At 41.9% G+C, this 115,343-nt stretch carries 101 protein-coding genes (2 of these 101 cut by a window edge); 42 read left to right on the top strand and 59 right to left on the bottom strand.

What is annotated here, in order from left to right; all coding sequences use genetic code 11:
* On the top strand, positions 1 to 15 hold the end of the coding sequence (locus RMY27_RS04480; RefSeq protein WP_322660791.1) for a dienelactone hydrolase family protein. The gene continues 726 nt to the left of window position 1, outside the view; only the last 15 of its 741 coding nucleotides appear in the window; the start codon falls outside the window, past its left edge; its stop codon occupies positions 13 to 15.
* A gap of 26 nt (positions 16 to 41) precedes the next feature.
* Here RMY27_RS04480 and RMY27_RS04475 read toward each other — a convergent pair whose 3' ends face one another.
* The 4 genes from RMY27_RS04475 to RMY27_RS04460 are packed head-to-tail and all read right to left on the bottom strand — an operon-like array spanning position 42 to position 3,893.
* On the bottom strand, positions 42 to 998 hold the full coding sequence (locus tag RMY27_RS04475) for an N-acetylglucosamine kinase (RefSeq protein WP_322660790.1): 957 nt from the start codon (positions 996 to 998) through the stop codon (positions 42 to 44).
* Positions 999 to 1,012: 14 nt separating this feature from the next.
* A complete protein-coding gene (locus tag RMY27_RS04470; RefSeq protein ID WP_322660788.1) occupies positions 1,013 to 2,284 on the bottom strand; it encodes an MFS transporter in 1,272 nt (423 codons plus the stop codon).
* Between the two features lie 30 nt (positions 2,285 to 2,314).
* Positions 2,315 to 3,622, bottom strand: a complete 1,308-nt coding sequence (locus tag RMY27_RS04465) for a glutathionylspermidine synthase family protein (RefSeq protein WP_322660786.1) — start codon at positions 3,620 to 3,622, stop codon at positions 2,315 to 2,317.
* Entirely contained in the window at positions 3,585 to 3,893 is a 309-nt protein-coding gene (locus tag RMY27_RS04460) for a hypothetical protein (protein WP_322660784.1), read from the bottom strand. Before RMY27_RS04460 ends, RMY27_RS04465 begins: the two co-directional genes overlap by 38 nt.
* Before the next feature lie 193 nt (positions 3,894 to 4,086).
* Here RMY27_RS04460 and RMY27_RS04455 point away from each other — a divergent pair, with 193 nt between their 5' ends.
* Together RMY27_RS04455 and RMY27_RS04450 are read left to right on the top strand one after the other, a co-directional pair.
* Positions 4,087 to 7,071, top strand: coding sequence for a valine--tRNA ligase (locus tag RMY27_RS04455; protein WP_322660782.1), 2,985 nt, complete (start codon positions 4,087 to 4,089; stop codon positions 7,069 to 7,071).
* Between the two features lie 166 nt (positions 7,072 to 7,237).
* Entirely contained in the window at positions 7,238 to 7,672 is a 435-nt protein-coding gene (locus RMY27_RS04450; RefSeq protein WP_322660780.1) for a hypothetical protein, read from the top strand.
* 110 nt (positions 7,673 to 7,782) lie between these two features.
* Here the strand turns inward: RMY27_RS04450 and RMY27_RS04445 are convergent, their stop codons facing one another.
* On the bottom strand, positions 7,783 to 12,186 hold the full coding sequence (locus RMY27_RS04445) for a beta strand repeat-containing protein (protein ID WP_322660778.1): 4,404 nt from the start codon (positions 12,184 to 12,186) through the stop codon (positions 7,783 to 7,785).
* A gap of 63 nt (positions 12,187 to 12,249) precedes the next feature.
* Positions 12,250 to 13,353, bottom strand: coding sequence for a TIGR03032 family protein (locus RMY27_RS04440; protein WP_322660776.1), 1,104 nt, complete (start codon positions 13,351 to 13,353; stop codon positions 12,250 to 12,252).
* Positions 13,354 to 13,462: 109 nt separating this feature from the next.
* Between RMY27_RS04440 and RMY27_RS04435 the strand changes: the two genes are divergently transcribed.
* Positions 13,463 to 13,594: a hypothetical protein gene (locus RMY27_RS04435; RefSeq protein WP_322660775.1), complete on the top strand. Its 132-nt coding sequence runs from the start codon at positions 13,463 to 13,465 to the stop codon at positions 13,592 to 13,594.
* A 658-nt stretch (positions 13,595 to 14,252) separates the two neighbouring features.
* Positions 14,253 to 14,825 carry an adenylyl-sulfate kinase gene (gene cysC / locus RMY27_RS04430; RefSeq protein ID WP_322660823.1) on the top strand — a complete coding sequence of 191 codons (573 nt, stop codon included), beginning with the start codon at positions 14,253 to 14,255 and terminating at the stop codon, positions 14,823 to 14,825.
* Positions 14,826 to 14,856: 31 nt separating this feature from the next.
* Here cysC and RMY27_RS04425 read toward each other — a convergent pair whose 3' ends face one another.
* Positions 14,857 to 16,845, bottom strand: a complete 1,989-nt coding sequence (locus tag RMY27_RS04425; protein WP_322660773.1) for an AarF/ABC1/UbiB kinase family protein — start codon at positions 16,843 to 16,845, stop codon at positions 14,857 to 14,859.
* A 259-nt stretch (positions 16,846 to 17,104) separates the two neighbouring features.
* On the opposite strand from RMY27_RS04425, the gene recN reads away from it, so the two are divergent.
* Both recN and RMY27_RS04415 read left to right on the top strand, forming a co-directional pair.
* Complete coding sequence (gene recN, locus RMY27_RS04420; RefSeq protein ID WP_322660772.1) at positions 17,105 to 18,853, top strand: DNA repair protein RecN; 1,749 nt, start codon at positions 17,105 to 17,107, stop codon at positions 18,851 to 18,853.
* A 500-nt stretch (positions 18,854 to 19,353) separates the two neighbouring features.
* Positions 19,354 to 19,767 (top strand): hypothetical protein, encoded by a 414-nt coding sequence (locus RMY27_RS04415; protein ID WP_322660769.1) that lies wholly within the window; start codon positions 19,354 to 19,356, stop codon positions 19,765 to 19,767.
* Positions 19,768 to 19,984: 217 nt separating this feature from the next.
* On the opposite strand, the gene RMY27_RS04410 is transcribed toward RMY27_RS04415, so the two are convergent.
* From RMY27_RS04410 to RMY27_RS04385, 6 genes are all read right to left on the bottom strand, one after another.
* Positions 19,985 to 21,253, bottom strand: coding sequence for an MFS transporter (locus RMY27_RS04410; protein ID WP_322660767.1), 1,269 nt, complete (start codon positions 21,251 to 21,253; stop codon positions 19,985 to 19,987).
* A complete protein-coding gene (locus tag RMY27_RS04405; protein WP_012410989.1) occupies positions 21,219 to 21,692 on the bottom strand; it encodes a MarR family winged helix-turn-helix transcriptional regulator in 474 nt (157 codons plus the stop codon). Before RMY27_RS04405 ends, RMY27_RS04410 begins: the two co-directional genes overlap by 35 nt.
* A 19-nt stretch (positions 21,693 to 21,711) precedes the next feature.
* Positions 21,712 to 22,566: an ABC transporter permease gene (locus RMY27_RS04400; protein WP_322660764.1), complete on the bottom strand. Its 855-nt coding sequence runs from the start codon at positions 22,564 to 22,566 to the stop codon at positions 21,712 to 21,714.
* On the bottom strand, positions 22,523 to 23,374 hold the full coding sequence (locus tag RMY27_RS04395) for an ABC transporter ATP-binding protein (RefSeq protein WP_322660763.1): 852 nt from the start codon (positions 23,372 to 23,374) through the stop codon (positions 22,523 to 22,525). The genes RMY27_RS04400 and RMY27_RS04395 overlap by 44 nt, the downstream gene beginning before the upstream one ends.
* Before the next feature lie 245 nt (positions 23,375 to 23,619).
* Complete coding sequence (locus RMY27_RS04390) at positions 23,620 to 24,108, bottom strand: DUF3368 domain-containing protein (protein ID WP_322660761.1); 489 nt, start codon at positions 24,106 to 24,108, stop codon at positions 23,620 to 23,622.
* Positions 24,105 to 24,350 (bottom strand): UPF0175 family protein, encoded by a 246-nt coding sequence (locus tag RMY27_RS04385; RefSeq protein ID WP_100903255.1) that lies wholly within the window; start codon positions 24,348 to 24,350, stop codon positions 24,105 to 24,107. The genes RMY27_RS04390 and RMY27_RS04385 overlap by 4 nt, the downstream gene beginning before the upstream one ends.
* A gap of 162 nt (positions 24,351 to 24,512) precedes the next feature.
* Between RMY27_RS04385 and RMY27_RS04380 the strand changes: the two genes are divergently transcribed.
* Genes RMY27_RS04380 through RMY27_RS04360 form a run of 5 tightly spaced genes read left to right on the top strand, consistent with a single transcriptional unit; the run spans position 24,513 to position 26,337 of the window.
* Complete coding sequence (locus RMY27_RS04380) at positions 24,513 to 25,094, top strand: hypothetical protein (protein ID WP_322660759.1); 582 nt, start codon at positions 24,513 to 24,515, stop codon at positions 25,092 to 25,094.
* Positions 25,048 to 25,638: a restriction endonuclease gene (locus RMY27_RS04375; protein ID WP_322660757.1), complete on the top strand. Its 591-nt coding sequence runs from the start codon at positions 25,048 to 25,050 to the stop codon at positions 25,636 to 25,638. The genes RMY27_RS04380 and RMY27_RS04375 overlap by 47 nt, the downstream gene beginning before the upstream one ends.
* Before the next feature lie 50 nt (positions 25,639 to 25,688).
* Positions 25,689 to 25,943, top strand: a complete 255-nt coding sequence (locus RMY27_RS04370) for a hypothetical protein (RefSeq protein WP_322660755.1) — start codon at positions 25,689 to 25,691, stop codon at positions 25,941 to 25,943.
* A complete protein-coding gene (locus tag RMY27_RS04365) occupies positions 25,940 to 26,221 on the top strand; it encodes a type II toxin-antitoxin system RelE/ParE family toxin (protein WP_322660753.1) in 282 nt (93 codons plus the stop codon). Before RMY27_RS04370 ends, RMY27_RS04365 begins: the two co-directional genes overlap by 4 nt.
* Complete coding sequence (locus RMY27_RS04360) at positions 26,167 to 26,337, top strand: type II toxin-antitoxin system PemK/MazF family toxin (protein WP_322660821.1); 171 nt, start codon at positions 26,167 to 26,169, stop codon at positions 26,335 to 26,337. Before RMY27_RS04365 ends, RMY27_RS04360 begins: the two co-directional genes overlap by 55 nt.
* A 55-nt stretch (positions 26,338 to 26,392) precedes the next feature.
* Here the strand turns inward: RMY27_RS04360 and RMY27_RS04355 are convergent, their stop codons facing one another.
* Positions 26,393 to 27,082 carry an SAM-dependent methyltransferase gene (locus RMY27_RS04355; RefSeq protein WP_322660751.1) on the bottom strand — a complete coding sequence of 230 codons (690 nt, stop codon included), beginning with the start codon at positions 27,080 to 27,082 and terminating at the stop codon, positions 26,393 to 26,395.
* A 43-nt stretch (positions 27,083 to 27,125) separates the two neighbouring features.
* Entirely contained in the window at positions 27,126 to 27,671 is a 546-nt protein-coding gene (locus RMY27_RS04350; protein ID WP_322660749.1) for a protein-tyrosine phosphatase family protein, read from the bottom strand.
* 566 nt (positions 27,672 to 28,237) lie between these two features.
* On the opposite strand from RMY27_RS04350, the gene RMY27_RS04345 reads away from it, so the two are divergent.
* The 3 genes from RMY27_RS04345 to RMY27_RS04335 are packed head-to-tail and all read left to right on the top strand — an operon-like array spanning position 28,238 to position 29,334.
* A complete protein-coding gene (locus RMY27_RS04345; protein WP_099099907.1) occupies positions 28,238 to 28,447 on the top strand; it encodes a DUF2997 domain-containing protein in 210 nt (69 codons plus the stop codon).
* A 39-nt stretch (positions 28,448 to 28,486) separates the two neighbouring features.
* Positions 28,487 to 28,873 carry a DUF1257 domain-containing protein gene (locus RMY27_RS04340; RefSeq protein ID WP_322660747.1) on the top strand — a complete coding sequence of 129 codons (387 nt, stop codon included), beginning with the start codon at positions 28,487 to 28,489 and terminating at the stop codon, positions 28,871 to 28,873.
* Entirely contained in the window at positions 28,873 to 29,334 is a 462-nt protein-coding gene (locus tag RMY27_RS04335) for a ferredoxin (RefSeq protein WP_322660745.1), read from the top strand. Before RMY27_RS04340 ends, RMY27_RS04335 begins: the two co-directional genes overlap by 1 nt.
* Before the next feature lie 119 nt (positions 29,335 to 29,453).
* Here RMY27_RS04335 and RMY27_RS04330 read toward each other — a convergent pair whose 3' ends face one another.
* The 3 genes from RMY27_RS04330 to RMY27_RS04320 all read right to left on the bottom strand — a co-directional run bounded on the left by RMY27_RS04330 (position 29,454) and on the right by RMY27_RS04320 (position 32,488).
* On the bottom strand, positions 29,454 to 29,738 hold the full coding sequence (locus tag RMY27_RS04330; RefSeq protein WP_289796743.1) for a YiaA/YiaB family inner membrane protein: 285 nt from the start codon (positions 29,736 to 29,738) through the stop codon (positions 29,454 to 29,456).
* A gap of 275 nt (positions 29,739 to 30,013) precedes the next feature.
* Entirely contained in the window at positions 30,014 to 31,633 is a 1,620-nt protein-coding gene (locus RMY27_RS04325) for a DUF4335 domain-containing protein (RefSeq protein ID WP_322660743.1), read from the bottom strand.
* Between the two features lie 249 nt (positions 31,634 to 31,882).
* The gene (locus tag RMY27_RS04320) at positions 31,883 to 32,488 is read right to left on the bottom strand and encodes a DUF3038 domain-containing protein (RefSeq protein WP_322660741.1); all 606 of its coding nucleotides are present in this window, start codon (positions 32,486 to 32,488) and stop codon (positions 31,883 to 31,885) included.
* Positions 32,489 to 33,228: 740 nt separating this feature from the next.
* On the opposite strand from RMY27_RS04320, the gene RMY27_RS04315 reads away from it, so the two are divergent.
* Together RMY27_RS04315 and RMY27_RS04310 are read left to right on the top strand one after the other, a co-directional pair.
* Positions 33,229 to 34,170, top strand: coding sequence for a molybdate ABC transporter substrate-binding protein (locus tag RMY27_RS04315; protein ID WP_322660739.1), 942 nt, complete (start codon positions 33,229 to 33,231; stop codon positions 34,168 to 34,170).
* A gap of 64 nt (positions 34,171 to 34,234) precedes the next feature.
* Positions 34,235 to 35,083, top strand: a complete 849-nt coding sequence (locus tag RMY27_RS04310; protein ID WP_322660737.1) for a PEP-CTERM sorting domain-containing protein — start codon at positions 34,235 to 34,237, stop codon at positions 35,081 to 35,083.
* A gap of 85 nt (positions 35,084 to 35,168) precedes the next feature.
* On the opposite strand, the gene RMY27_RS04305 is transcribed toward RMY27_RS04310, so the two are convergent.
* The 4 genes from RMY27_RS04305 to RMY27_RS04290 form a co-directional block, all read right to left on the bottom strand.
* Positions 35,169 to 37,619 (bottom strand): endonuclease MutS2, encoded by a 2,451-nt coding sequence (locus RMY27_RS04305; protein WP_322660735.1) that lies wholly within the window; start codon positions 37,617 to 37,619, stop codon positions 35,169 to 35,171.
* Positions 37,620 to 37,815: 196 nt separating this feature from the next.
* Positions 37,816 to 38,112: a DUF2288 domain-containing protein gene (locus RMY27_RS04300; RefSeq protein ID WP_289796739.1), complete on the bottom strand. Its 297-nt coding sequence runs from the start codon at positions 38,110 to 38,112 to the stop codon at positions 37,816 to 37,818.
* Between the two features lie 77 nt (positions 38,113 to 38,189).
* Positions 38,190 to 39,227, bottom strand: a complete 1,038-nt coding sequence (locus RMY27_RS04295) for an AI-2E family transporter (protein WP_322660733.1) — start codon at positions 39,225 to 39,227, stop codon at positions 38,190 to 38,192.
* 216 nt (positions 39,228 to 39,443) lie between these two features.
* Positions 39,444 to 40,082 carry a lysophospholipid acyltransferase family protein gene (locus RMY27_RS04290; protein ID WP_322660731.1) on the bottom strand — a complete coding sequence of 213 codons (639 nt, stop codon included), beginning with the start codon at positions 40,080 to 40,082 and terminating at the stop codon, positions 39,444 to 39,446.
* Between RMY27_RS04290 and RMY27_RS04285 the strand changes: the two genes are divergently transcribed.
* From RMY27_RS04285 to RMY27_RS04275, 3 genes are all read left to right on the top strand, one after another.
* Positions 40,075 to 40,239, top strand: a complete 165-nt coding sequence (locus RMY27_RS04285; protein WP_322660729.1) for a hypothetical protein — start codon at positions 40,075 to 40,077, stop codon at positions 40,237 to 40,239. The two genes, RMY27_RS04290 and RMY27_RS04285, sit on opposite strands and share 8 nt — an antisense overlap.
* A 267-nt stretch (positions 40,240 to 40,506) precedes the next feature.
* Entirely contained in the window at positions 40,507 to 40,725 is a 219-nt protein-coding gene (locus RMY27_RS04280) for a hypothetical protein (protein ID WP_322660727.1), read from the top strand.
* Complete coding sequence (locus tag RMY27_RS04275; RefSeq protein WP_322660819.1) at positions 40,674 to 40,814, top strand: ATP-binding protein; 141 nt, start codon at positions 40,674 to 40,676, stop codon at positions 40,812 to 40,814. The genes RMY27_RS04280 and RMY27_RS04275 overlap by 52 nt, the downstream gene beginning before the upstream one ends.
* An 85-nt stretch (positions 40,815 to 40,899) precedes the next feature.
* On the opposite strand, the gene fabD is transcribed toward RMY27_RS04275, so the two are convergent.
* The 7 genes from fabD to RMY27_RS04240 form a co-directional block, all read right to left on the bottom strand.
* Positions 40,900 to 41,781 (bottom strand): ACP S-malonyltransferase, encoded by an 882-nt coding sequence (gene fabD / locus RMY27_RS04270; RefSeq protein WP_322660725.1) that lies wholly within the window; start codon positions 41,779 to 41,781, stop codon positions 40,900 to 40,902.
* 102 nt (positions 41,782 to 41,883) lie between these two features.
* Positions 41,884 to 42,876 carry a beta-ketoacyl-ACP synthase III gene (locus RMY27_RS04265; protein WP_322660723.1) on the bottom strand — a complete coding sequence of 331 codons (993 nt, stop codon included), beginning with the start codon at positions 42,874 to 42,876 and terminating at the stop codon, positions 41,884 to 41,886.
* 165 nt (positions 42,877 to 43,041) lie between these two features.
* A complete protein-coding gene (gene plsX, locus RMY27_RS04260; protein ID WP_289796733.1) occupies positions 43,042 to 44,064 on the bottom strand; it encodes a phosphate acyltransferase PlsX in 1,023 nt (340 codons plus the stop codon).
* A gap of 275 nt (positions 44,065 to 44,339) precedes the next feature.
* On the bottom strand, positions 44,340 to 45,821 hold the full coding sequence (locus RMY27_RS04255) for a leucyl aminopeptidase (protein ID WP_322660721.1): 1,482 nt from the start codon (positions 45,819 to 45,821) through the stop codon (positions 44,340 to 44,342).
* Between the two features lie 754 nt (positions 45,822 to 46,575).
* Positions 46,576 to 47,775 carry an EcsC family protein gene (locus RMY27_RS04250; RefSeq protein WP_322660719.1) on the bottom strand — a complete coding sequence of 400 codons (1,200 nt, stop codon included), beginning with the start codon at positions 47,773 to 47,775 and terminating at the stop codon, positions 46,576 to 46,578.
* Positions 47,776 to 48,083: 308 nt separating this feature from the next.
* On the bottom strand, positions 48,084 to 48,887 hold the full coding sequence (locus RMY27_RS04245) for an alpha/beta hydrolase (RefSeq protein WP_322660718.1): 804 nt from the start codon (positions 48,885 to 48,887) through the stop codon (positions 48,084 to 48,086).
* Positions 48,888 to 49,156: 269 nt separating this feature from the next.
* Positions 49,157 to 49,882 (bottom strand): 1-acyl-sn-glycerol-3-phosphate acyltransferase, encoded by a 726-nt coding sequence (locus RMY27_RS04240; protein WP_322660716.1) that lies wholly within the window; start codon positions 49,880 to 49,882, stop codon positions 49,157 to 49,159.
* A 379-nt stretch (positions 49,883 to 50,261) separates the two neighbouring features.
* Here RMY27_RS04240 and metG point away from each other — a divergent pair, with 379 nt between their 5' ends.
* The 5 genes from metG to menH all read left to right on the top strand — a co-directional run bounded on the left by metG (position 50,262) and on the right by menH (position 55,820).
* Positions 50,262 to 51,866 (top strand): methionine--tRNA ligase, encoded by a 1,605-nt coding sequence (gene metG / locus RMY27_RS04235; RefSeq protein WP_322660714.1) that lies wholly within the window; start codon positions 50,262 to 50,264, stop codon positions 51,864 to 51,866.
* A gap of 167 nt (positions 51,867 to 52,033) precedes the next feature.
* Positions 52,034 to 52,663: an NYN domain-containing protein gene (locus RMY27_RS04230; protein WP_069072029.1), complete on the top strand. Its 630-nt coding sequence runs from the start codon at positions 52,034 to 52,036 to the stop codon at positions 52,661 to 52,663.
* The gene (gene lptC / locus RMY27_RS04225; protein ID WP_322660712.1) at positions 52,663 to 53,871 is read left to right on the top strand and encodes an LPS export ABC transporter periplasmic protein LptC; all 1,209 of its coding nucleotides are present in this window, start codon (positions 52,663 to 52,665) and stop codon (positions 53,869 to 53,871) included. Before RMY27_RS04230 ends, lptC begins: the two co-directional genes overlap by 1 nt.
* Positions 53,872 to 53,966: 95 nt before the next feature.
* Positions 53,967 to 54,368, top strand: a complete 402-nt coding sequence (locus RMY27_RS04220) for a metal-sensitive transcriptional regulator (RefSeq protein WP_322660709.1) — start codon at positions 53,967 to 53,969, stop codon at positions 54,366 to 54,368.
* Positions 54,369 to 54,989: 621 nt separating this feature from the next.
* Complete coding sequence (gene menH, locus RMY27_RS04215; protein ID WP_322660708.1) at positions 54,990 to 55,820, top strand: 2-succinyl-6-hydroxy-2,4-cyclohexadiene-1-carboxylate synthase; 831 nt, start codon at positions 54,990 to 54,992, stop codon at positions 55,818 to 55,820.
* A 5-nt stretch (positions 55,821 to 55,825) separates the two neighbouring features.
* Here the strand turns inward: menH and RMY27_RS04210 are convergent, their stop codons facing one another.
* Positions 55,826 to 56,470, bottom strand: a complete 645-nt coding sequence (locus RMY27_RS04210; RefSeq protein WP_322660706.1) for a glycoside hydrolase family protein — start codon at positions 56,468 to 56,470, stop codon at positions 55,826 to 55,828.
* Positions 56,471 to 57,260: 790 nt separating this feature from the next.
* Between RMY27_RS04210 and RMY27_RS04205 the strand changes: the two genes are divergently transcribed.
* From RMY27_RS04205 to RMY27_RS04180, 6 genes are all read left to right on the top strand, one after another.
* Positions 57,261 to 58,103 (top strand): HpsJ family protein, encoded by an 843-nt coding sequence (locus RMY27_RS04205; protein ID WP_322660704.1) that lies wholly within the window; start codon positions 57,261 to 57,263, stop codon positions 58,101 to 58,103.
* Between the two features lie 126 nt (positions 58,104 to 58,229).
* Positions 58,230 to 59,138: a glycosyltransferase family 2 protein gene (locus tag RMY27_RS04200; RefSeq protein ID WP_322660702.1), complete on the top strand. Its 909-nt coding sequence runs from the start codon at positions 58,230 to 58,232 to the stop codon at positions 59,136 to 59,138.
* Between the two features lie 491 nt (positions 59,139 to 59,629).
* Complete coding sequence (locus tag RMY27_RS04195) at positions 59,630 to 60,394, top strand: DUF502 domain-containing protein (protein ID WP_322660700.1); 765 nt, start codon at positions 59,630 to 59,632, stop codon at positions 60,392 to 60,394.
* Between the two features lie 530 nt (positions 60,395 to 60,924).
* A complete protein-coding gene (gene nusB, locus RMY27_RS04190) occupies positions 60,925 to 61,566 on the top strand; it encodes a transcription antitermination factor NusB (protein ID WP_322660699.1) in 642 nt (213 codons plus the stop codon).
* A 253-nt stretch (positions 61,567 to 61,819) separates the two neighbouring features.
* Positions 61,820 to 63,493, top strand: a complete 1,674-nt coding sequence (gene ftsY / locus RMY27_RS04185; RefSeq protein WP_322660698.1) for a signal recognition particle-docking protein FtsY — start codon at positions 61,820 to 61,822, stop codon at positions 63,491 to 63,493.
* A 1,339-nt stretch (positions 63,494 to 64,832) separates the two neighbouring features.
* Positions 64,833 to 66,224 carry a PP2C family protein-serine/threonine phosphatase gene (locus tag RMY27_RS04180; RefSeq protein ID WP_322660696.1) on the top strand — a complete coding sequence of 464 codons (1,392 nt, stop codon included), beginning with the start codon at positions 64,833 to 64,835 and terminating at the stop codon, positions 66,222 to 66,224.
* A gap of 574 nt (positions 66,225 to 66,798) precedes the next feature.
* On the opposite strand, the gene RMY27_RS04175 is transcribed toward RMY27_RS04180, so the two are convergent.
* On the bottom strand, positions 66,799 to 68,082 hold the full coding sequence (locus RMY27_RS04175) for an ankyrin repeat domain-containing protein (RefSeq protein ID WP_322660694.1): 1,284 nt from the start codon (positions 68,080 to 68,082) through the stop codon (positions 66,799 to 66,801).
* Positions 68,083 to 68,278: 196 nt separating this feature from the next.
* Here RMY27_RS04175 and RMY27_RS04170 point away from each other — a divergent pair, with 196 nt between their 5' ends.
* Positions 68,279 to 68,749 carry a DUF4079 domain-containing protein gene (locus RMY27_RS04170; protein WP_322660692.1) on the top strand — a complete coding sequence of 157 codons (471 nt, stop codon included), beginning with the start codon at positions 68,279 to 68,281 and terminating at the stop codon, positions 68,747 to 68,749.
* A 105-nt stretch (positions 68,750 to 68,854) separates the two neighbouring features.
* On the opposite strand, the gene RMY27_RS04165 is transcribed toward RMY27_RS04170, so the two are convergent.
* Positions 68,855 to 69,526 carry a DUF1997 domain-containing protein gene (locus RMY27_RS04165; protein WP_322660690.1) on the bottom strand — a complete coding sequence of 224 codons (672 nt, stop codon included), beginning with the start codon at positions 69,524 to 69,526 and terminating at the stop codon, positions 68,855 to 68,857.
* Positions 69,527 to 69,704: 178 nt separating this feature from the next.
* Between RMY27_RS04165 and RMY27_RS04160 the strand changes: the two genes are divergently transcribed.
* A complete protein-coding gene (locus RMY27_RS04160) occupies positions 69,705 to 70,361 on the top strand; it encodes an NAD(P)H-binding protein (protein WP_322660688.1) in 657 nt (218 codons plus the stop codon).
* Positions 70,362 to 70,479: 118 nt separating this feature from the next.
* Here RMY27_RS04160 and RMY27_RS04155 read toward each other — a convergent pair whose 3' ends face one another.
* From RMY27_RS04155 to clpB, 10 genes are all read right to left on the bottom strand, one after another.
* Positions 70,480 to 71,133 (bottom strand): TIGR04282 family arsenosugar biosynthesis glycosyltransferase, encoded by a 654-nt coding sequence (locus tag RMY27_RS04155; protein WP_322660686.1) that lies wholly within the window; start codon positions 71,131 to 71,133, stop codon positions 70,480 to 70,482.
* Between the two features lie 32 nt (positions 71,134 to 71,165).
* Entirely contained in the window at positions 71,166 to 71,816 is a 651-nt protein-coding gene (locus RMY27_RS04150; protein ID WP_322660684.1) for a type II secretion system protein, read from the bottom strand.
* A gap of 54 nt (positions 71,817 to 71,870) precedes the next feature.
* Positions 71,871 to 72,836 carry a glycosyltransferase gene (locus RMY27_RS04145; RefSeq protein ID WP_322660682.1) on the bottom strand — a complete coding sequence of 322 codons (966 nt, stop codon included), beginning with the start codon at positions 72,834 to 72,836 and terminating at the stop codon, positions 71,871 to 71,873.
* Positions 72,829 to 73,818 carry a hormogonium polysaccharide biosynthesis glycosyltransferase HpsE gene (gene hpsE, locus RMY27_RS04140; RefSeq protein WP_322660680.1) on the bottom strand — a complete coding sequence of 330 codons (990 nt, stop codon included), beginning with the start codon at positions 73,816 to 73,818 and terminating at the stop codon, positions 72,829 to 72,831. The genes RMY27_RS04145 and hpsE (RMY27_RS04140) overlap by 8 nt, the downstream gene beginning before the upstream one ends.
* A 19-nt stretch (positions 73,819 to 73,837) precedes the next feature.
* A complete protein-coding gene (gene hpsE, locus RMY27_RS04135; RefSeq protein ID WP_322660678.1) occupies positions 73,838 to 74,806 on the bottom strand; it encodes a hormogonium polysaccharide biosynthesis glycosyltransferase HpsE in 969 nt (322 codons plus the stop codon).
* A gap of 188 nt (positions 74,807 to 74,994) precedes the next feature.
* On the bottom strand, positions 74,995 to 75,714 hold the full coding sequence (locus RMY27_RS04130) for a prepilin-type N-terminal cleavage/methylation domain-containing protein (RefSeq protein ID WP_322660676.1): 720 nt from the start codon (positions 75,712 to 75,714) through the stop codon (positions 74,995 to 74,997).
* A 38-nt stretch (positions 75,715 to 75,752) separates the two neighbouring features.
* Positions 75,753 to 76,778, bottom strand: coding sequence for a hormogonium polysaccharide secretion pseudopilin HpsC (gene hpsC / locus RMY27_RS04125; protein ID WP_322660674.1), 1,026 nt, complete (start codon positions 76,776 to 76,778; stop codon positions 75,753 to 75,755).
* Positions 76,779 to 76,843: 65 nt separating this feature from the next.
* Positions 76,844 to 77,491 carry a hormogonium polysaccharide secretion pseudopilin HpsB gene (gene hpsB, locus RMY27_RS04120; RefSeq protein WP_322660673.1) on the bottom strand — a complete coding sequence of 216 codons (648 nt, stop codon included), beginning with the start codon at positions 77,489 to 77,491 and terminating at the stop codon, positions 76,844 to 76,846.
* Between the two features lie 197 nt (positions 77,492 to 77,688).
* Complete coding sequence (gene hpsA, locus RMY27_RS04115) at positions 77,689 to 82,608, bottom strand: hormogonium polysaccharide biosynthesis protein HpsA (protein WP_322660671.1); 4,920 nt, start codon at positions 82,606 to 82,608, stop codon at positions 77,689 to 77,691.
* Between the two features lie 1,007 nt (positions 82,609 to 83,615).
* On the bottom strand, positions 83,616 to 86,258 hold the full coding sequence (clpB, locus tag RMY27_RS04110) for an ATP-dependent chaperone ClpB (RefSeq protein ID WP_322660670.1): 2,643 nt from the start codon (positions 86,256 to 86,258) through the stop codon (positions 83,616 to 83,618).
* A gap of 423 nt (positions 86,259 to 86,681) precedes the next feature.
* On the opposite strand from clpB, the gene RMY27_RS04105 reads away from it, so the two are divergent.
* On the top strand, positions 86,682 to 86,837 hold the full coding sequence (locus RMY27_RS04105; protein ID WP_322660668.1) for a hypothetical protein: 156 nt from the start codon (positions 86,682 to 86,684) through the stop codon (positions 86,835 to 86,837).
* Positions 86,838 to 86,888: 51 nt separating this feature from the next.
* On the opposite strand, the gene gloA is transcribed toward RMY27_RS04105, so the two are convergent.
* On the bottom strand, positions 86,889 to 87,323 hold the full coding sequence (gene gloA, locus RMY27_RS04100; RefSeq protein WP_322660666.1) for a lactoylglutathione lyase: 435 nt from the start codon (positions 87,321 to 87,323) through the stop codon (positions 86,889 to 86,891).
* 797 nt (positions 87,324 to 88,120) lie between these two features.
* On the opposite strand from gloA, the gene eno reads away from it, so the two are divergent.
* Positions 88,121 to 89,410, top strand: coding sequence for a phosphopyruvate hydratase (gene eno, locus RMY27_RS04095; protein WP_322660664.1), 1,290 nt, complete (start codon positions 88,121 to 88,123; stop codon positions 89,408 to 89,410).
* 72 nt (positions 89,411 to 89,482) lie between these two features.
* Here eno and argC read toward each other — a convergent pair whose 3' ends face one another.
* Positions 89,483 to 90,541 (bottom strand): N-acetyl-gamma-glutamyl-phosphate reductase, encoded by a 1,059-nt coding sequence (argC, locus tag RMY27_RS04090; RefSeq protein ID WP_322660662.1) that lies wholly within the window; start codon positions 90,539 to 90,541, stop codon positions 89,483 to 89,485.
* Between the two features lie 321 nt (positions 90,542 to 90,862).
* Between argC and ribBA the strand changes: the two genes are divergently transcribed.
* Positions 90,863 to 92,536, top strand: coding sequence for a bifunctional 3,4-dihydroxy-2-butanone-4-phosphate synthase/GTP cyclohydrolase II (gene ribBA / locus RMY27_RS04085; protein ID WP_322660660.1), 1,674 nt, complete (start codon positions 90,863 to 90,865; stop codon positions 92,534 to 92,536).
* A gap of 85 nt (positions 92,537 to 92,621) precedes the next feature.
* Here ribBA and RMY27_RS04080 read toward each other — a convergent pair whose 3' ends face one another.
* From RMY27_RS04080 to RMY27_RS04065, 4 genes are all read right to left on the bottom strand, one after another.
* Positions 92,622 to 93,035: a PIN domain-containing protein gene (locus RMY27_RS04080; protein ID WP_322660659.1), complete on the bottom strand. Its 414-nt coding sequence runs from the start codon at positions 93,033 to 93,035 to the stop codon at positions 92,622 to 92,624.
* A complete protein-coding gene (locus RMY27_RS04075) occupies positions 93,035 to 93,262 on the bottom strand; it encodes a hypothetical protein (protein WP_322660658.1) in 228 nt (75 codons plus the stop codon). Before RMY27_RS04075 ends, RMY27_RS04080 begins: the two co-directional genes overlap by 1 nt.
* Positions 93,263 to 93,934: 672 nt before the next feature.
* A complete protein-coding gene (locus tag RMY27_RS04070) occupies positions 93,935 to 95,647 on the bottom strand; it encodes a diflavin flavoprotein (protein ID WP_322660656.1) in 1,713 nt (570 codons plus the stop codon).
* Positions 95,648 to 95,811: 164 nt separating this feature from the next.
* Positions 95,812 to 97,536, bottom strand: a complete 1,725-nt coding sequence (locus tag RMY27_RS04065; protein ID WP_322660654.1) for a diflavin flavoprotein — start codon at positions 97,534 to 97,536, stop codon at positions 95,812 to 95,814.
* 109 nt (positions 97,537 to 97,645) lie between these two features.
* Here RMY27_RS04065 and RMY27_RS04060 point away from each other — a divergent pair, with 109 nt between their 5' ends.
* The gene (locus tag RMY27_RS04060) at positions 97,646 to 98,494 is read left to right on the top strand and encodes a pantothenate kinase (protein ID WP_322660652.1); all 849 of its coding nucleotides are present in this window, start codon (positions 97,646 to 97,648) and stop codon (positions 98,492 to 98,494) included.
* 124 nt (positions 98,495 to 98,618) lie between these two features.
* Here the strand turns inward: RMY27_RS04060 and RMY27_RS04055 are convergent, their stop codons facing one another.
* Complete coding sequence (locus tag RMY27_RS04055) at positions 98,619 to 99,461, bottom strand: alpha/beta hydrolase (protein ID WP_322660650.1); 843 nt, start codon at positions 99,459 to 99,461, stop codon at positions 98,619 to 98,621.
* 185 nt (positions 99,462 to 99,646) lie between these two features.
* The gene (locus RMY27_RS04050; protein ID WP_322660649.1) at positions 99,647 to 100,141 is read right to left on the bottom strand and encodes an NUDIX hydrolase; all 495 of its coding nucleotides are present in this window, start codon (positions 100,139 to 100,141) and stop codon (positions 99,647 to 99,649) included.
* A gap of 709 nt (positions 100,142 to 100,850) precedes the next feature.
* Between RMY27_RS04050 and RMY27_RS04045 the strand changes: the two genes are divergently transcribed.
* Complete coding sequence (locus RMY27_RS04045; protein ID WP_167407613.1) at positions 100,851 to 101,015, top strand: hypothetical protein; 165 nt, start codon at positions 100,851 to 100,853, stop codon at positions 101,013 to 101,015.
* Between the two features lie 156 nt (positions 101,016 to 101,171).
* Here the strand turns inward: RMY27_RS04045 and argH are convergent, their stop codons facing one another.
* The 6 genes from argH to trmD all read right to left on the bottom strand — a co-directional run bounded on the left by argH (position 101,172) and on the right by trmD (position 107,189).
* A complete protein-coding gene (gene argH / locus RMY27_RS04040) occupies positions 101,172 to 102,557 on the bottom strand; it encodes an argininosuccinate lyase (RefSeq protein ID WP_322660647.1) in 1,386 nt (461 codons plus the stop codon).
* A 104-nt stretch (positions 102,558 to 102,661) separates the two neighbouring features.
* Entirely contained in the window at positions 102,662 to 102,868 is a 207-nt protein-coding gene (locus RMY27_RS04035; RefSeq protein ID WP_322660645.1) for a hypothetical protein, read from the bottom strand.
* Between the two features lie 344 nt (positions 102,869 to 103,212).
* On the bottom strand, positions 103,213 to 104,001 hold the full coding sequence (gene larB / locus RMY27_RS04030; protein ID WP_322660643.1) for a nickel pincer cofactor biosynthesis protein LarB: 789 nt from the start codon (positions 103,999 to 104,001) through the stop codon (positions 103,213 to 103,215).
* A gap of 79 nt (positions 104,002 to 104,080) precedes the next feature.
* Positions 104,081 to 105,862, bottom strand: a complete 1,782-nt coding sequence (locus RMY27_RS04025) for an ABC transporter substrate-binding protein (RefSeq protein ID WP_322660641.1) — start codon at positions 105,860 to 105,862, stop codon at positions 104,081 to 104,083.
* Between the two features lie 61 nt (positions 105,863 to 105,923).
* Positions 105,924 to 106,409, bottom strand: a complete 486-nt coding sequence (gene ispF / locus RMY27_RS04020) for a 2-C-methyl-D-erythritol 2,4-cyclodiphosphate synthase (RefSeq protein WP_322660639.1) — start codon at positions 106,407 to 106,409, stop codon at positions 105,924 to 105,926.
* Between the two features lie 48 nt (positions 106,410 to 106,457).
* Complete coding sequence (trmD, locus tag RMY27_RS04015; protein WP_322660637.1) at positions 106,458 to 107,189, bottom strand: tRNA (guanosine(37)-N1)-methyltransferase TrmD; 732 nt, start codon at positions 107,187 to 107,189, stop codon at positions 106,458 to 106,460.
* Positions 107,190 to 107,772: 583 nt separating this feature from the next.
* Between trmD and RMY27_RS04010 the strand changes: the two genes are divergently transcribed.
* Positions 107,773 to 108,636: a cyanophycinase gene (locus tag RMY27_RS04010; RefSeq protein WP_179068376.1), complete on the top strand. Its 864-nt coding sequence runs from the start codon at positions 107,773 to 107,775 to the stop codon at positions 108,634 to 108,636.
* 174 nt (positions 108,637 to 108,810) lie between these two features.
* A complete protein-coding gene (cphA, locus tag RMY27_RS04005; protein WP_322660635.1) occupies positions 108,811 to 111,516 on the top strand; it encodes a cyanophycin synthetase in 2,706 nt (901 codons plus the stop codon).
* Positions 111,517 to 111,564: 48 nt separating this feature from the next.
* Here the strand turns inward: cphA and tatA are convergent, their stop codons facing one another.
* Positions 111,565 to 111,738 (bottom strand): twin-arginine translocase TatA/TatE family subunit, encoded by a 174-nt coding sequence (gene tatA / locus RMY27_RS04000; protein ID WP_094348761.1) that lies wholly within the window; start codon positions 111,736 to 111,738, stop codon positions 111,565 to 111,567.
* Positions 111,739 to 111,819: 81 nt separating this feature from the next.
* Positions 111,820 to 113,223: a serine/threonine-protein kinase gene (locus RMY27_RS03995; RefSeq protein ID WP_322660633.1), complete on the bottom strand. Its 1,404-nt coding sequence runs from the start codon at positions 113,221 to 113,223 to the stop codon at positions 111,820 to 111,822.
* A 93-nt stretch (positions 113,224 to 113,316) separates the two neighbouring features.
* Here RMY27_RS03995 and cbiT point away from each other — a divergent pair, with 93 nt between their 5' ends.
* The gene (gene cbiT / locus RMY27_RS03990) at positions 113,317 to 113,919 is read left to right on the top strand and encodes a precorrin-6Y C5,15-methyltransferase subunit CbiT (RefSeq protein WP_322660631.1); all 603 of its coding nucleotides are present in this window, start codon (positions 113,317 to 113,319) and stop codon (positions 113,917 to 113,919) included.
* Positions 113,920 to 114,173: 254 nt separating this feature from the next.
* On the top strand, positions 114,174 to 115,064 hold the full coding sequence (locus RMY27_RS03985) for a phosphatidate cytidylyltransferase (RefSeq protein WP_322660629.1): 891 nt from the start codon (positions 114,174 to 114,176) through the stop codon (positions 115,062 to 115,064).
* A 191-nt stretch (positions 115,065 to 115,255) separates the two neighbouring features.
* Here RMY27_RS03985 and RMY27_RS03980 read toward each other — a convergent pair whose 3' ends face one another.
* A protein-coding gene (locus tag RMY27_RS03980) for a DUF2993 domain-containing protein (protein ID WP_322660627.1) crosses the window boundary here: on the bottom strand, positions 115,256 to 115,343 show its 3' portion. 626 nt of this gene lie beyond the right edge of the window; only the last 88 of its 714 coding nucleotides appear in the window; its start codon lies beyond the right edge, outside the window — the gene reads right to left on this strand; it ends in the stop codon at positions 115,256 to 115,258.

Raw genomic sequence — 115,343 nt, 5'->3', positions numbered from 1 at the left:
ATATTCGCAGAGTGAAAACTTATATTATTGCTTTATTCGCGTCAATTTTGAGTTGTTTGCAACGCTAACAAACCAGCACCATAAGCAGGTTCATATCTCGGAAATATCACCTTTACATTAGGAAATTTCTTAACAAGAGATGCTGCAAATCTTTCATGGATATTGCATCTACCGCGCCATACACTTCCCGTTGTGACTATTTCTAAAACTGAGTCGGCAGTAAAAATTGCATCAATTACTGTAGATGTAGCTTTTACTAACTCTTTTACAGCATCATCAATTATGATATTGGCTAATATATCACCTGATGCGGCTGCAAAATCTACAACTGGTGCTAAAGCAGCTATCTGTTTAACTCCCCATTTTCGGCGATATACTACTTCTATTAAATCTTCTATACTTTCCAAATCAAGATGCTGTTTGAAACCCTCTATCAAACTCGTTGACGTTTCCCGTCCATCATAAGATTTTAATGCTGCGTTCATAGCTGCGATCGCAATTTTATAGGCGCTACCTTCATCACCTAAAATATACCCCCAGCCGCCGACTCGCTTAGTATGTCCTTCATAATTTCGGCCGAAAACTATCGAACCAGTACCGACTGCAACCACAATTCCTACAGGCTGACCAATTCCACCAACTAAAGCAATCAAAGCATCGTTACAAATTACAATATTCGCTGGCTGTAACGCCCAAGTAATAGGCAATTTTTTATGCTGTAACTCTTTAACTAAACCTTTTACTACTTCGATATCTGCTACACGACCTACACCCGCTAAACCCAAACATATCGCGTCCATCTTTAGAGTATTTGTAATTATTGCTGTCTCAACTGCATTTTTAATTGCAGATTGAATAGATTGTAGAGTGGCTTCGATACCTATACTCTGATAGTTAGATGGGCCTGCTTCACCACGGCCTAGCACTTGACACAAATCATCCATCAAGACACAAACAGTCTTGCTACCGCCGCCATCTATTCCCAAAACATAACTCATGAACTTTAATAATGTTAATTATTTTGGCACTTCGGTTCTTCTTTTAAAGGAATAAAAAAGAGAGCAATCATTCCAGGAATGGTCAGCAAACAAATCAAGACAAAAAATAATGGATAGCCAAGTGCTTTTTGCAAATAACCACTAACTAATCCCGGTAACATCATTCCTAAAGCCATAAAGCCGGTAGATATGGCAAAATGAGAAGTTTTATATTCACCTTGGCAAATATACATTAAATAAACACTAAAAGCTGTAAATCCAAAACCATAGCCAAATTGCTCCAAGGAAACCAAGGGATATACTAATGTTAGTGAAGGCTTAGTGTAAGCCATATACACATAAAAAATATTAGGTAAATTCAATGCTAAAGCCATAGGAAATAAACATTTTTTTAATCCATATATAGAAATTAGCAAGCCTCCTAAAATTCCTCCACAGATTAGGGATATTACCCCAAATGTCCCGTAGACTAGCCCTACATCTGATGTTGATAACCCTAAGCCTCCTACTTCTGATTTGTCTAATAAAAATAAAGAGGCTATCTTCACAAGCATTGCTTCACCAAGTCTGTAAAGCAAGATAAATGCTAAAATATTTATAATTTTATCTTGAGCAAAATATGAGCTAATAATTGACCAAAAAGGTATATTTTCCCTAGCTTGTATTTGTCGTTTGTTATCTGATTCAGGTAAAGGTAAAATTAGACGATGGAAAATAAACAGGATTGATAAGATTAAAGCTGAGAAACCAATAGTTATAGTCCAGCTTAAAGGAATGTTGTTCAGAGAAACTTCAAGCTGACCTGCTAAGACTACTAATATTCCAGAGCCAAAAATGACAGCCATTCTATAAAATAGTGAGCGAATGCCAACAAAGAAGGCTTGTTGTTCTGGAGATAAAGCCAATAGATAAAAGCCATCTGTGGCAATGTCATAAGTCGCAGAAATAAATGCTCCTATTGTTAATGTCGCAAGGGAGATAAAAAAGAAATTTTGCAGCTGCAAGGAGAAGGCTATCAAACCCAAACAAGCCAACATGGCAAATTGGGTATAAAGTATCCATTGACGTTTGGTAGAATAAATATCGACAATTGGGCCCCAAAACATTTTGATGACCCAAGGTAGATAGAGAAAACTTGTCCACAAAGTAATTTGAGTATTATCTATTCCGAGTTTTTTGTAAAAGATTACGGAAACTGTATTGATAATGATGTAAGGTATGCCAGAGGCAAAGTAGAGAGTGGGTATGTATGTCCAGGGCGAAGGGGTGGTGGTTTGAGGTGTCATGTTTGCCTCTAATTATCGGTGTTATTAAAATTAGCATCCAATAGGACACCAATAGGATAAGTTATCTGTAATCTCCCCTTCAGAAAGGCGCATTCCTACACCTCCAGATATAAATTTGTCATTACCATTGTTATATAGCCAAGCTCCCCAAACTTGAGTCATTGGCTTGCCATCAATTTCTAATTTAGGAAATTCTAATAACTCTTGATAGACATAATTCTGTTGTGTATACCAAGGGTCATTATTACTACTACGCACAGAGATATTTCCTGAATTAACTGCAAATCCTCCTTCACCTTCTCTTCCTAAAATAGGTTTGGCAAAGTATGAATTACCTATTGCTGTTGCACTCAGTGATGTTTTCGGAAAATATTCCCAGACTGTTCCAGCATCTTTGCCAGAAAAAAAGTCATATCCCAAATCTTTAATTAGGGCAAATATACTTTTTGGTTGCAGTGCAAAGGCAGAACCAAAGTTTACAATCACAATTTTATTCTCAAAAATTAATTGCTCTAGAGCCGGCCATAATCTTTCACCTTTTTCATCAGTATCATGGATTAGCCATTCCACTGGATACCACATAAAAAGTATATCTATTGGTTTTTTTGTTCTCTGGTCAAATAGATACTCACCATCTTTGATGCCAAGATATTCTAAGGGTAAAATCGTACTTTTGGACTCCAAGTGATTTCTTAGCCATCGCATAGTACCTAAATCTTCGGCATTATTCAAAGCTGTAAATGCTACGCGACAGTCTGTAATTGGTTTACCCAAATTTAATGCGGCTCTATTTACATGTTGATTAAGTGTTATTTTTAAGATTTTTTGAGCATCTAAATCTGGTTGTTGCAATCCAAAATGTCTGGCGACCTTATTATTGCCGTCCGTACACTCAAACCAAAAACTAGGAGTTTGGGGATTAGTTTCTACTACCTTTTTTATCCCCGTTTCTTGATTCCAGCACCAGTCAAGACGCATACAAAATGGTGCGAGGAAGTCATATTTAACTAACTTGATAGTAGCTTCCGGAAATCCATAGTAAAGTAGTGTATCCTCATCAAGAGTGCGGATAATTTGCCACACTTGCGTTAAAACACTACCGACTGATTCCGATGCTTGCTGAATTTCTTGTATCGTCTGCGGTAAAACTTTATGGCAATAATAAAGAGCGTAAGGTGTTTCTTGGTCAGTCAGAGGTATACCTGTTCCTTCTTCAATAGGAGCAAAGTTGTACCAACCCATTTTCATTGACTGAAATAGACGCTTTCGTTGAGGACTGTTGAAAATATTCATAACTCTCTTATCCACCCGCATGACCACCGCGACCGAAACTACCAAAACCACTACGTCCCTTGGCAGAACCATTGGATGTCCCGACCTCCGATGAATCACCAGAACCGGATCTTCTAATGCTACTCCCACCAGAGTAACCACTTGTGCCGCTACCATTAGATGAGGGTGAACAGTTATTGGGTTGTTGTTTAGCGTTCGGCGACGTTGTGGAAATGCAATCTGACTGTCTTGCTTCTGGGGTTGTCGCACAAGAAGCAAGTAGCGATACAGTCATAACGAACACTATTAGTTGAAATAAACCTGGTTTCAATTTCATGAGTCTTTCTGGATGAATATACAGATGTCAGTTACGGAATTTATGCAAGATAACTACAAGGGTCAAAAATAGATTTCGCATTTCCAGATAGATTTTTTAAGGGTATATCCACGATTTAGAGAATTGCTAAACAAACCCTCTCCAACCCTGTGGCAAAATTTATTAGAGTCCTTCCATAGTTAGTTTGCCCAGCATGACCGCAACTATTCCCAATCTCCCCAGTCTCTACGACCCCTTTTCCACCGAAGCCAAGTGGCAAAAATTCTGGGAAGACAACCAAGTTTACAAAGCTGACCCCAACAAAGGCGGCGAACCCTACTGCATCGTCATTCCACCGCCGAATGTCACTGGCAGTTTGCACATGGGTCACGCTTTTGAAAGTGCGTTGATTGATACCCTCGTGCGCTACCACCGGATGCAGGGACGCAATACCCTATGGCTACCCGGAACTGACCACGCCAGCATCATTGTGCATATTATGCTGGAAAAGCAACTCAAAAAAGAGGGTAAGACTCGCTACGAATTGGGGCGCGAAAAATTCCTAGAACGCGCTTGGCAATGGAAAGCGGAGTCCGAGGGAACAATTCTGAATCAGCTACGACGCTTAGGTGTCTCGGTGGACTGGTCACGGGAAAGGTTTACCCTGGATGAGGGTTTATCTAAGGCTGTTGTGGAGGCATTTACTCGCCTTTACGAGGAAGGCTTAATTTATCGTGGTGAATATTTAGTTAACTGGTGTCCTGCTTCTCAGTCGGCTGTGTCTGATGTGGAAGTAGAAAATCAAGAGGTGAATGGAAATCTCTGGCACTTCCGCTATCCCCTCACCGATGGTTCCGGTTTTGTAGAGGTGGCGACAACTCGACCAGAAACGATGCTGGGTGATACGGCTGTAGCAGTTAATCCCAATGACGATCGCTACAAACATCTCATTGGCAAAACTGTAACTCTGCCAATTCTACAACGAGAAATTCCGATCATTGGCGATGAATATGTTGACCCCACTTTCGGTACAGGTTGCGTGAAAATAACTCCTGCCCATGACCTAAATGATTTTGACATGGGTAAGCGTCACAATCTGCCGTTAATCAACATTATGAACAAAGACGGCACTCTCAACGCTAATGCTGGGGAGTTTCAAGGACAAGACCGCTTTGTTGCTAGAAAAAATGTGGTTTCTCGCCTAGAAGCAGATGGCTTTTTGGTAAAGATAGAAGATTATAAACATACCGTTCCTTACAGCGATCGCGGTAAAGTACCTATTGAACCCCTCCTCTCAACTCAGTGGTTCGTCAAAATTCGCCCTTTAGCTGACAACACTCTCGAATTCCTCGACCAGCAAACTTCTCCAGAGTTTGTCCCCCAACGCTGGACAAAGGTCTATCGTGATTGGCTAGTAAAACTCACTGATTGGTGTATCTCTCGCCAATTATGGTGGGGACACCAAATTCCGGCTTGGTACGCTATCAGTGAAACAGATGGACAAATTACTGATAATACGCCCTTTGTCGTGGCAAAGTCGGAAACCGAAGCTTGGGAAAAAGCCAAATCACAATTTGGCGAAAATGTCAAGTTAGAACAAGACCCAGATGTGCTGGATACTTGGTTTTCTGCTGGACTCTGGCCATTTTCGACTTTAGGCTGGCCAGAACAAACTCAGGATTTAGCAACTTATTACCCGACTACCACTTTGGTAACAGGCTTTGATATCATCTTTTTCTGGGTAGCCAGAATGACTATGATGGCTGGGCATTTTACGCAGCAAATGCCTTTCCAAACAGTTTACATTCACGGCTTGGTGCTGGATGAAAAAGGCCAGAAGATGTCTAAGAGCAAAGGTAATGGCATTGACCCGTTGTTATTAATTGACAAATATGGTACTGATGCTCTGCGGTATACCCTAATTAGGGAAGTGGCTGGCGCTGGTCAAGATATCCGCTTGGAATACGATCGCAAAAAGGATGAATCAGCATCTGTAGAGGCATCCCGCAACTTTGCAAATAAGTTGTGGAATGCTGCCCGGTTTGTGATGATGAATTTGGATGGACAAACGCCGCAACAATTGGGGAACCCGGTAGCTACCGAATTGAGCGATCGCTGGATCATCTCGCGGTATCATCAAGTTATCAAACAAACCACGAATTACATCGATAATTACGGTTTAGGGGAAGCAGCAAAAGGACTCTACGAATTTATCTGGGGTGATTTCTGCGATCAATATATTGAACTAGTGAAATCTAGATTGCAAGCAGATGCCGATCCAGTATCGCGGCGGGTAGCACAGCAAACCCTCGGCTACATACTAGAAGGGATTATGAAACTGCTTCATCCCTTTATGCCTCATATTACCGAAGAAATTTGGCAAACTCTCACCCAACAATCAGCAGATTCACCGCAAACTTTGCCATTACAAATCTATCCCCAGGTAGATGCAAATTTAATTGATTCAGCATTAGAAGAACAGTTTGAATTGCTGATTGCTACTATCCGCACAATTCGGAATTTGCGAGCTGAGGCGGATATTAAGCCAGGGGTAAAAGTGACAGCGAATTTGCAAACTGAAAGCCAGAAAGAGCGAGAAGTTCTCACTGCTGGACAGTCTTATATTAAAGATTTGGCGAAGGTTGAGACTTTAACTATTACTGACAAGCAAGAAAACCAAACTGTTGCTGCGAAAAAACCTCAAAGGGGTTTGAAGACAATTGGCTTAATTATCGTGGCTATTGTCTTTGGTAGATTGGGTTTAGCTGCGGGAAATGCCATTGATGACATTCCCATCGTCGGAACTTTCTTTGAACTAATTGGTTTTGCTTACACAGCGTGGTTTATTAGCCAAAATTTACTTACTGCTCAAGCAAGACATAAGTTATGGAGACAGTTTTTTCCGCAGAAAGAATTAGAACAACCACAAGAACCAGAAAATGCGATCGCAGGTGTAATTGGTACAATACAGGTGCTAATTCCTCTAAGCGGTGTGGTAGATATTGAAGCTGTGCGTGCCAAGCTAGAAAAAAGCTTGAGTAAAGCTGAAGCAGAAGTTCAATCCTTGAGTACCAGATTAAACAATCCTAGTTTCGTAGATAGAGCTAGAGCTGATGTGGTACAGGGAGCGCGTGATGCCTTAGCAGAAGCACAGAAGCAAGCTGAAATTTTGCGCGATCGCCTCAAGGGGTTGTCGTAGCGATCGCCTGCGTGGCTTAGGATAACTGTAATGGGTAATGGGATTATTAATTCCCAATTACCCATTACCAATTAACAAGATCCAAATCTCAATTCTGGGACTTATTATTTTATTAAACTTTTTTAATTTTTAATTTTTAATTTTTAATTGGAGCGAAGCGACCCTCATGCTATATCTAGCCCAGGTGCGTAAAAACGATTTTTTAGACCAGCACCAGTTACGCTTATTGGCGCGTCAAGAAGCTGATAACTTGTGGGCGATAATTCCCGAAGAAGCTTTCATTCTGCTAGGCAAGGGAAAGATCATGAGTGAGAACTTGCTTGTTCTAGTCGAACTTTCTCCTACAGGCGATATTGAAAGAATAGAAGACGCTGCCAACTGGGTACTCCATCTGGTACAAAACTACCTCACCATCGGCATTACCCCAGAATTTTTGCAGCACGAAGCCGAGCGAGCAGAACATTGGCGACAATCCCTGACGTTGCAAAATCAAGACTTAGCAAGGCGTTCTTTAGAGTTAGAAGCCAGACGCGAACAAATTCAAGCTTTAGAAGAAAGCCTCAAACGCGAGAAAAATGGTTATTCCCAAGAGGAAAGTTAAAAGTTTGCAGTTATGTTGCACTCAAATGTGTATTTATGACAGATTACCCAGCAAGAGTTGATCTGTCTCTTACTGGGTAATTTCTCAATGCTTGTTATAGTTAGCTTGCGTTAGGCAATGATAGTAATATTTGCACTACTAAGCGCCACCTGATTGGAGAACTGGGCAATTTGAATAACTTGTGCAGCATTACCAGTTCCATCCGCGTCAAAGAAAAGATTACCCGTAGTTTTATCGTACATAAAGCGGTCGCTCGCTGCGATCGCAGTGGTACCAAGTCGAAATAAGCCTGCATCAAGCGTAGTATTTTGAGATTGAACCAGTCCGAATTCAGCCTTGGAAATCAAGATAGTATCCTCTCCAAGAGTAAAATCAGCGATCGTATCATACCCTCCAATACGGGTACCAGTTAGGTTGAAGCTATCTTGCCCAGTTTCACCAGTCAATACATCTCGACCAACTCCACCAGCGATTAGATCGTTACCTGCACTACCGAACAAGGTGTCATTGCCTGAGTTACCAAAGAGGCTGTCATTGCCATCTCCTCCTGTTAACGTGTTAGCAGCATTATTTCCCATCAGGATGTTATTAAGGCTATTACCAGTACCATTGATTGCTCCGGTTCCAGTCAGAGTCAAATTCTCTAGGTTATTTACCAACACCCAATTCACCGAAGAATTGACTAAATCTGTGCCTGCATCTAAGCCTTCAATAATCAAGTCGTTTACGTTGTCTACAGTGTAAATATCATTACCGACTCCACCATCAAGACTGTCAGTCCCTGCACCTCCATTCAAGGAGTCATCACCTACACCGCCTAACAAGGTATCATTACCTGAGCTACCAAAGAGGCTATCGTTGCCATCAACTCCATTTAACGTGTTAGCACCACTATTTCCCGTCAGGATGTTATTAAAGCTATTACCAGTACCATTGATTACCCCACTTCCAGTCAGGGTCAAGTTCTCCAGGTGATCTGCCAACACCCAATTCACCGAAGACTTAATTAAATCAGTGCCTGAATTTAAGCCTTCAATAATCGAGTCGTTTACGTTGTCTACAGTGTAAATGTCATTGCCAGCTCCACCATTAAGACTATCAGATCCTAAACCTCCATCCAAGGTGTCATCACCTGCACCGCCTAACAAGGTGTCATTGCCGGAACCACCAATTAGGCTATCGTTGCCATCTTCTCCATTCAAGATGTTAGCACCAGTATTGCCAATCAAGATGTTATTAAGACTGTTACCAGTACCATTGATTACCCCACTTCCAGTCAGGGTCAAGTTCTCCAGGTTATTTCCCAACACCCAACTCACCGAAGATTTAACTAAATCTGTGCCTGCATTTAAGCCTTCAATAATAATATCGTTCAGGTTGTCTACGATATAAATATCATTGCCGACTCCACCATTGATACTATCAGATCCTAAACCGCCATCTAAGGTATCATTGCCTGCACCACCCAACAAGGTGTCATTGTCGGAATCACCAAAGAGGTTATCGTTGCCATTTTCTCCACTCAAAATGTTAACGCCAGTATTACCAATCAAGATGTTATTAAAGCTATTACCAGTACCATTGATTGCCCCACTTCCAGTCAGGGTCAAGTTCTCCAGGTTATTTCCCAACACCCAACTCACCGAAGATTTAACTAAATCTGTGCCTGCATTTAAGCCTTCAATAATAATATCGTTCAGGTTATCTACGATATAAATATCATTGCCTTTACCACCGATGAGACTGTCAACTCCTGCACCACCATCTAAGGAATCATTTCCATCGGCGCCATCAAGGGTGTCATTATCACCTAGTCCTTGGAGCGTGTCATTGCCCTGCAATCCTGAGATGACATCAATATTGGCTGTACCATTTAGGTTGTCTGCACCTAAAGTACCATTAATCACATTGTATTGATTAATAGTCAAGTTGACGGTAGCAGTACTATTGCCTCCATGCCCATCACTTATTGTGTAAGTGAAGGCATCGAAGCCATAATAGTTTTGAACAGGGGTATAAGTGTAAGTACCGTCGTTGTTGTTAACTAAGCTTCCTTGGCTAGGTTGGGTGAAGCCAGTAATACTCAAAACATCACTAACATCGACATCTTTATCATTGCTTAACAGAGTAGTAGCACTAATAATAACGGGTATGTTTCTTTTTGTGGTGATGCTATCGTTAACAGCAACAGGCACATCATTCATCGCCGTAATATTAATATCGCGGGTAACGGCAGTACTATTAGCAGTCCCATCATTAATTAGAAAGCTGACGGTACGAGGTGTAAGACTGGGGTTATCACTGCTGTTGGTATAAGTAATAGAACGTAGTGCGGTTTGATAATTAGCAACGGTGGCACTGCCAGTTAAGGTTAAGACACCTGTGGTGCTGTTGTAGCTGCCCATAATCCCATTTTGATTGGTGAAGGCGAGGCTATCTTGAGCAGAAACAAAGCCACTGCTAATTCTGACAGTAGCACTAGCTAAGTTAGCAGAGTCTTCATCGCTAACGGTGATGCCTGAATCGATGGCTGTAGTAGCGTTCTCGGTGTATGCCAGAGCAGAGTTGGTAGTAGTAGCAATGGGCGCATTGTTCACTGCCGTAATATTAATATTGCGGGTAACAACAGTACTATTATCAGTCCCATCATTGACCACAAAGCTGACGGTACGAGGTGTAGTAGTGGGGTTATCACTACTGTTGGTATAAGTAACAGAACGTAGTGCGGTTTGATAGTTAGCAACAGTGGAACTGCCAGTTAAGGTTAAAACACCTGTGGTGCTGTTGTAGCTGCCCGTAATCCCATTTTGGTTGGTGAAGGCGAGGGTGTCTTGAGCAGAGACAAAACCATTGGTAATGCTGACAGTGGCACTAGCTAGGTTGTCTGAGTCTAAGTCACTAACAGTGATACCTGAGTCAATGACTGTAGTGGTGTTCTCGGTGTATGCCAGGGCGGAGTTAGTGGCAGTAGCAACAGGTGCATCATTTACTGCCGTAATATTAATATTGCGGGTAATGGCAGTACTATCAGCAGCCCCATCATTAACTATAAAGCTGATGGAACGAGGTGTAAGACTGGGGTTATCACTGTTGTTGGTATAAGTAATAGAACGTAGTGCGGCTTGATAATTTGCAACACTAGAACTGCCAGTTAAGGTTAAAACACCTGTGGTGCTGTCGTAGCTACCCGTAATCCCATTTTGGTTGGTGAAGGCGAGGGTATCTTGAGCAGAGGCGAAACCACTGGTAATGCTGATAGTGGCACTAGCCAAGTTGTCTGAGTCTTGATCGCTGACGGTGATGCCTGAGTCAATGGCTATAGTGGTGTTTTCGGTGTATGCCAAGGCAGAGACAGAAGCAGAAATGATTGTCGGGGGAACCCCTTTATTGGGGTTTAGTTGGGCATATATCCCATTGTCAGACAAGTCTTGACCATCGCTTTGCCAGGAAATGACAAAGTCTCCCCCTGCATTCATTGCAACTGTGGGGATACTTTGGTCGCTGGTGGTGTAGGTATTAACCTTAAATTCGCCCCCTTGAGCCACCCCAAGATTATTGTAGCGTTGGGCATATATTCCATTACTAGAACCATCCTGACCAAAGCTTTGCCAGGAAATGATAAAGCTCCCATCTGCATCCATCGCGACTGTGGGATTAGCTTGGTCGCTGGTGGTGTAGGTATTAACCTTAAATGCGCCCCCTTGAGCCACCCCAAGATTGTTGTAGCGTTGGGCATATATCCCATTAATAGAACCATCCTGACCATCGCTTTGCCAGGAAATCACAAAGTTCCCATCTGCATCCATCGCGACTGTGGGGTTAGCTTGGTTGTTGCTGGTGTAGGTATTAACCTTAAATTCGCTCCCTTGAGCCACCCCAAGATTGTTGTAGCGTTGGGCATATATCCCATTACTAGAACCATCCTGACCAAAACTTTGCCAGGAAATGACAAAGTCCCCATCTGCATCCATTGCGACTGTAGAGTTATATTGATCGCTATTGGTATAGGTATTAACCTTAAATTCATTCCCTTGAGCCACCCCAAGATTGTTGTAGCGTTGAGCATATATCTCATAGCTAAACCCTTCCTCTGAACTAATCCAAGAGATAACAAAGTCCCCACTTGAATCCATCGCTACTGCTATGGGATTAGCTTGGTCGCTGGTGGTGGAGGTATTAACCTTAAATTCGCCCCCTTGAGCCACCCCAAGATTGTTGTAGCGTCGGGCATATATATCAGTACCCTCTTTACTATCACTTTGCCAGGAAATAACAAAGTCACCATCTGTATCTATCGCTATTACGGGATTATATTGATTGCCACTAGTGCTAGTATTAACTTGAAATTCGCCCCCTTGAGGTGTTCCGTCGGTGTTATAGCGTTGGGCATATATCTTAGTTCCGTCTTGACCATTACTTTGCCAGGAAATAACAAAGTCACCATCTGCATCTATAGCTACTGTGGAGTTAGATTGATTGCCAATGGTGGTGGTATTAACTTGGAATTCAGTCATGAAAAACCTCTGAAAAAACTAAAGATTTGATTTCAACAATTACGGTCTGATTAGATAGATTCGTTAGTTATTAGGAATCACTGCACTCGGTCGCAGCCAATAGTTAAACTCTGGTGCAGTAAATGCTTGGCGGATTTCTTTTCGTTCCTGATTCAAAACCATCGGACGCTGTACACCAGCAAGAAACTGTACATCATAAAGTTCTTGACAGCCTGCGGTGAACTTCAGCATCCCTACCTGCTGCCCATTTCGTAAATCCACGACTGCCACACCACAGAGCAACTTCTCAAATCGTTGAGTTATGGGCAACCCTCCGAAAATATGCCGTTCCCGAATCTGGCATAGTCCCACTAGGGCGTAATACCCAACGCAGCACAACCCCCGTAGAAATCCAGGGAGTACACAGACTACTTGTTGGTCTCCTGATTCTGGATGAATGCGCCATATTTCCCCTGCACCAGAGTTGAGTAACCACAAAAACCCGTCATGCCAAATTGGGGAATGGGGCATTGATAATCCATTTACAATAATTTCATTGCTCTCTACTTCCACTACGACTCCACCGTTGGCTTTGCCTGAGCGCCATCCTCCAACGGTATCTGTCGCACCAAGGGCAGTCACATACTTGGGTTTACCATCCACCATTGCTAATCCATTCAGGTGGCATCGGTCTTCTGGCACTACTTCAGAAATAAATTTGGGATGCCAGCGCGGTACAAAGCTAAAGTCTGGACTCAAAGCAGAAAGACACGAAAAGCGGGTGTTGACAATCCATAGCCCTTCTCTGCCAAATTCCAGGTCGTGAATGTTCAGGTCGCCTGTAAAATATGTCATCCGTGGCAAATATAGGGCATCGTAGCGTCCGGGCTGATCTTCTAAAAACTCATAAGCTAAGGCGGGGGCATTGGCTAATAAACAGACTTCATGATGGCTAGCCAGTGCTAGCCGTGAACCATTCACTGCTAATCCCATTGGTTTGGAAAATTGGCGTAACAGCATGGTTATCTGTTCCCCATTCCAGCCTACTAGTGCCAGTTTTCCAGCTTGGTAGGTGGTGATGGCAATTGAACCTCCAGCTTGACTTAGCCAGGAAATAAATCCTTGATCGGCATCACATTGAATTAAGTTATTCTCTTCTGGCGCAGTAGTAGGAAAAGTGGACAACATAAATCAGTTGAATTAAATTTCAAATTTTGTTGAGGAACTTTAGGTTTAGTTAAATACAAAATATACTCAGTGGCTCCAGCCCTTAAAATTGAGCTGTAAATTACCAACTATGAACCCCGAAAATTACTGGCACAAAGCACTAGTACAGCATGGCGTAAATCCAGCTATCACCTCAATTAAGCAGACAAGTTGCTCTGAGCAACTGGTTAAAGGTGAACAAATTTATGCCAAAGTGTACTAGTGATTGATGTCATTAGTTTTGATGAGTTGTGAAAGTTTGTAGTCAGGGCTAAAACTCTTGAAATTGACTGATAAATCGCTCACTACGAAACTCTCAGAATTAATGACACAGGCCACTAGGCGTGCCATCATTATCAATAAACAAGTCTGTACCAGAAACAGCACCTAAAAGAATCGTCCCGAGAAAATAGGTCGCGCCGCCATAAAGCTGCACTGGATCTAACTTTGCAGATGTTTTGAACTTGGTTTTTTATAATGTCCTAGTGGTAAATTTTATTTGGTAATCTACTGTTATAATAAAGACTATTTTATTTAAAAATAAACTGTATATATACTGAATGTAAAAATTGGTTAAAACTTCAATAATTTGAAAACTCGATCAGCAAGTTTTATTACTATAGCGGCGAATTGCGTTGTTATGGTTAAGAAAATGCGTAAGTGTAGTCCGTGGAATACATCGCCATCTTTTGTATTAAATATTTAGCCTAAACCCGTATAAATATGCGATTTTTCACTCGAAATCAATAGAGGTAAAAGTAGCAAGTCTGACACAAGTTGCCTTGTAATGGCTGAAATTCCTGCTAAAAAAAGATTATAAAAATAAAATTATTATTTGACCCACAATTACCTAAAAAAGCTTTTTTGGTGTGCCATTTAAAATGTACGACGAAAGTAGGATGAGACAACAAGAGTATGGTGTAACAGTATGGTTCACTGGTCTGAGTGGTGCAGGTAAAACTACTATCTGCCAATTCGTGGAGAAGAAACTGCGGATACAGGGATACAGAGTTGAAGTTCTGGATGGTGATGCGGTACGTCAAAACCTATGCAAAGGATTGGGTTTCAGTAAAGAGGATCGAGTGGAGAATATTAGGCGCATTGGTTTTGTATCTCAACTTCTTGCCAGAAATAATGTAGTTGTATTGGTTTCGGCCATTTCACCATACCGCGAAATTCGGGAAGAAGTGCGCCAAAGTATTCCACATTTCATTGAAGTTTACGTCAATGCATCATTAGAAGTTTGTGAACAGCGAGACGTAAAAGGGTTATATAAAAAAGCAAAAGCTGGGGAAATTAAGCACTTTACTGGTATTGATGCTCCTTATGAAATACCACTCTGTCCTGAAGTCGAATGCAAAACTAACCAGGAAAGCGTTGCTCAAAGTGCAACTAAGGTCTTAAAAAAGCTAGAAGAGTTGGGTTATATAATTGCTACAATTAATGGTTTATGAGTTAAATAAAGTTTTTAACTCATAACTTTTACTAAGATGCCAATAATTGCCGAATTAATCTGGCTACAGCTTTCTGGGTGAAGCGGTTGGCAATTTGTTGACCTAAACGTTGTACATCAGAATTTACCAATAACTGGGCAATTTGGGATGCAACCTGGACTGGATCAAAACCTCTTGTTTCTCGGAGAATACCTAATATACGTTTAATATGCTCCAAGGTTTGTTGTTGTTCAACTGTAGCCGCTGGAGTTTTATTCACAGCTGTCAATCCTACTCGTTCTCGTAACAAGGAGGTAAAGTTATGCAAAACATTTTTACCTAAAGCATCAAGTCCGTTAACAGATTCATCTACTAGCTTGTCACGAATAAAAGCACCCCGTTCAGATGAGAGAAATTCTATCCCCTGATTCAGCACTAAATTAAAGTCGTAGTCTTGACTATTACGCGCATTTTTTAACAAGTTTTCTAAGCGATTCCAGCGAAATCTGCCATCTTTAAATAACAAATCTTGCAATGATGCTCTTAATTGCGGCGCTGGGTCTGTTAACAGGCGTTTAGAAACGTAGGGATAAGCTTCGCTGAGGACTTTAAAGTTGGGATCTATATATATTGCAATACCTTCGAGTGTCACCAGGGAGCGAATAATTAAGGCGTAGTAAGGCGGTACACGGAAAGGATACTCATACATCAAAGCCGATAGTTCATCAGTGATGCTTTTAATATTAAGATCGGCAACACTAGCTCCTTCCGCATCAGCAAAGACTCTGGCAAAAGCTGGGATAATTGGTGTTAAATCGGTTTCTGGTGATAAGAAATCTAATTTAACGTAATCTTTTGCTAATCCTTCAAAATCGCGGTTGACGACGTGAACGATCGCTTCAATCAAACCATAACGCTGGGGTGGCTTAATCTCACTCATCATCCCAAAGTCGAGATAAGCTAACTTACCATCGGTTGTTGCTAACAAATTACCAGGGTGGGGATCTGCATGGAAAAATCCATGCTCTAGCAGCTGGCGCAGGGAACACTGCACACCCACTTCAATTAGATAACGAGCATCTATACCTTGGGCGCTAATTTCTTCTGTTTGGGTTAATTTGGTGCCGTTAATCCACTCCATCGTCAAGACGCGACGATTGGTGTATTCCCAGTAAATTTTCGGTACATATACGTCTTTTATATGACCGTATAACTCGAAAAATCGTTCGGCATTTTCACCCTCATGGATGTAATCCATCTCTTCAAAAATGCGATCGCCTAATTCATCGAGAATCCCAACTAAGTCACTTCTTACCTTTTTAACCTTTTTCTGCACCCAAGCAGCGAGGTTACGCAAGATATACAAGTCAATGGTAATTCCCTCTCTTAAGTCAGGGCGTTGAACTTTAACAGCAACTTCTTCACCAGTTTTTAGCTTACCCTTATACACTTGCCCCAATGAAGCCGCAGCAATTGGCTGGGCCGAGAGTTCCGCGTAAACCTCTTCTGGAGGTGCGCCTAGTTCTTCTTTAATAAACTGGTAAGCAATTTCGTTAGGAAAAGGCGGTAATTGGTCTTGTAGTTTAGTTAATTCTTCTAGATATACCGGAGGAACCAGATCCGGTCTGGTAGATAAAGCTTGTCCAATTTTGATGTAAGCAGGCCCTAATTGGGTCAGCAATACTCGTAGCTGAGTAGCTCGACGGCGGTCATTTTTGACGATAATTCCCCGTTTACTATCCGACCACAACCCAAAAACAAAGGATAGAGCCGGCCCCAACACGGCGAAAATCCGCCGTACAACTTGTAGGGGCCTGTTTTGGTAATGCGCCGCAATCACCACAGGATCGTAAAGCGTCTCAGGTTGGTCTGTTGTCCTTAACTGTTGGGCTGCTAAGAGTCTTGGCGATCGCACAACTAAGCTTGATGTACCATCTTCTGGCACTATATCAATAACGTCCAGTTCGCCTCGGCTATTTGTGCCGTTGCTACTGTCCTCCTGAATCGGTCGGGAACTAGGGGGAAATGTCTTAACAATCATGAAGAATGGCCACCAGTCAGAACGATCACATTAAGTATTGTAACAATATGTTGATGGATTGGACATAGGCCATTAGACATTGGGCATTAGGATTAAAAAATTTTTTTCCCTACCCAGTCGCCAGTACCCAGTGGTTTGTTACACTTAAACGGGCATACTAGTTCAATCGTATTAGATATTGCTAGTTGCTCAAAGATGAGACTTATTATCCTGTAAGTTGGAAGTATCCGGCATCTGCCCTCATGGAGAATTTGGCTTGATGTTGCTCTGCCTGCGAATAGAAAACTTTGCCCTAATTGACCAACTGGAATTGGAATTTGGCGCCGGACTAAATGTGTTAACAGGTGAAACCGGCGCTGGAAAATCGATTATCTTAGATGCCATTGATGCCGCTTTGGGCGGTAAAGTCTCTAGTCGAGTCATTCGCACGGGGACAAGTCGGGCAATGGTAGAAGCGACTTTCACCTCAAACGCCCCCTTAGCCGCTTGGTTAACTGAACAAGAAATAGATTTGCTTGATGAAAATTCCGTAGTTATTAGTCGAGAAATCACAGCCACTGCTAGTAATATCCGCAGTCGATCGCGGGTGAATGGCGTGTTGGTGAATCGGCAGATTATGGGAGGAATGCGCGATCGCTTGGTGGAAATCACCGCCCAAGGTCAAACTGTACAAGTGGGACAATCTGCCCAAGTCCGCGATTGGTTGGATTTATATGGCGGTGATTCTCTAATGCAGCAGCGTCATAAAGTCGCCACAAGTTTCAGTGCTTACCAACAGGCGAATTTAGCACTAGAAAAACGCCGCACATCAGAACGGGAACGCTTACAACAACTCGACTTACTCACTTATCAAGTGCAAGAACTAGGAGCAGCCAATCTGTGCGAACCTGATGAATTGGAACAGTTGGGACAAGAAAGGGAACGCCTAAATCATGTCGTTGATTTGCAACAAATGAGTTACAAGGTTTATCAGGCTTTGTATCAAAACGATCATGAAACTCCCGCCGCAGGTGATTTATTGGGAGACAGTGAGGCAATCTTAAATGACATGGTGGAATATGATACGCAATTGCAACCCTTATTAGAATTGGTGCGGGACGCGCAAGCTGCGGTAATGGAAGTGGGAAGGCAGATTAATGCTTATGGGGATGGATTAGAAGCCGATCCGCATCGATTAGAAGAGGTGGAAGAACGAATTCAGGAATTAAAGCAAATTTGCCGCAAATATGGGCCGACACTTACAGAAGCGATCGCTTATTATCAGCGTATCCAAGGGGAATTAGCCCAACTTAATGACAGCGAACAATCTATCGAAAAGCTAGAACAGCAAGAAAAGGCGTGTTTTGAGAAACTTACCCAAGCAAGTAATCAGTTAACTCAACTGCGGAGTAAGGCGGCTGCTAATTTAGAATCACGTTTGATAGCTGAACTCAAGCCCCTAGCGATGGAAAAGGTGAAATTTTTGGTTGAAATATTACCAGCTTTCCCAACTGCTATGGGAGCAGATAAAATTACTTTTATGTTTAGTTCCAACCCTGGAGAACCACTGCAACCTTTAACGGAAGTTGCCTCTGGTGGGGAAATGAGCCGTTTTTTACTGGCGCTGAAAGCTTGTTTTTCTCAGGTTGATGCGGCTGGGACAATGGTATTTGATGAAATTGATGTTGGGGTTTCGGGAAGAGTCGCCCAAGCGATCGCAGAAAAATTACACCAGCTAAGTCAACGCAACCAAGTATTATGTGTTACCCACCAGCCTTTAGTTGCAGCAATGGCCGATCGCCATTTCCGCGTAGATAAGCAAACTATAAATCAAGGCAAAGGTAAAAAAGCCAACAATGACAACGCCGAACAGCGTACTGTTGTCAGAGTTACTACCTTGGAGAATTTAAATACTCGCCGGGAAGAACTAGCACAGTTAGCTGGTGGTAAATCTGCAAGTGATGCGATCGCTTTTGCGGAATCTTTGTTATTACAAGCTGCTAACCATCGTCAAAAAATTAAAAATTAAACTTGAAGAAGAATTCAGAAGTCAGAATTCAGGAGCCGGAGACGTTTCCGTTGCTCCTACGTAGATTTTTTCACATAATCAAATTGGATTGCAATAGAAGTAATCTGCTCCTTGAAATTTTTAAAACAGCATTGTTGTCTTTTTACTCATAATGCCCATTTGTCAAGTCAGATTTATACCAATTTACATGATCTTACCCTGCAAATTGCATTAGTAAAATTATCTAAAGATTTGACATAAGCATCAAAAGATTTGGCATAAGCATCTAAATATTTTTCATTGTAAAAATAAGTATTTTTTTTTATATTCATTAACATGACCAGAAAAAATTACAGTTTTCTGCCAATATTTTTTCATAAAAACACTCTGTAATTTAGTCCAAAAAGCTCAAAATTAGCAATTCAAGAAACAATAAAAAAGCTACAGATGAAGCTTTATTGTGCTTTTTTGGCATTTATTAATGAAGCAAAATTTATGTCCTAATAGGAGAATTAACTCTAATGGCATCTGATTCAAATTCTGTTTTTGGTAACACCGTTAATAGTGGTAGTCAAGCTAGCAACCCTTTCGCATCTGGAGGCGCTTTTGGCATCCCAACGGCTGACAGCTTCGATTTTGATAAGTATGGTATTCCCAAAGAAGGCAGTTTCGATTCTGCTAAGTATGGCATCCCAACGGCTGAAAGCTTTGATCCTGCTAAGTATGGCATCCCAACGGCTGACAGCTTCGATTTTGATAAGTATGGTATTCCAAAAGAAGGCAGCTTTAGTTTAGGTAGCGCTGGCATCCCAACGGCTGATAGCTTCAACCCTTCTCAGTATGGTATTCCAACGGCTGATAGCTTTAATCCTTCTCAGTATGGTATTCCAACCGGAGGCAGTATACCAAATATTGGTGGTAGCCCAACTGCTTAGTGTGGGAATTGGTAAATTTAAGTTAGACATAATCCTAAAACTCTGGGTTTGTCTACCTCTGAATTAAGCGATATGCAACTTTCACTAAACAGAAATCCCATCCTAGCAAGAGATAACAATTATAATTTTGTAGCTTTTGCATAGGGTGGGGTTTTTATTATCTATGGAAGACTTAGTAGTGGATATAACTCCATCATCTAATACTTCCATTTTAAATTTATTTATACTCCTGCAAAGCCCCTAACTTGCGAATTCCCGGCCAAATCATAGCTGTAGCAATCACCACTAAAATTGTGCCAATTCCACCACCCACAACGGAAATTACCGGGCCAAATAGGGCCGCAGTCAAGCCGGACTCAAAGCCGCCTAATTCATTCGAGGCACTAATAAACACGCTATTAATAGCAGCAACCCGACCACGCAAATGATCCGGTGTTCTAATTTGAACTAATGTATGGCGAATCACAACGCTAATACTATCTAGTGCGCCACCAAGGATCAGCATTAACATAGACAGCCAAAAGGAACGAGAAAGTCCAAAGATAATTGTTACAACCCCAAAGCCAACCACTGACCATAATAAGGCTGGGCCTGCTTTGCGTAACGGTGGTAAATACGCCAGGGTGATAGCCATAGTCAAAGCACCGATGGAATGTGCTGCTTGTAGATATCCCAATTCCACTGGCCCCACATGTAAAATATCTTTGGCAAAGATCGGCAGGAGCGCGATCGCACCACCTAACAATACAGCAAACATATCTAATGTAATCGCGGCTAAAATCAACTGATTCTGCCAAACAAACTTAGCACCAGCTGCAAGTGCTTTAAATGAAATTGGCTCGGTTGCGCGGATGACTTTTTGCTCTTTGATCGCCAGCGTTAAAATAAAACACAGTAAAGCTGCGATCGCTGCTAATACATAAACTCCTGTAGCACTTCCTAACAGCGCAATCCCAAATCCTCCGAAGGCTGGGCCGATAACTGCGGCTAACTGAAAGCTACTACTATTCCAGGTGGCTGCATTCGTAAAAGCACTAACAGGTATCAACTGCCACATCAGAGCATCACTTGCAGGTTTGAGGAATGCTCTAGCAACACCTGTAAATACTAAGCAGGCGTAAATTAGAAAAATTGCACCTTGAGTATAGGAAAGTACTGCTAAAGCTAGGGAGCAGAGAGCTAGCAGCATTACCGAGAGTAACATCGTGAGTTTGCGATCGCGGCGATCGGCAACATCTCCGGCAATTAAGGTGAGAATAATCATCGGTAGAACTTGCGCCAGTCCTACACCACCTAAAGCGATCGCTGAGTTAGTCCGCTCATAGAGTTCCCAGCCAATCGCTACAGTTTGCATTTGCGACCCCACGAACAGCACCAGCCGTCCAATGGTAAATAGCCGATAGTCTCGAAACTTAAAGGCTGCAAAGGGATCGTGTTGTGCAACCTCAAAGTTATGGGGCTTTGAGTTCTGTTTTCTCGAAGACATTTTTTAGTAGAGTTAAGCCTTCTTCAATGTTGGAAATTTGGTCTTCTGAAAGACCTTTCAGCAAGTCAGTAATATGAGCGCGAGTTTGATCTTGGGATTGCTTGAGATGGTGTTTTCCATCTTCAGTTAAATTGAGCAGCACCCGCCGCCGCTCTTGAGGATGAGCAATCCGTTTCACGAAGTCCCGTTGTACCAAGCGTTCTATGGTTGCTGATGCCGTGGCAGAGGTGACACCTAAATGCTCTGCTAAGTCAGATAATGAAGCACCAGGATTCCGGTTGATAAATGCTAGCGATCGCAACTGAGGTATAGATAAAAAAGCGGCACTATGGGCACGCATATCCGCTCGGATAAACCGCATCACTAATGGAACTGTTTCCATTACTCTAGCGGCACATTCTTCGGAAGTTGCACCTTGATTAGGTTTATCCAAGGTCATGGGCTTGTTGTTCTCCTAGTTACATGGCTACCCGTGGATAAAGTTTTCCACCAAGGATGGCCAAAATGATTAATGTTAATAAGAGAATTGTACAATCCAGACCAAAGCCATAGATGCTAGTGCCGTTTAACAGCATGGTGCTACGTAACCCGTCAACCAGATAAGTCAACGGATTTAAATGGGAAATGAATTTTAACCAACTGGGCATCAACGAGATCGGATAGATGGCATTGCTAGCAAAAAATAACGGCATAGTTAACAATTGTCCAATACCCGTCATCCTTTCTCGGCTTTTCACCAAACAGCCAATAATTAATGAAAAAATACAAAATGTTCCCGCCCCCATTATGACTAGCAGCAGTACTTGGAGAATAGCTAGGGGATGAAGATTTAGTTTGACACCTAATAAAAATGACAATCCGTAAATGAATATTACCTGAGATAAGCACCTTACCCCACATGCTAAACCTTTGCCTAACACCATCGCTACACGGGGTGTTGGACTAGCTAAAAATTTATGTACAATCCCTAAATCTCGCTCCCAGATTAGCGTCATTCCACCACTAAAAATTGCCACAAACAAAATACTCTGAGCCAAGATGCCAGCAGAAATGAAGTCTAAATAGGGTAAGTTGCCTGTTGGAATCGCGCGAGTCCGGGCGAAAACTTGCCCAAAGATTAGCAGCCATAAAGCTGGTTGTACAGCCCGAACTATTAAATCAGTGGGATCGTGGCGGAGTTTACGGATTTCCAATTCTGCGATCGCCAGGGTTTTTGTAACTAGCTCTTTAATTGCAGAGATCAAATTTACTCGGACGGTGGGTGGTGCTTTAACCCAACCGTTGAGCAGCACGTCTGGTTCTCGCTGTGTCACGGTAGTTGACTCCTGATGTTAACTGGTCGCCTGTATAGTGAATAAAGACATCATCCAAAGTTGCATTTGGGTTATCTAAAGAAGCTTTTAAATTGGTTGGTGTACCTGTGGTAACGACTTCACCTTGCTGCATAATCGCCACTCGGTTACATAAGCTATCCGCTTCTTCTAAAAAGTGGGTTGTTAAAAATATAGTTGTGCCGTAATCAGCACAGAGTTGTAGTACAAGTTGCCATACTTGAGTTCGAGCGATGGGATCTAGTCCGACAGTCGGCTCATCAAGAAACAGAATTTGGGGTTGATGTAGAACTGATATGCCGATTTCCAGCTTGCGGATCATCCCACCAGAGTAGTTTCGTACCAAACGTTTCGCCGCATCTTGCAAACCCATGTATTCTAGAATTTCATAGATGCAGCGATCGCGTCCTTTGGCAGGTATTCCATACAGCTTGGCGAAGATTAAGAGATTTTCGTAACCCGTAAGGCTACCATCAGCAGAGAGCGCCTGGGGAACATAGCCGATAGCCCGTCTCACCGGATTAGATTGACGAGCCACGTCATAGCCAGCTAAGGTTGCTTTCCCTGCACTGATAGGCAGTAAAGTTGTCAACATCTTAAGAACTGTACTTTTCCCTGCGCCATTGGGGCCAAGCAATCCAAATACTTCGCCTTGTTCCACAGATATGCTCAGGTTATTAACTGCCGTGAACTTCCCAAAACGGCGTGTGAGTCGCTGAGTTTCCAGAATCAACGGTTTTGGTTCGCTAGCAGGTTGCGATCGATTTATTTTTGTCGTCAGTATTGTCACAAGTTTGATGCACTTCTATTAATTAGTAAATCTAACTATTAGCTTCTCAATAGATTTACCAGAAGTCAATAGACTTCTGGCATAAATTTGAATCAGAGTAAAGGGAAACTCAGTAGAGTGGCGGCGAGGTTATTGATGGGCGAAATATTACTGAAAAATTCACCGCAAACACTTGCTAGGATGGCTAATAGGTGAGAAATTTTCAGAATACCTACTGCTGCTCAGTTAAAAAGTCTATGCCGCATTTAATTTTCATCAACAAGCTGCAAAACCCTCTTGTATAAAGGTTCCGCCACCCAGAATCCTGCTTGGTTAATCAGAGCATCTAACAAAGGTTTCACAGCAGAAATCAGCCTTTGACTTTTAGCTTCAACCAAGATCCCTAAAATTCCTGTATAACCAAGATTTAGCCTAGCTGCAACCATGCGACCACGACGTTCATCAATCAAAACTTGATCTGCTTTCATTTCCAGTGCTAGAGCGATCGCTTCAGCTTCACCAATATCCAGTTCATTGCTGAATGCTTCAACCAGTATACGATCTTGAACTGGACGAGTTTGAATCCAGATAAAAGTTTGGACTTCAATTGCACCTGCAACTGGAAAGTTGGGATCAGTCAGTTCTCGGTAGACAGCTTCAGGAATTAGGACTGTTCCATAAAGCTGTTGTAGTAAATGAAGATGGTTAATGGCGGCGAGGTTATTAATGGGTGAAGTATCACTGACAATGATCACAGTCTCCCCATCGCCCGTAAGTTTTCTATATCTTGGTCAAAATCTTCGACTCCATAATGCACTGAAATTTGACGACTTGCAAGTAGATGCTGAAATGCTATACGATTCATGCCTGCAAATCGGCTGGCTTGAGCAAGGGTTAACTTTTCTTTTTGAAAGAGCATCACCGCAATTTCCTGCTTCATTTCGCCTTCAGTCATCCGAGTTGCGGTTAATATTTCGTTAGGAATGACGACGCTCATAATTATAATCCTTTCTATCACTACTATTCTAAGCAGCTTCAAACTCTTTGTTGCTGATTTGGTATACAGCAAAATGCCACTAGTATTAATACTGTTACATGGTTAGTAACAATTATGCTCTAGTAGTAGAGTATCGTGTACCAGATTATGAGAAATTGATTTATGAATTTTGAAGATATTACCAATAAAGCCGTTGAAAAAGGTGTAGAAACTGCTGTAGAAAAAACTTTAGGCGTTAAAGACCTAAAGACGGTAAAAGCCGTTGTAGAGACTGGTGCGGCCGCAGGCGCTGCTGTCAGTGCTGCTACAGGGTTATCTGTTGCAGCAACTTCAGGAGCAGGAATCACTTCTGGTCTAGCTGCGGCAGGTGGTGTGGTTGGTGGTGGTATGGCCGCCGCTCCTGCTGTATTGGCAGCAGGGCCAGCTTATGCTGGAGCAAAAATAATGAATGAAACTTTGTTCAAAGACCAACCGGATTTGTCTGCGGAAGAACGTGAAGCTCGTGCAGCTGCAAGAACAGCTACAAATATTGGGGCTGCTGCTGGTGTAGCTGGTGCTGGTGCTGTAACTGTAGCTGCTGGTGCTTCTGGTGCTGCAATTATGAGTACCCTTGCAGGTATCGGTGGTGTTGTTGGGGGAGGTGCGATCGCTGGTACTGCAATAGTTGCTGCTGCACCTGTTGCTGCTGCGGCAGCTATTGGATACGGGATATATAAACTTTTCGGCGGCGGTAAAGACAAATAGCGTTAAATATACAAATCGCCATAAAGCACAAGGATATACAAAATACTCTCCCATTAGGGAATTATTTGATGACATTTACGAAGTAGATTCAACAGTATTAATTCCAGAGACTCGTATAGCGATACTTAACATTAATGAAGAACTGGTTAGAGATTTAGCGAAATATCCTGAAATGTTATATGAACTCGACCCTAGAAAATTTGAGGAGTTAGTTGCTCATATTTTACAAAATAAGGGTTTTGATATCACCCTGACTCCAAAAACGAGAGATGGTGGTAGAGATATACAAGCAGTTCATAAAAGTTCCCTTGGCAATATGCTCTATTTGATCGAATGTAAACGCTATCAATCCTCGAATAAGGTTAGAGTAGAGTTAGTTAGATCCCTTTACGGTGTCAAGCAAAGAGAACGTGCGACAATGGGGATTTTGGTGACAACATCATCATTTACAAAAGATGCTTTAGATTTTGCATCCCCATTGAAATATGAACTCAGTCTGCGAGATTATGAAACACTAAAAAAATGGCTTAAGGATTATAAATAATAAATCTGAAATAAAATCATATCTATAAACCTTCTGCAAAATATCTGATTATGGTGATCGTTGTTTCCCTAAGCCCAGAATTAGAAGCACGACTCCGCGAGAAAGCTACACAGCAGGGACAAGATGTTAGTTTCGTTGCAGCCCAATTGCTAGAGGCTGTCCTAGAGTGGGAGGTGCAAGACTCAGAAGCAGCTATTAAGGGTATTCAGCAAGGATTAGAAGACTTTGAAGCGGGTAGATTCCGTTCATTTGATGATTTTGCTGACGAGCAACGTCGCAAGTATAATCTGCCAGCCGATTCATGAAATACCGCATTGAAATCTCTAGTGTAGCTGAAGCAGAAGCAGACAGCGCATTTTTGCAGTTATCTCAAGTTACTTCTCCTGAAAGGGCAAGTCAGTGGTATGCAGGATTACTACAAGTCATTGAGTCTTTATCGCAAATGCCAAGCCGATCTTCTCTAGGGAGAGAAAATGATTATTTTAGCCAAGAAATTCGCCAGATACTTTACGGTCGAGGACGCAACTCATACCGAATAATTTTCACGATTTTCGCAGGACAAGGGGTAAGGATGGGCAAATAGTTCTAGATCAAATTCGTACAGTTGACAAAACTCGATTAGTCAAAAAGCTAGGTCAGATTGACTCTGATGAACAAAAAGCAGTTTTAGATACCTTGGCTGAAATGTTTGCTGAATAATATGCCTAATAATTCTATAAACCGGATAGTTATACCAATTCTTTATGGCTAGGAGTTATATAACATCTTTGCTTATCTTCAACATTTTATTTCCACCAGGCTGGAATTCGTATTCAACCTTTCCAATATCTATTTTATAACCCATTGAAGTGTAATATTTTACTATTTCATCTAAATGTTGTGAGTGTTTCCACATTAAAGTTATCAGGGGAAATATTCGAACTTCTTTAGCAATACGCAACATCTCACCTACTGAATTTAAGTGAAAATCGTAATCGAGATGATCTGAATATAAAAATAATAAATGCGAACAAAGGGCTAGATCAAACTCTTGATTATCATAAGCCAATTTTGGCAATTCACCGACTGCATATCTATTACTCTTTTTGCCAGTTTCATAATCAGACAAAAATTCTCGAATAACTTTGACTCGATTGTGTCGCAAATCATCTGGAGATTTGTGATAGCTCCATACCCAATCATTCGATGTAGCCTTAACTTGGTTAATAATGTTATCTACCACTTCATTGAATCTTTGCAATATCTCATCGCCAGAAAATTGGTAGAGTGGATCAATAGAAACTACACTTTTACCCTGACGTGTCATTTCTGCATTAAAGCTTGCCGGGCCATCCCCAATTCCAATAATTTTTTTATTTAAATCTGCATTTGTTAAGTTGAATATTTTTATATATTCATCCATTGACCTTCCAAAAGGAACTACTTTATCAAGAACCATTGCCATAGAAGTTACCTCGTCAATATACTGATTAAACAGGATGATAGCATCAAAATGTTTTATTCACTGAGAGACGGCAATCATTCAGAAGCGCGTTAAGTTCTTTTATAACTGTCAAAGGATTTCTACCTATAAATAAAGCAGCGATCGCAGCTTCATAAGGATTTCTACCTGTTTTTTTGACAGCATTTATTGCAGCTTGATTTGATAATCCTCGGACACTAACTAGCCATGCCGCTAACACATGTCCAGTACGTCCAATTCCACCAGAACAGTGTACAACAACTTTCTCTTTTTGTTTATCAGCTTCTATTAAGAAAGGAAGTATTTTCTGTGTGAGGGTTTCTAAATCAGATAAATGGAAATCTGCAATTGGTGCCCAACAAATTAGCTGATTCCCAAATTCCTGTTTGTATATGTTTAGAAGATTAGAGTAAGAACCTAGCTGTTGTTCATCAAGAAGACAGCAAACACGCTTGATATCTTGACGCTTCATGAACTCTATCCAATCCTGAACATTCTTGTCGGTGTATCCAGGTCGCGCAGCACCAAAGACTATTTGCTCCTTCTCCCAAGCTGGGGCAAATTTATACATATTAACTATCTAGAGTCGAGGTTGATAAATCTCACCAATGGCAGAAAATAGCGATGGTTGCGCCAACGCTTTCAGCGATCGCAGTTTAAAAATATCTCTACAGCCGATGCCAGCTACAGTAACTATATCAAAGACTTAATACAATACCTACGTATACCCCATTATCTTGCTTTAGACTGATACTGTACTGCATCCAACCTATCTGGAAAAGAATAAGGTAGGTTGAATGGTAAGAATAAAGTTTTTCAATAAATTTTATATTTTTGTGAATTATCTTGCTGACTATACTACCTCTAATGCTTATTTTTAGGACTTTTGCAGCTTACTTGGCCAGCTCCAGTAGTTACCTTGACTAATCAATGAGGTTAAGAGAAACTAACTAAATACTGATGTGTGTGCTTATAATACTAATAAGTTTTGTAAAGATTCTGAGATATATATGTTGAAAGATGGAACATTAATTAACAAATGGCGAGTTAGTATCTAAAAATGTTCCTACGGCTATATTTGTAGCCTTCTGCTAAGGCAGTACAATTTAAGCGTACTTATCCTGGTTGACCAAAAGAATGGAGACATTAGAGTTCATAATCTATCCAGACGGTCGGGTACAAGAGAAAGTCACTGGCATTGTGGGTAATTCTTGCGCTGAAGTTACAGCAGCAATAGAGGCACAGCTAGGGCAAGTACTTAATCATGAGCCAACCTCAGAATATTTCGCCGCCAAGGTGCAGCAATCTAATCTGGCGAATACACACACCACTTACAGCGATTGGTAAGTTTTCACAGTAGTTTAGTGTTATTAATTCACAACCACCATGTCACACTTTAGCCAAATTAAGACTCAAATCCGTAACCTTGATTCTTTGAAAGATGCTTTGACTGAATTGGGCGTAGACTGGAAACCCGGCCCACGAGAAGTTCGTGGCTATCGCGGTCAAACCCATCCTGCGGAAGTTAGTATTGAGCAGGAAAATGGCTATGACATCGGCTTTAGATGGAATGGCAAGGAATATGAATTGGTGGCTGACTTGCAATATTGGCAACAAGATTTGTCTGTAGATGGATTTTTGCGCCAAGTAACACAGCGCTATGCTTATCAAACAGTTCTGAAAGAAACTGCTCGTGTTGGTTTTCAAGTTTCTGAACAACAAAAAAATGAAGATGGTTCAATTCGCCTGGTAGTACAGCGCTGGAGTGCGTAATGGCTGATTTTCTGCCGTCGCCGGAAGAACAAGAAGATAACCGTTCCGGTTTGGAACCAGAACTAGGGGGTTTTTTACGGGATGCCCCAGAACGTTCTGGTTTAGAACCGGAATTGGGTGGTATGCTACGCCAAAATGGTGTTTATGTTGACGAAATCACCTGTATTGGTTGTAAGCATTGCGCTCATGTTGCGCGTAACACATTTTACATTGAACCAGATTACGGGCGCTCGCGCGTGGTTCGGCAAGATGGGGACGCTGAGGAAATTATTCAAGAAGCAATTGATACTTGTCCGGTTGATTGTATTCACTGGGTTGATTACACTGAACTGAGAAAATTAGAAGACGAGCGCAAATATCAGGTAATTCCTTTAGTGGGTTATCCTGTAGAACAGGCAGTTGTTGCTAGCGAACGTCGGCGTAAAAAGCAAAAGTTAAAAACCAAAAAATCCCGTTATTAAGATAAAAACGTTAAATCAATATAATAAAGGACTGGTATATCCAGTCCTTTTGTTTTTCGTTATGTATTTAATTTCTGATGCAAGGATAATTTTGAATTCCCTGTAAGGGCTAACTCCCTTCATTTGAAATTTAGAGGATCGTGTTGTGAAAGCAATTTTTCTACTTTTGCCTCGTCTAACCTAGCGGTTAATCTTCTGGTTTCGTGCAAGTCTCTAGTAGTTTTTGCCAAAGTAAAAGTTGAGCCAACAGAGAAAGCCATACCCATACCCATAAAGCCTTTCACCCAGCCATTTACAGGTAAGTTTACAATACCGAAGCTGGTCATAGAAATAGAAATCACAAAAGCTGCCCAAGTTTGAATAACCCAAGCTGCACTATCTTTTTGGGTACCAATTGTTTGCATATTTTCTACCTTTAATATGAGTTATTAATACCAATTCTTAATTTGTAATTAAGAAGCGTAAGATTTAATCTGGGTTCCAGATTTGTATCTATAGTTTATTTTTGGAGAATTGGTGTTAACAGTAATTATATTTCTTGGTAGGTTTACTGGTAATTAATAGTAAGACCAGTTTCGTAACTGGACTTCAACAGATAAGCTCAAGAGGAATGTAGTCAGTAGAAACTGGCACAAGATTTGTACCAGTTTTATAAGTGGCATTAAAAAGATGAGTTTAGTTATTCATCTGGAAAAGTCTGTACCTTGCCATCAGGACTGAGAACAACTCGAATTCTGACATTTTGTCCATTTTTATTAGCGGAAACAAAAGGTTTGCCAACTTCAGGCATCCCAGCGTTATCAACGAATTCTCTTGCTGCCTTATTAAGGGGGAAAATTCGTTCAATTGTGCCGTCAACACCAACTATCAAACTGTACTCTAATGTTTGTCCCAGTCCAGTAGGTGGTTGCCAACGCTTTGTTAGGTATTGTCTAGCTTCTGCTACTTGAGGTGTGTCAAATAATGTGCCAGTAGCTACTTCTCTGGATGTGGGGTTTTTACTTGCGTCCCCTAATTGATCGATAAATGGATTATTAGCAGCAGTTCTAGAGGAGGGAAGTTGTGAAGTAGGTTTCTCTCCAGCAGAAGATTGCTGTAAGGAACTGATTCTTTCGTCTAACTGTTGTGAGGTTAGTGGGGAGGGTTGGGTTGGGGTATTGACACGATTCTTATTGGGTATGGTGTCAAGAGATGGAGGCAGGACTGGTGAGATATTAGTTGGTAAGCTATTTGCGTTAGAAGATAGTCTGGGTGGCAAATTCCGCAGTTGAGGGATAGCACCAGGTTGGGAACTTGACCCGGTTGGATTCTGTCCCAGATTTGGTAATATGGCAATTTCCTGGCCTGGGATTTTGCTCGATGGTGCGTTAGGAAAGCTCGCCGGAGGCATCGCTCGATTACTAGGAACGGTTGCAGTCGTCCCTTGAGGTATTGTCAATGCATTTGGTAGTGGTGGAGAGAAACTAGAACCAGGAACTGTTAGAGGTGCTTGAGGTAAAGTGGATGTGGAAAGTGGAGGGGTGGAACCTAGCAAATTATTTGATGGAGGGGTTAGTCCAGGTTCAGGGGTGGGAAAGTTTAGTGGGGATGAAGGTTCTAGAGCAGTTTTTACCGCTGTTGAATCCGCTGTTTTGGCTGTCTGCTGTTGCTTTTCTCGAATGTTGTTGGCATATTGCCAAGTAACTGGTAAAAAACCTACACCTAATACTAATACCGCGGCAATAGGTGCCCAAGTAGGAAACCTCAGAGTCGAACTCGTGCTGTTGAAAGTTGGAAGTGCCATGACATCAGTTGAGTATTCATCTAAAGCACTTGCCAAATCGAATAGTTGCAGCAAACTGAGTTGAATTACGGGGCCAGATGAATAGTTGGCCAGAGAACCAAGAAATAAGTTGTGAGTTAAATAGCTGCTTGGTTCTAAGTAGATATTTGCCCCTGGAATCTGGGTACTAAAGGCATTTAATGTTTTTGTTGAAGACTTTAATTCCGGCTCATCTAGTGCTGTGCTTGACTCTTGGGTACTGGAGAAACTAACCCAAAAGCTTTCTGGAGACTGTTGGAGAAATTGCTGTACATAGTTGGTGACAGCATCACATAAAGCTTCAAGTTGTTCGCGATCGCCCCGAATTGGAACTCTGTGTTCTTCTGGTAGTCGGGGATCGTCAAAACGTAGCTCAAAACTCAGATGTTTGAGGACAGTTTTCCCCATCCAACGGGACAGAGGTGAGCTTTGCGCGAATACTTCTAGCGTGCAAGTCGGTGGTGTGTAGCAACGAATAACTGAATTTGATAGAGGCATGACAGGAACTACGAAGAAGACTATATTGGGATTTTGCAAAAATTGAGCCAGTTGCTTGCAAAGAAAAGTTGGAACGGTGGATTCTTCCACTCAGAAATTTGTCAGGTTCCTTCTGTTATGCAAACTGGCGTGCAAGGAGGAAGCATTGTTGATAGTGCATCGCTCAAGAACTAATGACCATCAAAAAGGAATCCTTACCTAGCAAACTTTTGATAACGAATTTTGATTGAGGAATTTCAAATCTAAAATTTAAAATTTTGTTGAACGGTCTATAAGTGCTAGCCAGAGACGGCGATGCCCACCAGGAGCGCTGTAAAAAAGTAAATCTACAAGCAGTTTTAGGGCCAGGTTGGTTAGTAAATCCGTTGAGATTTGCTCGTCCTCTTCCATCCGCTCTTGGTAGGTGTTGCAAAAAGCATCAATATAGTCTCCAAGTAAAGCAGCCTGGTGAGGTTCCCGGTTATTTTCTGCCATTTGTTCTAACAGACCGACAGCACGGCGAATCAATTCCTGGTGCTGTTTGGCTAGGTAGCAGACGATCAAAACAAGCGATCGCGCTTCTTCGACATCTAGCTTTTTTCGCCCTCCTTGACCTTTGCGTAGAGGATTTGATTGGCGCAATCGCCATAAAGCTACGCGGTCTGGCACTCTTGACTCTAAATTCAGATCGGTTGCCGCCGAAAGCATTGCCTCTGAACCAATCCCAGTTAAGGTTTCTAGCGCCAACAGCACCAAGTCTAATTGGGTTTTGATATTGTCCCATTGAACTGTGTTAGGGGCTGGAAGCTTGATTAAGTCCTCCCACTGGGAATTTGGAGTGGCTGAGTTGGCGGCCGAGTGCATAACTTTTAGCATAGGTGATCGAGCTGATAGGGGATGTTGCTGTTACCCATTTTGAAACCAGACTCTTAAGAATCAAGCTTGGTTTCCCATAGCTATAAGCCAGAGGCTTCAGCTAGCTTTTTTATGTGGTAAACAGTAGGTATCTTTGTCTTACTCTAGATGAAAATTTATTTTCGACAAAGTAAAAAATTATCAATTCTAATTAAGATTTATCTAACTTTCACTGTTAGCTCCGTATCAGAGTATCAATAAACTATTGTTTTAAATGCTAATTGCTAACGATCGCTAAGTAAGTATGTAGAATACCTCCTAATTTGCTTGCGGTTTTAAATTTTGAAATTTCTTGATATTTATTACTTGGTCTTAATATATACATAATTATTCTACAAATATTTTTCCTGTTTGCTAAAGGCACTTTTTGCTGCTGGATATTACCCTAAGTGAGTTTTACTTGTGTGCAGCCTGTTATTTCAGTATAGGCTGGGCAACATCAGGACAATTGACGCCTCCATGAATAAAACTGATGATAAACTTAAAAATTTGATAAAGTCAGCGTTTGAAGATGTTGGGTGATTGATTTATTCCAACTTAGTTGGTACTATTGCTCTAACCACAAACCACGCACATATCAGAACTCATTTATAAAGTTAATGGGCAGAGGTAATAGTTTAGATATTTACCAAAACCCATGCTTCAGTATGGGTTACAGATAATTCACTTAGTAGAAATAACAACGCAATAATATAACAACTATGAAAAAGCATTTTTTTGCCTTTTCACTGATAGCTTGTGCTGTCGGTGTGACTTTGCCAACTCAGGCATTTGCAGTTAAGCTATACGGTGCTGGAAGTTTGCGCGATAGTCTCACAGAAGTAGCTGAATCTTTTAACGAAAAATATGGGATTGCAGTAGAAACGCGATTTGGCCCCTCTGGTTTAACACGAGAATTTATAGAACAAGAATTCTCTGAAACTGGAAAATCCGCAGATGTTTTTGCCAGTGCAGATATTGATAACCCTCAAACATTGTTTGAAGAAGGTTTGAGTGAACCTGTAGTGAACTTCACTAGCAATCGCATGACTGCTGTTCTCAGATCGGGACTCGGTGTCACATCAGATAATTTGTTGGACTTTTTGCTAAAACCTGAAATCAAATTGGGAACTTCAACCCCTGTAGCAGATCCATCTGGTAACTATGCATGGGAGATATTTGACAAATCCGATCGGGTTACACCTGGTAGTTCCCAGATTCTTAAAAATAAAGCTTTACAGTTAGTAGGTGGTAATCCTAATGCTCCTATAGTTCCTAATGGCAAAAATAATTTAGTCTACTTTTTAGAAGAAACAAAACAGGCAGATATATTTTTAGCTTATTACACCAGTGGCAAGACTGCCCAAGCAACAGAAGGTGGTGAAAATCTGCAAATAGTAGAGTTACCCGGCTATTTAGCAACGAAAGCTAATTATGGACTAACTACACTGAAGAATGCTGATCCTGATGGTGAAAAGTTAGTCGAATATATCCTGTCACAAAAAGGGCAAGAAATTTTGGCTAAGTATGGATTTAGTGCACCTTCTACTTCTGTTCCCGAACATCAAGGTGCGGGTGGAATTTTGCTGGCGGTAGGGGTAGCTTTTATCTTGAATAAAAAATTGATCAAAAAGCAATTAATAAAAATAGCTCAAGATAGGTAGAAAACTTACTAACTTCGTCTTGTCCTAAGTCAACCTGATAGCACCTTGAACAACAAAGTCAAATATGAATAAGCTCAATACATTTACTTTTTACTCTCAACAAATAGCAAAAGCAGGTATAGCTTTGATAGCAGTAATTTCATCGAGCATTTTGCTTACTAGCCTTACCCATGCAGCTACGCTTGGCCAAAATATTATTGTTAATGGAGATGCAGAACAAGGAGAAGGAGATCCCATTGGTAATGCTGTTGGAACTGATATTCCCTTCATCCCTGGTTGGATTCCAACTGATAGTTTTAGTGTACTACAATATGGAGCAACAGGTTTTGAATTTACTAACCCCTTGGGTAATATAGTCGCTGTTAGTGGACTTCCTAATGTTAATAGTTCAGGACCAAATGTACGTGGTAAAAATCTATTTTTTGGTGGTGCTAATAGAAGTTCCTCAAGTGCTTCTCAACTAATTGATATAGCTAACCTTGCCTCTATAATTGATGCTGGGCAAGGAACATACGATTTGAGCGCCTGGTTAGGTGGCTACGGCACTGATTTAGATAATGTAAAGTTTAGTCTTAATTTCCTCAATCAAGATGGTCAATCTCTAGACACAGCATTCATTACTTCAACCACCCCAGAGGAGAGAAATAACACTACAGGTTTATTATTCCAATCTACAAAGGGTTTTGTTCCCGTTGCTGCAAGACAAATTAATGTTGCTCTGGATATGAACTATGTTCGTGGGCGCGTGAATGATAGCTATGCCGATAATTTATCGTTAGTAATCACCAAAGTTCCAGAATCGGATTCAATATTTGGACTGCTAGTAGCTATTAGTGTCATTTGCTTGCTGATATCCGATTTTACTACTAAGAGTACAAATGGGAAATGCACAAGAAGTGGCCAGTCGTACTAACTTTTTAAGAAAGAGATTTGCAAATAGTAAACGTTGGTTGGTATTTTCTCTAAATACCGTGAGAATTACCAATTGCAAGTGAACTTTATTTTATATGAACAACGGTAACACCACTGCCGCCATCTGCTTGTTCTGCTGGTTCGTAGTTGTTCACTCTGGAATGCTGTTGCAAAAAGGCGTGAACTCCTTGTCGCAGCTTACCAGTACCGTACCCGTGAATAATCCAGATTGGGCCTGTAGCTTCCGAGATGGCTTTATCTAAAATGTATTCGGCATCAGCCACCCGTTTACCACGCAAATCGATGGTATTTTGGGAAGTCCGAATTTCTGGAACATTTTGCGGTGGCGGGGTTACTGCTGCTGGGGCTGGTTTGGGTTTGACAATTGGTTCGGCTTTTTGACCATCTAGAGATTCTACGTCTTCCAACTTTACAGTCATTTTCATTAGCCCAAAGCGAACGCTTAATTCGCCATCTTGATCGGGGGCGGCGATCACTTCTGCTATCTGTCCCAATTTGGGAACGCGGATACGATCGCCTACTTTGGGCATAAACCCAACTTTTGGCTTTGCTGGTGTTACTGGCTGATATTGCTGGCCAATTTGATTCAAAGCATTGGTGGCTTGCTGGGCTTCTTGGGCTGTAGGCGTACCTTTCTGCAAACGGCGGATAACTTGGGCAATTTCACCTTTTGCTTGAGCGATCGCTTGTTGCACTGCTACTTCCTGTGAAGCCCGCAAACTGCTTTCCCTTTCCTCCAAACTTGCGGCTTTTGCAGATACTTCTTTATATAAACGTTCCGCTTGCTGCAACAAAACTTGGGCTTCCGCAGCTTTGGTTTCTTGGCGGCGACGTTGCGCTTCTAACCCTGCAATTACCTGGTTTACTTCATCTGTGGCTTCTCCAACTTGGGTTTTCGCCTGTTGTACCACTTCTGGCTTCAATCCCAAGCGCAGGGCAATTGTTAGAGCGTTAGAACGTCCGGGGATGCCCCATAGCAGACGATAAGTAGGCGACAGAGTACTTTCGTCAAATTCTACAGAGGCATTTTCAAATCGATCGTCTTCGTATTTCAGGGCTTTTAGTTCCCCGAAGTGAGTGGTAGCGATCGTTAGCTGGGAATGGTTGGCGAGATATTGCAACAAGGCGATCGCTAAAGCACTACCCTCCACTGGATCGGTTCCTGCACCGACTTCATCAAGTAAAACGAGTGCTGAGTGTTGAGTGCTGAGTGCTGAGTGCTGAGTGCTGAGTGATGGAGAAATAACTCTAGTTTCCTGCTCCTCTGCTTCGCCATTTCCCAATGCTTCTAAAATCCGACTAATGCGGCGGATGTGTCCAGAGAATGTGGATAAGCTTTGCTGTAAGGATTGTTCATCGCCAATATCTGCCAGCACTTTATCAAACCAAGGTATTTCTACTGGTTCGCGGGCGGGGACGAATAAACCCACTTTGGCCATTAATGCTGCTAACCCCAAAGTTTTTAAGGTTACAGTTTTACCGCCAGTATTGGGCCCGGTAATTGTCACTACCCGAATTTGCGGACTGATCAGCAAATCTACAGGAACTACTGGTTGCCCTTGTTCGTGCTGTTGCTGCCACACTAACAGAGGATGCCGCAAGTTCCGCAAGGTAATCATTTCCCTCTCTTCTCGCTGGATAAATCGCGGGGGATTCGCTCCTAGCCAGAAACTATATCGCGATCTAGCGGTTGCCAAATCCAAAGTAGTAGCGATCGCTAATAATCTTTCTAAATCTGGTTTGACTGCGGCTACAAGTTCTGTCAAAGCACGGCGAACCGCTTCTTCTTCTGCTTGCTCTCTCCTGATAATCTGCCGCAGTTGGTTGCCCAAGGGCACTACTGAATTCGGTTCCACATAGAGGGTAGCACCGCTGGTGGAGGTATCGTGGACTATACCGGGAATGGCATCTTTTTGAGGTGCTTTCACAGGAATCACAAAGCGATCGCCCCGTTGCGTAATCAGCTGTTCTTGAACTGCCCCAGATTTTGCCTGTAAGATATTTTGCAGCTTTTGGGTAATTTGGCTGCGTACTCGCCGCAAGTCTGTGCGAATTTCTCCCAGTTTTTGACTCGCGCGGTCAGTTACCTGGGCCCGTTCATCAATACAGCGGTGAATTTCTTGCTCTAGTTCTGGATAAGTCCGCAAATCGGCAACTAACTCAGTGAGTATCGGCAAATCTTCTTGATTGTCGATGACACGGCGTAAATTTCTGGCACCAGCGAGGGTGGTGGCGATCGCTAACAGTTCTTCCCCTGCCAAAACTCCACTGCGTTCTGCTCGTTCTAAGGAATCGCCAATATCTTGAATTCCTTCAAATGATAGTCCCGTGGTCAGGCGAGTTTCCAGTTGGTAGATTTCTTTAGTTTGCTCTAACAACAGTTCGCTTTGGGTCTGAGAATCAGGTATTTTCAGATGACGCGCAGCTGTCGCCCCCAGCTTCGTTGCGGCAAAGGTGGCAAGGTGCTGGCACAGGCGATGCCATTCTAATAATTCTAAGGTTTCAGATTGGATCAAGGTTTCAACATCTAATCTGAAATTATGGTAACAATTCTAGCTCCTAGATGGATAAATCTTAAAGGAGAAAATTTTGCTTTAATTCAATCAGCTAGCTAGTCCGTGGCAATAGCCAAGTAATAACTGGCACATTAAAATATCTTTTCTAAGAAAATACCCCAACACTAACTGTCATCGAAAACAACACAGAAACGAATTAGGCAGCAACTATTTCTTGGGCTAGAACGTAAGGCTGAACGATGAGAGTATTAAATCGCTTACTGCGATCGCCATTCCATTCTCCCACTTGTACTGTTGTGGGTTTGGTAATCAATTGTTTATCAATCCACTGTTCCACTGATGGAATGTTATCACTGGCGATCGCTACTCCAACATCCACCAAATCTAGCTCAAGTGCCACCAAAATTACTGCATCTCTTTGTACATGAGGAATTAACCATTCCCACTCTGCCTCATCCAAAATTTCTGTTAATTCCGCTCTTAAATCCGACATTACTTCCCAATGTTTATTTGTAAATGGCTATTTTTACATTATTCACTAGTTCCGAGTTCCTGACAAATGACCAATGACTAAATTTCAGATTTCATTTCATCAATTTCAAATAAAGACACAATTACTCCAGCGATAGGAATAGATATAAAAACACCTAATAATCCTGCTACTTTCGCCCCGACTAATAAAGCAAAAAACACCACTACAGGATTAAGATTCAGCGCACCTTGCATAATTCTGGGCGCAATCAAGTTGTCTTGTATCTGCTGGAGGATAATGCAAGCTATTAATACTTTCAATGCTAACCAAACACCTTGAGACAACACAAATAGAGTCACTGTACTTACTCCTAATGTCGCCCCTATGCCAGGAATAATATCAAGAATTCCGACTATTATTGACAATATCAAAGCAAAAGGCACTTTTAATATTACAAAAACTAGGAAGGTCGAAATTGTTAAAAATCCACTTAATAGCAACTGACCTCTAAAGAATCCTAAAAAAGACTTTTTGATGATATTTGTAAATCTATTACGGCGCTGTTTCGGTACTATTTTTAAAATAAAACTCCACAGTTTATCTCCATCCAATAGCATGAAAAAAGCCACAACCGCAATCAGTAGAAAAGTAACAAAGTTTGTCATAAACCCTTGCAAAATAGCTAAACTAGTCACAAGAGTTGATACAGCTTGATTCCGTAATTGTTCTTCAATAAAACTTAAATCTATCTGTAAATTACGGTTTCGCAAAAACCCTTCCAGTCCCTCTAATAAAGGTATTAAAGAATTTAAAAATGCAGTGATACTATTAATTAATTGTTGTCCTTGAGATAAAACTGTTAAGCTCACAGTCATTATCAGACTGCCTATAATCACAATACTAAGCAAGAAAACGACACCAACAGCTATACTGTGGGGCAAAAAACGCCGCAGTCCTTGAACAGGATAACTGAGCAGAAAAGCTAAAATTGCCGCAAATGTAAAAATTACAATTACCGCTTCAAAATAAGCTAAAAGTTGTACAATTGCCCAGCCGGAAGCAATTAAAAGCAAAAATCTAACTAATGCCAGATTATTTAATCGCTCCCAAAAATTCTTGGCTTCAAAGCCGCTCATAATAATTCATAATTTGTAATTCATAATTCGTAATTTGTCGTAATTAAGCCTTGAAAACGCTAGTTGTTTAGCGCGCTCAAGTTAGCCGCCCTGTAAGATTGAGAGTTATTTGTTGGAAGTCCTTTACTGTATTGCTAGAGGAATAAATTTTAAGATTAGAGTAATCTAATAGCGATCGCTACCTCCCTAAAGCATATATCTGTTGTATCTCTAGACTCATCGTCCTAAATCATGCATTTCGTTAATGACTGTGGCGCATTTTTGTGTCAACGCTTCTAATTCCTCTTTATTACTAGAACTGGGAGCATCAATCAAGTTACCAATTCTGACAGTGATAGGAACTGCGCGAGGTAGGGGCGCTCCTTTTTGTAAAATCCCTTCAGTACCCCAGACACTTACCGGCAATATCGGGGCTTTTGCTTTCGCCGCCAGTAGCAATGCGCCTCTTTTGGGGTCTGTAATTCGACCATCTGGGGTGCGAGTACCTTGCAAGAAAACACCGACAGCCCAACCTTTATCGAGATATTCTAGGGCGGAGCGGATGGCATTGCGATCGGCATTTCCCCGACTTACTGGGTAAGCACCATACAATTTAATCGCTTGCGCCAAAATGGGGATATTAAATAACTCTTCCTTAGCCATGTACGCCACTGGACGACGTACACAATTAGAGACAATCGGCGGATCGAAATAACTAGCGTGATTACTTACTACTAATAGAGGCCCTGATTGGGGGACATTTTCCGCACCATAAATCTGGCCCCGAAAGTAAGCGTGAAGCATGGGGCTGACGACTGACCATTTAAAGGCGTGGTAAAGTGCCAGACTGATCAACGGTTCGCGGTTTTTGTCCACAGAAGATAATGCAAATCAAACTGAATTTAGCATACGCGATCGCAACACCCAGATCAAACGCAACAAAGCTATAGAGATGAATTGCTTTACCCATCTGGGAAAACTAAATCTTCAGCCTAAATATTTACCTCTGCTACTCCATGCTTACCCAATTTAGACAAATTCTTCACAAACAGTGGTCTTTGAAGTCTATCCATATCGTTAAGAAGCCCCCCACCTCACTTACCCACACAACACAAATTAATATGGCACTACGAGTAATCGGGGTGGTACTCGCGTCTGCTGGAGTGAGTTCAATACTTCTCGGGTTTTGCATTTTTAACTCGGAATCGGGTTTGGGGTAAAGGGTAAAGGGTAAGGGTTAAAGGTTTTTTCTTTCCCTTTTCCCTTTCCCCTTTTCCCCAAAACCCGAGAAGTATTGGGGGTGAGCTATGTCCATGTCATATCCCGTTTGGAAGCCGAGACGCAAACCCAGCTAGAAAAGTACATTAGCGGACGAGGAGAGCAAGAAAGCAACATCTTTCAACTCGCACAGAATAACCTCCCTTTGCAGGAATCTAAGCAACCCACTAATATTGATTTCCAGGCTGAATCAAGATTGCGATCGCAGATAATGATCTTGGAGTTCCAGACACAACTTTAACAAGATTATTTGACCCCTTTTTCACAACTAAAGATGTGGGTAAGGGATCTGGATTGGGTTTATCTATCAGCTATCAAATTGTGACTTAACTACATCAAGGTAAACTTGATTGTAATTCCACATTAGGAAAGGGCGCAGAATTTATCGTAACCCTACCGATAGAAGCTAAAAAAATTAACTAGGCAAATTAGCAGCACTCTGGATATTTTCTAATATTAAATCAGGGCTATTACGTTTAATCAAGCCAGTTAGCACTTTACCAGGGCCAACTTCCATTACTCGCTCGATACCGTTAGCTGGTAATTGCAGACAAATTTCTCGCCATCTTACAGAACCAGTCATTTGTTTGTTCAGACGTTGCTTTAAAATCTCAGCATCAATAGACGGAATTGGTTCAACATTAGACAGCACTGGCACAATCGCCGGTTGAAATTCCACAGATTCTAAAATGTCTTGAAATTCCGCAGCTGCTGGTGCTATTAAATGTGAATGAAATGCTCCAGAAACTTTTAGGGGAACCGCACGCTTTGCTTTAACTTGAGTCATCACCGCTTGTACAGCCTCAGTCGTGCCTGAAATTACCACCTGAGCCGAACTATTATCATTTGCTATCACTACATCAGGCGTTAGAGAAATGACTTTTTCTAGCTGTTCGCGGTCAAAGTTCATCAAAGCTGCCATCATACCATCGATGGAACTATCCATAAGTTCTGCACGACGCTTCACCAGATATAAACCAGCCGACCACTCAAAGACACCCGCTACATAAAGAGCAGTATATTCTCCCAAACTGTGACCAGCAACTAAATCTGGCTGATGTCCTCGTTCTCGAAGCAGGTCGGCAAGAATGCTTTCAACCACATAAAGACTTGGCTGAGTATACAGCGTCTGTGATAACTTCTCTTCTTGAGTTTGACAAATTTCAGTTACAGACCAACCCAAAATATCCTCAGCTTTGGCAAGCTTGTCTTTAGCGGACGGTATATCTAGTAAATCCATTCCCATTCCCAGCGTTTGGGAACCTTGTCCGGGAAACACCCATGCAGTTTTTGTCATTTCTCAATAGTCAGTGGTCATTGGTCATTTGTCATTGGTCATTTGTCATTGGTCATTAGTAAATAACAAAGGACAAAGGACTAATGATAAAGGACAAAATATTTATCTTCCCCATTGAAAGATTGCCGCGCCCCAGGTAAGACCGGCACCAAAGCCGGATGTCGCAACGATGTCATTGGGTTTAATTTTACCTTGTCGTACCGCTTCATCTAAAGCTAAGGGGATGGAAGCAGCTGAGGTATTGCCGTACTGGGCGAGATTACTTATAACTTTATGTTCTGGGATGTTTAGCCGTTGGGCAACGGCATCGATAATCCGCTGATTGGCTTGATGCAATATCAGCCAATCTATTTGATCGACGCTGATGTTGGCTTGAAACAAGGCTTTATCAATGATTTCTGGCACTTTTTGCACAGCAAAGCGATAGACTTCTTTGCCGTTCATCGTAATTGGTTGGTAAGTGCCTTTGGTGATATTTACATCAGTCACCAGTTCTTGGGAAGTTCCTGCATAAGCAAGGTTGAGGTAATGGTTTTGAGTACCATCACTTTTAAGTGCAAATCCTAATAAGCGATCGCTTTTGGCAGCCTGTAACACCACTGCCCCGGCACCATCACCAAACAATACACAAGTCCGCCGATCTTCCCAATCTACCCAGCGAGAGAGGATATCTGCCCCGATTAATAGTACGTTTCTATACACACCGGTTCTAATGTATTGGGCTGCTGTAACCAAACCAAACACAAAGCCGGAGCAGGCAGCTGTTAAGTCAAAAGCTACTGCGTTGGTAGCTCCCAATTTAGCCTGTACTTGACAAGCACTACCAAACAAATCATCAGGGGTGGAAGTCGCTAGCAGAATTAGGTCTAGGTCTTCTGGTTTAATTCCCGCAGATGCGATCGCCTCAGTGCTGGCGGCAGTAGCGAGTACACTCAAGGACTCAGAAGGCAATGCTAATCGCCGTTGACGAATTCCCGTTCTTGTGGCTATCCACTCATCTGATGTTTCAACTAGTTCACTCAATGTATCGTTGTGTAGGGAAGTTGCTGGTACTGCCGAGCCGCTTCCGGTGATTGCTACGCCTAAGTTTTGCACTCTTAATCTCCCAAGCTATCAGCTTTTTGTCCTTTGTCTTTTGTCCTTTGTCCTTTGTCAGTTGTCCTTTGTCAGTTGTCCTTTACAAATGACCCATGACTAATGACCAATGACTAATGACTAATACTTCGACTACGCTCAGTACAAGTGACCAATGACCAATGACTAACCGCTCTCGCGCTCTAGGATATATTGGGACTGAATTCGTTGTATCACCTGGTTGTCAACAGCTTCTTTTGCCATGCGAATTGCATTAAAAATTGAAGGTGCTTGGGAGCTACCGTGACCGATAAAACAGACTCCTGCCACGCCTAAGAGCAAAGCACCACCATGTTCTGCGTGATCCATCCGCTGCTTAATCCGCTTCAGGTTTGGTTTTAAGAGTGCTGAACCGATTTGACCGTGCAATCCTTGGGGTAATTCTTCCCGCAGAATTTGCAGAATCACTTCTCCGACGGCTTCGGCAAATTTCAACAATACATTACCTACAAAGCCATCGCAGACAATCACATCAAAGCGACCAGAAAGCACATCACGCCCTTCAGCATTGCCAATAAAATTAATTTGGGAATTTTCGCGTAACAGCTGGTGAGCGCGGACTGCTGCATCATTGCCTTTCGAGTCTTCTTCACCGATATTCAACAAACCCACTTTCGGTTCAGCTGTACCCAAGACATACTTACTGTAAGCCGATCCCATAACGCCAAACTGCTCTAAAAACTTGGGGCGGCAATCTACATTTGCGCCGACATCAAGTACTAGCACTGGCTTACCAGCAATAATTGTGGGGAAAACTGTCCCGATCGCTGGGCGATCAATTCCTGGCAATCGTCCTAAGCGGAGCAAAGCTGATGCCATAGCTGCTCCAGAATGGCCGGCAGAAAATACGGCATCTGCCTTTTCCTGCTTGACTAAATCCATCGCCACATTAATAGAAGCCTTGCGTTTGCGTCTAACTGCATTTAAAGGCTCCTCATCCATTGCGATCGCTTCTTCAGCAGTCACGATCTCCACCTGCCCTAAACTTGTTTTTGATGGCAAGGCAGCTTCTATTTGTTGGGGATCGCCAACCAACAATATATCTACACCCAATTCTTCTCTTGCCCGCAATGCGCCAGCAACGATTTCACCGGGTGCATGATCCCCTCCCATGGCGTCAATTGCGATCCGTACGCGAGTCGATCCCATTGCTCACAGCTTCTAGAAACCTTACAAATTTTACCAGATGGCAATGCCCGAAAAAGCTTAATTTTCTGACCGCCAAATTAATTCTGTTACTATTGCAACAATTTTTACTGGCAAGCTCAAGATAGCACGAATTGTTCGGTAGTAGGGAGGAGAGCATTGGGCAAAGGGGCAGAGGGGCAGAGGTGCGGAGGGGGAAAACTGACTGCATACAACTTCTTTCTTGCTCCCCTGCTCCCCTGCTCCCCTGCTCCCCTGCTCCCCTGCTCCCTTACTCTTTATTCCCCACTTCCCAGTACCCAATCAACTAGCGTCCGAACGCCGTAGCCAGTTGCCCCTGCGCTGTTGTAGCCATTTTCTTTATCTGTCCAGACTGGACCAGCAATATCTATGTGCGCCCAAGGGGTTTGTTTGACAAATTGCTTGAGGAAAAGGGCTGCGGTGATTGCACCACCTGGACGCGGCCCTGTATTTTTCATATCCGCTATACCTGACTTTAACCCTTCAAAATATTTTTCTTCCATTGGCATCCGCCAAATCTTTTCTCCTGAAGTTTGGGCAGCTTTTTCGATCTGGGAAGCAACACCATCATCGGGAGTGTACAAACCAGCAATATCGTCACCCAAGGCAATGACGTTGGCACCAGTCAGGGTGGCTAAATCAACGATCGCATCTAATCCCAATTTGTCGGTATACACCAAGGCATCTGCTAAGGTCAAACGCCCTTCTGCGTCGGTGTTGTTCACTTCGATTGTTTTGCCGTTTGATGCTGTGAGAATGTCTCCTGGACGCATGGCACGACCGCTAATCATGTTTTCAGTCACTGCGGAGATGAAGTGAACTTCCGAATCTGGCTTAATTTGAGCAATTGCTTTTGCTGCGCCCAAGGTGGCAGCTGCACCGCCCATATCAATTTTCATGGTTTCGATGCCACTACCAGCACCTTTAATGTTAAGTCCGCCGGAGTCGAAGGTTAAACCTTTACCAATAATTGCTAATTTCTTTTTGGCTGTACCTTCTGGCTTGTAAGTTAGGTGAATAAATTTCGGTGGCAAATCAGAAGCTTGGGCTACTCCCAAAAATGCACCCATACCTAACTTTTCACAGTCTTCTCGTTCGAGAATTTCTAGTTGTAAACCATAATCTTTGGCGATCGCTTGAGCAGTTTCGGCTAAGGTAATTGGTGTGACTGCGTTGGCTGGTGCTGCCACTAATTGCCGTGCCAAATTTACCCCAGAAACGATTTGATTGGCGCGGGTAATGGCAGCTTCTTGTCCACCGAAACCTAGTAATTCTATGGTTTCTATTTGCGAACCTTTATCTTCTGGTTCGGATTTAAAGCGAATATCTTGGTAAAGCGCTAATTCCACACCTTCTGCGATCGCTTGGGCACTCGCTGCTGGATCGTTATTCCACAATGGAAAACTAAAACCCAAAATTTTGCTTTTTTGCTTTTTTCCTACCCTAGCTACAGCCGCAGCAGCACGGCGCAGAGTATCTAGTTTTAGTGCATCTGGTTTACCTAAACCAACCAAAATCAATTTCCGCACTGGGCTACCAGCATTTACACGGGTGAAGATTGTACTGTTGGCTTTACCTTTAAATTCTTCTTCGGCAATCAGTTCTTTTAAGACTCCAGAAAACTTTTGATCTAAAGTAGCTAGTTCTCCGGTTAACTCCACTGCATCTTCAAATAATCCAATTGCCAAACTATCGCCTGCCCACTCTAGTAAAGGCTTATCACTAGGTTGAATTGTCATTTTGGGATTTTGTGTAAATATTCCTTCTTGTACCAGTATTGCTCAAAATTCTTGTTTCATGGTGAGCGGAGTGGGTATTGGGCACTTGTACTGAGCGTACTCGTTGGCGCAGCCTCTTGTAGAGAAGTATTGGGCATCCCTTCTCTGCGAGACGCTACGCGTAGCTTGCTTCCCCGGAGGGGTACGCTCAGCGCAAGTGGGCATGGGGCATTGGGGAGCAGGGGTCAGCAAGTATAAGTTAATAAATTAGTATAAATAGTACTCGTCAATGAGTCTTTGATACTCATTAATCCACCTCAGAACTCCGTTAACGAGGCTTTTATACTCGTGAATCCACCTCAGAACTCCGTTAACGAGTCTTTTATATTCATTAATCCACCTCAGAACTCCGTTAACGAGTCTTTTATACTCGTGAATCCACATCAGAACTCCGTTAACGAGTCTTTGATACTCATTAATCCACCTCAGAACTCCGTTAACGAGGCTTTTATACTCATTAATCCACCTCAGAACTCCGTTAACGAGTCTTTTATACTCGTTAATCCACCTCAGAACTCCGTTAACGAGTCTTTAATACTCGTTAATGAAGCAATGATCTCCATTTTTTTACCTGACTTTTCGCGTTATGTGGAAAAGTCCACCAAAAACCTAACCCCCAACACGTCGCGGGAAGGGGGAAAATTCAAAATCTCTCCTAAAAGGAGAGAGATTTAGAGAGAGGTTTTCTAGATGCCGTGAAAAGTCAGATTTTTTTTTACGTCCTGCTTCCTGCCCCATGCCCAATGCTATATCCCCCAATGTTATTTGTGTCAATGTTAAATTTGCTGGCGATCGCTGCGATTATTTCTTGCTCAAGTGGTGTAGTCTTATTATCAAGCTGGGCAATTTTTTCACACTGAACGAGCAAGGGTATAGCAAAATCACGATTTAGCTGATTGAGCAGTATATCTAAAGACTTAGGTGATTTGATATTTTGGGCAATGGCATCCAACGAGGTAGGGCTGAGTTTTACAGCTTGTAATTCTGGCAAAATTTCTTCCAAAGTCTTATCTGGATGGCTAGCCAAAATCATGTGAACTAAGATTTGATCCATGACGGCTTCTTGAGCGATCGCACTTTCTAGATACTTTTCACTTTCTGCTTTTAATGTTGCCAATGTCTGTGGTGATGCCAGAGAAGTAGATTCATCCAGCTTGGTTTCGTAAAATCGACAAGCAGCATACCCCAATGAATAGATCATCGTTGCATTGGAACTAGCTCCAATAACTGCACCCGCCAAGGGCACATTTCGCAGCAAGCCTAACCCCGCAGCTTTCAACAAACGTCCTCCACCCAAAGCCAACCCAAAAATTGCTAAAATTTCACCTTTACGGGCAGGATCTTTTAAATCTAGCCCGTAGACAGATGCAATTTGATAAAGCATTTCTGACTGCAATTTTGTTGTGGCTGTTAAATCAATTGCCAACAATGCCACTGCTATTCCTGGCAAAAAACTAGTGGCTAGTCCAACTGTCCCTGCTTGAGTTGCTTTTTCCACCATGATTCGGTGAGCAATCTGGCTGGGTGATTCATTTGGATACTGTTTTTTGAGCTTTTTTACCGCCGTTTCTGCTTGTTCTAAATCAACAAGGTTAGTATCGTTAATGAGCCAATTGAGATTTAATACTCCAGATAGTTTTCTAATCAGCCAATTTTCGCTGAGGCGATTCACAACCTGACCGCTGGTTTGAGTTGTTTGCTCAATAAACTTGTGTGTTTCTTTCGCCGTCGCTTCTCCTACCCCTATTGCTGTGTCTAAAACTGCTTGGCCAGTCTCAGCAACAGTTTTAATCAAAGACTCTACTATAGACGGTTCATTTTCTATTGATGATTGAGCCTGAATTCCTGCTTCTGAAGTTTTTCTAGGTGAATTAGCTAATTTATTCACCTCTATTTTTTGGGGTTTGTCTGCCATTGCTTGACACCATCTTGTAAAGCCTCTCTTTTGGTTTTAGCGAAGTTTGGGCGGCTTTGACATCTCTCAATAAGTACAATTTGTCAGAGCTGATAGGAATTATTCTGAGCTTTAACTGTAGACATAAGATGGATGACAGAGATTTTGATTTTACCACTGATAACTTAATGTCAAAAACATTTTGCCTTTTAAAATAGTGAGTATTTCTGGAATAAGAACGACCCTTTCTTTTTGCAATATTGTTCGATCAATTACCAGCAATTAAATCTTCTTGTGTAAGTAATTGTGTATATTCATCTAATCCTACCTCAGCTATCAGCTTTACTTTCTAAAAAGTCGTTATCCTTAAGAATTTCATAGAGATTAGTATCTTGCTCTAGCAAACAAGCGTGCCCGCAATGGGGCAACACTACAATCTTGTTATTTGGTAAGATTTTCCCTATCCGGTTGACTTCGCTTACAGAAGGTAAAAGGCGATCGCTAGCACCAGCAATCAACAAAACTGGTTGAGTTAAACGCCTTAACTTTTCCTCATCAATATGAAACTCTCGCAGTAAAGACAACCGCCAAAGAACGGTTTCTGCTGGGACAGAACGCATCGTTTTTAGCAGATCGTGGCGATCGCTCCGAGAAATGCGTGACAAAGATGCTAAAAATGGCAACAAGCCTAGTGCGCCAATATCATACAATCCTGTTGGCACTAAGTAAGTTAGCTGGGATGCCCAACTTAACCAAGGGCGAAGCTGAAAGGACGAAGCTGGGTTAATTAGGATAATTCGCTCAAATAAATGGGGTGCTTGGATTGCCACTTTCATTGCCAAGCAACCACCAAAGGACTCACCACACAAGTAAACTGGTCTTTGAGAACTTTTTTCTAATTCGGCATCGATCAAGTCCAATACACTCTTAGTTAGGGCATCCCAACTGTTAAGGTCTTTCCGGGGGAGCGCCAAAGAGCGCACATCAAAGCCAGTTTCTAATCCAGCAGTTTGCGATCGCAATAGTTGACCAGTTCCATCCATTCCTGGCAAATATACCAATAGTGGATACTCTGGCTGTACTCGTTTAGGAGTTAGGAAACAAGGGTTTAGCTCAACTTCTGTGATAGTCATTGGTCATTAATCATTGGTCACTTGTACTGAGTTTCGACTGCGCTCAACTACCGCGTAATCGTACCCCTGCGGGGAAGCAAGCTACGCGTAGCGTCTCGCAGAGAAGTATTGATCAATGGTATAAAACTTTTGGACTGCGAATTGTTGCTTTTATGAGCTTCGGGACTTTTTAGCAAAAACAAAAAAGTCTCGGAACAAGCTACTCATAGTTATGCAGACAATCCAAAATTGTTCGACTGAGCAAAGCCGAAGTCCAAAATCGAATAGCTCTAATAGCAACCTTGACGCAATAAATTGCTAATTTCGCCCTGACAGTGTTCTGTCAGTTCAGCCACAACAGTTCTGGCTTGTTTGCCATGATATTTTTTATGATGTTGGGGCGTAATCCAATAAGGACGACCGATTAACACCGCAACTCGACGATAAATTACCAAGGGATGCCAACCATTTTGATTAAATAAAGGTTCTGAAGGGTCGAATACACTCAAAAGTCTTAATGGGAAGCCATTGGTGTTTACTTCTTCTAAGGAAGCGATCGCGATCGGCAAAATAGCTAAATCCTGCACATTTGCTCGCAATGCCAAATGGGCAAATCCCCGCTGAAACTCACCCACCTGGCTTGGCTGAGTAAATTTCACCATTGGTGCAGTCCCTTCTGGAAATACTCCCACCATCTGCTTGGACTGCAATAGCAATTGTGACTGCGAAAAAAAGCTTTGCTGGCGGTTTTGAGTTTCTTCCAAAGGAAAACACCCCAATTGACCGGTGACAATATCCCGCATGACTGGAACTTGTCCCATGTAGTGATGGCAAGCAAAGCGAATCGGACTCGATAACGCTGCCATTAAAATCAGTGCATCCATAAAGCTGCGGTGATTGCTGACTACCAAGACGCTCGCATCCTGGGGAATGCGGTCTTCGTAATAGCGGAACATTTGCGTTGAGAATGCCGCCACCAAAGCGCGAGAAACCTCTAGGGGGCTATTTCCACTCATACCTAATCAATATATTTTCCAGTAAATATGGCAACTTGTCTTAATTTAATTTTTACATTTCTTTACTATTGCCATGACCGTCTTAAGATAGAAATATCTAATCTACAAAAGCAACTAGATTTTCTGTATTCTTGATTATGTATTTTTGATCACAATAATATCTAATAGAAACTATTCAAAAAAATTATGATTAGTTAATTTCCATTTTTTAGGTAAAAATGAGTTTAATTGATGCACATTAAAAAACAATTCTGGGCTTGATAAGTTTGCTAGTATGAAGATGTTATTGGAAAAAATGATAATAATATTGTATAATTGCCTGGCTTTGCCGATAAAAGGTAAGATATAAAACGTTTTAATAAGTTAATTTTTATTTTGTATGAATCTAGTGAATAAAAAAGAATTGACATTTGCACTGACCACACCCCTATATTATGTAAACGATGTCCCTCATATAGGCAGTGCTTACACGACGATCGCAGCCGATGTAGTGGCGCGATTTCAGAGGCTACTGGGTTATCAAGTATTACTAATTACAGGTACAGATGAACATGGGCAAAAAATTCAGCGTTCGGCAGAAAGTTTAGGAAAAGCGCCACAAGAATTTTGTGATGAAATTGTCCCTAGTTTCGTCAGTTTATGGCAATTATTAGACATTCGATACGATCGCTTTAGTCGGACTACTGCGCCTCGTCATCAAGCGATCATCAAAGAATTCTTTGAGCGAGTATGGGAATCGGGTGATATTTACCAGGGACAACAACAAGGCTGGTACTGCGTATCCTGCGAAGAATTCAAAGAAGAACGGGATCTACTAGAAGGACACCGTTGCCCAATTCATACTAACAAAGAAGTGGAGTGGCGAGACGAACAAAACTATTTTTTCCGCTTATCCAAATATCAAACCAAGCTGACAGAATTTTATCAATCTAAACCGGATTTTATTCAACCAGAAAGTCGGCGCAACGAAGTCCTCAGCTTTGTCAATCAAGGACTGCAAGACTTTTCCATTTCACGAGTAAATTTAGATTGGGGTTTTCCCGTACCGGTTGATCCCAAGCACACTCTTTATGTCTGGTTTGATGCGCTGCTAGGTTATGTCACAGCATTATTAGAACCAGATGCAGAACCGACTTTAGCAAATGCGTTAGAAACATGGTGGCCAATCAACTTGCACCTAATTGGTAAAGATATTCTGCGCTTCCATGCAGTTTACTGGCCAGCAATGCTGTTGTCAGCTGGCTTACCCTTGCCAGAGAAAGTCTTTGGGCATGGCTTTTTGACTAAAGACGGGCAGAAGATGGGCAAAAGTCTGGGTAATACCCTTGATCCTATAGCGTTAGTGCAGCGCTATGGTAGTGATGCCGTTCGTTATTACTTCCTTAAGGAAATCGAATTTGGCAAAGATGGAGATTTTAATGAAGTTAGGTTCATTAATGTTCTGAATGCAGATTTGGCAAATGATTTAGGTAATTTGCTCAATCGCACTTTGAGCATGGTGAAAAAGTACTGTGCTGAGAATAATGTCCCATCAATCGGCAATGAAGGGATTCCTGACGAAAATCCTTTGAAAGCAATTGGTTTACGTCTAGGGGAACAGGTAAAACAAGCATACCAAGAGCTAGCTTTCAGTCAAGCCTGCGTGGCCATACTTTCATTGGCACAAGCCAGTAATAAGTTTATTGATGAACAAGCTCCTTGGTCATTATATAAACAGGGACAGCAGGAGTCGGTGGAAAAGGTTCTCTACGCAGTTCTAGAATCGGTTAGACTGGCAGCTTATCTGCTATCCCCAATTATTCCGAACATCAGTAGCGATATTTATCAGCAACTGGGTTTTGGAATAAACTTTAACGATCAAATAGAAAGTTCGGTTAATGCTCCTTTTGCCACCCATGCTACATGGGGACTACTATCGAGCAAACAACAGTTGGGTAAACACCAACCTGTTTTTCAGCGAATAGAACCCCCGAAAAACGATTAGTCCTTATCAAACTCTGATTTTGTTCAATTTTTTTATTTTCTCACAAAATTTATCGTGGCTCAATTTAAATTAGCCGCGGAACATTATCATAAGCCGCTGTGACTAGCATCTAAAAGTTGGTAATTTGTATCAAAAATAACAGGGATAAAAATTGAGGTATCACAATGATGTTGAATAATTTGGAAAACGATTCAATATTTACGCCAGAACAAGTTTTGGAGAATCGAGGTAGGGTCGCCATATTTATTGATGGCTCAAATTTATTTTACGCTGCACTGCAACTAGGTATTGAAATAGATTACACGAAACTATTATGTCGATTAACAGGAGGTTCTAGATTACTGCGTTCTTTTTTCTACACTGGTGTAGATCGGACAAACGAGAAGCAACAGGGGTTTTTGCTGTGGATGCGTCGCAATGGCTATCGAGTCATTGCTAAGGATTTAGTCCAGCTACCAGATGGCTCTAAAAAAGCTAACCTAGATGTAGAAATAGCAGTAGACATGATGGCGTTAGTAGATTCTTATGATACCGCAGTTTTAGTCAGCGGTGATGGGGATTTGGCTTATGCAGTAAATTCAGTCAGCTATCGTGGCGTGCGCGTAGAAGTTGTGAGCTTGCGTTCGATGACCAGCGACAGCTTAATTAATGTAAGCGATCGCTACATTGATTTAGAAGCGATCAAAGAAGATATTCAAAAAACTCCTCGCCAAAGCTATCCATACCGGCCATTATCTGGGATCGGTTTTTTGGAAGACCCCAGAAGTAGTGATGGACACCTAGAAATCCAAGAATAATGACGAATCAATTTCATAAAAGAGGGAGATGGGGAAAGAGAAAAATTCAAATTTTCTCCTCCACTCCCTCCTTTCTTATTTTACCTTTGACTTTTTTCTTGGTATTTGGTTTAGTTGGTTGCGGAAGCAAATCTCCCCTAACTTCGCAACAAAATACTGCGGATTCGTCTAATAAAGATAGCAATTTGACTTTCTTTGATGTCACCCTAGAACAAGCAGATGAAGTGGGAAGACCAATTTGGAAAGTCAAGGCTAAAACCGCAAAATACACCAAAGAAAAACAAATTGGTCAGGCTGAAAGTCCTTATGGTGAACTATATCAAGATGGCAAAATTGTTTACCAAATCAAGGCAGATGTAGCAGACATTGAACAAGATGGAAAGCAGTTGTTTCTGAAAGGTAAGATATTTGCCACAGACCCTAGCAATGGGATTGTGTTGCAAGGTAATGAATTAGAATGGCGTCCCAAAGAAGATTTGTTGATTGTTCGTAACAAGATTAACGGTACTCATAAAAAACTACAAGCAGTAGCGCAGGAAGTGCGAGTAAAAACCCGCGAACAGCGGATGGAATTTTCTGGAGGAGTAGTAGCAAATTCTATCGATCCCCAGATGCAAGTGAGAACTGAACATTTAATCTGGAATATTAAAGAAGAAAAACTGATTGGCGATCGCCCTCTAGAAATTGACCGCTACAAAGATAATAAAATTAGCGATCGCGGTAAGGGAAATTCTGCTGAAGTCAACTTAAAAACAAAAATTGCCATTGTCCAAAAAAATGCTCAACTAGAATTACTAGACCCACCACTGCAAATAGCTAGTAACTCTATGACCTGGAACATGAACGCAGAAACTGTCACTACAAACTCACCTGCGCGAATGTTCCATCGTGCCGAAAATGTCACAGTGACAGCCAATCAAGGCGAAATGAAAATACCGCAAAAAACCGTTTACTTAAAAGGTAACGTCAATGCTATTGGTCAGCGTCGGCAGTCTCTAAGATCCAATACACTAACTTGGTATTTAGATAATAAGTTAGTTGAAGCTCAAGGAAATGTTATTTACCGACAAATTGACCCACCTTTAAATTTTGCGGGTGAAACAGCAGTTGGTAATCTGCAAACAGAAAATATTGTTGTCAAAGGTGGCAGTTCTAGCGGTAGGGTAGTAACGGAGATTATTCCTCAAGAAAAAGCCAATCGTCAGTAGTAAAGTTAGGTGAATGGAACCCACCTTCACCCATAAATTTTGGGTTGGTCGAGTACTAAACTAGGATCTTAGTAATACAAGCCTTTTGATAGCCCATGAATGGATCAAACCAATTAGGTATGGAATCCTTGCCAACATCCCAGCAAGTAGAACATTCCCACTATCACGATACAGACCAAGAGCATACAGCTCGTACTCATGGAACTGGAGAGTTGACTCATCCTCACGTCCATAGCGAAGAGTCTTTACGGCGAATTGTCAATCGATTATCGCGTATAGAAGGACATGTTCGTGGTATTAAGACAATGGTGCAGCAAAGTACCCCTTGTCCTGATGTTCTACTGCAAATTGCCGCAGTGCGGGGCGCATTGGATCGAGTCGCGCGAATTGTTTTGGATGAACATTTAACTGAGTGTATTGGTAGAGCCGCACAAGAGGGTAATATTGATGTTGAAATTAAACAGTTAAAAGCTGCTTTAGATCGATTTTTGCCTTAAAAATTAGAAAAACAATCTAAAATGTATTCGCAAAATTAGTGATGTATTAGCAGCGATACATCAAAACTTAATATTGCATCCTGACATTCACTCCAGCAACATTATATTGCCAACTGGTAGACAATCTATTTTTATAGACTTTCCTTTATTTACTTTTTCTAAGAGGATGTTTGAAAAGTGATATGTTGTGATTTTAATCGAATTATTACCCCCTTAATCCCCCCTTATAAAGGCAGGGCTGTTTCATTCCCCAAAGAGCTTTAAAAATCAAGGGTTCTAGCAATTAAAAATTAGTTATTTTGTTACTAGCGTGCCGATGAAACCAACTATTTTACTGATATTTCAGTGCTTAAATATTCATCTCTTCGTCACGCTTACTTACAATTTTCTTGCTAACCATCTTGACAAATCCTGTTTGAAATGGAATGAAACAGCCCTGCTTATAAAGGGGGGAAACAAGAAAATCCGGTTCCCTCCCCTTATAAAGGGGAGGGTTAGGGTGGGGTAAAAAAATATTTGATACATCAATCATGACTTTTCAAACATACTCTAAGAGGCAACGAAGGAAAAATTTATTCCATCAGATAATATGCTGTGGAATAACGATGTTTTAATTAGACTATGATCTTAAAAAACTATCAATTTCATTATTCTTTAATTGGCACTCTAGATAAACCACTAATTCTTTTTTTGCATGGCTTCATGGGTAACATTGATGAATTTGATGAAGCCATAAAATTATTATTCAACCAATTTTCCTATTTAACACTTGACCTTCCCGGACATGGCAAAACCCAAGTTTTGGGTGAGGATGAATACTATACGATGGCAAACACCGCTCATGCTTTAATCAACTTGCTCGATGAGTTAAAAATTGCCAAATGCTTTTTAGTTGGTTATTCAATGGGTGGAAGATTAGCTTTATACCTAACCCTGCATTTTCCAGAACGCTTTCATAAAGTTGTTCTAGAGTCAGCTTCCCCAGGTTTGCCAACAGAAGCAGAACGATTAGAACGTATTAAACTTGATACTCAAATAGGCAGAAAATTAACAAGAAGTCTCGAAAAAAGCGATTTTGCCAATTTTATATCAAATTGGTATAATCAACCGATTTTTGGTTATATAAAAAATCATTCAGAATACGACCGCATGGTTGAAAGTCGGTTGCAGAATAATCCACAGGAATTAGATAAATCACTGCGCTTTATGGGTACTGGATGTCAACCTTCTTTATGGGAAAAGCTACAATTCAATAAAATTCCCATGCTTTTACTAGTAGGTGAATATGATCAAAAATTTATATCTATTAATACAGAAATAGCTAAAGTATGTGAATTTGTTCAGATAAAAATAATTAGCAATGTTGGACACAATATCCACTTTGAAAATACCTTGGCATTTGTGGAAAATATCAAAAGCTTTTTATCCGCAGCAAGCTCAAAATTAGGATAACTTCACTACTTCTTTACTGCCTTGCTAGAAGGAGTTGGAGATGGTGGCATCGGGGCTATCGGTTGTTTAGCTGCGGTTAATTCTTCTTGCAACATTTTCTGGTAAACCTTAGGCAAAGAGCTACTAACAGAATTAGTTTCTATACCATATCCCAGACTTGTCCAAGTGGGAGAGAGTCGCCGCAAAACATCATTTAACTTCCCTTGACGCAACAGTTGAGAAATATTAGTTCCCCAAACTTTAGAATCATTTAACCAACGATAAACTACTACATCTTGATATTCTGCTTCAAAACTATAAGCAGTCCAAAACATCATCTGCATTGGTTTTGGGTGATAAAGAGGGGCTAAACGATACCAAGTAATGTTGATAATTTGATATCTGCCAGCAGCCGTAGAACAATTACCTGTGTTGGGGCCTGTGACAATTGTGACGCATATCTCAGGATGTCGGCTAAGGTCGTTGACTTGCTGTCCACCGTATAACAGCGAATAGGGACGGTTTCCACTAGCCTCACTTGCCGAGATGGTTCGCATTAAAGCGCGGATATAAGGGTCGCCCTCTTTCATCACCAAAGGCGGCTGTTGATTTTCAAAGATAGGATCGGAAGGCGATCGCAAGTCTCCAATATACCATTGCAACAAATACACAAAGCCGAGAAGCGCGGCTATTGGGCCAATAAGTTTTTCAACACCTTTGAATTCAAAGCCTTTCAGAGCCTAACTCCTTCAAATTCACTCTTTTTGCTAACAAAAATCATCGACGAACTGATTCCGGTAAAGTTCACACCTGATTGTTAGTTATTATTTCCGATTTGCTCATTTTTTTAGGAATTAGCAAAAAAGAGTATAAATACAAGAGTTTGCAAGTAACTGATATACAAAATGCAGGACTCACGCATTAAATATAAGGAGTTTCTACCTCTTGCCTCAAAACCGATAGCTTTTTACTTCATGCAAAATAAAACTACTGTAAGTATAGCAAGTGAGATACTCCCAAAAATTACGCCTAAATATAAACTCAATTGCCTATGGTAGCATCTGATCTCAGTAATTATTGCTTACTTGCTCAAATCGGGCGATAAGTCTATACAACCTCATTGCAAAGCTTCGATTTAAGTTTACACCAATGGACATCTGTGAACCCTTATAAAAGGTCTGCATTAAGATCGATTGAGAACTGAAATCAGGGAGATTGGGTAATCAATGAGTCTATTCCTCTAGCCCTGCATCAACTACGTATATTAAAATACCAGGAATTTTCTGAAGACACTGTAGATAACAAATGTTACTGTGGGCTAGTTGAAAACCAAGAGGCAGATAGCCTTTGGCAATATTGAATCTGCTTTGTGTTTTTACACAATAGTCATAGTCATGGGCACAATATTCAAGTAGCTTGAAATATGAAAATCATTCGTATTCACCACCAGTTTGAAAAACTATGGTTAACCGTTTTACTTCCGTGACTACTGCTCTCACACTTAAGGTAGTTGGAATAATCTGCATTTTGTCCTTTTTCGTTGACTTTTTGATTCTGTTGTTACCCTTTCAACCCACCGATCGGGTATGGCAAATCAATTTGGGAACAGCGCTCGTCGATCGAGGAATTGTTCCTCTAGTCGGTTTGGGGCTTCTGTTTGGTGCCTATTGGATTGAAAATGCCGATCCAGCAAGCGATCGCCCCCAAGGTATCGATTTAAGATTTCCCGCCGCCATTATCTCCAGTATTTTAGGGTTGATGTTCTTGCTGATTTTTCCCCTGCACCTAAATAACGTCAATCAAGCGAAGGCTCAAACAGTCAACCGAATCACCCAAGAAGCAGCTCAGGCAGAAAATCAACTGGACACTCGGTTATCGCAATTACAAGCACAACTGAATACTGAGCAAGGAAAAGCGCAGCTAGACCAACTGCGAAACCAAACCAAAGCTCAGTTTAGTGAAATCCTCAAAGATGACCAAAAATATAAGCAAGCAATTGAAAGCCCTCAAATTCCCGCAAATATAAAAGAGTTACTCAAGAAGGCTAAAACAAATCCCCAAGTACTTGACAAAGCTATCGAACAACAAACAGATATTCAAACGCTGCAAACTCAACAATTGAGCCAAGTTCGCCAGCGCCGAGACGAAGCACTGCAACAAGCTAAAGATACTGCTTGGAAATCTGGACTGCGAATTGGTATTAGCAGTTTGCTATTGTCCATTGGTTACATTATCATCGGCTGGACAAGCCTAAAAGGTAGTGGTGCTGTACAAGGCGGTAAACCAAGAACTGCCGCACGCTAATCCACTATTGGCATGGCAGTAGGAAATATCCAAAAATTATTGACGGCTAATACTGCCATGCGTCTAATAGCTAATAACAATAAAAAGACAATTATCACTGAGTAAAATCGCTATAAAACTTGAGTAATGTTCTCAATTTACATACTGACATATAACGAAGAACTAGATATTGCTGCTTGTATCGAATCAGCGATGTTATCAGATGACATCATTGTTGTGGATTCATGCAGTAGCGATCGCACTGTGGAAATCGCCAGTCGCTATCCCATCCGCGTCGTCCAACACGCTTTTGAAAGCCACGGACGCCAACGCACCTGGATGTTAGAGTCTATCCCTCCGAAACATCAATGGGTTTACATTCTCGAAGCTGACGAGCGTATGACACCAGAACTGTTTGCGGAATGCGAAAAGGCAAGTCAGAATCCAGACTACATCGGTTACTACGTGGCTGAACGCGTCATGTTCATGAATCGTTGGATTCGCTACAGCACACAGTATCCTCGTTACCAAATGCGACTCTTCCGCCACGGTAAAGTATGGTTTACAGACTACGGTCATACTGAGCGAGAAGTTTGTGAGGGTGCAACTAGCTTTTTAAAAGAAACATACCCACACTACACTTGTAGCAAAGGTTTGAGCCGCTGGATTGATAAACACAACCGTTATTCTACTGATGAAGCTCAAGAAACATTGTATCAGCTAGAGCAGGGAAAGGTTAACTGGCAAGATTTATTCTTTGGCAAATCGGAAGTTGAAAGACGGCGTGCCTTGAAGGATTTATCTTTACGTTTGCCCGCCAGACCGTTGCTACGGTTTATATATATGTATTTTATCTTAGGCGGATGTTTAGATGGACGCGCCGGAGTGGCTTGGTGTACATTACAGGCATTCTACGAATACCTGATTTTGCTCAAAGTCTGGGAAATGAAGCATCTACCAAAACCTAATTTAGATACAACAGCAATTTTGGTACAAGAGAGTACGCAACAGTTGCAGAGCGTGGATTCTGAAACTACACAGGTTGATGCGGCGTGAAGAGGCTGGAGATTAGAAGAATTTCTTGATATAGCGATCGCAAAATCATAGGGCACACAGATGTGCTACACAGATCCCTGACTTCGTAAAAGTTGTCGGGGATCTTATTTATTTTTTGAGAATCCCTAATAAATTAATGTTTTTAACAGAACATTTTCATAAAAGCCGCCCCTGCTCAAAAGTGAGTGACTGACCAGATAAAATAATTTATTAGTTTACCCTGTAGTACTTTCATAATCATGAGCAACTTTTGATTAAGCGCGGTAGATTAATAATACCTAAGAAGTTGCAACAATCATTTACAAGTCTTATAAAGAAAAGTAACATCCTCTAAGAATAACTAGTCGCCATCGGATTGGTTAATGTCTATGTGTATGCTTATAGAAAAATAGCTGATTTCCAGCAGCAGGCAACTTGCTGGCGTTGTAGACAGTTACTTGCGGCAGAATCTGCCAAAGTTAAAGCCTTCGGAATTTGACGAATCTGCTGGTATGGATACGAATAACAAAAGTTCCTCTAGCTTAAAACAGGAGAATCGGGGCTTGGTAATCAATCGCCTAAAACAGGACTTAAAAAACGACCTAATTGCTGGTTTGTTGGTAATAATTCCCCTAGCAACCACTATCTGGCTGACAATTACCATTGCTACTTGGGTAATCAACTTCCTCACGCAAATTCCCAAACAATTAAATCCCTTTGATGGGTTAAACCCATTTTTAGTAAATATACTTAATTTATTAGTAGGTTTGGCTGTACCACTACTAAGTATATTACTAATGGGCTTGATGGCTCGAAATATAGCTGGGCAGTGGTTGTTAGATTTTGGTGAGCGATTCTTACAGGCAATTCCTTTAGCAGGGCAGGTATACAAAACTCTCAAACAGCTTTTAGAAACAATACTGAAAGATTCTAATGGCAAGTTTCGCCGGGTAATTTTGGTGGAGTATCCTCGCCGAGGAATTTGGGCGATCGCTTTTGTGACTGGTGCAATCAGCAGTGATATCCAAGCCCAGATGTCGCGTCCTGTATTAAGTGTTTTTATTCCCACCACTCCAAATCCGACTACGGGATGGTACGCAGTCGTTCCTGAAGACGAGGTGGTGAACCTCTCGATGTCGATTGAAGACGCTTTTAAAATAGTTGTATCAGGTGGCATTGTCGCCTCCAATACGCCTTTGGTTTTCCCCAAAGAGTCCACACTGGAAGTGAAACACGAAGAAATCAAGCAGCAGGTTATTCCCGTTGAAGAAACGTGAAGAAGGCAGGAGGTTGGAATAAAGAATAGCAGTTCGCACCCCATCTAATTCCAAGCCACCAACTCAGAGATTTTGGCTTTGACTTAAACTCCAAGAAAAGCTCTGGTTGCAGCAAGAGATATAGGAGTGTAATAACGCGCCTACATATTGCACTATTTTCCGTGTAGACCGTCATTAGTCACTTGTACTGAGTTTCGACTGCGCGGTAATCGAGCGACTTGCACTGAGCGGCGTCGAAGTGAGTCGAGATTCAACTACCGCAAACGCGAACAGCGTCTCGTAGAGAAGCAGAAGTATTAGTCATTTGTGTTTACCAAGGACAAATGACAAAGGACAACCTCACCAGTTGATGCACAATCTTATTTGCGTAACAGCTTATTTCTCCTGCCTCCTGCCCTCTGCCTCTCTGGAATCAATCTGGCATAGTCACAAGCAAATGCGTAATGTTGTTTAACTGTGTCAAAATTGATAGGCTTGTAAGTTTGTCTTGCCTAGTTAATTCAGTTCTTGCACAATCACCCCTCAGTTTTATGCAACCTCGTAAACCCCAGCAAATTGCTCGTGAATTGGCGCTTTTAAGCCTTAGCCAATTGCCAGTCAGCCCAAAAAAATTAGATAAATTGGAAGACGATCAACTAGTATCCAAGTTGGTACTAGGTGCAGTACGCACTCTAACCTCAGAAGTACAAGATACCCTCGATAATGCCGCAGGTGAACTGCAACGCAGTAACGATCGCCTCTTAAGTAGCCAAACTCGGGCCTCCGACCTCAATACTGCCAGAACAATGCTTCAAGAAGCGATCGCCTGCACCCAGACAGCAATCAATCAGTTGGGTACAGCAGTTGATTTCCCAGTATTGATTCAGTTAGCCAATCAGGACAAGGGAGTTCGGAATTACGCTAAAGAGCTTGTGATTACCGTCAACGAAAATCGACACATTATAGATGAACTCATTTCTGCTGCCTTAGTAGATTGGCAAGTAACTCGCCTCGCCCAAATTGACCGCGATATCTTGCAAATCGCCGTGGCAGAAATGAAGTTCTTAGGAGTTCCAGACAGTATCGCCATCAACGAAGCTGTGGAACTAGCCAAACGCTACAGTGGAGACGATGGTCATCGCTTTATTAACGGTGTTTTGCGCCGAGTCACTGAGCAGAAAAAAACTGCGTAGTACTGCTGCGGAATTAATAATTTTTATACTGCCGTGGAGAAAAGTCTGTAGCCGCTTCTGCGGCTTCCTCCAAGCGGAACCCTTCCAAAGGGAGATGCTGCGCCAACAGAGGAAAGCTTTTGTCGAACTGATTTTCTTTAAACTGGCGTTGAAAGGTGAGGATAACCCGGAAGTTTTCACCCCAAGAAAAAGTACAAAGTTAAATTAAACTCATAACTTATAACTTATAACTCATATAACTAATACTGCTGCAATGGTTTTTAATTGGTTCCGTCGTCAACATAACGATTCCTCTAACACTCCTTCTGATAAGAAACAGGAAGAAACTCCTCCTGTAAAAGAACCCCAACCAGAGCCAGCCGAAACCTCAACACCAACTGTTGAAACTACACCAGACACAACGGCAGACTTATTGGCATTTGCGAAAGCTGCCTACAAAAATATTCAGCAAAAACAGCAAGTCGAGGTAGTAGAAACCCCACCCGATCCAGCAGATACCTTAGCACCATCAATACAACCTGAAACCGCAGAAACGGTAATTGCGGAAATCACTCAACCAGAAGCAACTGAGGAACCTGCTAGTACAACCGTAGAAACTACACAGCCAGAAGTTATCCAAGCTGCTAGTGAGGAAGAAATTACAGAAGATTCCTCACTAGCAGCAATTGCTGAACAGCCAGATATTTCCAGCCCAGAACTCACGGCAAGCGAAGTTGAACCAACACCCACTGAACCACTAGCTACGCCAGAGGCAACACAGCCAACAGCACCAGCTAACTTATCCTTTTTAGAACGGGCGGCGGCAGAACGGCAAGCCAAGCTAGAACAACTAATAGCCACCGCCATTGAAGTTCCAGAACCGGAGGTAGTACAGCCAGTAGCGACAACCTCAGAAACAGGAGAGGAAGTTCCGGGATTAGTATTTGATGATGGGTTTGTCTGGTCAGCGAAAGTTCTAGCAGCTCAAGGTAGGAGTGCAGAAGACGTTTCTATTGAAGAAATTACCTGGCTGAAAAAGCTCCGGCAAGGATTAGACAAAACTCGCCGTAGTATTCTTAATCAACTCAAGGCGATCGTTGGTCAAGGGCCGCTAAACCAAGCTGCTGTAACAGAAATTGAGGCATTGCTTTTGCAAGCTGATGTTGGTGTAGAGGCGACAGACTTTATTATCAATGCCCTACAAACAAAACTGCGAGAAGAAGTTACCGCACCTGAAGAAGCGATCGCTTTCCTGAAAAAAATCCTCCGGGATATGCTGGATGCACCGAGCAAAACCTCCCACAAAACTACCTTTACCCCAGAAAAAGAAACTTTAAATATTTGGTTAATCACTGGGGTAAATGGTGCCGGTAAAACCACCACTATTGGCAAAATTGCCCACTTGGGACAAAAATCTGGCTATAAATGCTTGATTGGGGCAGCAGACACCTTCCGTGCCGCCGCCGTGGAACAAGTGAAGGTTTGGGGTAGTAGAAGTGGCGTGGATGTAATTGCCAATCCGGGAAAAAATACAGATCCGGCAGCAGTTGTATTTGATGCGATCGCCGCCGCTCAAGCGCGTCAAACCGAATTACTTCTGGTAGATACAGCTGGGCGACTGCAAAACAAGAAAAATTTAATGGACGAACTCGGTAAGATCCGGCGAATTATCGACAAAAAAGCCCCAAATGCCAAGGTAGAATCACTATTAGTTCTAGATGCCACTTTAGGTCAAAATGGGCTGCGGCAAGCCGAAGTTTTTTCCCAAGCTGCCCAACTCAGTGGTGTTGTCTTAACTAAGCTAGATGGCACTGCCAAAGGCGGCGTTGCCCTTGCCGTTGTACAGCAGCTAGGTTTACCCATTCGCTTTATTGGTGCTGGCGAAGGAATTGAAGACCTACGCCCCTTTTCGAGCTATGAGTTTGTCGAAGCTCTCTTGAGTGGTTAGTTGATAAAACTTCGAGTTAAAAATTTTCTCAACAGACTTAGGACTTACGCAATACTGTATGATTCTTCTCTAAGAGACACTGCGCGTTGGCGTCATCCTCTGACAGAGAAGGAGGTTCGATAAATTAAGCTTTTTAGCTATTTTTGCGTAAGTCCTAAAACTAATAAATTTAGGGATGACTGATCTGGTATTATCACTTGAACTAACTAGAAACAGCTCAAGTCCTAAAATTATGAATTTGTCAAAATAAATGGGTGACTTTTGCTGAAATTTCTAGCTAATGCCCTTTTTGAAGTCTAAAATTGGCTTTTTAAATGTAGCATCAAGGTATTTAGTTGCGACATACAAAAGCCCCTAGACTTTCATCTTGCAGCAATTGAAAAGGGAATCGAGACACTGACTCCCATAGAACTCTGTTATGGGATGGACAGCAGTCTCAGTGGTGAAAAATGCGTTGGTGAACCAGCACAGGAGGTTTTCCCTCCATAGGTGCTTAGTGTTGCCCATGACGACTTGTTCGTGCAACGTCTCTAGAGAGGTTTGAATTCTGATGGTTAAATGAAAACAGTCTTTCTGGCTTTTGACTTAAACTTCTTGGAAGATATTTCTTATATTTTTAGTGTCATCTCTTATATTCATATCTTACACTTACCAAATGACTCACCTCTAGAATAAATTACAAGCTAATGGTTTAACTCTGTTACATCTGACTAAAAAGATAGGTTACTTCACTTTTATCCTGTTTTGATGGGTTGAAGTTTTGCATCTTCAGTAACTCAAAATTCGCAAAACAAGAAATTAAAAATGGAAAAGCTCAATCTTGGCGATTATCCCAGTAATTATGGTATACAAATTAAGTATTTGAAAACTTATTGACATATTCTCAGGTTTGGAAACGAGTATAAGTCTGTTTTTGAGTAAATCAAGCTCTATTTGAGCGCTTATAGAGGTTTTCAGTCAAAAGACTTCTAGTCTCCTAGCTGCTTCTACCTAAACAGTTCCTCAGAGAGCGTTATAAATTATTCTTTGAATAAAGTATTCTTATGACTTTAGAGATATGTTTTGGTAGTTAAGTTATGGAAAAATGAAAAGCTTTCTGATAAATCAAGCAAAAGTAGTAATTTTTACGGTTAGAATTTGGGCTAAAAATACATGATTTGAAATTACTAACATTCCATCTTAAATACAATAAGCAAATAAAATACTTATAAAATTTGCTTGTTACGTCTTTATACTCTTGCTAAAATGGCAAGTCTTGTCTAAATATGGTTTAGCAATGCCAAAGCCAAAAGATTTATAAGTCATCTAAAATCTGCCAATATAAAGTGCAATAATACCCGTGCCTGTGTCTCAACTGCCCTCTCAACCCACTGATAATAATAGTAGTGCTGCGACGGATGTCACACCAGTTGTGGCACTCAAAGAACTTGTGGCAAGGTTGCACCGGGAACAGAACAAAATTCAAGATTTGCTAAGTTCTTTAGGATTTGCCCTGAGAAGTTTCAATAATTTGAATCAGTTTTTGGAACTGATTCCGCTGATGGCAACAAGAGTGACAGATGCAGACGGTAGCGCCCTGTTTCTCTACAAACCTAATGGTCAAGTCAGGTTAGAACAGTTACATTGGCAAGATAGTGGCCAGCGCAAGAATATCCGCAAAGCGCTAGAAATAGCCAGTAGTCAAATTACGCTTTTGCCCAATACTCCCCCCCTTGCGAATGCCACGGGGATTTTGGATGACCAGATGCATCGCTATTTGGGCCCAGATGTGCAAATCTTTGGTACAGCGATTTTGGTAAAGCATACAGAACGAGGATGGCTCTATGTCTTGAGCCGCGATCCAGAATATAGTTGGACAGAAACCAGACAAAAGTTAGTTAGGTTAGTAGCAGACCAAACAGCAGTAGCGATCGAAAACGATGAACTAGCTGTAGAACTAAGAAAAAAAGAACGCCTAGACCAAGAATTAGAAATTGGCGCAGAAATTCAACGGCGACTTCTACCACGTCAATGCCCTACAATCCCTGGTGCAGTTCTGGCGGCACGCTGTAAACCTGCCAATCGCGTCGGCGGAGACTACTACGACTTTATTGCTACCAATCATAATAAGATTCAGCCCAAGATCAAAGGTGGCAACGAAACTAGTCGCTGGGGTTTGGTTATTGGAGATGTCATGGGCAAAGGTGTCCCCGCTGGGCTGATTATGACGATGATGCGGGGAATGCTACGAGGAGAAGTGCTACATGGTAATTCGCCAGCCGGAATTCTACAAAACTTAAATAGAGTTATGTATGCGGATTTGGAAAATTCCCACCGCTTTGTAACGCTATTTTACTCAGAATATAACCCCCACAGCCGAATTTTGTCTTATAGCAATGCGGCACATAATCCTCCATTGTGGTGGCACGCAGCCACGAAAACTGTCACCCGTTTAGATACTTTGGGAATGTTGATCGGTTTGGATGCTAACAGCCAATATGAAGATGCCCAGGCACAGTTAGAGCCTGGGGATACAATTATTTACTATACAGATGGCTTGACTGATGCTGCTGCTGCTAGTGGCGATCGCTTCGATGAAGACAATTTTGTTGCTGGCTTCAATACGGCTTGTAAATACTGCAATGGGCCAGAAGAGATTGTGGATTACCTCTTTGACCAAGTTCAGCAATTCATCGGTGCTGATAAACAAAACACTGATGATATGACACTAGTTGTCCTGCAAATTTTATAATCATTGGACATTTATGCTTGCTCAAGTCATGAGTCAATGCTTGAGTTTATGGTGACAGAGCATTCACCACAGTGATTTCACTAAATTTAATTTTTTATTTATTTTTCTTTGAATTTCCGTAGCGATCGCCCAAATGGTTGTATATCAACCTTTTTTGAGAAATTGTTTGTATTTAGCTTTTAGGATAATACATAAAAAATGATCGTTAGAATACTTTTCTGTTCAATTAAAAATTATATATTTTGCACATCTAGCACAGTAGGAAACGCCAAGGGGGAGAGCAGGTAAAAGGTAAAATGTACAAGGTAAAAAGTAAAAGGTAAATTTACTTCTTCATTTTTGCTTTCTTTCTATCCTTGTGACGCAAGCATTTGGTCTGCTCCCTTTTGGCGTTTTAATTTTTTCTTTCTCCGCCGTAGCAAGTTCACAACAGCTACGACGGAGTTTTGCTTTCTTTATTTTTTCGACCCAGATTTTGTTTTTTTAAACTTTCTTGGTATTTAAGCATTTAGCCTTTATTTAATTGATTTGTCAAGATATTTATGAAAATATTTTAGATGAAGAATTTAGATGGCTATTCTTGCGCCCCAGCTTTTTGCAGACTCCGCACCACATTCTTATAACCATTAAATTCTGCAATCATCAAAGCAGTATAACCACCCCGGTTTTTCAAATTCACATCTGCCCCAGCTTGGAGTAATAACTGCACAATTTCGCCATAACCTGCTGAAGCAGCCCACATTAATGATGTGGCCCTGGCTGAGTCTTGAAAATTTACATCTGCCCCCTTTGCTAGCAGCAAATGTACGATCTCTTTGTGTTTGCGTTCAGTTGCCTTAATTAAAGCAGCTTTGCCATCATCCGCTGGAATGTTAACATCAGCACCATAGTCTAATAAAATTTGCACCGTTTGGGTGTGTCCTTGCGATGCAGCCAACGTCAAAGGAACTTCACCAAGATTTTTCCCATTTATATCTCCGCCAGAACGTAGCAGTGCCTCGACAATTTGGCTATGTCCCTGCAATGCTCCTACAAGCAGTGGTGTATCGCCTAGATGGTTCCTTATTTGGCCATCTGCACCCCTGTTAAGTAATATTTGTACGACATCAATGTAGCCTTCTACAACGGCAAGGTGTAAGGCAGTTTCACCATCTTGATCTTGAAGATTAATCTGGGCACCTCGATCTAGTAAAGCTGCTGCGATCGCACTGTGTCCAGCCGCTGCTGCTGCCGATAGAGCAGTTCCACCATCTGCGTTTTTCGCATTCACATCAGCCCCTGTTGCTAGCAGTGCTTCCACAATCTCCAAATGTCCCAAATCTGCCGCTAGCATTAAAAGTGTCTCACCCTCCTCATCTGGGATATTGACATCGACACCAGTTTGGAGAATTGCTTGTAAAACTTCTATTTTTCCCTGCTTAACGGCAAGTTTCAATGCCGTATCATCATCTTTATCAGCGATATTAACTTGGGCACCAGCAGCCAATAAAACTCGCACTACATCGATATGACCTTTGAGTACTGCTGCCATTAAAGCTGTACTGCCATCTTCATTAGTGGCATTGACATCCGCACCTTTCGATAGTAAAAGTTGCACAATGTCAAGCTGTTTGGCACTAGCCGCCAACATCAAAGCCGTCAAACCATAGGTTTTTCTCGGCAAGTTGATATTTGCCCCAGCATCCAGTAGCGATCGCACAATTTCGGTGTAGCCTAAATTGGCAGCAAACATTAACGCCGTGGTGCCTTGGCGATCGCACGCGTCTACCCTCGCACCAGCAGCCAATAGCGCACACAGCCCCTTAATATCGCCATTTTTAGCAGCTTTTAGCAGCAAAGTATCGTTGTTTTCAATCATGAATAAGATCCCACACAGGGGGTTTTGTTCGTCTACCCTCAAAATTTAGTCTGAGATTGTTTATCCACTTTGGCAAGGGGGCAAAGGAAAATAGCTGGGTAAGAGGGGAAAGTCTCTTTTTATTTGTGCAACTTTAAGCACAGAAAATAGAGTTATGCTAATTTTTATGAAGATTTAATAATTAGGCGAGAACACAATGAGTCTGGAACTTTCTACGTCGGTGAAATATTGGCTGAACTTTTTCCATCCAGCGTTCATGTGGGCGCTATTAGTACTCTCAATTTATGCTGCCTATTTAGGACTGCAATTACAGCGTACCAGAAATGCTCAGGGGGAAGAGAAGAAAGAATTGATTAAAGGTAGATATAACATTAGACACTACCAAATCGGGTCTATACTCCTAGCTTTGATGGTGGCAGGTGCGATTGGAGGGATGGCCGTCACTTACATAAATAATGGTAAGTTGTTTGTCGGTCCTCACCTGTTAGCAGGACTAGGTATGACAAGTCTAATAGCATTTTCTGCTGCTTTGTCCCCTTATATGCAAAAAGGGGCGAATTGGGCGCGTGCAACTCACATTTTGATAAATTTCACCCTTTTGGGACTTTTTGCTTGGCAGGCTGTTACTGGGGTGCAAATTGTCCAAAGAATTCTCACTAAAGCATAGTCCTTTGTTATTTGTCCTCTCTTACAAAGTTCTGATCGGAGGAAACCTCCGCTCAGACTTTGCGCTTTGTCATTAGTAGATGAAAAATGACAAAGGATTGTTGACTCAGCGGTTTTGTTTGGAATTCCCAGGAAATGGTATTTCTAGAGATTTATGAAAATTTTCCTGAACTTTGCGAGTTAAGCGGCGGGAGACTTGGCGGACAATTTGATTAAGTAAGCGATCGCCAGTAGATTGAATTATAGACTTAGGTAATCGCTGAATAAATCGGGGAAAGTGAAGATAAACTATCAAATCTAATTCCCATTCAACTTTTGTAACTTCGCCAATACTGCTGCAAGCATCATTTCCTATTAACTGTAGAGATGCCCGATAATCTACGTCATAACCAGGCGGCTGGTAGTCAGGAATGGGGATTGTACGGATGCGGTAAATACCCTCCTCTGGGGGCAACAATTCCAAACCTATTTTTGGTTCTACTTCATAACCGAAAGAACCAAAACGACCAATTGTTAAAGCATAGCCATTTTCCCCAAGTGATTGTACCTTCATGGGTTCAGCACAGCGCGAAAACCATGAGGAGTGAGCATTGAGATACTCAGCAACCTTCTCTACTGGAGCAGCCATTTCCATAAAATCTTGATAACGACCGTAAAATTTTGTAAGCGTCGCTACATTTGGTTCTGTTAATGTGTCCTCGGCTTCTTGGGTGGACACTACAGGTAAAACAGCTTCTGTTATTTCCCAGGATTTATATTCGCCTTTTCTTGAAAGCATAAATGCATTACTGTATATTTTGGCGTTGGTCTATATTAATGATTCCCCACATACCTGGATCATTTCGCATTCAGATCCCATTTTGACCGAAACCTTATTAATCTGCGAGCGACTCCATAGAATTACTAAAATAAAGAACTAAACAAGCACACAATAGTTTCCCAGGATAGCATTTATCATGAAAGCATTTGTAGCAGGGGCAACAGGTGAAACAGGTCGCCGGATTGTGCAAGAGTTGATAGCGCGGAATATTCCCGTCCGGGCCTTGGTGCGGGATATAGAGAAAGCTAGGGGTATTCTGTCTCCTGAAGCCGAATTAGTGGTAGGCGACGTATTACAACCAGAAAGTTTAACTGCTGCGTTGGGAGATAGCACAGTTCTGTTGGTTGCGACTGGGGCAAAACCTAGCTTTGACCCCACTGGCCCCTATAAAGTGGATTTTGAAGGGACTAAAAATTTAGTAGATATTGCTAAGGCAAAGGGAATTGAGCATCTTATCTTAGTTTCTTCTTTGTGTACTTCCCGGTTTTTCCATCCGCTAAACTTGTTTTGGCTAATTTTGTTGTGGAAAAAACAAGCTGAAGAGTATATTCAAAAAAGTGGTCTTACTTATACTATTGTGCGGCCTGGTGGGTTAAAGAACGAAGACAACTCTGATCGCATCGTGATGCAGAGTGCAGATACACTGTTTGATGGTAGTATCCCCAGGCAGAAAGTCGCCCAAGTTGCTGTTGAGGCGCTGCTTGAAGCAGATGCACGTAATAAAATTGTCGAAATTATTGCTAAACCTGAAGCAGCCTCAAAAAGCTTTAAGGAGCTATTTCAGCAGTGCTGATATTCCACAGGATTGTATTGCTTCTGCTTCTTATTCTCATCCCCAAAATAATCGACTCACATCTTCATGGAAAAGTGATGCCTACGCACTTTTTCAATTCGCCCCTTGATTTTGCTCCCTAAAGCGATCGCTCTATCTCCCGTGCAAGGGCTTGTTCCCAAATTGGCAGATCCTCCGGTCGGTCAACATCAGCTAAGGGCAACAAGTCCACGTATGATAAATTAAGTTTCTGGGCAATATCCACGGTTTTCTGGAATACTTGAGCAGTTCCCCACTCGATGTTAACGAATAGCTCCGGGATGGGTTGGCGCAAACCAATTAAGTAATATCCACCATCGATCGCAGGCCCAAGTACAAGATCAAAGGCGTGTAACTTCTCAAAGGCTGTTGCTAAAATCTGGGCATTCACTCCAGGGCAATCTGTACCAATGATAATTACTTTTTCTGCACCAGATTGAAAAGCATCAAAAAGCGATCGCGCCATCCGCGAACCTAAATCCCCTTCTCCTTGAGACTGGTAAACCAAATCCAACCCCAGCCACTTTTGCATAAGTTGCGAATCGCCACCTGCAAAACGCACTTCCACAGATATGGAAATGGCTTTTTGCAATTCTTGAACCTGAAATATTGTATGCTCAGTCATTTCCCGTTGAAGATTGGCAGCACCAACATTTCCCAAAGCAGGTATCAATCGGGTTTTTGTCCTACCTGGTTCTGGATAACGGGTGAAAATAATCAGGTGCTGTTTTGAGTTTGCTGGTAAATTCAGCACAAAATACCTTGTTTGAATCAACTAAAAATATATTAATAGCAATACTTGTCGTTTTCGTTAGCTCTAGCATGATCTTTTCCCATTCGCATGGCCCCCAAAATCGTAGAAACATAGACACAACGTCTAGCTTTACCACCATTCAAGCTGTAGAAGGTTATCTGTCCTAATCCGCCTACAGTACACTGATTTCCAATTTCAGAGATAGGACAACCGTGATAGTTAAATAAAACTCGCCACATTTGCTGTGAAGGGTGTTTTAGTAAAGTCGTCTCCTTTTTTCCTTTATTGTTTTCCTCTTCATCAATGCGAATGTTTGGCTCAAGATTATGCCATAGGTTGCCATTGTTTTTAACAGTATCAGAAATGAATTGTCCTGCCTCTGCTTGATGAACTGCCCATTGCACGACACCATTTTGTATGCGAAAACTGGTTTGCCTGGTTAATTTATCTTTAGTGGCTTGGCTTTGCGCTTGGCGCATAGCATAATAAACCTCATTTTGAGTAGTGTTGAGACGACGAGTCTCCACAAAAGTCAGCCAATTGGATATTCCGAGCGTAGCTAATATACCAATTAATACAATAACTACTAAAATCTCTGGTAAGGTAAAACCACTGTTAGAATGATTATTCTTCAAGAGATTTTTTGCATAAACTAAAGACGGTAGATGCACCAGGCTATACATTTTTATTCTGAGAGTTTTTCAGCTACGTGGCTGTTAAACAATGTTTCAGTTTTTTTAGCTCTTTACTTCGCGCTGGTTAATAATATTGTCGAATAACGTAGGCATTAAAAGGATTATGAAAATCTTTAATAATAATTTTAAAGTGAAATTTATACGCTGAAGCCTTGAAGAGTCATTCAGAACATAATTCCATAAAAACTTAGCCGCAGTTAAACCTTTTTGTCGATTAAAGGGCTTTTGTAGGGCTTTGCATGTTAAGTACTTATATAAATTTGCCAAACTTAGATTCCGAATATTATTAAGTGCTAAAGACCTTTCCTTACATGCTTTATCAAGCACCTGCAAGCAAGCTTTCTCTTGCCTAACAAGATTGGAAGAAACTGAATTAGGACTTATACGATATAGGATTTGTGGACATGGTACGCATATAAAATCAAATTTACAGGCCAATCGCAGCCACATATCCCAATCTTGAGCAGCACATAGATATTCATCAAATCCACCTAATTCGATTAAAGCTTCTCTACGAATTAAAGGATTTGAGCCATTCTCCAAAAAATTTGTCACTAATAACTTTTCATAAACATCTCCATTGGCTGTAACGTGTGTACCAGAGAGTACTATTTCACTATTTTCGTCGATATAATCAGTCCAACTGTAAGCAACTTTTGCAGTAAGATTTTCTTGCAAAGACTTTAATTGGCATTGAAGCTTATCAGGTGTCCAAAGATCATCTGCATCTAAGAAACTAATAAATTCTCCAACTGCATGTTTTAACCCTCGGTTACGACTTACATTTCCGCCAGCATTAGGGTAAGAAAACACTTTTATTCTGGGATCTTTAATTTCTGCAATAACATCTAAAGTTGAGTCTTGTGAACCATCATTTATTATAATCAACTCAAAATTCTTAAAAGTTTGGTTTAAGACAGATTGAACTGTTTCAATAATGGTTTTTTCGCTATTATAAGCTGGTATAATTACAGAAACAAATATTGTATTTAAAGTTGAGTTACTCATTTTCTATAGTTGTATTTTCTAAAAGTCTATCTATCCTCCATTTTAAAGAATAAAAAGGACTGAGCATACTAGCCCAATAAAAGTTAATTTCAAAAAGTGCAATTAAATTGCTTTTTAATTGACCTCGATACTTAATAAAATGTTTTAATAATCGGTGTAAACTTCCCAATATAGTTTTGATCGCAACTAATGGTTTTTGCCAATTTTTAGCATTGATTAAGCGTAGCTGGAAAATACACAGACCACAACCACGTGCTAGCACTAATAAATAATCTTTTTCTAAGCGCCAATGTGGAATTTGATGATTGATATGCATTGCGGGATTATACCATATTTCCCAACCTGCTTTGTGTAAGTATAAGAGAGCTTCTGTATCATCCCCGCCAACCATCAATTTACTCAGTCTACCTTTAAAAACCAATTCATCAGGAACACTTTCACACCAAGCTTGCTTACGAACAACTAATGCAGCACCTGGAGGAAGCCTTAAATTATCTGCATCAAATAAATATGGCTGTAATCCGTGTTCCCTAATGGCTAGAAAGGCTTGAATTCTTGTAAAATTTTCTGGTGGCTTTACTTCAAAATCACCGTGGATTTGACCACTCCAGGCACCAGCTTGAGGATGCTCTTTCCCAAAAGTATAAGACTGAAAAACCCAATCAGATGCTGGGAGATTATCATCATCTATGAATGCAATAAACTCACCTCTAGCCTCCTTGATAGCCCGCATTCTTGCAAAGGCTATTCCCTGTTGTTTTTCGTGAAAATACCTCAATATAAAATTTTGATTAAATTTTTTTTGGTAATAATCAGCTACTTGATTTGTCTCATCTTTACTATTATTGTCAATAATAATAACTTCCCAATTTAGGCTTTCTATACCTGTCTGATTGAGTAGCAAATCTAAAACTTTAGGTAAACGTTTTGCACCATTGTATGTAGGAATAGCTACCGTAAAATCTAGTTTTTCAATATCCATATAAGTAAAATATCAATTTCTAATTATATTTTTTAGTTAAATAACCATTTTTCCAAAGATAAAAAGGACTAATAAAACTGCTTAAAAATAGTTGCATTTCGCAAGCAGCTACTAAATCAGTTTTCAACATAGTTCTATATTTAAGTAAGTGGAAAATGATTTTACGCAGGTCATTTGTCAGATAAGCTAAAAAAGCAAATGGTCTATATATCTGTTTGACATTAACCATTCTAGTTACATAACGGCTAAGTCCAATACCTCGAAAAAATGGAATTAAATAATCTTTTTGTAAACGAAATTTTGGTATTTTATGAGAAATTTCCATTTCTGGGTTATACCAAATTTCCCATCCTGTTTTTTGAATATAAGACAACATTTCTAAGTCTTCACTGGTAAGCATACTGCCTTTAATTCTTCCAGTTAAAATAGGCTTCTCTGGTACACTTTCTAACCAGGCTTGTTTACGGACAACAAGTCCGGCAGATGGTGGTAGCAATTTTTTAGCTGCTTCATATAATAGTGGTAAATTACCTCGCTCTGTAATTGCCAAAAATGGAGCAATTCGCTGAAAATTTTCAGGTGGTTCTACTTCCCAGTCAGGATGAATTTGGCTGCCATAAGCTCCCGCCTTCGGATACTTTTCACCAAAAGCATAAGCTGCTGATACCCAATTTGATACTGGGTAGTTGTCATCATCTAGAAAACCTATGAACTTACCTTTAGCTTCTAAAACTGCCCTTTTTCGCGCATAAGCTGCACCTTGTTTTTCTTCAAAGCAATACTTTAAAGGGTAAGGAGACTGCCAATTTTTTTGATAGTTTTGAACAACTTTAGCTGTATTATCAGTGCTGTTATTGTCTACAACTATAATTTCCCAAGATAAATTTTCGGTGTAAACTTGGTTTTGTAGTCGTTCTAGTAGTTCAGGCAAACGACTTTCACCGTTATAAGTTGGGATAGCTACAGTAAAGTCAAGGTTATCAGTCATTTTCCGAAAAGTATATTTTGATGATGACGCTTTTTATTATGGTCAGGCAATGGCTAATTTATCAATGGCTCTTAAATAACTCTATCAAACATTAAAACTGCACATGATGTTTCAATTTTGCTATCAACGTGCAGTTTTATGTACAGCAATATTACGTATTTTTAAAGAAATATTGGTATTTAAATTACTTAACTGCATTTATCATCTTTTGCTGTCAGCATTGAGCCTAAGAGAGTTTTCACGATGACACATCGCTTTACGCTACTAGCCAATGTAGGATTTGCAGAGCTTGGTACAGCTACCACTATTTTTAACCCAGGTGGCTCTGTACCTGCTGGCACTGTTCCAAAGTTATTTGGCAGAGTTAGAGCTCCCATATAGTCAAAAGTAATTTTTGCTGATGTACTGAAAGGATAGTCTACAGGAGAATTAGTAGTAGTATTAGCAATGTTTTCTCCACTAAGATTTCCACCCAGCAAAAATTTATCAGAATTGGCTCCTACATCAACCGCTAAAGGTTTCCATGTCCATGTCGAGGCTGCTGCATCGGCACGATAAATAGCAACCTCTACATTTTGGGTTGTGCTATTTCTCTGAAAACTGACACTGTAGTTAAGTTTATTGTTTTTAGCTTCGCGTTGTGCTTCTTGCAGTGCAGCGAAAACGGCGTCGTTAACTTTATTTATCCGTTGCCGATTTACAAAGGCAGCCCAACCAGGAGCTGCGATCGCTGCTAAAATTCCTACTAGCAGCAGTACTACTATTAACTCTATAAGACTAAATCCAGCATCTTGTTGATTGTAGCCATTAGTAGAGGGTATATTTGCTAAATATTGCTGCTTTAACTTTGTTTTTCGGCAGTGCAACTGGAAAGAATCTAATAGTTGTAAACTAAGAATATTCGGCATACTATCCTACTTTTATTAAAAATTATCAAAGATAGAAGCTATTTGGTAAAAATGAAGCTGCTTCCTTGAACCTTAATGTTTGCACTCGGAAAATAACTAGATTTGCTCTGCGCGTAACGTACTTTAGTTTCATCATTTTGTATTAGGCGAGCTTGTGCATTACCTCTTAAATAAATTTCCGCAGCACTTCTATTATCTGTGCTAACTGAATTTATACAAGCATAGAATCCTGTTCTAACACTAGTGGCTGCTACTGGAACTTGACTAAAGTTAGTAGAGCATGTTGCTGCTGGCGCTCCCTGTGCTATTGTTGTTTGATCTATAAAATCAACCAAAACTACGGGAACTTGACCGTAACTGTCCCCAGATACCAAACTATTTGTCCAACTATTCATTTTTGCTTGTAATGTTATACCTTTTTGTGACAAGTCAAATGGTTTAAAACCTTTATTTGGGCATGGGAGATATTTTTCAGTTGTAAATCCATTGCCGCAAGCACCTACTGTAGCAGCAGTATTTGGAACGCCATCTTTAATTTCCCATCTAGCGATGCGTGCAGTGTTAGACCAAGTAGTACTAGTGTCTTTAATTAAATAGTAGGCAACTAGTGAGTAAACAAAAGTATCATCTTTTTCAGCGACTGAAGGTATTGTAATTGCTTGATTAACTAATTCTCGTTTCCAAAAGACAAGCACAGGAACTCTATCTGTTGTAGTTGGCAGTTGATTCCCAGTTGTACTTGCATTTGGGCAAGTGTTAGCAGTACTAGTATCAACAGTACCGCTTAGACAAGCAATTCCAGTAGCATCATATATATATATTGCTTGTTGGAGATCGCGAGTAATATAATCTAGTGCAGCTTTAATTTCTTGCTCAGAGTTCGCTTTGGCTTGTTCCTGACTATCAGTGTTTAAAATACTGATCATAAAACTTAGTAACGGCGTAATTACTAAAAATGCAATGAGCATAGCCACCAATAATTCAATCAGAGTAAAACCACTATTTTTATTTTGCTTGTGAGAGGGTTTTAGCTGAGTACTTAACAGCCACCTCAATATATTCATTTTGCTACAGGTTCTCCTTATTGACCGATACTGAGTCATGAAATTATTTATGTTTACCGAGTTAATTATGGTTGACAACCACCAAGGCGATCGCACAAAGCGCTATAGGAGCTTTGACCCCTGACAATTTCAGTTGTCATTTCTACTAGGGGTGCTTTGCGATCGCCTAGTCCCCCTGTAAATGTTGCTGCTGTTTTTCCACTGCTACCCGCAGTTAAAGAACCAAATTCCGCATCTGAACGATATACCCGAACTCCCAAACGATAGCCTTGACCTTTATCAGCGTCGCTATCTGTCACAGCAACACGAATAGCCTGAATGTAAAATAGATCGCTAGTACAGTTGGGATTAGCAAGGCTGCCATTTTTGTTAAAGCAATACAAACCAGTGCTAGCGGTAGGAGCTGACGTACTACTTAATAAATAGTCACTGCTTGAACTGGATACATTTCTAGTTGTGCTAGCAGCCAGTGTAACGGTGATTGTCGGATCTGAGATTGTTTTAGACTTAATAGCATCAATAAAGGCTTTAGCTGCTCCTGTTGCCAATTCCACCCGTTTAGCTTGGACACGGGTTGCAGTTGACATAACTAGGACAGGTGCGATCGCTACCAGCAAAATGGCAACTACGAGGATCGCCACAAGCGACTCAATGATCGTAAAACCAGAATCGTTAGACTGAGCAGATAATTCTTGTAGTTGGCGTGGGTTCATACTCAATTTCTTAATAAGGCTATGTTTTAAAGTAATTTGCAATCGGGTGTAATATACTCGTAACATCTCTCCAAACCTCTCCCCTACAAGGGGAGAGGCTTTGAATTTTCCCTCCTTCCCTAATAGGGAAGGGGGTTAGCTCTGTTAACGCGATCTATTCATCCGAAAAGTGATGTAAAAACTCTCATTCAAACATTTTAGGATGGTTCGAGTTCGCAGCTAGTAGGACGTTCAGTTGCTGGTAGTGCAAATTTGAAACCACTGCCAAAGTAAGTAGTGTCCGCAGTATCCATATCAAATCCATCCGATGTTTGAGTTTGTACACCACACAACAGAGTTTTCACCCAAAGGTCATCCCGGCCTACTTCTCTGAAGTATTCATTCGGAGGATCTGTTGCTGGAGTTACAAAGCGCTGGGCAAACAAATCAGGATTTTGTGCCAGTAACGCCACATCAAAACCCCAGTTACGGTTAGGAGGCGTATAATAAGGCGCTTCCCCAGCACCATTAGTAGTGAAAGTACTATCTGATGTGTAACCAGGTCTTGTAGAAAAGAGAGTTCTGAAAAATATACTGTCAATATTGGCAGTGGAAGAAAGAGCACTAGGGGTAGAAGAGGTTGCAGCAACAGTTGTTGGCCCTGGTCTGACGAGAACTTGGAATGGTGCGCTAGCATAAATACTGCGTTTAAATTGGATGAATGAACCGTTGATATTGGCATTAATTCCATTCCAGTTTTCTAAGAAGCGCACAAAGTTATGCAAACCCCCATTGATTTCGTAAGTACTTGAACCCACACGAGCAGGAGTGTCACCAGAAGCAATTACTAGATTAAAAGTTGTTTCACTTGCCTGAGACAACCATCTAGTATTTTTAACAAAACTAGATGATGATGCTATGTCGGTGTAAGTCTTTACAGTATTGTCAGCATCTGTGGTTGTTACCTGTAATTGCAATACAGGCTCTAATAGTGGTTGAAAAGATCCATCTCTTGTGTATGTTGTCGTGCTTCCAGGAAAATCCCTAAGCGAAGAAAGCGAAGCAGCTGGTACTTGGGGATACCTGTAAAATAGACGAATGTTATTTTGGTAAATTATATCGCTGCCGCTGAATCCTGGTGGCTTAGTAGTATTAATATCTTTGGTGGTTGCAAACCAGAGGGCATTATTTGCTGGTTCGGGTAGGCTGCCATCATTAAATTGAGCTACTACTTTAGCTCCCCCTACTGTTGTTATGCCTAGTGCAACGGGAGTAGTGGTACCAATATTTGCACTAGTTATGAGAACATTAGTGCTAGTAAGCAGCCTACCAGAACTATTTCTTTTGAACGCAACCCGGCGGGCAAATCTTCTAAAATCAGCCTGTGCCGATTGGGCAGTAGTACCAGCTAAGAGTTTGTCACGCTCTGCATTTGCTGGAAGATTATGAGATTGTATTGATCTATCGCCGTCATAACCAATATACCAATCAGTTTCCGTACATTGCGAAACTGGTATTTTGAAGCACATTTCCATTACATACTCTGGGAAACTTCCTCGTCGTTGAATGGGTGTGACGAAATTGTTCAAGTAAGAACTATTAAAGTTTACTGAGTCAGCACCAGTGGGAGTCCCTTTGTAGTACGTATCATCATTAGATGAAGTGAAGAAATTAGATGAAGTAACAAAGTTGTTATTCCAAAAACCTGCCTTCAATCGATTCAATACGGCGTCAGCATCGCTCACTTGGTGGTTATTTCGCAAGTCGTAATCACCCTCATTGCGGAAACCTTCGCGGAAGTTACCAGACAGCAAGGTGACAGCATCGGCAAGTACTGATGCTGGTCGCCAAGTTTCGCCTGTTGCGCAATTAGGTAGTCTAGAGTCATTAGGCCGACAAGCAAAGTTAGGATCGCGATTTGCCACAGTACGAGCATAAAATTTAGTATCGTAGTTAGCAGCACTAGGATCTAAAAGATCGCCACCTAGAAATTCTTGTTGAGTGTGCAGATTAAAATTGCCTTTAACATACGCTGGTAGCTCGGTTGCTAAAATCAAGCCTTTTTCTTCCGGTCTGTAATCATTATAGTGATCCGGATCATTGCCAACCTGGCGACTCAAATCACTACCATTAATCAACATGATGGCATTGGGTCGGCGTTCAGGATCGAGCTTGTAGTCACTAGCGCTGACATTATCACTTGTTGAGTCACTGCGATCTTTTTGAGCATCATCACGAGAGGCATAGATAATGCCGCTATTGGGCAATAGATATTCCTTATCCGATACAAGGCCGATTGCTTTTGTGCGAAGCAGACTTAAATCTATGGTAGTGGCACGGATTTCTAGTGGCTGACGCTGTTCAACTTCTAGATTGTATTTTCCAGTTAATGCAGCACCTTTATCTATAGCCTTAATTTGTCGTGCATCAAGAAATGCAGTTTCTTTGATTGCGCCATCAGGAACGTAGGTAGTACTCCTAGTCAAAGTGCCGTCAGCAATTTGGATTGCACAGATGGTAGAGTCAATTGCTGATTGCTCAGAGAGAGTGAGTTTACTGGTTGTTGCTTTGGCCAGTGCTTGCCGCAGTAATGGATTGACAAGGCGGCCATTGGGAAATACCAACTTGGCTTGATATTTCAAGCGATCTAGCAAAGTTACACTAGTGTTAGTCACCTCATCAGCGCTAGCCGCAAGTGCAAAAAAACCATTGCTATCTACTGTCTGTCCTCTAGTTATGCCAGCAGATGTAGTAGCGGGAGCTTCGTAAACAATCCCATTATTTGATCTGGCTCCAGCAGGTTTAGTACCAACTACTTCACCGCTCACATCCGCCAGTGTACCTGTATTTCTTGCTGTATCCTTGTTTGTGGGATCGTAGTAGCTACTTACACAGGCCATAGGTGTCTGATAATCGTCTGGTGTAGCCGCCTGAGGATTGTAGGGATCAAAATTGTAGTGATACACTGCCGTGGCACGCATTACCAAATCACCACGTTTTTGTTTACTCGCATCAAGAGGATCGGTTGGATCGGGTACTAGCATAGGCATAGTGTCAGGCCAAACTACTGTACCAAAACTTTCGTTGACTTCCGATGGCAATATCGGCGTGCTTGGAGTCGGCGTGCTTGGATCATCAGGTGGTGTTGGACGAGTAGATGTTATTCCAGAACCTGTCGGTCTATATACTCCAGCACCTGTAATCACCCTCAATCCACCTACCACATCAAGAATATTAGTTCGGGGTGAAGCGGCTGAAATCTCCCAAAAACCATCACGTCCTGTTACCCCTAAATCTGATAACTGTCTGACGCGAGTGCTACGAGTACGATCTTTGGTAGTGCTACCTGTCCACTTCACCGCAGGGGAGATGGCTTGAGGATCATTCTCTCCTACAAAGTCTCCTTTTGTGCTATCCCATATAAGTTCAGGCAGGTTGTTGCCTAATACGATGCGATCGCCTAACTGTGTTTCTATTACGGGAGTATTATCTACAACGTCTGGATCTCCAGTAGGTAGTTGCGCTGTATTTAGTGTCAGTGTTGTATTAGTATCTGTTGGATAAATCCAGGCGTCCATTGGACGTAGCGTATTAACAGAACCTTTCATAAAAGTTGCTGCATCTGCTGTGGTGTAATCGACACCAGCAGATTTTTCAATAGCAGAAGTACCATAAGGAACTTCTCTAAATGGTACACGCCTAGTACGCTTACGGAACCAGTTTTCTAATTCTTCCTTACGTACTTTAGTCGCATCTAAACTTGGATCGTTTAGAAGCCGATTGGTTATATTAGTTCTGATTTCTTGAGGATCAGTAGTAGTAGCATTGTTAAGTTGTGCCTTCACTAATAAGTCTATGCGTTGAGCATAAGCCTGAGTGTTATAGGCAATGTCATTCGAGTTATTTGAGGTGGTTTTATTAGTATCTGCTAAAGATTTACTTGTATCAGGTGCGTTATTTTCTCGAAATAAATCTATGCGTGTTCCACCTAGATTAGTTGTACTGATTGGGTTACTAGTTGCAATATTACCGCCAACCACTATCTTGCCATTTTCTCGTTCGTAATAACATGAATATCTACTACTGACCTGATAGAAGGTTATATCTTCACTAGTTTCACCAGTAAATAAGTTACTGTTAGTAAAAATACGTCCATTTAGACGGAATCTAGGCCCTGGTGTAATATCTAAGTCATCTTCATAGACAACGGCATTATTAGTAATAGAAACTTGACTACGATCTTGTTGCATTTCTAATGCCGAGAAGCCCTTATTACCTCGATACTTCTCATATTTATTTGTTGTATCAAGAGAAGTAGCTTGGGTAGTATCACTAATGGGAACTGTGACTGCATAAACAAAAAAGCTTTTTTTCAATTCGCCATTTGGTAGCTTATACCAACCCGAACTACCTACTAAGCTGGCACTAGTATCACCAGCTACGTCACAAGCTCCACCTGCCTTAGCTGGTAGCATAGGAGGGGTTCTAGCATCTAGTGGGCTTCTACTTCTGGTTTGGGTTGTACCAGTTTGGGGAGGAGTACGGAAGTAGATACCATAGAGAATAAAGCTATCAAATTTACCGTTATTATCTGTATCGGCAGGAAATTTCCAGGCTGTTTGTATGCTTTCTTGATTTTCTAAAGCCATACTACTAGCTGCTTCAATCTTCGGAGTTGAAGTACTTTTATTAAGGTTATAAGCCAGGGTTACAGGAGTTTCATCACCAAATGTATAGACAGAAAGTTTATTAACTAAGGTACTGTATAGGGTTAGATTTGATGGTACAGAACGTGGTAAAGTCGGGTCGGCAAACAGTGCACTTATTTTGGCTTTAGCCCTGTCTAAAGCAGGGGTAGCGGCTTGCATTGTCGCTTCATTCACGCGGACATTACTAGCATTTTTAGAACGCTCAAAAGACCGAAATAAAATTGCAGTTGTTAACAGTACAACTACCAAAACTACCATTGCCACTGTTGGCAATACAAAGCCAGAATTAACCGAACTGTGTCTTCTTTGAGTACCAGAGATAGTTCGCAAAAGCCAAATAATCTGCTTGTTAATTGTAGATAAAAACTGCTTGCTAATTTGTCTGAAGGTTTTTTTAATTACCTTGAATAGCTGACGTTTTCGAGACATATCTGCTTCCTGGTCAAGTGGATGATAGCGATTTTTCTATTTATTCAAAGTTTTCAGTCATGCCTATCAAGTATTGTTACAGGCATTAGATGAGACGATATTTGTCTAACTACTTTATTTGGCTTGAATAACTTCCAAATAAAGTAGTTCTCAAAAAAGATAATTTATTAAAGTTATATCATTTATGAATTGTTCATTTTATCCGGGGAACACTGATTTTTTCAGAATTATTTAGTTCGAGTCTGATAAATAATAAGAGCATTACCTCACAGTATAATTGCGTAAATGTGTTTTATTTGAAGACAAATTTATGAAGATGTTATTAGCAGAGTAGACTTATAATACCCATCTGTTAAAGGAAAGATATCAGTTAGGTGCAAAATAATCAGATGTGCAGCTTAGATTCCCGACTTCTTTAATTAAGAAGTCGGGAATCTTGTTGTTCACATTGCTTTGATTAATTACTAATTACTCACTAGTAGTTCGCCAAGGAAACTTGGCGGGGTAAAGGGCAAGGGGGAAAGGGAAAAGATGTTTACTCCTTTAACCTTTCCACTTTTCCCAGCCCTCACCTAACAATTTTGGGTTGGCAGACTACTAAGTACGACTTGGCGTAAATCCCACTACTAAGCTGTTCTACATTTAAATTGCATAAGCTGGGCGGGCAAGATGCCTACCCCACAAGAGTTATATTTAATTCGATTATGCAAATTAGATGTTTTTTAGCTTACCTTTAAAGGCAAGCAAGTCTTTGCCACAGGGTAATAATTTTTCGTACCCTGTAGCAGAAGCTACGATGCATCATAGATACAACCACAGTCAAATTAACATTAAAAAAGACGGTTATAAACCGCAACGACACGGGGTTTATCCACCTCCGTGGGTTCAAACCCTCAATTCTTCTTAGACTTTGTTTGTAAAGCCAGTGCGGTCTTTCCTTACAGCCCTTTGGGTATCATACGGCAGGCGCTAGCGTCTCCCGTTGAGTGAAGGGGAGACATTAGGTGCTATGTAGCAATCTGTGGTACTGACACCTTCACAACCACTTTTTTGCTAAAAGACAGACCGTTTTCATTTTTGTCAATGATAATCGTGTCTCCAGAGATAAAAGTATTTTCCAATAATTTGGTGGCGAGGGGGTTTTCTACTTCTCGCTGAATTGCCCGTTTGAGTGGACGGGCACCGTAAACTGGGTCATAGCCTGATTCGACAAGGTGATCGCAGGCAGATTGGGATATTTCAAAGAAGATTTTTTGCTCGCGGAGGAGATTTTCTACCCGTTTGAGTTGAATGCGGATGATCTGCCGCATTTCTGTGCGATTTAGTGTATGGAAGAGAATAATATCATCGACGCGGTTGAGAAATTCGGGGCGAAAATGCGATCGCAAACCTTCCATTACCCGCTTCCGCATCGTCTCATACTTGGAATCATCACCAGATATATCCAAGATATGTTCGCTACCAATGTTACTGGTCATCACAATAACGCTGTTACGAAAATCTACTGTCCTTCCCTGAGAATCAGTAATTCTCCCATCATCTAGCACCTGTAACAAAATATTGAACACATCGGGGTGCGCTTTTTCGACTTCATCCAACAGCACCACCGAGTAAGGACGGCGGCGAATTGCCTCGGAAAGTTGACCGCCTTCTTCATAGCCTACATATCCTGGAGGCGCTCCCACAAGGCGAGAAACTGAGTGTTTTTCCATGTACTCAGACATATCCAAGCGCACCAATGCATCATCAGAATCAAACAGAAACTGAGCCAAAGCACGGGCGAGTTCAGTTTTGCCTACACCTGTGGGGCCCATGAACAGAAATGAACCAATGGGACGAGAGGGATCTTTCATCCCGGCACGGGCACGGCGAATTGCGGCTGCTACTGCTTCTACAGCCTCTTCTTGCCCAATGACTCGTTGATGCAAATGACTTTCTAATTGCAGCAATTTTTGTCGTTCCGATTCCAACAGGCGATTGACGGGGATTCCTGTCCATTTAGCGACGATTTCGGCAATATCGGATTCAGTAACTTGTTCTCTTAGCAACGTGGAACCTTGGTTTTGAATTTCTAAAAGGCTCGCTTCTTTGGCTTCGCGCTCGTGCTGCACTCCCTCCAATTTGCCATACTTCAGTTGGGCAGCTTTATTTAGGTCATAAGCACGTTCCGCCTGTTCAATTTGCACTCGCAAGGCATCTTCTTCTTTCTTTAAGGCGCTTATAGCCTCCAATATCTGCTTTTCACCTTGCCATTGCTCATTAAATATTTGCTGTTTTTCCGTTAAATTGGCGATTTCTTGTTCAATGCGCTCTAAACGTTCTTTTGTTTGGGGAGTACCCTTTTCTTCGCCAGCTAATGACAGCTTTTCCATTTCTAACTGCATGAGGCGGCGATCGATGGTTTCCAATTCAGCTGGTTTGGAGGTAATCTCCATTTTCAACTGTGCTGCTGCTTCATCTACTAAGTCAATAGCTTTATCTGGTAAAAAGCGATCGCTAATGTAACGCGCTGACAAGGTTGCTGCTGCTACCAAAGCCGAATCAGAAATTTTGACGTTGTGATGCACTTCATAGCGTTCTTTCAACCCCCGCAGAATGGAAATAGTATTTTCCACACTTGGCTGATCGACAAATACTTGCTGAAAGCGGCGTTCTAGGGCGGCATCTTTCTCGATGTGTTTGCGGAACTCGTCGAGGGTAGTCGCGCCAATACAACGCAGTTCTCCCCGCGCTAGCATTGGTTTGAGCAGATTTCCCGCATCCATTGCCCCTTGTTGGCTAGAACCTGTACCGACTACGGTATGTAGTTCGTCAATAAACAAGACAATTTGACCGTTAGATTCCGTAACTTCTTTGAGGACAGCTTTCAGGCGTTCTTCAAATTCTCCTCGCAATTTTGCCCCAGCAATTAAACTACCGATGTCTAAAGAGATGAGTTGGCGGTTTTTCAGAGATTCAGGAACATCACCGTTTACCATCCGCTGTGCTAATGCTTCTGCGATCGCTGTTTTACCTACCCCAGGTTCGCCAATGAGTACAGGGTTATTTTTGCTACGACGAGACAATACTTGAATTACCCGCCTAATTTCCTCATCCCGCCCAATTACCGGGTCAAGTTTTCCAGCTTTTGCTTGTTCTGTCAAATCTCTGCCAAATTTTTGTAAGGCGTCATAGCGGGATTCTGGGGTTTGATCTGTAACCTTTTGGCTACCACGAATAGTTTTGATCGTAGCTTCGAGTTTAGGTGCATCCGCGCTAAAGCCTTTGAGTATTTTTCGTCCAATGCGATCGTCTTCAGCAAAAGCCAAAAGTATGTGTTCCACGGAAATGTAGGAATCTTTCATCCTGGCTCTAGCTTCCTCGGCCCGGTCTAGTAAAATATCTAAATTACGGCTAAGGTAAAGCTGATCGCTTTTACCTATTTTGGGCTGGCGTTGGGTAAAAGCTTCTAGCTGCTGCTGCAAGCGGATCGGATCGACCTCAGATCGAGCCAGGATACGTATTGCTAGACTAGTGGGTTCTTCTAACAGGGCAATAATTAAATGTTCAACATCTAGTTGCTGTTGTTGATAAGCACGGACTATATCCTGAGATTTAACAATTGCTTCCCAGGCTTTATCAGTAAATTTATTCGGATCTGTAGGTTGCATCTTTATAATTTTGGAATTTGGATTTTTAGTTTAGGGATTGGGAGTGGGGATTGGGATTGGGGATTGGGAAGAAAATTAAGCCTCTAGTCCCTAATCCCCAACGATCCAAACATTCTCAGCGTCTTATTTGCGTGTATCTCCGGTGGCAATTTTAGATTGGCAATTGGTGATAGTTTAATCGATTGCCTATTTCCTAATTTAAAACGAAAACACTGTTATGAGTGGACTTTGGCAGATGGTGTTATTAAAGCGATGTCTACGATGGTCACTGAGCTTTGTCGAAGTGCGGACTACAACTAGGTTATTAATGTTGCTCATGAAAGAGAGCATGGGAGTAATATAATTTACACAAAGAAGATTTACTAACCCGCCTAAAAAGGGGAGGAAAAAAGCGAAAAGTCTCACACATTTGGGTTTATCGGTATGAGACACCTATCTGCGGGAAGAATCAATCTCTCCGTATATGGCTCAACTTTTCAAGATATGGGCGTGGTTTTTGCGATCGCTATTAAGCAAAAGCTACTACCTAGATCCCCGACTGGTTCAAAAAGTTGGGGATCTAAATCTAGCTTAAGTTAAGTTACATTCAACCCTACCGGATAATTTATTTTTTGGAAATCCTTATAAGAATTACTGACTCACAAGTTGTTCTTGTGATTCCTGTTTGACTTCTGACCCTTGAGTTCCCAGTTGAATCAGTTCAATTTTATACCCATCTGGATCTTCCACAAAAGCAATTACTGTCGAACCATGTTTCATTGCTCCTGGTTCGCGTACAACTTTACCGCCTTGATTGCGAATTTCCTCACACGTAGAGTAAATATCTTCAACGCCAAGGGCAATGTGACCGTAAGCATTACCCAATTCGTATTTTTCTACGCCCCAGTTATAAGTTAGTTCGATCACCGCCTCGTTGCTTTCATCACCGTAGCCTACAAAAGCCAGGGTAAATTCTCCCCCTGGATAATCTTTTCGCCGCAGTAATTTCATACCCAGAACTTCACAATAGAATTTTAATGACTCTTCAAGGTTGCCCACTCGCAACATTGTGTGTAGTAATCGCATATTGACCTTTGCTTAGTTACATAATTCTTATATTTTATATCTCATGAGCAATTTCCACAGATAACTACCATTAACTGTGCTTATAATTGCTCAATTGTTAGTAACTACTATCATTGGTAACTTATTTCCCATTACTCAACGTCTACAACTTTAAAAGTAATTATCCAATTAGGTTGAATTATATAAAGATTTAGCCATACTTCTAGTTACAGCCTCTGTGGTATGTTTCTTGTAAGAATATTTATTGCTTAAATGCCAATGTTTGAATTCACTATATTACTTACCAAAGAAAAAATCACAAGTTCAAAAATGTTTTTATAAATAAAATTGATCAATAAATCGATGATAAAAGTTAAATATTATGTTTGAGTGGGACTGAGAACTGAACCAACGAAACTTAAAACAAAAAATATAGTGAAAATTAGTAGCTTGAATTTGCTGCGAAAAGTTACATTAAAATTATTCTTCACCTTCTGATAGTGTTTCTTAATTACATGAGGTACATTATAGTCTCCTCGTCGCTTGTGGGGAAAGGGCTGGGGGTGGGTTTTTGTACAGTTATATGAGTTTTTTGTTGAAGTATTATATCTTGCACCAGTATGATTTAATTCGCTGTTACATAAGTCAATCCAGTCTCCGAAGGTTCCAGAATCTGCTCAATTCTCCTGTTAGTTGACTCCAACTCTGGAAATCTTCTTTAATCTCAGCCAACAAAGTCTCTTAAACGCCTATGCTAGCGATTGGGTTAGACAACTGGACTGTATGCGTAACACACTCGAATAAAGGATAAAGTACAGATGAGTAAATTTCTAGATACTGCCATTGAGGCGATCGCAGCCCGTGAAATTCTTGATTCACGCGGTAGACCGACAATTGAAGCCGAAGTACATTTAGCCAACGGTGTTGTCGGACTAGCGCAGGTTCCTAGTGGTGCTTCCACAGGCACTTTTGAGGCTCACGAATTGCGTGATGGCGATAAAAGCCGTTATGGAGGCAAAGGCGTACTCAAGGCAGTACAAAACGTCAAAGAAGCACTTGCACCAAAATTACTAGGCTTAGATGCCCTCAACCAAGAACTCCTAGACCGCACAATGATTGCGATAGATGCTTCTCCTAACAAATCCAATTTGGGGGCGAATGCGATTTTGGGCGTTTCCTTAGCAGCTGCTAAAGCCGGTGCTGAATCTCTCGAAATTCCTCTATATCGCTATTTGGGCGGCCCTTTAGCGAATTTGCTACCAGTGCCGTTGATGAACGTGATTAACGGTGGCGCACACGCTTCAAATAATGTGGATTTTCAAGAGTTTATGATTGTCCCAATTGGGGCAACTTCCTTCCGGGAAGCATTGCGCTGGGGTGCAGAGGTATTTGCTACCCTCAGTCAAGTGTTAGATGAGAAGGGTTTACTTACTGGTGTCGGCGATGAAGGCGGCTTTGCCCCTAACCTAGAATCTAATCAGGTGGCTTTGGAATTGCTGGTTGCTGCCATTCAGAAAGCTGGTTACAAACCAGGGGAACAAGTAGCTTTGGCGTTGGATGTGGCGGCTAGTGAGTTTTACAAGAATGGTCAGTATGTTTACGATGGTAAACCTCACGCCCCGGCTGAATTTATTGATTATTTAGGACAACTAGTTGATCAATATCCGATTGTGTCAATTGAGGATGGCTTGCACGAAGAAGATTGGCAAAGTTGGCAATTGCTGACTCAGAAGTTAGGTTCGCGGGTGCAGTTGGTAGGGGATGACTTATTTGTGACTAACGCCACTCGCTTGCAAAGAGGCATTCAAGAAAAAGCCGCTAATGCCATTTTGATTAAACTCAATCAAATTGGTTCACTCAGCGAAACCTTGGAAACAATTGATTTGGCAACTCGCAACAGTATTCGTTCAGTAATTAGCCATCGTTCTGGTGAAACAGAAGACACAACGATCGCTGATTTAGCTGTAGCAACCCGTGCCGGTCAAATCAAAACAGGTTCTCTGTGTCGCAGCGAACGTGTAGCAAAATATAATCGCTTGCTACGAATTGAAGATCAACTAGGCGATCGCGCCGTTTATGCTGGTGCTGTAGGATTAGGGCCGAAGTAAGTTTTAAGCAATGAGTGCTGAGTACTGAGTGAGAAAATTACTCAGCACTCAGCACTCGGTACTCAGCACTGGCTAAGGATAAAACCCCAACTTGGGCAACCCCAAAGTTTCATCCCAGCCCATCATCAGGTTTAGACACTGAATAGCTTGGCCCGCCTGTCCTTTAATTAGATTGTCAATTGCTGACATGACAATTACGCGACCTGTGCGTGGGTCAACTTCTACACCGATGTAACAAAGATTGCTACCATTAGCCCACTTGGTTTGCGGGTAAACGCCGCTACCGCAGACTCTTACCCAAGGAGAGTTGCGGTAGAAGGCTGAGAAAATTGTGATTAAGTCATCTCGTACTAGACCGGGATCGCTCATTGTGGCATATACCGTTGCCAAAATACCGCGTACCATTGGGACAAGGTGCGGTGTAAATTGGATCATGAGTTCGTGACCGGCTAAGTCACTGCAAATTTGCTCAATTTCTGGGGTATGACGGTGACGACCAATATTGAAAGCGGCTATGGAGTTGTCTGCTTCAGCTAGTAATAAATTGGTTTGAGCCTGCCGTCCACTACTAGATGTGCCAGACTTGGCATCGATAATAGCTGTTTCTGGTCTGATTAAGCCTTGCTTTAAAAGTGGCGAAAGTGCAAGGAGACTGGCAGTGGGATAGGAACCAGGACAGCCAATAAGTTGAGCTTCGGCAATGCGATCGCGATAAAGTTCTGGTAATCCATAAACTGCTGTTGCTGCGATTGTGCGATCGCTTCTCTCTGTACCATACCAATTTGTATAAGTTGTCAAATCACTGAATCGATAGTCTGCACTCAAATCTAGTACTTTACATCCTTTTTCCAACAGTTTGGGTACGATTTGACAAGCCAGACCATTTGGTAAAGACAGGAAAACGACTTCACAGCGGTGAGCAATTATTTCTGGTTCTACCGCTTCTATTAGCAGGTTAGTTGCATGAGCTAAATGTGGATAGAGATCCCCAAAGGATTTCCCGATACTAGTCTCACCTCCTAAATAAACCATTTCGACTTCTGGGTGATCCATCAGTAGTCGTACTAATTGCACTCCACCATAGCCCGACGCGCCAACAATCCCAACGGGTACGCGTCTAAATTTGCCCATGATCTGAAATCCTTATCCCATGAATGGTTAATTCGTTCTCAGCTATCAACAATATCAGCGACCAGACGTACAGCGCACAAAACGTCTTAAACCCCTCTACTTTATTCTGAGGAGGTAAGGGAGCAAAGAAACGATTATTATTCTTCCTCATCCCCTTCATCCTTAATTTCATGTCGCTGCACTTTATCGCCACTTTTAATAGCAAAAATTTTTGCCCCGTTATCAAATCATTGCTAGTCTACTTCTCTGCCTTATAAAGGAGCTACAATCTAAAAGAAGAAATTGTTAAAAAAATTTACGTTTATAGCTGGAAATCTTTCTGTGTCACAGCCTAATCCTACCCAAGCTTTTAAATTTGATTCGATTGATGCCGCTTTAGCAGACCTAAAAGCTGGTCGCGTCATTGTAGTGGTAGATGATGAAAATAGAGAAAATGAAGGCGACTTAATTTGTGCTGCCCAATTTGCCACACCCGACATGATTAATTTCATGGCAGTGGAAGCAAGAGGACTAATTTGTTTGGCAATGACAGGCGATCGCCTAGACGAGCTAGACTTACCCTTGATGGTAAGCAACATTACAGATACTAACCAAACTGCTTTCACTGTCAGTATTGATGCCGGGCCAGAATTAGGTGTCACCACAGGCATCTCAGCAGAAGACCGCGCCCGCACTATCCAGGTTACTCTCAACCCGGCCACAAAACCCAGCGATTTACGCCGTCCTGGTCATATTTTTCCGATTCGGGCTAAGGCTGGAGGCGTACTCAAACGCGCAGGACATACGGAAGCTGCTGTGGACTTAGCTAGGCTAGCAGGGCTATACCCGGCGGGAGTAATTTGTGAAATTCAAAACTCTGATGGTTCAATGGCGCGGTTGCAGCAGTTAGTTGAATACGCTAAACGTCACAATTTAAAAATTATTAGTATTGCTGATTTAATAAGTTATCGCTTACAGCACGATCGCTTAGTGTATCGTGAGGTGATTACTAAACTGCCTAGTCAATTCGGGCAGTTTGAAATTTACGCCTATCGCCATACCCTGGATAACACAGAACACGTGGCAATTGTCAAGGGTGATCCAGCTAACTTCAAAGATGAGCCAGTGATGGTACGGATGCACTCAGAATGCTTAACTGGTGACGCTTTGGGGTCTTTGCGCTGCGATTGTCGAATGCAGCTTGAAGCTGCACTGAAAATGATTGAGGCTGCTGGCCAAGGTGTAGTTGTATACCTGCGTCAAGAAGGGCGGGGAATCGGCTTGATTAATAAGCTGAAAGCCTACTCGTTGCAGGATATGGGACTGGATACAGTGGAAGCTAATGAGCGTTTGGGATTTCCTGCTGACTTGCGAGACTACGGTATGGGGGCACAAATGCTCATGGACTTGGGCATCAAAAAGATTCGCTTGATTACCAATAATCCTCGCAAAATTGCTGGAGTCAAGGGTTATGGATTGGAAGTAGTTGATCGCGTGCCATTGTTGATTGAGGCAACTGATTACAATTCCTATTATCTAGCGACAAAGGCGAAAAAGCTGGGTCACATGCTGTTACAGACTTATCTGGTGACAGTAGCAATCCACTGGCAAGATGACCCGGAAGTTGTAACGGAACGTTATGAACGCTTAGAAAAACTGCGACACTTAGCGAAAACTAACGATCTATTGTTGCAGGAAGAAGCGCGTCCCTTAGCGATCGCTATATTTGACGAGCCATCTCTAACAGTACACTTGGGTTTCGATCAGGCAAAAGTTGCTAGCTGTGATTGGTATCGCCAGGATGGTCATCCTTATATACAGGCAATCTTCCAAATTCTGGACAACCTAGCAACTTTGCCATACATCCAGAAATTAGAATTTCTAATTTCCTCTGGTTGCGATCCTTTGAGTAATTTACAAGTCCAACTAGATCGGCAGACATTCGCCGATGCTACACTGCCTTCATCAATTAGCGATCGCTTGGAGACACAGCAAATTTACAGCTTTAGCAAATAGCCACGCACTAAAAGAAAACTTTTGAAGGGGTTGGAGATTTATTGTGCGTAAGTCTTACCTTCCCCCGAACTTTTCAGGCATTCTGCTACATCAACTGATTTCTCATCTCTTTCGGTGATAGTACTGCTATCGGCGAACCTGTGAATCCATCTACATCACGAGTAACGATCGCCTCCAACCCTAACTTCATCGCAGATGCTACCTGCACCGCATCTTCAAAATCAGTCAACCTCAATGCGATCGCCTGTTCTAGGACATCGCGATCCACTGCACAAATTTCCATCAGTGCTAACAATTGAGTCACTGCGGCAATCGCAATTTCAGCACTTTTGGTCTGGCGTCCAACCAAATAATGTATATCCGTAACCGTTGTCGCCGACATAAATCCTTCAACTTGACCCAATTCAACTGTCTCTAGCAAAAAAGCAGCATCCGCTACAAAAGGTTCACGCGCTAGCAAAGCATCCAGCAGAACGTTCGTATCAAATAGAACTCGCATTACAGATACTTTTGCACCAACCGCTCATCTAGTATGGCTTTTACTTCTTCATCTGTAGGTGGCAGGGCGTCAGTCTTGGCAATACCGATTAAACTTGCAGCTAAACCCTTTGGCTTTGACGTTGGCTGAAGTTTTGGTTGGAGTGATCGCATTAATGTATTGATTAACTGCCAACGATCCTCGGCAGATAATCTCAGTGCTTGATCTTCAAGTTCACGTAACGTCATGGTAATAAAAATCAAACCACTAGTACTGTATAATTTACAGCCTTAAAACAAATTAGCCTCAAGCCGGAGCTTGGAGCTATCTTTTCAGTAGTTCTATATCAAAAAAAGTGCTTTTTACTGTACAACTCTAATTATTCCCATAAAATTTTTCTATGAGATATGGGAATTTCAATTAGAATAGGAGTCAATTGTGAACAAACACCTTATTATGTCTTTTGTTTCTTTACTTGTCTTGGCTTACATGTCTTTCAATGTAATTAAAACAGCAGAACACACAGAGTCTACTGCTAAATCTTTGCTTTCAGTAATAAATATACTTAAAGCGAGGTAATTGCAATTTCCGAAACCATTCTAAACTTAACAATCTAAAAAAATTACAGGAAGAGACTTTTATTGGTCGCCCTGTTTAACTTAGCACTACTTCGGACAAAGTAAATCTAAGTTTTTTTTAGGTTGTCTTCTATGTTGAAAGTCACTTAGTCTTGTAAGTTGACTTTCAACTTATGAAAATAAGTATAGCACCATTTTAAAAAGTTTAAAGTGACTTTAAACTTTTCAGTCTTTTCCCAAATTACCCAAAATCAAAGCACCCCACCCTTAACCTCTTCCCGCAAGCCAGAAGGAAAACAATTGTACTAACAAAAATAGGCTAGGGTCGGAAATTGGCGATAATTAATAATGAGTTGCCGACTTGCGATGATGCACAGCTGTAACGCCATCTTTATCTAACAATTTGCCATTCTCCACAGTCGCATAAACCAGCCAGTGGTCGCCAGATTCCATCCGGTTTTGTACGGAACATTCGAGATATGCTAGGGCATCCGTAAGTATGGGAGAACCGCTTTCAGCTTCTTCGGCGGCGACATCAGCAAATCGGTCTTGTCCTGGGCCAAAAGGTTTGAGGAAGTGCTTCATCAACCCCAAATGATTCCCCTCTTTGAGGATATTGAGGACAAATTTGTTTCCTGTATGCGTCAGTGTTTCTACTGCGCGGTCTTTAGCGACGGCGATGGTTAAACCGGGTGGACTAAAGCTGGCTTGAGATACCCAAGAAGCTAACATGGCACTGGAACGATCGCCTTCTTTGGCTGTGAGAACGCAAAGAGAACCGACAATCCGACCAACTGCTTGTTCTACTGTTGTTGCAGGAAGACTCTGCGATCGCACTTTTCTCGCTTTCCTCAGTGCTTGGGCAAAGTCGGTTCCAGCTTCTTCACACAATTGTAAGGTGGCATCGTCGGGTTTGAATTTTACGCGGATGGTATCAAAACCAAACCGATAGCCAGCATCTTTTAATTTACCTTCAATTAAATCAACCGCTTCCCCACTCCAGCCAAAGGAACCAAAAGCGCCAGCGAGTTTATTGTTAGTGGCGGTGGATAGGACAATTCCTAAAGCTGTTTGTACAGGTGTCGGTGCATGACCACCAAGAGTAGGAGAACCAATGATGAAACCACCGGCTTTTTCCACAGCCGCCCGGATTTCTTCTGGTTCAGTAAATTCGCAGTTAATCGATTCTACGGCAACGCCAGCTTTTGTAATGCCACGAGCGATCGCTTGGGCTAATGTGGCTGTATTTCCATAAGCTGATGCATAAATCAACGCTACTGTCAAGTCAGCAGAAGTTTGCTGTTGACTCCATTCTCGATAAGCTTTGGTCAGGTCGATTAAGCCATAGCGTACTAAAGGACCGTGTCCATTGGCATACATTCGCACAGGAAAATCAGCAAGTTTATCCAGTGCTGTTTCAACTTGACGAGCGTGGGGAGCCATGAGGCAATCAAAATAATAACGCCGATCCTCGTTATATACTTCCCAACCTTCATCAAATACCTGATCTCCACAAACGTGCGCCCCAAATAACTTATCTGTGTACAGAATTTCTGTTTGTGGATCGTAGGTGCAAAGTTGATCTGCATAACGAGGATTGGGGGTGGGAATAAATTGTAAATTATGCCCGTTACCCAAATCTAGAGTTTCTTCGCCACGCATGACAAGAATTTGCAAATCTGGATTTTCCAGCGCCGCACGTAAATTTCTCGCCCCTGGATTAGAACACACAAAGGTGATTTGCGGGGCAATTTCTAATAAAGCTTTTAAAGTTGCAGCGCGGTTAGGATTTACGTGTCCCAAAATTACATAATCTAAATCTTCAAGATGGAAACGTTGCTGTAAAGCTTCTAAATAAATTTGCGTAAATGTTTCCCCTGGAGGATCGATTATGGCAGTTTTCTCGCTTTCGATTAAATAAGAATTAGCAGTTGTACCCTTAGCAAGAGCATATTCAATTTCAAATCTCAGCCTTGACCAACTGCGCGATCGCAGGATTCTTGTATTTGTAGCAATCGGGAAAACTTGAACGTCACGGGGTTTATTTTTTGACATGGCTAAAACAAGAGTTATGAGTTATGAGTTACGAGTTATGAGTTGAAGAAAGTCGTTAATCTAAATTTTTTAACTTCCGTTGTACAGACGATATTTTTTGTCCAACTCGTCCCTACAACTCCTAATTTTTAACTTCTAACTCCTAACTCCTAACTCCTAACTTTTTAATAGTGGTTGCCAACTTTACGGTGATGCACAGCAGTCAAACTTTCTGGTTTAGAAACCCGTCCGGCGTAAACTGTGCTATATACTGCCCAATGGTCGCCGCAATCCATTCTACTGATGACTTCGCACTCCATGTAGGCGAGAGCGTCGTTGAGGATGGGCGCACCATTTTCGGCTGGCTGAGTTCTCACACCTTCAAAACGATCTGCGCCAGGGGCGAACCGTTTCAAAAAGTGTTTCATTAATGGTTGGAAATTGCCTTCTTCTAAAACGTTGAGAACAAAGCGATCGCCTACTTGCATGAGTGATTCAATTGCTCGATCTTTGGCGACTGCAATGGAAAATCCCAATGGTTTGAAGCTGGCTTGAGCAACCCAAGAGGCTAACATGGCACTGGATACATCACCTTTTTTAGCAGTAATAATATACAGTCCGCCGCTAATTCTACCTAATGCTTTATCTAAATCAGCACCAAGAGATTTCATGGCTTTGATACTGCGATCGCGTGTTACCCATTGAGCTAAGTCAGTACCCGCTTCTTCACACAGCTTGTAAGTATTTTCTGTAGGCGTTTGTTTAATCCGAATTGCTGGAAAAACTGTTGTCAAACCCAAATTACGGAATTTACTCAGCAAAGGATCTATTGGCTCATCATCGCCACCGCCAGTTTCAAACACGCCGATAGCTTGTTTTTCTTTAGCTGATCCTAAAACTGTGCTGAGTGCAGCTTGAATGCTCGCAGCGCCAGAAGCCGGAGGTAAACCAACGATTAGCCCAGCACAACGGCTAACTAGTTCTCGCAGCTCTTGTAAATCGACTTCAGATCCCAAATCGACAATTTCCACGGCGACACCGGTTTTACCGATACCATTGGCAATTGCTTGCGCGAGGCGATCGCTATATCCGTATTCGGAAACGTAAAATATTCCAACTACCGTTTCTGGCTTGGCTTGCGTTTGGCTCCAAGTGCGGTAACGTCCAACTAGTTCTTCTACATTGTGAGATAATAATGGCCCGTGTCCTGTGGCAATCATGTCGATCGTTTTCAGTTCCGCCATCCGCTTCAGGGCAGACAAAACCGAGCGGGCATTTGGCCCCATCAAGCAATCGTAGTAGTAATGAAAGTCTTCTTCGATCGCTGCTAAGTCTTCATCAAAGGTGCTATCTGAGCAGTAGTGCAACCCAAAAGCATCGCAGGTGTAGAGAGTTTTGGTTTTATGGTCGAAGCTGAAAATTGTATCGGGCCAATGTAAATTTGGAGCAATCACGAATTCAAATTCATGCCCATTGCCCAAATCTAAGCGATCGCCATTTTTCACAATCCGCCGTTTGAATGGCTGATGTACTAAATCCTCAAGAAACTGAATTGCCACTTTAGAACCGACAACGGTTATTTCTGGAGCCATTTGCAACAAATCTTTCACTAAACCGCTGTGGTCTGGTTCAGTGTGGCTGATAATTAAATAATCAATCTCTGTTGGGTTGATTAGTCCGGTGAGCGTATCAAAATATAGTTGACGAAACTTTTCATGGGAGGTATCAACTAAGGCAGTCTGCTCCCCGCGAATGAGAAACGAGTTATAAGTAGTACCGTTTTGCAGACCAAACTCAATATCGAAGCGATCGCGATCCCAATCCAAAGAGCGAATAGCCGTTGTCTCTTGAGCAATCTCTACAGTCTGTATGGTGAGCCGTTTTTCAGTTTTTTCGGTGAGTGCTACCATAACTCCCTCCTTGACACAATGAGTATTTCTTCCTCTTCTTTTATTGTGACACGGCTTGAATGTTAATTTTTATTAAAAAACCTATAGTTGACTTAAAAAAGTTAAAAGTGTGAAACCACAGAGGCACAAAGAGGAAATTTGGTTAGCTTTGGAAATTGGGAATTCTCGGCTGCATTGGGCATTGTTTATTGGCGAGACACTTTACTCAGCTTGGGATACCGACTATTTTCCTGAGTCTGTCATACAACATCTAGCTGAATGTCAAACCCTAGATGATTTATTGCTGGCAATTTCTCCACCCGATCAACAAGGTAATTTTCTCACAAATACTCCACCCCTTTGCGCTTTTGTCTCTCTGCCACCCTGTCCTGTCCTCCTCACCTCGGTAGTTCCCAGCCAAACTGCTATTTGGCAAACTTACCCAAATACTCGTGTTATTACTTTAGAGCAAATATCACTCAAGGGGATGTATTCCACACTAGGAATTGACCGCGCTTTAGCTTTGTGGGGTGCGGGAAAAACTTGGGGTTTTCCGATGTTGGTAATTGATGCTGGAACAGCGCTGACTTTTACAGCTGCGGATGCTAATGAGTCTTTATTTGGAGGTGCAATTTTGCCGGGATTAGGTTTGCAATTTGCAACTCTCGATCAACAAACAGGACAATTACCATTAGTAGAAATGCAAAGTTTTCCGTCTCTACCACCACGTTTTGCTCTCAATACTAAAGAAGCAATTCAAAGCGGAGTAATTTATACATTATTAGCTGGCATCAAAGATTTTATTGAGGCGTGGTGGGATTTATTTCCTGATGGGAAGATTGCGATTAAAGGAGGCGATCGCACTTTATTACTAAATTATCTGCAAGCTTTATATCCTGAAATCGCAACACGTTTAATTGTGGAACCAAATTTGATTTTTTTGGGAATGCAGAAAATAGTAATGGAAAATAAGGAGTAGGAACCGAAGTTTTCACGGCAAAGAGACAATCCAAAGCCCAGATAGCATACAATTAAAAGAGAAGTTTATCCCTAAATAAACTATGCCCAAAAGTGTAGTAGATTGGCAACAAACCCTGAATGAGCTAGTTTAATTCGTTGAAATTATGACTTTTTAAAATACCTTGAATAAACTCCCGAATCTCGCTCCCTACAACCTCAGCACAAGATTCTGGCAAGTCATTTCCGGCATGGGCAATCATTTTCAACTCGACTTTTGGCATTAGTTGAGCATAAACACGACTTCTGGCTAAAGCATCTGGGGTATCTTGTCCACCTTGTAAAATAACAACTGGGACATCTATCATGTAAAGCTGCTTTTGCAGTAATTCCGCCTCAATTTCTACTTGTCGCCGTTTGAAAAGTAACTGGCAACCTATGGGATACGGCAATAGCGATTGACGCAACTGCAAGTCTTGTGTAATTTTTTCATGCCAACCCAGGATTTTAGTCAAAGGACTGAGCGATCGCAACAATTTAACTACTAATGGTGGATAATTCAATAATCGCCGCATCTTCTGGCAATACTCTTCTTGTCCTGCTATCTCTACGCCCTCTGGTGCTAGCAATACCACACCATCAACTTTCTCTGGATACTTTAAAGCATAGCTAGCAGCAATCCAACCCCCAAGAGAATGCCCCACTAAATATACTTTTTCTAGCTTCACAGCTTGCAAAAATTCAGCTAAACACTCAACTTGTAAATCTATCGAATGGTGGATATTAGGATTTTCTGATTCACCAAATCCTAACAAATCAGGTGCAAAACAATGAAAATCTTGTGCAAGGGATTCCATCACAGATAACCATTGACTGCTCTCATTCCAAGCACCATGTAAAAAAATTATAGGAGTTTTTTCACCGACTTCACGCCAGAATAGTAACCCTTGAGAGAGCTTTCTCCGAGAGTTACGGAATAGTGTATCCATTTTATTTAGTAGTTAACTTTTAGCATCATAATAAATAGTCATTAGTCATTAGTCATTAGTCAAATTACAAACCCAAAGGTGTGGTGCGATTCGTTTAGCGTCTCCTTGGGGGAGCCTCTCGTAAAGAAGATTCTTTAAATCATCACTTTAGTGGCAAATGACCAATGACAAATGACAAAATATTATTATGCCAATGTTGTCAAGCCATTCAAGTAGTCTTGCAACTGCCGAGTATGGTCGTGAGACATCTTTTCTGAAGGTAGTAAACAGGGAGAGAAAGCTTGGATTTCCATGACTTCTAAAGTGTCTTGAATCTCCATTGTCCCATGCACCTCGGCTTCAACCACAATACAAATTGAATGGATTCTGGGATCGCGGTCTGGTGCAGAGTAAACTCCTACCAAACGATTAATTTTCACCAATTCTAGCCCAGTTTCCTCGATCAATTCCCGACGTACTGTATTGGGAATATCTTCTCCCCAATCCACAATCCCTCCAGGCAATGACCAAAGACCATTGTCACGCCGCCGGATCAGTACAATCCGACCATCCGGTAAAATTGGGATGATACTAGTGCCAGTAATGGGATGACGAAATATTATACCCAATACTGTTTGTCCAATACGCCATAAGCTACGTGTGGACTCTACAGCTGCCGGAAAAAAAGCAATAACGTTCAATCTTCAAAGTTTTGTGTTGTATTCTATAGGTCCCTACCACTTACATAACTCAACTAATAAAAATTTTGTTGAGTTTTGTTTTATACAAAAATGTTTGTGGTTTGAGATTTTATTCTCACGATTTACGTAGAATATTATCAATTCTAACATCAAGTTTCAATACAGGCACTGTGTTTATATATACATAATATTTTTTCAACCAGGTAAAATTTCAGTTTATAGCTAGCATTAGTGCTGCTGAAACTAGCTGTTAATAATAGATTTTTAGAACACATTAAAATAAATAATATTCATAATAAGTCAAAATCAAAAATTATGTATTCTGAATTTATAAGAACCAATTAAGTAGGGTTGCAAACCTACAATTAATTAAAGACCACTAAATCAAATATTAGACTCTATGTTTCAACCTACCTATGCCCCCTGAATGATTTGTTGATAATATTGGTTTCTTTCAACAACAACTAATGAGGTAATTTACAATCTATTTGATAGATTGTAATCTAAGAAAAGATATTTTTCGTCTTGCTGGCAGGGATAATTTATAATTTCTCTTGACAAATTAAGGTATAATGCGATAGACTAGTACACTGTTTAAAGCGTATTTATTGCTGCACTAGGCTAAAAGTATATCAATAACATTGGTAGCTAATATTGCCTAAGTGATGCCTAGTTACTACTTTTTTGTTGTTTATTAATAGAGGTGAACATGGCCAAGCGCCGTAACCCGAAAAAAGAAAAGGCGCTACGTAACCAGGCGTATGCCAGAAAGTTTCGTAAACGGACTACGACAGGAAGAATGCAGAGAAGGTTCCAACAAAGACCACCAAAGAGTGAGGAAGAAGAAGGCGCAGCAGCAGCTGACACTGAATAAGCTGCTTGCCTAAATCCTTATTGTTTGGATTATTTGCCTTTTAGGGCGCACATTTATTTGTACGCCCTTATTTATTGGGGATTGGGCGTTAGGAGTGCTGAGTGCTGAGTTAGGAGTTTTGTTTATCTCCTTATCTTCCTCATCTCCCCAGTCCCTCTATTGAGCAATTTGAGCACGGGCGGCTGTGAGTGCTTTGTTTACCTGTGCAAAGCCAGTGCCTCCGTAACTGTTACGCGCAGCAACAACTTGACGGGGAGAAATCGCCTCATAAATATCTGCTGCAAATGCTGGATGTAGTTGTTGCCACTCTTCCAATTTTAAATCTTTTAGGAGTTTACCTGCGGCAATACTAGTTTTTACCACCTTACCCACAAGGTTGTAAGCTTCTCGAAAAGGAACACCCCGTGCTGCCAGATAGTCTGCTACATCGGTAGCATTAGAAAAATCTTCCGCCACCGCTGATGCTAACCGCTGGGTACGAAATTCTAAGCCTTCCCTGAGCAAAATCGTCATCGCTTCTAGAGACGCTTTGACTGTGTTAACGCTATCAAATAGACCTTCTTTATCTTCTTGTAAGTCTTTGTTATATGCCAGGGGTAGCCCCTTCATAATCACTAATATCGCCTGGAGATGACCGAATACACGTCCCGTTTTCCCCCGCACCAATTCTGGTACATCGGGGTTTTTCTTTTGGGGCATGATACTGGAACCTGTAGCACAGCTATCTTTGAGAGTAACAAAGCGAAATTCTTCAGATGACCAAAGAATGACTTCTTCTGCAAGGCGGCTGAGGTGAACCATAATCAAGCTAGCAGCACACAAAAATTCGATCGCAAAATCGCGATCGCTCACTCCATCGAGGCTGTTAGCATAAATATCGTCAAAATTCAAGAGTTTGGCTGTGTAGTGGCGGTCAATGGGGAAAGTAGTTCCCGCTAAAGCACCACATCCCAAAGGTGAAATATTCACGCGGCGAGAAACGTCTCCTAGTCGTTCCCAGTCACGTTGCGCCATTTGAAAGTATGCCAAGAGGTGATGAGCTAAACTCACGGGTTGGGCGCGTTGGAGGTGGGTATAGCCAGGAATCAGAGTTTCAACGTTTTTTTCAGCTATATCTAGTAAAACACCTTGAAATTCTCGCAATTCGCTTTTGATTTGTTGGATTTGGTCGCGCAGATAGAGTCTGGTATCGGTGCCAACTTGGTCATTACGCGATCGCGCTGTATGCACCTTTTTACCTACATCGCCAACAATTTCTGTCAGTCGGCGTTCAACTGCAAAATGCACATCTTCAGCATCGACACCGGGCTGAAATTTCCCCTGGCGGTACTCTTGGCGAATTTGTTCTAAACCGGCAACCAGTTGCTCTCCTTCTTCTGGGGAGATGATGCCCGTGTGAGCAAGCATTTTGGCATGAGCTTGAGAACCAGTAAGGTCATATTCGATTAATTCAATATCAAAACTTATACTGGCATTAAAACGAGCGATCGCTGGATGCAACGCTAATTCAAACCGCTGGCTCCAAGTTTCTTTTTTGGTCATAAATTCTGAAAAGAGTGGGCGATAGTTAAGAGTTAAGAGTGAGGAGTTATGAGTTTTTGACTCCTAACTTCTCACTCCTCACTTTCAACTCCTAACTTTTAAATTTAACCGTAGCTAGTTAGATTCCGAATCATATAGCCAATGACTAAACCAATCAACAATGCCCACACTTGACCTGTTTGTATAAAGTGGCCCCAAGCTTTTTGAATCTGACCCATAACGTTTGGATCGGTGATTGTTTGTGCTAGGCCTGTCCAATTTACAGGCAAATGCCAAAGTAACTGAGATGTCAAATCGCTGTAATTGCTCATCTTTGATGATTAAGAAGTTATGGGTGGCAAATTTCAGCATCAGTTTATTCTTTACCAAGAAGGGGAAAAGGGGAAAGGGAAAGGGGAAAGGGCAGGAATAAAGAACTTTTCCCCACAAGGTACAAAGCTCCTATTTTTAAATAGGTCGAACAAAAAAAGAAGATTTTGAGACACGTAGTGGGTTCGCCCTTGGCTTCTCGCAGAGAGAAAAATCAGCGTCTTTATTTAAAACCCTTGCTTTAAAGTATGGGGTTCCCTTTCCCCTTTCACCTTTCCCCTTTGCCCTTCTTCATATTAATTACTGATATTTACTGAAATATTGGATGTAACTTCAATGTCTTAACTCAAGATGCAGCTGATGCCAACCGCAATTTCTCGGCAGTCCGCAAAATCTGTCCCGCCAAAACTGCTGCACCAAAACCATTATCGATATTTACTACGCCTACTCCCGCAGCACAAGAGTTAAGCATTGTCAATAGAGGTGCTAAACCACCAAAACTTGCCCCATAACCAATGCTGGTTGGTACGGCAATCACGGGACAACTTGCTAAACCTGCGACAACGCTGGGTAAAGCGCCTTCCATCCCCGCCACAACAATTAACACCGATGCGGACTCAATCAGGTGGCGGTTACTTAATAAGCGGTGAATCCCAGCAACGCCAACATCCCAGAGGCGCTGTACCTTAAAACCAGAAAGTTCAGCAGTGACAGCTGCTTCTTCAGCAACAGGTAAATCGGCAGTACCAGCAGACAGAATGCCAATTTCACCCGCAAATTGTGGTTCGATGGTAGGGGGAGCGATCGCACAAATTCGCGCCGATTCGTAATATCGCAAACCGCTAACTTTTGATTGCAGTGTGGTATAAACTATTGGTTCAATGCGAGTTGCCATCACCACCGGGTTGCGGAGGCGCATCACTTCCATAATTTGAGCAATTTGGTCGGGAGTCTTACCAGGCCCCCAAATCACCTCTGGGAAACCAGTTCTTAGCTGGCGATGGTGGTCAATTTTGGCAAACTCACCTACAGATTCATAAGTTAAATCTTTAAGTGAGTCTAATGCCGTATCTGGCGTAACTTTACCATTAGCAACCGCTTCGAGGAGCGATCGCAAAGTTTTTTCATCGGTCATTTGTCATTTGTCCTTTGTCATTTGTCATTTGTCATTTGTCATTTATTTTTATCTGCAAGTAATGACCAATGACTAATGACTAATTTGTTATTTTGATTTCGTGAATGTTCCAGAATGCGCCACCAAGTGCAGAGTATTGAATACCTTCAAAGCGATTACGCACTGCTGACATTGATAAAGCGTTAACTAGATAAATAAACGGTAAATTTTCTTGGGTAATCCTTTGGGTTTCGGCATAAATTTCTTTCCGCTTTGCTGGGTCTAATTCCCTTGCCCCTTGAATGTATAACTTAGCAATTTCTGCTTCCCAAGGAGCCACCTCCCAACCTTGAATTGGTTTTTGTCCTGCTTGGGGTTTCTGATTAAACATATGTAATCCACCTTCAGGAGACCAGACATTAGCTCCATCATTTGGTTCTAAACCACCAGTCAGACCCAGCATAGAAACTTCCCAGTCTAATGAATTTGACAGCTTATCTGTGTAAGTATTCCACGCTAGAGGAGTGAAATCGACTTGAATACCAATTTTACTCAGGTCTTGTTTAATTTGCGATCCAATTGCTTCGCGGATTTTGTTACCAGCATTGGTGAGCAACGAAAAGCGGACGCGGTTTCCTCGATCATCAATTAGTTGGTTGTTGTTATATTTGAATCCTGCTTTTAATAGCAGTTCCTTCGCCTTTTGTATATTGTAGTTATAAACTTTTAGACCTTCTTCTGGTGACAAATAATAAGGGCTTTGCACGGAAATGGGTGAATTTTGTGGTTTACCCAAACCCCGAAAAGTATTGTTAATCATTGTTTGTCGGTCAATCGCATAGGCTACTGCTTGCCGAAATTCTACAGTATTAAACCAACGCGACTTGACTGGATCAACCAATGGTTTTCCATCCCTTTTACCTTTATTTAAATTGAACAAAATAAACGTTGTACCAGTTGCAGGGCCACCATTGAAAATTTTGAAATTTCCCTGCTCTTCTTGCACTTTTAGCAAAGAAAAATAATCTGGTGAGACTCCTACAGTATCTAATCCACCAGAACGAAATTGTAGCAAGGAGGTATCTGTTGATTCTACAATTTGCCACACAATCCTTTCAATATAAGGCTGGGATTCTCCTTTTGGCCCTTTTCGCCAATAATAGGGGTTGCGCCTGAACACTACACGCTGACTGGTGTCGTAGCGCTCTATTTTGTAAGGACCGTTAACGATAATTTGATCTGGAGGAGTATCAACGCCCCATTTAGACAAAAATATTGGCTTACCATCTTGGTCTTTTGTCTTAATAAATGGTTCTAGGGTATGGGCAGGTAAAATTGGTAGTCCTAGAGTTCCCAAAAATGGCGCAAATGGTTCTGGAGTAGTAAATTCAATCCGTTGAGCATCGATTTTTCGTACCTTTGGCAATGCCCGACTTTCACCAATTTGCAGCACATCTCTAGCATCTGCGGGAATCGCTTCGTTAAGATAAATACCGTTGAAGGTAAATACTACATCATCGGCTGTTAAAGGCTTGCCATCAGACCATTTTAATCCCTGGCGTAGAGTAAAAACAAACCGTAATTTGTCATCCGAAATTTCCCAAGATTCCGCTAAAGAAGGCTCGATTTTCCCACTTATCGGGTTTTCAGTAGTTAATCCTTCATAAATCAAAGGAAAAACATTCGGGGACTCCTGACTGAGAGGATAATTAAAAGTTTTGGGATCGCTGAGAATAGCGCTTACTAATTGTGGTACTTGAGCAGCTGCACTTTTGAAGTTAGTTGGGTTACAGGCGGTAAGTGTAAGTGCTGTTGCTGAAGTTAGAATTATTGGCAACCAAAAACGTTTAATTGCCAAAAATATTTTTCTAAAAACTTTCATAGTTTCAAATTTATTTCCATCTTAATCAGTCTGAAATATCTTGATCAAAATCTCAAAAAAGTTATTCTGAAGCAACTAGTAAGACAACTGCATAAGCACATATACCTTCTTCACGCCCAACGGGGCCTAATTTTTCGTTAGTGGTAGCTTTGATACCAATTTGATTTTGTTGTAATTCTAAAACTGCCGCTAGTTTGTCGCGCATATTGTGAATATGTGGCTTTAATTTAGGACGTTCTGCTACTACCACCGAGTCAATATTTCCCACCTGCCAACCTTGATCCCGAATCAGTTGATGTACTTGATTTAATAGTACTAAACTATCTGCTCCTGCCCATTTGGGATCGCTAGGAGGAAAATAATGACCAATATCCCCCAAGGATAATGCCCCAAGCATGGCATCCATAATTGCATGGGTAAGTACATCAGCGTCACTATGCCCCAATAAACCCAGTTCATGGGGAATTTGAATTCCACCTAAAATCAAAGCGCGATCGCTCACCAGTTGGTGAATATCGTAGCCATTACCAATACGAATTTTTGTCATTTGTCATTTGTCATTTATCATTTGTCATTTGTCAGGAGTTAGAAATTATTATTCTCTCCCTGCTCCCCTGCTCCCCTGCTCCCCTGCTCCCCTGCTCCCCTGCTCCCATTTCTCCAACAGATCCGGGCGGCGATCGCGGGTTTTTTGAATTTGTTGTTCGTAACGCCACTTTGCGATCGCGGCATGATTCCCACTGAGCAAGACATCAGGCACTTTCAAACCGCGAAAATTCGCAGGACGAGTATATTGGGGATAGTCCAATAACCCCTCTTCAAAACTTTCTGCTATCAGGGACTCAGTTTTGGCCACGGTTCCTGGGAGCAGCCGCACGACGCCATTAATCAAAGCCATTGCTGGAATTTCCCCACCGGTCAGAATAAAATCGCCTAAAGATACTTCACGAGTTACCAAATGCAGCACCCTCTCATCCACTCCTTCGTAATGCCCGCAAATAACTACTAACTGGTCATAATTCGTCGCCAATTCTTTCAAAAGAGGTTGATTAATTGTTTGACCCTGTGGACTCATCAAAATTACTTCTCTTCGGGGTAGAATCGGCAGCGACTCCACAGCGGTAAAAATAGGTTCTGGCTTCATTAGCATCCCAACGCCGCCGCCGTAGGGTTCATCATCTACCTTTCGGTGTTTGTCAGTGGTAAAGTCCCGTGGATTAATCAGATGCACTTCGGCAATCTGTTTGGCTAAGGCTTTACCTAGTAGCCCAGAATTGAGAACAGAGTTAAAACAGTCAGGAAAAAGCGTAACTATATCAAAGCGCACAGTTATTCGTATTCGAGGACACTAATCTTAAATTTGAATGTCTAGCAAACACCAGCAAGCCAAGGTCGGGTTAAACTCCAGTTAAACTTTATCAATAGTATCTAAAACTACCAGACCTCCTGGATTTTAGATGGGATCAAAAGTTTTTCTAATTACTTAATTTATGTTTAAATGTTGTCACAACTACATTTAAATTAATAATCATATCAAGTTAACAACTTCCAGGATGCATCAAGCCAGCCTCAGAAAAAAGCGTAGTCTTAATTGCTTGTCCCCAAATCTAAAGGGGAATCTAGCTACTCAAAGACTATTTTGCCCTGCTGCAAGTGGACAGGTGAAAAACAAGGCGCTGACTTTGAGGAATGGGAACAAACACGTTTAGACTGAGGCAACGCGAGCGTTAAACGAGAATTTGGAGAGTGGCTTTCCCCAGTTCCAGACTTCCAAAAAGTGTCCTCTCAAAAGTTGCAAAGCGCAAAAATTATCAGGTAACTGAACCTTGTTAAATTCACACGCCATTCGCCACAAGCCGGGGAACCCGTCCAAAGCGATGGCTCCTGAAGTTGTTGACAGGAGAACCAAAATGCCGCAATTACAAGCTAAATCGCTAGAAATGAGGACACCCCAAGCAACTAAAACCGCCGTTCTGGTTATCGGAGGTGCAGAAGATAAAGTTCATGGGCGCGAAATCCTACGAACTTTTTTTGGACGCGCCGGTGCTAGTAAGGCTTATATTACAATTATTCCATCTGCCTCTCGCGAACCTGCCATCATCGGTGGCCGGTATATTCGCATTTTTGAAGAAATGGGTGCCCAGAAGGTAGAGATTTTAGACATCCGCGAACGAGAACAGTGTGAAGCCTCCCAGATCAAAGCATCCTTAGAAGCCTGTAGTGGGGTATTTTTGACAGGAGGAGACCAGCTGCGTCTTTGTGGCGTATTGGCAGATACGCCAGCAATGGAAATTATTCGTCAGCGGGTGAGGGCGGGGCAACTTACGTTAGCAGGCACCAGTGCAGGAGCGGCGGTAATGGGGCATCACATGATTGCTGGCGGCGGTAGTGGAGAGACGCCCAATCGTTCCCTAGTGGATATGGCAACGGGTTTGGGATTTATTCCGGAAGTAATCGTTGACCAACACTTTCACAACCGTAATCGGATGGGGCGACTGATTAGTGCGATCTCAGCTCATCCCGATCGCTTAGGTATTGGCATTGACGAAGATACTTGTGCAGTGTTTGAACGTGATGGTTGGCTACAAGTTATGGGTAAAGGCAGTGTCACCATTGTCGATCCCACCGAACTGACCCATACTAACGAACCCCATGTCGGTGCTAATGAACCCTTAACCGTACATAATTTACGTCTCCATATCCTCAGCTACGGCGATCGCTTCCACTTGTACCAGCGGACTGTATTGCCTGCTGTACACCGAATCTCCAGCTGACGGGATAGAGTATCTGAGGTTACACTGAGTTGACCGCACATTTATTATTTCTTACCGTAGAAAAATGATAAGAATACCATGTAAAAAGAAAAAACTGTTTCTAACGAACAGTTTAGCGGTCAATTCCAGTAAGAAACTAGAATTTTGGTTCCGAATCTCCATCTACCTATTCCCATGAGAATCCTCAAGATCCAGACATTACGCGGCCCAAACTATTGGAGCATTCGACGCCACAAACTGATCGTCATGCGCCTCGATTTAGAAACCCTCGCCGAGACGCCCTCGAATGAAATCCCTGGCTTTTATGAAGGATTAGTTGAGGCGCTGCCGAGTCTGGAGGGTCACTATTGTTCGCCTGGCTGTCGCGGTGGTTTTCTGATGCGAGTCAAAGAAGGCACTATGATCGGCCACATAGTGGAACACGTAGCCTTAGAACTCCAAGAATTAGCTGGTATGCATGTCGGCTTTGGTCGCACCCGCGAAACTGCCACACCCGGAATTTACCAAGTAGTAATCGAGTATCTGAATGAGGAAGCGGGACGCTACGCTGGACGAGCCGCAGTACGGCTATGCCAGAGTATCGTTGATCGAGGCCGTTATCCCAAGGCAGAACTAGAGCAAGATATCCAAGACCTGAAAGACTTTACCCGTGATGCTTCATTAGGCCCTTCCACAGAAGCGATCGTTAAAGAAGCAGAAAAAAGAGGTATTCCCTGGATGTCGCTGGAAGCCCGCTTTTTGATTCAACTAGGCTACGGCGTAAACCAGAAGCGAATGCAGGCCACAATGACGGACAACACCAGCATTCTGGGCGTAGAACTAGCTTGCGATAAAGAAGCCACTAAACGTATCCTTGCTGCTGCTGGTGCGCCAGTACCCAGAGGTACAGTAATCAATTTTTTAGACGATTTAGAACAAGCCATTGAATTCGTTGGCGGCTATCCCATCGTCATCAAGCCACTAGATGGCAATCATGGGCGTGGGATCACCATTGATATCAGAACTTGGGAAGAAGCTGAAGCTGGATACGAAGCTGCCAGACAAGTTTCCCGGTCAATTATTGTCGAAAGATATTACGTTGGGCGCGACCATAGGGTACTAGTTGTAAATGGGAAAGTAGTAGCAGTAGCCGAACGTGTCCCGGCTCATGTCATTGGCAACGGCAGATCCACCATTGCCGAACTGATTGAAGAAACAAACCTTGACCCAAATCGCGGTGAAGGACATGATAACGTCTTAACCAAGATTGAACTAGACCGCACCAGCTACCAGCTACTAGAAAGGCAAGGTTACACCCTAAATAGCGTGCCACCCAAGGGCACTATTTGTTATCTCAGAGCAACAGCGAACTTGAGTACAGGTGGTAGTGCCGTTGACCGTACCGATGAAATTCACCCAGAAAATCTTTGGTTGGCACAACGAGTAGTTAAGATTATCGGTTTAGATATTGCTGGACTCGATATCGTCACCACAGATATTAGCCGTCCTCTGCGGGAAGTGGATGGCGTGATTGTCGAAGTTAACGCTGCTCCCGGTTTTCGGATGCACGTTGCGCCAAGCGTGGGTATTCCCCGCAACGTTGCTGGCGCAGTGATGGATATGCTGTTTCCCAACGAACAATCTAGCCAAATTCCTATCCTCAGCATCACGGGTACTAATGGCAAAACCACCACTACTCGACTACTAGCACATATTTATAAACAGACTGGAAAAGTAGTAGGTTATACTACTACCGACGGAACATACATCGGTGATTACTTAGTAGAATCTGGCGATAATACAGGCCCTCAAAGTGCCCACCTGATCCTCCAAGATCCCACAGTAGAAGTAGCAGTGCTGGAAACGGCTCGCGGTGGCATTCTCCGCTCTGGATTGGGCTTTGAAGCCGCAAATGTAGGAGTAGTATTGAATGTAGCTGCCGACCACTTAGGAATAGGCGATATAGATACCATTGAGCAGTTAGCTAACCTCAAGAGCGTAGTAGCGGAAGCTGTATTCCCTGATGGCTATGCGGTACTTAACGCCGACGATCGCCGCGTCGCCGCCATGTCAGAAAAAACTAAAGCTAATATTGCTTACTTCACCATGAATCCCGATTCGGAATTAGTGCGGAAGCACATTCAAAAGGGTGGAGTAGCGGCAGTATATGAAAATGGCTATTTGTCAATTGTTAAAGGTGATTGGACACACCGCATAGAAAGAGCTGAAAATATACCTTTAACAATGGGCGGACGTGCGCCGTTTATGATTGCCAACGCTTTAGCAGCAAGTTTGGCAGCGTTTGTGCAAAACGTCACAATTGAGCAGATTCGTGCTGGTTTGAAGACCTTCCGGGCTTCAGTTAGCCAAACACCGGGACGAATGAATCTATTTAATTTGGGCAACTACCACGCTTTGGTGGACTATGCCCACAACGCAGCCAGTTACGAAGCGGTAGGTTCCTTTGTGCGGAACTGGACTACAGGACAACGGATTGGCGTAATTGGGGGCCCTGGCGATCGCCGTGACGAAGACTTTGTTACTTTGGGTAAATTAGCAGCACAAATTTTTGATTATATCATCATCAAAGAAGACGATGATACACGGGGACGCTTACGTGGTTCAGCTGCCCAGTTAATTATTCAAGGCATCACGGAAATTAAGCCTGATAGTCGCTATGAATCAATTCTGGATGAAACCCAAGCCATCAATAAAGGCTTAGATATGGCTCCTGATAACAGTCTGGTGGTCATTTTGCCAGAAAGCGTGACTCGCGCAATTAAGTTAATTAAGCTGCGTGGTTTAGCGAAGGAAGAGACACACCAACAAAATCCCGGCACAAGTGTCATCGATTCCCAAAATGGGATCGCGCCTTCTTCTGTGGTTAATACTTTGCTGTAGTCAGGAATCAGGAGAAAGCAGTGTGCTGGCTCCTCCTGACTCCTTTAATTACTGTTTTTCTTCTTCCTGATTGGTTTCCTCGCTGGGAGTTTTCATCTCCTCCTTAAAACCTCGTAGGGTTTTGCCCAGTGCAGTTCCCAGTTCAGGAATTTTTTTTGGGCCGAAAATTAGAATAGCGACTATGCTAATTACAGCTATTTCTGGCCATCCCAGTCCAAACATATAAATTTCCTCTAAGGCATCTGTAATTAAATATAGACATTGATGGCTCACATCCCATAAGTTCGCCACTGATGAGCGCAACTAACTTCTAATTGGATTGGTAATTGGCAAACCTAACCAATCGCTTAATTCCTGAGCTAGCCATTCCAGTTCCGCTTCCGATTTAATTGCACCATCACTACCACCAAGTTGATATTTTTTTACTCCTACCCAAATATCCAATTGTGCGGGAACGGCAATTCTCGTACCTTCAGAATCTTTCGTAAAATGTTTGGGAATGTAAACTAATTTATTAATACTTTGCCTTGGCGAGGCACGGGGACGATAAAATTTCCAAGCAAACAACTCCCAAGTTAGGGAAATTTGTTCGGGATTCAGGCGTAAGCAGATGCGTCCAAAAAAATGAAAGAAAAATTTATACACCATCATCAAGCCAGCACCCCAAAATGGAAGTGAAAACATCGCAAAGGGGATGTTGACAGGAAAAGGTGCTGAAAGTGCGCCAATTGTCCAAAAGAGAATAAATGAATTCCAGACGATCGCAAACAAACCTGTAAATATTATTGATGGATCAAAACCAGATGGTGGAACGATAATTTCTAGAGAATCCCCATTTTTGGTTAGTTGAATCTTACTCCCATCTGGTTTGCCAACAACCAAAGTCGGCAAGTTTGTTGGTTGTGGTTTCTTTAAAGCTGCGAGTGCTTGGTCAGCTGAACTCAAACGCCGTTCTAAATTAGGTTCAATCATCCACTTTAACCAATTGCTAAAGCTGGGACTGAGATTAGCCAATTGTTCAAACTGAATGCGAAAATCCTTTTGGGGTAAATCGGCTGGGTGAGTACCCGTCACTAAATAAATTAAGGTTGCACCTAAACTATAAAGGTCAGATGCTGCAACAGTGCGTCCGCCAAATTGCTCTGGTGGCATATAACCATAAGTTCCTACCACAGTTCTTGTCCCGGTTTCGCTAGCTAGGATAGTCTGCACTGAGCCAAAATCTACCAAATAAACTTGACCGACACTATTTCCAGAACGCTCCCCCAATAAAATATTGCTAGGCTTAATATCACGGTGAATTACAGGCGGATGTAGTTCATGTAGGTAAACGAGAATCTCTAAAAGTGCTTTGGCTATCTGTTTGACTTCAGCTTCGGTAAAAGTCCGCCCAGTTTGTAAACATTGCTCTAAAGTTTGTGCAGGGATATAAGTTTGTACTAGAGCAAATCCTTTGATAGTTGGTAAATTTACCTCAAAATAGTTTAAATAGCCAGGAATTGAGGGATGTGCTAGGTTTTTTAGAGTTTCGGCTTCTCGCTCAAACAACTTGAGTGAATCCCACTCAAAGTCACTACTAAAAGAGAGTAATTTAATGACAACTAATTTCTGAGTTTGCAAATCACGAGCTAATAGCGTCCGCCGCCCTGCTTTTTTTCCTAATAGCTGCTGAACTTCGTAGCGTTCGCCTAATATTTCACCAATCATTATGTTTTCTTATAATGCTACGGTTGAAAAGTTTTATAGCTGATAGCTTTTCAATTTGGCAAATCGATATCTTTAGTATAATTGCGTAATTCTATGCCCTCCCAACTTTGGCCTTATATTACCCCTGGTATTCCCGATGACTTATTTGAGCATTTGCCAGGAATTCCCCTGAGCCAGCGAGAAGTCCGACTGCTATTGATTTCTCAACTGCGGCTAAAATCAGATTCTGTGTTGTGGGATATTGGCGCAGGGACAGGTACAATTCCGGTAGAGGTGGGGCTATTGTGTCCAGGTGGACAGATTATCGCTATCGAAAGGGATGAAGAAGTAGCTAATCTGATCAAGCGTAACTGCGATCGCTTTGATGTGAAAAATGTCGAAGTTGTTGAAGGCAGCGCCCCAGAATGTTTACATGACCTAAAAATTACCCCTCATCGCGTTTGTATTGAGGGAGGACGACCTATTCAGGAAATTCTGCAAGCAGCTTGGCATTATTTGCCGCCATTCGGTCGGGTTGTAGCCACAGCTGCTAATCTAGAAAGTCTATATGCTATTTCCCAGAGCTTTTCCCTATTAAGAGCTAGAAATATCGAAGTCGTTCAATCTGCGGTTAACCGCCTAGAAACACGCGGCTTTTCTCAAACCTTTACCGCCGCCGATCCCATTTTTATCCTCAGTGGTGAGAAACTAGACTAAATCAAAAAGATTTTAGATTTTAGACTTCGGCTTCTTTCGACTTCGCTTAAGGCAAGTCGCTCAGTCGAACGATTTTAGATTTTAGATTGGGGATTTAGGTGATATGTCATCAGAAACAAAGTCACAATTACCAATCCCTAATCTTGAATACCTAATCTCTAATCCAAAATCCCTTCGGGTTCGGTAGTCCCCCATCGACGGGAACCGCCAAGACGGGGGCTACCTCACCAAAATCCAAAATCCAAAATACTTTTATGCCTTGGTCTCGGATTATTAGTGGAATTGTTGCGATCGCTCTTGCTCTTTCCGCAACCCTTTTGGGGGGTTGGTACTTTACCATCATCTTTGCGGTCATCATCTTTTTGGGTCAACAGGAATATTTTAATTTGGTGCGAGCCAGAGGCATCGCTCCCGCCGCTAAAACCACTATGGCTGTCAGCCAAGTCTTGCTAGTAATTTGTACCCTTGATGGCAGTTTAGCCGAGGCTGTGATGCCAATAGCTGGCACACTTATTTGTTTTTACCTGCTGTTTCAACCCAAATTTGCCACGATCGCTGATGTTTCCGCTTCTATTATGGGGCTGTTTTACGTAGGTTATTTACCAAGTTACTGGGTGCGATTACGAGCAATTGATAGCGCTGCTTTTAGTAATCTCCCTTTCGGGGGCTACTGGCCCACAACCTGGACAGATTTCTGGGAAAAGGCAAATTCCGCTTCATTAGCACAAGGTTTTACAGCCACACTACTGACTTTTTTTTGTATTTGGGCAGCTGATATCGGTGCTTACACCATTGGCAAATTCTTTGGGAAAACCCGTTTGTCTGACATTAGCCCGAAAAAAACTGTCGAAGGTGCTGTATTTGGTATTACTTCAAGTGTTGCCGTAGCCATAGCAGGAGCTTATTATCTTCATTTGCCTGAATCCCCCTTCACTGGTTTAGCATTGGGTTTGCTGATTGGTATTGCTAGTCTTTTAGGGGATCTCACAGAATCTATGCTCAAGCGGGATGCTGGAGTTAAAGATTCTGGGCAGTTAATTCCCGGTCATGGTGGTATTTTAGACCGTACTGATAGTTATATTTTTACTGCTCCTTTGGTTTACTATTTTGTGACATTACTTTTGCCACTACTTAGTAAATGGTGAGTTGGGCATTGGGCATTGGTTATTAGGCACAAGAGGCACAAGAGGCAGAGGCGCAGAGGGGCAGAGGCGCAGAGGGGCAGAGGGGCAGAGGCGCAGAGGAGAAAAACTTACTGCAACTTCTCCCCTGTACCCCTGCTCTTGTTCCGAGAGACGCCACATCATTTAAAATAGGGTATTAATATTTTTGATCGTCAAGGGTTAACGTTAATCCGCCCACGACACACCAGCTTGCCTGGGATCAGCGTTAATTCTTCGATATCAACGTCTGAGCCAAGATCC

It is taken from the genome of Nostoc sp. DedQUE09 (assembly GCF_034530915.1).
GTDB lineage: Bacteria > Cyanobacteriota > Cyanobacteriia > Cyanobacteriales > Nostocaceae > Nostoc.
This window is presented reverse-complemented; position numbering and strand designations above follow the sequence as displayed.

What these genes read in the sequence shown, in the direction of transcription:
- RMY27_RS04475 (WP_322660790.1), bottom strand. Translation starts at nt 998, where the DNA reads ATGAGTTATGTTTTGGGAATAGATGGCGGCGGTAGCAAGACTGTTTGT.
- RMY27_RS04470 (WP_322660788.1), bottom strand. Translation starts at nt 2,284, where the DNA reads ATGACACCTCAAACCACCACCCCTTCGCCCTGGACATACATACCCACT.
- RMY27_RS04460 (WP_322660784.1), bottom strand. Translation starts at nt 3,893, where the DNA reads ATGAAATTGAAACCAGGTTTATTTCAACTAATAGTGTTCGTTATGACT.
- RMY27_RS04455 (WP_322660782.1), top strand. Translation starts at nt 4,087, where the DNA reads ATGACCGCAACTATTCCCAATCTCCCCAGTCTCTACGACCCCTTTTCC.
- RMY27_RS04450 (WP_322660780.1), top strand. Translation starts at nt 7,238, where the DNA reads ATGCTATATCTAGCCCAGGTGCGTAAAAACGATTTTTTAGACCAGCAC.
- RMY27_RS04445 (WP_322660778.1), bottom strand. Translation starts at nt 12,186, where the DNA reads ATGACTGAATTCCAAGTTAATACCACCACCATTGGCAATCAATCTAAC.
- RMY27_RS04440 (WP_322660776.1), bottom strand. Translation starts at nt 13,353, where the DNA reads ATGTTGTCCACTTTTCCTACTACTGCGCCAGAAGAGAATAACTTAATT.
- RMY27_RS04435 (WP_322660775.1), top strand. Translation starts at nt 13,463, where the DNA reads ATGAACCCCGAAAATTACTGGCACAAAGCACTAGTACAGCATGGCGTA.
- cysC (WP_322660823.1), top strand. Translation starts at nt 14,253, where the DNA reads ATGTACGACGAAAGTAGGATGAGACAACAAGAGTATGGTGTAACAGTA.
- RMY27_RS04425 (WP_322660773.1), bottom strand. Translation starts at nt 16,845, where the DNA reads ATGATTGTTAAGACATTTCCCCCTAGTTCCCGACCGATTCAGGAGGAC.
- recN (WP_322660772.1), top strand. Translation starts at nt 17,105, where the DNA reads ATGTTGCTCTGCCTGCGAATAGAAAACTTTGCCCTAATTGACCAACTG.
- RMY27_RS04415 (WP_322660769.1), top strand. Translation starts at nt 19,354, where the DNA reads ATGGCATCTGATTCAAATTCTGTTTTTGGTAACACCGTTAATAGTGGT.
- RMY27_RS04410 (WP_322660767.1), bottom strand. Translation starts at nt 21,253, where the DNA reads ATGTCTTCGAGAAAACAGAACTCAAAGCCCCATAACTTTGAGGTTGCA.
- RMY27_RS04405 (WP_012410989.1), bottom strand. Translation starts at nt 21,692, where the DNA reads ATGACCTTGGATAAACCTAATCAAGGTGCAACTTCCGAAGAATGTGCC.
- RMY27_RS04385 (WP_100903255.1), bottom strand. Translation starts at nt 24,350, where the DNA reads ATGAGCGTCGTCATTCCTAACGAAATATTAACCGCAACTCGGATGACT.
- RMY27_RS04380 (WP_322660759.1), top strand. Translation starts at nt 24,513, where the DNA reads ATGAATTTTGAAGATATTACCAATAAAGCCGTTGAAAAAGGTGTAGAA.
- RMY27_RS04370 (WP_322660755.1), top strand. Translation starts at nt 25,689, where the DNA reads ATGGTGATCGTTGTTTCCCTAAGCCCAGAATTAGAAGCACGACTCCGC.
- RMY27_RS04365 (WP_322660753.1), top strand. Translation starts at nt 25,940, where the DNA reads ATGAAATACCGCATTGAAATCTCTAGTGTAGCTGAAGCAGAAGCAGAC.
- RMY27_RS04355 (WP_322660751.1), bottom strand. Translation starts at nt 27,082, where the DNA reads ATGGCAATGGTTCTTGATAAAGTAGTTCCTTTTGGAAGGTCAATGGAT.
- RMY27_RS04350 (WP_322660749.1), bottom strand. Translation starts at nt 27,671, where the DNA reads ATGTATAAATTTGCCCCAGCTTGGGAGAAGGAGCAAATAGTCTTTGGT.
- RMY27_RS04345 (WP_099099907.1), top strand. Translation starts at nt 28,238, where the DNA reads ATGGAGACATTAGAGTTCATAATCTATCCAGACGGTCGGGTACAAGAG.
- RMY27_RS04340 (WP_322660747.1), top strand. Translation starts at nt 28,487, where the DNA reads ATGTCACACTTTAGCCAAATTAAGACTCAAATCCGTAACCTTGATTCT.
- RMY27_RS04335 (WP_322660745.1), top strand. Translation starts at nt 28,873, where the DNA reads ATGGCTGATTTTCTGCCGTCGCCGGAAGAACAAGAAGATAACCGTTCC.
- RMY27_RS04330 (WP_289796743.1), bottom strand. Translation starts at nt 29,738, where the DNA reads ATGCAAACAATTGGTACCCAAAAAGATAGTGCAGCTTGGGTTATTCAA.
- RMY27_RS04325 (WP_322660743.1), bottom strand. Translation starts at nt 31,633, where the DNA reads ATGCCTCTATCAAATTCAGTTATTCGTTGCTACACACCACCGACTTGC.
- RMY27_RS04320 (WP_322660741.1), bottom strand. Translation starts at nt 32,488, where the DNA reads ATGCTAAAAGTTATGCACTCGGCCGCCAACTCAGCCACTCCAAATTCC.
- RMY27_RS04315 (WP_322660739.1), top strand. Translation starts at nt 33,229, where the DNA reads ATGAAAAAGCATTTTTTTGCCTTTTCACTGATAGCTTGTGCTGTCGGT.
- RMY27_RS04310 (WP_322660737.1), top strand. Translation starts at nt 34,235, where the DNA reads ATGAATAAGCTCAATACATTTACTTTTTACTCTCAACAAATAGCAAAA.
- RMY27_RS04300 (WP_289796739.1), bottom strand. Translation starts at nt 38,112, where the DNA reads ATGTCGGATTTAAGAGCGGAATTAACAGAAATTTTGGATGAGGCAGAG.
- RMY27_RS04295 (WP_322660733.1), bottom strand. Translation starts at nt 39,227, where the DNA reads ATGAGCGGCTTTGAAGCCAAGAATTTTTGGGAGCGATTAAATAATCTG.
- fabD (WP_322660725.1), bottom strand. Translation starts at nt 41,781, where the DNA reads ATGACAAAAACTGCATGGGTGTTTCCCGGACAAGGTTCCCAAACGCTG.
- plsX (WP_289796733.1), bottom strand. Translation starts at nt 44,064, where the DNA reads ATGGGATCGACTCGCGTACGGATCGCAATTGACGCCATGGGAGGGGAT.
- RMY27_RS04255 (WP_322660721.1), bottom strand. Translation starts at nt 45,821, where the DNA reads ATGACAATTCAACCTAGTGATAAGCCTTTACTAGAGTGGGCAGGCGAT.
- RMY27_RS04250 (WP_322660719.1), bottom strand. Translation starts at nt 47,775, where the DNA reads ATGGCAGACAAACCCCAAAAAATAGAGGTGAATAAATTAGCTAATTCA.
- RMY27_RS04245 (WP_322660718.1), bottom strand. Translation starts at nt 48,887, where the DNA reads ATGACTATCACAGAAGTTGAGCTAAACCCTTGTTTCCTAACTCCTAAA.
- RMY27_RS04240 (WP_322660716.1), bottom strand. Translation starts at nt 49,882, where the DNA reads ATGAGTGGAAATAGCCCCCTAGAGGTTTCTCGCGCTTTGGTGGCGGCA.
- metG (WP_322660714.1), top strand. Translation starts at nt 50,262, where the DNA reads ATGAATCTAGTGAATAAAAAAGAATTGACATTTGCACTGACCACACCC.
- RMY27_RS04230 (WP_069072029.1), top strand. Translation starts at nt 52,034, where the DNA reads ATGTTGAATAATTTGGAAAACGATTCAATATTTACGCCAGAACAAGTT.
- lptC (WP_322660712.1), top strand. Translation starts at nt 52,663, where the DNA reads ATGACGAATCAATTTCATAAAAGAGGGAGATGGGGAAAGAGAAAAATT.
- RMY27_RS04220 (WP_322660709.1), top strand. Translation starts at nt 53,967, where the DNA reads ATGAATGGATCAAACCAATTAGGTATGGAATCCTTGCCAACATCCCAG.
- menH (WP_322660708.1), top strand. Translation starts at nt 54,990, where the DNA reads ATGATCTTAAAAAACTATCAATTTCATTATTCTTTAATTGGCACTCTA.
- RMY27_RS04205 (WP_322660704.1), top strand. Translation starts at nt 57,261, where the DNA reads ATGGTTAACCGTTTTACTTCCGTGACTACTGCTCTCACACTTAAGGTA.
- RMY27_RS04200 (WP_322660702.1), top strand. Translation starts at nt 58,230, where the DNA reads ATGTTCTCAATTTACATACTGACATATAACGAAGAACTAGATATTGCT.
- RMY27_RS04195 (WP_322660700.1), top strand. Translation starts at nt 59,630, where the DNA reads ATGGATACGAATAACAAAAGTTCCTCTAGCTTAAAACAGGAGAATCGG.
- nusB (WP_322660699.1), top strand. Translation starts at nt 60,925, where the DNA reads ATGCAACCTCGTAAACCCCAGCAAATTGCTCGTGAATTGGCGCTTTTA.
- ftsY (WP_322660698.1), top strand. Translation starts at nt 61,820, where the DNA reads ATGGTTTTTAATTGGTTCCGTCGTCAACATAACGATTCCTCTAACACT.
- RMY27_RS04175 (WP_322660694.1), bottom strand. Translation starts at nt 68,082, where the DNA reads ATGATTGAAAACAACGATACTTTGCTGCTAAAAGCTGCTAAAAATGGC.
- RMY27_RS04170 (WP_322660692.1), top strand. Translation starts at nt 68,279, where the DNA reads ATGAGTCTGGAACTTTCTACGTCGGTGAAATATTGGCTGAACTTTTTC.
- RMY27_RS04165 (WP_322660690.1), bottom strand. Translation starts at nt 69,526, where the DNA reads ATGCTTTCAAGAAAAGGCGAATATAAATCCTGGGAAATAACAGAAGCT.
- RMY27_RS04160 (WP_322660688.1), top strand. Translation starts at nt 69,705, where the DNA reads ATGAAAGCATTTGTAGCAGGGGCAACAGGTGAAACAGGTCGCCGGATT.
- RMY27_RS04150 (WP_322660684.1), bottom strand. Translation starts at nt 71,816, where the DNA reads ATGTATAGCCTGGTGCATCTACCGTCTTTAGTTTATGCAAAAAATCTC.
- RMY27_RS04145 (WP_322660682.1), bottom strand. Translation starts at nt 72,836, where the DNA reads ATGAGTAACTCAACTTTAAATACAATATTTGTTTCTGTAATTATACCA.
- hpsE (WP_322660680.1), bottom strand. Translation starts at nt 73,818, where the DNA reads ATGGATATTGAAAAACTAGATTTTACGGTAGCTATTCCTACATACAAT.
- hpsE (WP_322660678.1), bottom strand. Translation starts at nt 74,806, where the DNA reads ATGACTGATAACCTTGACTTTACTGTAGCTATCCCAACTTATAACGGT.
- RMY27_RS04130 (WP_322660676.1), bottom strand. Translation starts at nt 75,714, where the DNA reads ATGCCGAATATTCTTAGTTTACAACTATTAGATTCTTTCCAGTTGCAC.
- hpsC (WP_322660674.1), bottom strand. Translation starts at nt 76,778, where the DNA reads ATGAATATATTGAGGTGGCTGTTAAGTACTCAGCTAAAACCCTCTCAC.
- hpsB (WP_322660673.1), bottom strand. Translation starts at nt 77,491, where the DNA reads ATGAACCCACGCCAACTACAAGAATTATCTGCTCAGTCTAACGATTCT.
- hpsA (WP_322660671.1), bottom strand. Translation starts at nt 82,608, where the DNA reads ATGTCTCGAAAACGTCAGCTATTCAAGGTAATTAAAAAAACCTTCAGA.
- clpB (WP_322660670.1), bottom strand. Translation starts at nt 86,258, where the DNA reads ATGCAACCTACAGATCCGAATAAATTTACTGATAAAGCCTGGGAAGCA.
- RMY27_RS04105 (WP_322660668.1), top strand. Translation starts at nt 86,682, where the DNA reads ATGAGACACCTATCTGCGGGAAGAATCAATCTCTCCGTATATGGCTCA.
- gloA (WP_322660666.1), bottom strand. Translation starts at nt 87,323, where the DNA reads ATGCGATTACTACACACAATGTTGCGAGTGGGCAACCTTGAAGAGTCA.
- eno (WP_322660664.1), top strand. Translation starts at nt 88,121, where the DNA reads ATGAGTAAATTTCTAGATACTGCCATTGAGGCGATCGCAGCCCGTGAA.
- argC (WP_322660662.1), bottom strand. Translation starts at nt 90,541, where the DNA reads ATGGGCAAATTTAGACGCGTACCCGTTGGGATTGTTGGCGCGTCGGGC.
- RMY27_RS04080 (WP_322660659.1), bottom strand. Translation starts at nt 93,035, where the DNA reads ATGCGAGTTCTATTTGATACGAACGTTCTGCTGGATGCTTTGCTAGCG.
- RMY27_RS04075 (WP_322660658.1), bottom strand. Translation starts at nt 93,262, where the DNA reads ATGACGTTACGTGAACTTGAAGATCAAGCACTGAGATTATCTGCCGAG.
- RMY27_RS04070 (WP_322660656.1), bottom strand. Translation starts at nt 95,647, where the DNA reads ATGTCAAAAAATAAACCCCGTGACGTTCAAGTTTTCCCGATTGCTACA.
- RMY27_RS04065 (WP_322660654.1), bottom strand. Translation starts at nt 97,536, where the DNA reads ATGGTAGCACTCACCGAAAAAACTGAAAAACGGCTCACCATACAGACT.
- RMY27_RS04055 (WP_322660650.1), bottom strand. Translation starts at nt 99,461, where the DNA reads ATGGATACACTATTCCGTAACTCTCGGAGAAAGCTCTCTCAAGGGTTA.
- RMY27_RS04045 (WP_167407613.1), top strand. Translation starts at nt 100,851, where the DNA reads ATGGCCAAGCGCCGTAACCCGAAAAAAGAAAAGGCGCTACGTAACCAG.
- argH (WP_322660647.1), bottom strand. Translation starts at nt 102,557, where the DNA reads ATGACCAAAAAAGAAACTTGGAGCCAGCGGTTTGAATTAGCGTTGCAT.
- RMY27_RS04035 (WP_322660645.1), bottom strand. Translation starts at nt 102,868, where the DNA reads ATGAGCAATTACAGCGATTTGACATCTCAGTTACTTTGGCATTTGCCT.
- larB (WP_322660643.1), bottom strand. Translation starts at nt 104,001, where the DNA reads ATGACCGATGAAAAAACTTTGCGATCGCTCCTCGAAGCGGTTGCTAAT.
- RMY27_RS04025 (WP_322660641.1), bottom strand. Translation starts at nt 105,862, where the DNA reads ATGAAAGTTTTTAGAAAAATATTTTTGGCAATTAAACGTTTTTGGTTG.
- ispF (WP_322660639.1), bottom strand. Translation starts at nt 106,409, where the DNA reads ATGACAAAAATTCGTATTGGTAATGGCTACGATATTCACCAACTGGTG.
- RMY27_RS04010 (WP_179068376.1), top strand. Translation starts at nt 107,773, where the DNA reads ATGCCGCAATTACAAGCTAAATCGCTAGAAATGAGGACACCCCAAGCA.
- cphA (WP_322660635.1), top strand. Translation starts at nt 108,811, where the DNA reads ATGAGAATCCTCAAGATCCAGACATTACGCGGCCCAAACTATTGGAGC.
- tatA (WP_094348761.1), bottom strand. Translation starts at nt 111,738, where the DNA reads ATGTTTGGACTGGGATGGCCAGAAATAGCTGTAATTAGCATAGTCGCT.
- RMY27_RS03995 (WP_322660633.1), bottom strand. Translation starts at nt 113,223, where the DNA reads ATGATTGGTGAAATATTAGGCGAACGCTACGAAGTTCAGCAGCTATTA.
- cbiT (WP_322660631.1), top strand. Translation starts at nt 113,317, where the DNA reads ATGCCCTCCCAACTTTGGCCTTATATTACCCCTGGTATTCCCGATGAC.
- RMY27_RS03985 (WP_322660629.1), top strand. Translation starts at nt 114,174, where the DNA reads ATGCCTTGGTCTCGGATTATTAGTGGAATTGTTGCGATCGCTCTTGCT.